Origin of the sequence: Butyrivibrio sp. (genome assembly GCF_017433805.1) — a bacterium.
Taxonomy (GTDB): domain Bacteria; phylum Bacillota; class Clostridia; order Lachnospirales; family Lachnospiraceae; genus Butyrivibrio.
The window spans coordinates 1-115,343 of the sequence record NZ_JAFRGN010000020.1; the positions used below are offsets into that span (position 1 = coordinate 1).

Here is a 115,343-nt window from a genome sequence, read left to right on the forward strand (position 1 = left end):
AGCTTGGAATGATTTCCATGGATGATGCGATCATGGAGATGTACAGAGCTCAGAAGATTTCAAGAGAAATGGCAATTCAGTTTGCGCAGGATCCGGATACTATGCAGATGAAAATGCTCAGATAAACATATAGGCTGAGAATGATTAGCGGCTAACAATCCCAAGATGATGGTTGGCCGTTTGTGTGTTCCTTGACAAGGAGTGTATAATAACCAATAAAAACAAAAAGAAGGTTTCAAAAATGGATAGATTTAGACAATTTGGATTACAGGTGCAGCGCATGATGGCGCAGGCTTTATATGGACGAAATGGATTCGATGATCTGGCCAGAACATGTAACGTACTTGCAATACTACTCATAGTAGTTAACATTTTTGCCCAGAGCACTGTGATATACATTATTTGGGCAGTGCTGTTCCTTTACTCACTCTTTAGAATTTACTCAAGGAACATCTCAAAAAGATATGCAGAGAACCAGAAGTTCCTGGCAGTAACTGAGGCTCCCAGAAGATACTTAAAGCTTTTAAAGCTTCAGTGGAGAGACAGAGAATATAGCAGATACTACATCTGTCCTAAATGTAAGCAGCAGATTAGAGTTCCTAAGGGAAAGGGCAGGATTGAGATCAGATGCCCTAAATGCAGTGAGAGATTCACTAAGAAAACCTGATACTCAAAAACTAAATAAATATAGCTCTACAGGCTTTGCTAAAACTGAGGATCTAGACGATTCTGCACTTTGGTATAACGCATAAATAGCGAAATAAAGGCCTTTCTTTAGCTGAAAAAGAAGTTTACCCAGCATCCATGCGGGTTTATTATGGTTATAGCATAGAAAACACCATAATAAAGGAGATGGACATGAGCTTAGATGAACTTAGAACAGATGTAGCGCGTAAACAGAAGAAGGGCCTTCCTTTTATAGGAGCGTCAATAGTTATCTGGCTGCTGATTCTTATTACTTGTTCTTTGAAGCTTCCGATTCGTCTTCAGAATATGATTGTCTTTTGCTGTTCCTGCCCACTGATGCCACTTGCAATGCTGATCGGCAAATTTATCCATGTTGATATTTTTGATAAGAGTAATGAACTTGGAAATGTGGGATTTCTTTTTACTCTTAATCAGTTCCTGTATCTTCTCATCGTAATGTGGGTGTTTAGCGCAGTTCCGGAGAAGATGGTCATGGTGTATGCCATGGTGTTCGGAGCACATCTCCTGCCATATTCATGGCTTTATAAATCCGTAGCTTATAGAGTGTTTGCTATTATTATTCCTATAATCTCACTGGTTATAGGATGTATGTATCCTGCCATGGTTGTGGCAGCAATCATGCTTATTATTGAGCTTGTATTTGTGGTATGCTTGATAATTGAGGCGAAAAGCTTAATACATGTTTGATGCTTTCATTGATTACGCCTGTGATCGGACATGAACATGGCGTCAAAAAGGCTGTATAGAGAGAATGAAGAAGTGGTGGACCAGTACTGATTAAGAGTGGTCTGTTGTAACGGGAATCTGAGCAAGGATGACTGAAGCGAAGATAAGTACACATCCGGCGATTTCTCTTCCTGTCATAGTCTGACTGAGGATGAGCCATCCAAATATTGAGGAAAAGACAGACTCAAGACTCATAATAAGTGAAGCAAAGGCTGGATTTAAGTCGCGCTGACCGACAGCCTGAAGGGTGTAGCCAACGGCGCAGGAGAAAATTCCGGTGTACAGAATAGCAACCCAGGAGCCTGCGGTAGACAGAGAGCTTGTCCAGGCAGCAGGATCTGGAATGAATTCAAATATAAATGCAGCGATAATAGAGAATGCGCCGCTTACGAAGAACTGAACGCAGGCAAGCGCAACAGGACTCATGATAGGCACGTAGTGGTCTACACATAGAATCTGAATGGAAAAGAGAAATGCGCAGGCCAAAAGTGACAGCTCTGCGGAAGATAGATTAAAGCCTTCACCAGCTGTCATGCATAGTAGATACAGGCCTACAAGAGCAATAGCTACAGCTGGCCATACAAGGGCAGAGCACTTTCTGCCTATGAAAAGACCTATGATAGGAACAAGAACTATATAGCACGCAGTCAGAAAACCTGCTTCACCAGCACTGGCGCCAAGAGTGATGCCAAGCTGCTGAAAGGTTGAAGCCAGGAAAAGAGCAAGACCGCATATTATCCCACCGAGAAGCTTATAAAAAGGTATCTTGGTGGGTTTTATATTGTGACCTTTCAGGAATGGAAGAAGACAGATTCCCCCGATAATAAATCTGATTCCGTTAAAAGTAAAGGTTCCAACGCTTCCACTTGCGTAGGACTGCGCAACAAAAGCAGCGCCCCATACAATGGATGCCAGAAGTAGATATAATGAACTTTGAATTTGTTTTGATTTAATCTTAGCCATAACGCTTCTCATTATAGCAGAAAAAATATTTAGTGGTCTGCAATTTGATTGAAGGAAACTTTTGCCTTGGCTATAATTAAATACAAATGATGATCAGGTTCAGGAGGCCTTTATGGAGAATTTCAAATTATATACACCAACAGAAGTTGTTTTCGGAAAAGATACAGAGAATCAGACAGGAGAAACTGCCAAAAAGTACGGCTCTAAGGCTCTTCTTGTTTTTGGAAAGGGAAGCGTAGTAAAAAGTGGACTCCTTCAGAGAGTAGAAAAGTCTCTTTCTGATGCAGGAGTTGAGTACAAGGAATTTGGCGGAGCAAAGCCTAATCCAACCCTTGCTCATGCTCAGGAAGGCATTAAGGAAGCTCTTTCTTTTGGGGCTGACATGATAATTGGTGTTGGCGGCGGAAGTGCCATTGATACAGCTAAAGCCATTGCACACGGAGCAGCTAATCCAGATGAAAACCTTTGGAATCTCTGGACCAGAAAGGTACCTCTTACCAAGTCGCTTCCAGTTGGCGCAGTTCTTACAATTGCCGCAGCAGGCAGTGAGATGAGCGATTCAGCAGTTCTGACCAATGAAGAGCTTGGCAAGAAGAGCGGCATAAATACTGACTTTAACAGATGCAGATTTGCTATCGTTAACCCCCAGCTTGGACAGACTCTTCCCAAAGAGCAGCTTGCAGCCGGTGTTACAGATATCATGATGCACACAATGGAGCGCTACTTTATTCCTGACAGTCACTGCGATATGACAGATGAGATTGCAGAAGGACTTCTTAGAACAGTTATTAAGAATGGCGCGATTATTGTTGCTGATCCATCAGACTACGATGCTATGAGTGAGGTGTTCTGGGCATCAAGCCTTTCTCACAACAACCTTACAGAGTGCGGAAGAGGCAAGGATTTCTCTGTTCATAAGCTTGGACATGCACTTTCTGCCAAGTACGATGTAACTCACGGGGCTTCACTTTCTGCAGTATGGGGTGCTTGGGCAAAAGAACTGTATAAGGGCGCAGTTCCCAGATTTGCCAGATTTGCTCGTAAAGTCTGGAATGTTGCTGAAGAAAACGACGAAGCAGCAGCTCTTGCCGGAATCGAAAAGACAGTAACTTTCTTTAAATCTATTGATATGCCAGTTAGTTTGACTGATCTTGGAGTTGATCCTTCAGATGAAGACATCAAGGCACTTGCACTTGATGCAACTATGAACGATACGCTTAAACTCTCAAGAATCAGACCACTTGCTGCTGTAGATGTTGAGAAAATCTACAAAAACTCCATCTTAAGAAAATCTTAAAGAAATCTTAAGAAAATCGCAAAGATTTTTCAGATCGACCTGCTATAAAATAGGCAGGTCGATTTTTTATGTCTATGCAAAATATTTAAGTCTAGAAAGGATATATATGTTTAGTTCAATTGTTTCAGGGGCTGTACATGGCATATCCTCGTACCTCATGCAGGTAGAGGTGGATGTGTCGGATGGGCTTCCTGGCTTTAATATGGTCGGCTTCATGAGCGGAGAAGTTCGGGAAGCCGGCGAAAGAGTGAGAGTAGCCCTCAAAAATCTTGGCTACAAGATTCCAGCTTCCAAGATCACGATCAATTTATCTCCTGCAGATATCAAGAAAGAAGGCGTGATCGTGGATCTGCCTGTGGCTATAGGTATTCTGACGGCCATGGGGGAAATTGCAGAGGATCGGCTCAAAGACATTATGGTGCTGGGAGAGCTTGGCCTTGACGGCGAAGTTAAGTACATTAACGGGACGCTTCCGATTGTAATTAAAGCCAAAGAATCAGGCTTTAAGACAGTTCTTTTACCACAGAGTAATGCAAGGGAGGGAGCGGTTATCGATGGCATCAGGATAATCGGTGTTTCATCCCTTCAGGAGGCGGTAGCGTATCTGTGCGCTGAAGATAATGAGAGGGATTTGCTTATAAGCCCGACTATTGTTGATATTAAGGAACTTTTCAGAAAGAGTGAATATGATGATACCAACCTTGATTTTGCCGATATTAACGGACAGGCTGCTGTTAAAAGAGCTGTAGAAGTTGCTGCAGCGGGTTTCCACCATATTCTGATCGTTGGGCCGCCAGGTTCCGGAAAGAGTATGGTGGCTAAGAGACTTCCGACGATACTTCCGCCTTTATCACTACAGGAAAGCCTTGAAGTATCAACGATTTATTCCGTCGCAGGAATGCTGGGCAAGAATGATGCCTTGATAACCAGGCGCCCATTTATGAGCCCTCATCATTTAATTACTGAGACCGCCCTTACCGGAGGCGGCAATATTCCTCATCCCGGAGTCATTTCCATGGCTCACAGAGGAGTTCTTTTCCTGGATGAAATGCCAGAGTTTCCAAGAGCAAAGCTTGATCTGCTAAGACAGCCTATTGAGGATAGAAAAGTAAATATCGTAAGGACTAAGGGGAAATTCACCTATCCATCAGACTTTCAGCTTGTAGGTGCCCTGAATCCTTGTCCCTGTGGCTATTATCCGGACAGGAACAGGTGCAAGTGCTCGCCTAATGAGATAAGGCGCTACCTTGGCCATATTTCCGGCCCGATATTAGATAGAATTGATATCTGTGTCGAGGCGCCAAGAGTTGATATTTCTGACCTTACGGAAAAGACAAAGCGGGTAAATGAATCCAGTAAAACCATAAGAGAGCGCGTTATGAAGGCCAGACTTGCTCAGGAAGAGAGATTTAAGGGCACTGAGATACGCTTTAATTCAGAGATGACTCCGTCTGATATCAAGAAGTACTGCAGACTTGGAATTCGCGAGCAGAGCTTTTTAGAGAACGCCTTTTGCACTATGGAGCTCAGCGCCAGAGCCTATCACAAGATTCTGAGAGTTGCCAGAACCATAGCGGATATCGATGAGTCTGAGGATATTAGGGAAATACATCTGATGGAAGCAGTAAGCTACCGAATGACAGACGGCAAGTACTGGCATCAGAATGAGGAATAAAGGTATGAGAAAGGAAGATGATCACAAACCGATTGTGGTCATGGATATTTATGACAGAACAGAAGATTTATACAGAAAATGATTATGCCCACTGGCTCTTTAATGTGCCAGGTTTGGGCAACAGGGGAATAGACAAACTTCTTTGTAATGGTATGAACTGCAGAGAGGTTTTTGAAGCTGATGCTAAAGAGTTTAAGGGGATAATTACTGATAAGCAGATAAAGAGTCTCGAGCAGACCAGAAGGAACTGGGATTTTGAAAAAGAAGCGTTAAAGCTCTCTAAAAAAGGGATTTCTTTTATCTCAAGAATCGATGAAAGATTCCCTGAAAAGCTTAAGAATATACCAGATCCTCCTTTTGCGCTGTATGTAAGAGGTAAGCTTCCGGATCCGGATAAGCCATGTGTTGCCATAATCGGTGCCAGAATGTGCTCTGAGTATGGCAGGTATATGGCCAGAAACTTCGGAAGAGGACTTGCGCTTGCTGGAGTACAGGTAATAAGCGGAATGGCAAGAGGAATCGATGGAATCAGTCAGAAGGCTGCTCTGGAAGCAGGAGGTACATCCTATGGAATTGTGGGAAGCGGCGTTGATATCTGTTATCCGGAAGAAAATATGGATGTATACAGGCAGTTGTGTGAAAACGGAGGAGTTATATCTGAATTTCCACCTGGAACATATCCCAAAGCCAATTTCTTTCCCATGAGAAATCGTATTATCAGCGGCCTTGCGGATGTTGTGCTTGTCATAGAAGCAAGGGAAAAGTCCGGAACTCAGATAACTGTAGATACTGCGCTTGAACAGGGAAGAGATGTACTGGCTGTTCCGGGTAGGATCACTGACAGGCTTAGCGATGGTTGCAATCTCCTCATCAGCCAGGGGGCAGGAGTTGCTCTTGGGGTGGATGATGTTCTGGGAAGACTTTGGGAGATACAAAAGGGGTTGGAACCACCCAAAAAGGAGAAGGCAGAAGAGAACGAAGAGCAAGATTCCATGCGGGTTTTTTCGAAAACTGTGGAGGATGAGATCATGGACATAATTGATGTTATTCCGGTTTCTGCATCTCAGATCCTTGAAAATTTAAATTCCAAAGAAATTGAGTTATCAATTCCGCAACTTATGAGCCATTTAATGGAGCTTAATTACAAGGGTAAAATCATCCAGGAAGGCGTATATTACAGGAAAAAGATGGATGTGTGAATTTTACAGGCTAACGATATTGAAATAAAAGTTGCGCAATATTAAAAATGTGATACCGTTTGCGCAAAACGTTTCCGGTAACGTAACCGAAAACGTTACCGATTTAAAAGTCAATGTGCATTTTGTATAAAATTGGCGATATTTTATCATACAATGTGCTCCATTGACAAAAAAATGCACAAAGCATACACTTTTTTATAGAGCAACCGATTGCGCGATGCGCAACCGCAAAATGGCCATTTTAAATCGGCTTTTGGCCATGTAAACAATTTACTAATTGGAGGAAGAAAAATGAAAAAGAAATTGGTATCTGTTTTATTAACAGCTGCTATGGGCGCTTCACTTCTTGTTGGATGCGGATCAGATGCAGCACAGACTGCTCAGGATACAGCTGAGGCAGTTCAGGAGACAGCTACAGAAGTAGCAGAGACAGCTACAGAAGTTGCTGAGGCAGTTCAGGAAGCAGCTGGCGATGTTGATCCAGCAGCTTACAATGGAAAAGAAGTTAAGGTTTGGGTTGCTGAGAACGTTGTAGATTTCACTAACGAGCAGATCGAGAACTTCAAGACAGCATATCCTCAGTACGCTGGTGTTAACTTCACAGTTGAGCCAGTTGGTGAAGGCGATGCAGCTGGTAACATCATCACAGACGTTACAGCAGGCGCTGATGTATTTGGATTCGCACAGGATCAGCTTACAAGACTTGTAACAGCAGGTGCTCTTGAGGAAGTTAACCCTGATTACCTTTCAGCAGTTGAGACTGCTAACTCAGCAGGTGTTGTTGAGGCTGGTAAGGTTGGCGGAACTCTTTATGCTTATCCTATGACAGCTGATAACGGATATTTCCTTTACTATGATAAGAGCGTTGTAACAGATCCTTCCACACTTGAGGGTATTGTTGAGCAGTGCGAAGCTGCAGGCAAGAACTTCTACATGGATATGACTGGTTGGTATCAGGTAGCATTCTTCTTCGGAACAGGCTGCCAGCTTACATATGATACAGATGATCAGGGTAACTTCACAGGATGCAATGTTGACTATGCATCAGACAAGGGTCTTGTGGCTCTTAAGGAGATGATCGAGCTTGCTTCTTCATCAGCTTACCAGGCTGGTTCTTCAGCTGGCGATGCTGTTAACTATGCAGCAATCATCGATGGTACATGGGATGCTGATACAGTAAAGAGCGTTCTTGGTGACAATTACGCTTGTGCTAAGCTTCCTACATTCACAGGTTCAGATGGCAACACATACCAGATGAGCGGATTCAACGGATGCAAACTCCTTGGTGTTAAGCCTCAGGAAGATGAAGATAAGCTTCAGATCTGTGATGACCTTGCATACTACCTCACAAACGAGGAAGTTCAGCTTGCAAGATTCAATGCAGTTGGTTGGGGCCCTTCAAACTTAAATGCTCAGGCATCAGACGCTGTTAAGGCTAACGAAGCTCTTTCAGCTCTTGCAGATCAGTTCGCATTCACAATTCCTCAGGGCAACTATCCTGGAGATTACTGGTCACGTGCTGAGTCACTTGCAGGTGATGTTAAGGACGCATTCCAGAAGGCTTCTGATGAGGACCTTACAGCTGCACTTGAAGCATACCAGGCTGACCTTGAGTCATATGCTAAATAATTGATAATCATAGGCATTTCTGCCGATTATTACGAAACTTTTGCTTAATGTTCTTCCGGTGGAAAGACGCTTTCTGCCGGAAGAATTATTGTTAGGAGAACTTGGAGGAAGCAGATATGGCTAATACAAAAGGTGGCCAAAAAAAGAAAAATGCAATTGCTGATTTCTTTAGTATGTTAGGAAAAGACCTAAAGGAAATCGGTGTTACTTTTAAAGAGGGAGATTTTAAGACAAAGATTTCATTTCTGATCTTTGGCTTTGGGTCTTTGCTTCGCGGCTTATGGCTGAGAGGACTGACTCTTTTAGCTGCTGAGTGTGGACTTTTATATTTTATATTCTCATTTGGATGGTCATATTTTTCCAAGATAGGAAGTCTTGGAACTATTGCTACTACCAAGCAGGGAAGGAAAACAGTATATGGAGACAACAGCTTTTTGATACTGCTGTTTGGTCTTCTTACTTTGTTTGCGGTTATCGCATTTATAGCTATTTGGAGAATAAATGTCAGAGTTAATCGCAATGAAGAACTTATTATCAAAAATGGCAGAAAGCTTCCGTCAAACAAAGATGACTTCAAGTCACTCTTTGATTCTAATTTTGACAAGACACTTCTTGCACTTCCTGTTGCAGGAGTCTTTGTATTTACAGTGTTGCCTATCGTGTTCATGATATGCGTTGCCTTCACCAATTATGACGCTAACCATCAGCCACCTTCTAATCTTTTTACATGGGTTGGCATTGAGAACTTTAAGAATCTGTTCTCATTTGGTACAGCAGGCTTTGGTGGAACATTCGTGACAGTTCTTATCTGGACGCTTGTATGGGCCTTTTTTGCTACATTTATCGATTATTTCCTTGGTATTGCAGTTGCAATGCTGATCAATAAAAAAGGAATCAAGTTCAAGAAATTGTGGAGAACAATCCTCGTAATGACAATTGCTGTTCCACAGTTTGTATCACTTTTGTATGTTTCCAAGCTATTTGCTAATGATGGACTTATAAACGGATATCTTCTCAAGTGGGGAATCATCGATCAGGCAATTCAGTTCTGGGTTAATCCTACACTTGCCAAGATCACTATCATAGTTGTTAATATCTGGATTGGTATTCCATACATGATGCTGATAGCAACAGGACTTCTTATGAATATTCCTGAAGATCTCTATGAGAGTGCACGAATTGACGGTGCAACTCCATGGCAGATGTTCGTTAACATTACAATGCCATATATGCTGTTTGTAACAGGACCGTTCCTTCTTACTCAGTATACAGGTAACCTTAATAACTTTAACGTTATTTTCCTTTTGACACAGGGACAGCCCAAGACAGGAAACCTTGTTGGAGGAGCCGGACGTACGGACCTTCTCATTACATGGCTTTATAAGATGACTATTAACGATACCAATTACCGTATGGCTGCTGTAATAGGTATCATGGTATTCGTTGTAACTGCTGGAATCAGCCTTGTTGTTTATAACTTATTACCATCTGTCAAGGACGAGGAGGGCTTCCAATAATGGCTAATACAAATACTGGTTCAATGAAAAGAAAAAGAGCTGTAGGAAATTTCTTCGGCTATGTTTTACTTATTCTCATAAGTTTGATCTGGCTTTTCCCATATTTTGGACTTCTTATGGCAAGCTTTAGATCTTTTGATGCATCTATTGAATATGGTGGAGTTGTAGACTACATAATTCCACACACATTTTCACTTGATAACTACAAGTTTTTGTTTAATGGTCAGACCAATTATGTAAGATGGTATGCCAACACACTGATCATCTCAATATTTGTATCACTGTTTAATACATGTATTGTTCTGTGTGTAAGTTATGCACTTTCCAGAATGAGATTTGCGGGAAGAACATTCCTCATGAGATTCTGGCTGGTTTTGGGAATGTTCCCTGGATTCCTTACAATGATCTGTCTGTATTTCCTTCTCAAGCAGATGGGACTTACTCAGGCAGGAGCTATTCCAGGACTCATTCTTGTATCTGTAGCAAGCTCGGGTATGGGCTACTATGTATGTAAGGGTTACTTTGACACAATTCCCAAGGCGCTTGATGAGGCTGCCAGAATTGACGGTGCTTCTCGCGCAAGAGTCTTTTTCCAGATGATAATTCCTATGGCTAAGCCAATTATCATTTACACAGCTCTTGTAGCATTTATGGGACCATGGTGTGATTACGTTTTCGCTTCATATATTGCTTTTGGACATGATGCAAGTTACAATGTAGCAGTTGCCATGCAGAGATGGATGGTTGTAGGCGACTATCAGGGTTACTTCACAAGATTCTGCGCAGGCGGAATTGTAGTTGCAGTTCCTGTTACTATTTTGTTCATGTTCCTTCAGAAATACTACGTAGAGGGTGTTACTGGTGGAGCAGTAAAGGGCTGAGAGAACTTGGCGAGGTTTTGTCGAGCCTAGTTCGAACGTCTACCGGCTCACGAAGTGAGAGCGGTAGGTTCCTTTTCTAGGTTAGTGAGAATCCCAGAGAGGACTTGGCTCGATAAAACCGGCTCACGAAGTGAGAGCGGTAGGTTCCTTGTTCTTATTGTGGTGAAAGTGTATGACTGACGAGAAAATTACAATCGATGACGTGGCCAAGGCTCTTGGTATTTCCAAGACTACTGTTTCCAGAGCCATTTCCGGAAAGGGAAGAGTGGGGAATAGTACAAGAGCCAAGGTTATGGATTTTATTGAAAAGCATAATTACAGGCCTAATGTCATGGCCAGGGCGCTTGCTCAGCAGAGGACTTTTAATATCGGCGTCGTCTGGCCTGATGACTATAATGCTGTAGATCTTCCTTTTTTCCAGAGATGCATGATCGGAATGAGTGAGATCACATCGAGTTTTGGTTATGATATAGTGGTGTCCCTTATTGCAGGTGATGACCTGTCCAGTTTGAAGAGAATAATAGAGAATCATAAGGTTGATGGGGTTGTGCTGACCAGGACTATGGTCAATGATACACCGGCCAAGTATCTGAAGGAGTCGGGAGTTCCCTTTGTTGCCATAGGCAAAACCGATGATCCTGATATTATTACTGTGGATAATGACAATCTTGGAGCCTGCAAGGAACTTACATCTATACTTCTTGCCAAGGGACTTAGGAAGCTTGCATTAATAGGAGGTTCCACCAATCATATAATTACCAGGACAAGGTACGAAGGCTTTGTTAATGCTTTTGAGAGTATGGGGCTTGATGTTGACCAGAATCTGGTTTATCTGGATGTTGAGAATAATATCAAAATAGGCGGTATCATCAAATCGATTCTTAAAAAAAACATAGACGGTGTTATCTGCATGGATGACAGTATCGCGGGAGAGGTTATTTCAAGATGCCGTGATGAACATATAAAGATCCCTGATGATCTTCGAGTGGCGTCTTTTTATAATAGTTCACTTCTTGAGAGTACTGTTCCTTCGGTTACATCCCTTAATTTTAATGACAGGAATCTTGGAGCTGAGGCAGCCAGAACACTGCTTGCGATAATAGCAGGGGAAAATGCTCAGAGCAAGATGCTCAAGAATTACGAAGTGATTTTAAAAGAAAGTACTAAGTGATAAGCATGGGCGATGATTATACTGATCACCGCCCATGTAGTGTATATGAGAAAATGAGGAGAAAAGTTATGAAGATAACTTCTGGGTCTAAGGTTGGTTTTGACAATGTAAGCCTTCTTGTAGATGGAAAAAGATGGTTCCCTATGATGGGAGAGATGCATTTTAGCAGATATCCCAAGAAAAATTGGGAACAGGAACTATGCAAAATGAAGGCCGGTGGCATAGATATTGTTTCTCTTTATGTTATCTGGATCCACCATGAAGAGATACGTGGCGAATTTGATTTCACAGGCGACAGGTGCCTTAGAGACTTCCTTGAGACTGTCAAGAAAGTTGGAATGTACAGCATATTAAGAATCGGACCATGGGCTCACGGAGAAGCGAGAAATGGAGGCTTCCCTGACTGGCTCTTGGAGGATGCAAGGAAAAGGGGCTATGAAGTAAGAAGCAATGCTCCAGAGTACCTTGAACATGTGAGAAACTTTTATTCTAAGACTTATGAGCAGGCTAAGGGATATTTTATCAAAGATGATGGCCCTGTTATTGGAATACAGATAGAGAACGAGTTTGGCCACTGCGGAGGTCTCACTGGCGATGAAGGTGAGAAACATATGCAGACTCTTAAGGCTATGGCAGAGGAGATTGGCTTTGTTACTCCTATATACACAGCAACAGGCTGGGGTGGCGCTGTTACAGGTGGAATGCTTCCTGTTATGGGTGGCTACTGTGAAGCTCCATGGGATCAAAGATTAACTGAGATAGAGCCAAGCGGAAACTATATTTTTACAAGAGAGAGAAATGACCATAATATCGGTTCTGATCATGGACTTGGTGCGGGAATTACTTTTGACATGAATAAGTTCCCATTCCTTACAGCTGAGCTTGGTGGCGGCGTTCAGGTTACTCACCACAGAAGACCTATAGCTACAGGCCTTGATACAGCTGCAATGACCATGACCAAGATTGGATGTGGAGCTAATCTGCTGGGATATTATATGTATCACGGAGGCACAAATCCCAAGGGTAAACTTACAACTCTTCAGGAGAGCAGAGCTACTGGTTATCCTAATGATCTTCCTGAGTATTCCTATGATTTTAATGCTCCTCTTCGTGAATTTGGTCAGATGGAAGGAACTTACAGAGAGGTTAGACTTATAGCAAGCTTCATCCATGATTTTGGAAATGACCTGTGCGATATGAACTATGTCGAGCAGCCTGGAAACCCTCTTAAGCCTGATAATTTAACTGACCTTCGTACATCAGTAAGATACAAGAAAAAAACTGATGAGTCCGGCAAAGAGTTTAATAAAGGATATCTTTTTGTAAATAATTATCAGAGAAGATATGAGATGGCTCTTCACAAAGATATAGAACTTACAGCTTATGCGGAAGATGGCCAAACAAAGCTTGCATCCTTTGCAAGACGCGATGTAGCAAATGGAGACTTTTTCTTTTACCCATTCAATATGGAGGTAGGCGCTAAGGCGCTTGTAACTATTGATGCTACTCCTATGTGCATTATTCATGATGCCTGCGGTCAGGGACGCCATGCCTACGTCTTCTACACTGATACTGACAGAGAAGTATCTATGGATATTCAGGGAGACCTTGATGGCAATAAGATCATTGTTTTGAGCAGAGACGAAGCAGTTCATGCATCCAAAGTAGTGATAAATGGTAAAGAGCATCTGATCATTTCTGCTGCAGAGGCTGTAACTGATGCTCACGGAGATGTTAATCTTTTCTTTGAAACTGAAGCTGATTCAAAGCTTGTATTCAGGGCATATCCTGAAATTAGTGGCAGCCTTGATAAGTTCGCCTGCCAGAAAGCAGCTATTGCAGACGGCGAATATACAACTTCAGATGCTTTTGCAATATATGAGAGCAAAGAAGTATATAAGAATACTGCAGAGGCTTCCTTTGAATTAACAGGAAAAGAAGGTGGCGGACTTCACTATAAGCTGTCGATTGCAAATATGTCACCTGATGCAAATGAAGTTTATGCGCATCTTGATTTTACAGGTGATATTGGAAAGCTCATAATAGGTGGAGAAATTGCAACTGATACCTTCTACACAGGCCAGATATGGGAAATAGGACTTAAGAGATATGCGGAAAGTGCCTTAAATGCTGAGGTTACAATTACTCCTTTGTGTGCGGAGGATAAGAAACGCATGTATTTACAGGAATGGCCTGACATGACAGACGGAAAAGCATGTGAATTGAAAGAAATACGTTTAAGCACACAATTTGCTATCAAAATTGCATAAACTTTAGTATAATAGTGTTATCGAAAGTTTGCGCTTTCGGTAACACTTTTTCTTCTGATTAAGTACTTTTGGGGGCAGGACATGGCTGATGGCAATATGACAATGACATATTCTGCAATCGTTCGGGACAAGGATGGAAGGAAAATAGTCCGGGTCAAGTTCGAGAGAATGGGCAAAGGGGTTATGGAAGTAGCAGAAGGAATCCTTCCTGATTGTAAGATTATCAGCCAGAATGGATACACAGCTGAGGAAGTCACAGGATTAGAGGAGTATTTAAGGGGGAATTTGGATGACTTTATGAGCAAAGCCAAGGTTATCAGCAATCCGCTGAAGTGGCTTTGATAAACTAGCTGGAGGCTAGCGCATGCAGTATAACTACTACTTTGATATCTGCGCTTTATGTATAATCGCAACCATAGCCATAACGACTATGTCCCGAAAGGCTGTTCCGGCCTACAGGCAGAAAGCTTATGGCCTTCTTGTTTTGGCGATTTTTGTAGCCACTGCAGCTGAGAGAGTGGAAACATTCCTTCAGATGCATCCAGTTAATGCGCCCTGGTATCATGGCGCAGAAATGACCTTTGGCTCTATCTATTTCCTTGCACATCTGTTTTCTGCTACATCTTATATGCTCTATATCATGTCCGTTTTGGACATCTATGTTAATTTCAGAGAACTGAAAAACTTCATGCAAGTGGCCTTTGGATATCTTGTGGGCGTTGTTTTTGTGGCAATTAACCTCTTTGTTCCGGTTCTTTTCTACTATTCAGAGGATGGACTGTATCACAGGGGCGATTATATCGGCATCTATTACGTTATAGCTTTTTACTATATAGCTACTGGTGTTTCTCTCATGCTCAGATATAACAAGCTCATGAGAAGTAAGACCAGGCTCTTCATTGCGTCCTACGTAGTCTTTGTTGTTATTGGTATCGCGCTCCAGTTCTTTTTCCCATCTCTTCTTATCGAAAACTTCTGCAACACAGTAAGTGCGACGCTTGTTTTCATCACACTTCAGAATCCAAGTGAGATGGTAGATGATGGTCTTAACATGCTCAACAGAAAGGCATTTCTGGAAGGCCTTGATCTTAAGGTTAAGAGAAAAGAGCCTCATAGTACTATCTTTGTAACTATCGACAACGTTGGAGCGCTCAGTGCAGAGATTGGTTATAAGCAGGCTCAGAACGTTGTTAAGCTGATTGCTAATTACCTTAGGAATGTAGGTTTTAAGGAGTATGGACTCCAGAGCTATGCATATAGATATGCAGAGTATATGTTTGCTGTGACGATCCATAGTAAGGATGATGAAAAGATAAGACAGCTCCTTGAAAAAATTGCCCTAAGACTTAATGAGCCTTGGAATAGCTCGGGTATGGCAATCAGAGTAGAGGGACATTGCTTTCTTATGAGATACCCTGTTAATTACATGACTACTGCTGAACTGATGAGCAGAATCGATATTGTTACTCAGGATATTCCTACCGCTGAAGAAACAATAGTTGATATAGACAGTGTGGAATTCAAAGAACTTAAAAAGGCCAGAGATTATGACAATACGGCCAGAATAAGCCTTGATAAAAAGGCCTCTGTTATTAAGTATCAGCCGGTTTTATCCAAAATTTACAAGATAAACTACAGCGCTGACGTAATCTTTTTTCCATTGGATAAAGATGGCAATGAGATTGATTTAAGGAAGCATATACCTGATGTCAAAACAACACAGACTCTTATGGACGTAGATGAGTACGTGTACAGAAGAGCTTGCCGAGCTCTGTCTTTTTGGAATGACGGAGATAAAAAAGGCAAATACAGAGCTGTTGTCGGACTTTCTCAGGGCGAGATATCCAAAAATGATTTTGTCAGAAGGATCAAAAAGATACTGAGAGAAGAGAACGCAGAGGCTTCATGGATAAGCCTTAAGCTCACAGAGACTACAGTTACTACCATGAACAAGGTTGCTGAGCATAACTTAAGGCTCTTGGGAGAAATGAACAGCTACATTATTGTGGATAAATTTGGAAGCGGCTATGGAGACCTGGATAGAATTCTGTCTCTGCCTGTATTTCAGATTAATCTGGATATATCGGTACTTCGAATGGCTCAGGCTTCAGAAAAGATGAAGCTTGTGGCAGAAGGAATTGTTAATCTGTTCCATGACGTAAGTATCTTTGTTGGCGCTACAGAAATAGAGAATGAAGAAGACAAAATGATGGCAGAAGAACTGGGATGTGATTTCCTTATTGGAGATTACATGGGCGAACCTATGCAGGATAGTTCTTATGTCAAGTTTATTGATGCGTATTTTGAGGAAGGTTGATAATTAATGGGACTTATTACTAAACCTCAAACTTATAATATATGCTTCTCGATAGCAGCTCTTGTGCTTATTTTTGTTACTTATCTGATTCATGCTTCAGAAGAAAAAGTATTCAACAGGCAGGGGCATATTTTTGGCGCCCTGATTTTTGATGCATTCATGCTGAATCTGATGGGGCTTATACATAACGCATATCTTTATAGTGATGTCGGCGCTGCAGCAATAGGCTATGACATCAACTGCTACGTGGTTCTTGCGGAAAAGCTCTTTGCACACCTTCTTCCGTATCTGTCAATCTGCTATGTGATGAGTATTTTCCAGATTGATTTCAATACTGTTTTGAAAAAAGCTATCATTATAATTCCTACAGCTTATTCACTGTCTGTATTTATGATTGGCTTCTTTACCAGGTTCTTCTTCTACTTTACTGAAGATGGCAATATTAAGTTCATTTATCCTCAGGGAGCTACAGTATATATAGGGGCAGATCTGTATTTCATTTTTGCTACATATCTTTTGATCAAGTATACCAAGACACTTAGCTCGGAGAAGGCTTACGCCCTGTGGGTTTATTACATTTTGATGTTACTTGCTGTACCGATCAGGATTATTTCAAGGTCAAGCTCTATCTTTGAATTCAGTGTTTCACTGGCGCTTCTTTTATGCGTTTATACCTTCCAGAATCCAAGCGAATTTGTCGACAGGATGTCGGGGGCGGCAACCAGAAATGCGCTCAATTTTGCTGTGTCTACAAATCTTTTACAGAAAAAAGAATTTACTCTTTATGGAGTTCACATCGACAGATTATCAGTTCTGATCGGAGAAAAACAGCCAGAGAAAGCTGCAGAATTACTGAGCCAGATAACTGAATATCTAAGAGGCTTCAGTCCTGATGGAATAGTTTATTATCCATACATGGAAGATTTTGTGATGCTGTTCCCTGATGTTACAGCAGATGAGTCAACAATCGAGAAGATAACTGACGAGATCAAAAGGCGCTTCAGAGATCATTGGAAGGTTGGGGATGAAGAAATCAAGCTGATAGAAACCCCTTATGCTGTTGTGTTCCCTGAGGAAGTAGACAGTCTTGAAAGATACAATGAAGTTAGAGGTGTTCTTGAGAAGGCTCTGACCAAGCAGAGCAGAGATATTGTCCGTGTTGCTGACATCAACCTCAAGGTGGTTGAGCATGATAAAAAGATAGATGGAATAGTTAAGCATGCCCTTGATGATGAGCTTCTTGACGTATACTATCAGCCTATTTACTCACCGGTTACCGGTAAGTTCTCATCCTGTGAGGCTCTCCTTAGACTTAAGGACCCTCAGCTTGGATTTATTTCGCCTGCAATCTTCATGCCGATTGCTGAAAGAAATGGTACAATCCTTGCTATTGATAAGTTTGTTCTGTCTTCAGTGTGCGACATGCTCTCTAAGACGGATGTCAGAAAATATGGCCTTGAATATACCGAGGTCAACCTTTCTGTAGTTGACTGTATCCAGACTAATCTTGCAGATAATGTCATGGGAACTTTGAATAAGTATCAGATTGCACCAAAAGAGATCAATTTTGAGATCACAGAGACTTACGAGCAGGGCATTACAGCTGCTATGGATGAGAATATCAGGAAACTGATGGAAATGGGTATTTCTTTTTCCATGGATGACTTTGGAACTGGATATTCTAACCTTGTGAGAATAGCTACTATGCCAGTGGAAATATTCAAGCTGGATAAGAGTATAATTCAGTCTGCGTTCGAGTCTGAAACTTCTTATATGGTCATGCTCAATCTTATCAAGATCATCAAATCCCTCGGAAAAGAAATAGTGGCTGAGGGTGTGGAAACTGGCGAACAGGCTCGTCAGCTTATTAAGCTTGGCTGTGACCATATCCAGGGATTCTTTTACGCTCGTCCTATGCCTCGAGATCAGTTCGTGCAATTCCTGAAAGAGCACAACGGGTAGCGCATCGCACATCCAGACCTCCGATGATGCTTGGTGTCAAATCGGTCTGGCTGCACATATGCTTTGAACGCTCTAACGAGGCATTGCAAAGAAGTTTTCCAAAGTGTATTATATTGAAAGAATTTTTCTATATAAGGATGGTAATTTATGGCATTAATTAAGAAACCAGTTACAGGAATGAAGGATATTCTGCCCTCAGAAATGCAGCTGAGGGATTATTGTATTGGAATAATCAAGAAGACTTATGCAGAGTTTGGATTTACATCTATCGAGACTCCTGCAGTAGAGTCACTTGCCAACCTCAACAGCAAACAGGGCGGCGAGAACGAGAAGCTTATCTTCAAGGTAATGAAGAGAGGCGAGAAGCTCAATCTTGAGACAGCCAAGGAGGAGAACGATCTTACAGATTCAGGTCTTCGTTATGACCTTACAGTTCCCCTCGTTCGTTTTTATGCTAATCATGCTAATGAGCTTCCAGCACCTTTCAAGGCACTTCAGATGGGCAATGTATGGAGAGCTGACAGACCTCAGAAGGGTAGATATCGTCAGTTCATGCAGTGCGATATAGATATTCTGGGTGAGGCTTCTAACCTTGCTGAGATCGAGCTTATTCTGGCTACAACTACAACACTTGGAAGACTTGGCTTCAAGGACTTCAAAATCCGTATCAATGACAGAAGAATGCTCAAGGCAATGGCTGCATACAGCGGATTCCCAGAGGAAGAGTACGACAACGTATTCATCACTCTTGATAAGATGGACAAGATCGGAATGGACGGCGTAGCAGAGGAACTTGTTAAGCAGGGCTATGCTCAGGACAGTGTTGATAAGTATCTTGATCTGTTCAAGGCAGCAGAAGGTAAGCAGAACCTTGAAGGAATCAAGGTTATTGCTGATAAGCTTGGTGATTTCCTTGATGCTGATACAAGAGACAACCTCAATGAGATCATCAGCAGCGTAGATGCAACTAAGACAGCTCAGTTTGAGATGGAGTTTGATCCTACACTTGTAAGAGGAATGAGCTATTATACAGGAACTATCTTTGAGGTAGCTATGCCTCAGTACGGCGGAAGCTGCGGTGGTGGCGGACGTTATGACAAGATGGTTGGCAAGTTCCTTGGACAGGACACACCAGCTTGTGGATTCTCAATTGGATTTGAGCGTATCATCATGATCATGATGGATGAAGGCTTCAAGATTCCGGGTGAGAGCGACAAGATTGCTTTCCTTATTGAGAAAGGTATCAAGGGCGACAGACTTGCTGAGATCATTTCAGAGGCGCAGAAGGAGAGAGCAGCTGGTAAGAGTGTTCTCGTAGTTCGCATGGCCAAGAACAAGAAGTTCCAGAAGCAGCAGCTGAATGAACAGGGCTATGAGGATATCAGAGATTTCTACGAGAAGCCATTGAACTAATTTGCTAAGAATTTGAGAATAAATGCGTAGATGGGGATAATCTGGTATGACACAATAAAAGAAAAACCAGATTGGGGGATTACACAATGATTAGAAAAGGCTTTAAGATGAAGCTGTATCCAGGGATGGAGAAAGAGTACGAGAAGAGACACAATGAGCTGTGGCCAGAAATGCAGCAGATGATCCATGAGCATGGCGGACACAACTACAGTATTTATCTTGATCCGGAGACTCTTGTCCTCTATGGATATATAGAAATTGAAGACGAGGAGTTGTGGGCTAAGAGTGCAGACACTGCCATCAACCGTAAATGGTGGGATTTCATGGCAGATATTATGGAGACCAATCCAGATAACAGCCCTGTAGCTGTAGATTTGCACCCTGTGTTCCATTTAGACTGATCAATGAAATGTAATACAGTTATTTTTGATCTTGATGGCACTCTTCTTAACACTCTGGAGGATCTGATGGATAGCGTTAACTACGCTCTTTCCAGGTATGAGATGCCTCTTAGAACTTTGGAAGAGATCAGACACTTTGTTGGAAATGGCGTTGAGAGACTGATGGAGCTTGCTGTTCCACGGGGCAAAGAGAATCCTCTTTTTCAGGAAGTCTTTGCGTGCTTCAAGGAATATTACCTTATTCACTGTAACGACAAGACAGGTCCTTATCCACATATTATGGAGCTTTTAGAGGCTCTTAGCGACAGGGGCTATAACATGGCAATCGTGTCCAATAAATACATGAATGCGGTTAAAGAGCTGAATGAGTTATATTTTAGTAAGTTCATTTCAGTTGCCATCGGTGAATCAGCAGGAATTCGCAAAAAACCGGCACCTGATACTGTAGAAGCAGCTATCAGAGAGCTTGGAGTAAATAAGAATACCTGCATATATGTGGGAGACTCAGAGGTTGACCACATGACAGCTGTTAACAGCGGACTTAGATGTATATCCTGCCTTTGGGGCTTTAGAACCAAAGAAGAGCTTATAGCTGCAGGAGCAGGCAACAATATATTTGTAACAGACCCAATGCAAATACTTGATGTTTTACAGGAGGAAGAACTTTGAACGTTCACTTGGTCAGGCTGATAGTGCTAATTGTGTTAGTACTTCTCTCAGCTTTTTTCTCCTCTGCAGAAACTGCTTTTATGACTGTAAACAGAGTCAAGATCAAAGCGCTTGCAGACGAGGGCAACAAAAGAGCTGCATCTGTTATCAGAATTTGTGAAGATACACAGAAGATGCTATCAGCGATCCTGATTGGCAATAATATCGTTAATCTGAGCGCGTCAGCGCTGATGACTGTCTTTGTGACAGACCTATGGGGAAGCTTTGCTGTAGGAATAGGTACCGGAGTTTTGACTCTGGTTGTCCTTATTGTAGGTGAGATTCTTCCCAAGACCATAGCTACAGCATATTCTGAGAATATGTCACTGTGGTATGCGGAAATCATCATTTTTATAATGGCAATCACCAAGCCACTTAGCTTTATCATCAATGGCGTTGCATCTGCCATCCTCAAAGTGCTCAGGGTAGACGTACAGAACAGAGTTGCCATGACAGAAAACGAGCTCAAGACCTACGTTGATGTAAGCCATGAAGATGGTGTTATTGAGTCTGGAGAAAAAGAGATCATCTACAATGTCTTTGATTTCAGTGATGCTGTGGCCAAGGATATTATGATTCCAAGAATTGATATGTCCTGTGTCAGCACAGATGACGACTACAATGAAGTCATGAAGGTGTTCAAGGATGAAATGTACACCAGAATCCCTGTGTATGAAGGCAATGAGCAGGATAACATCATTGGACTTATTAATATTAAGGACCTTATCCTTATAGAAGATAAGGATAATTTCAAGATTAAGGATCATCTCAGAAAAGCTTATTATACCTATGAGTTCAAGAAGACAGCAGATCTTTTGATGGAGATGAGAGAGAAGTCTCAGAACGTTGCATTTGTACTGTCTGAGTACGGAACCACGGTTGGTATGATCACACTTGAGGATCTTCTTGAGGAAATTGTTGGTGAGATCAGAGATGAATATGACTCTGATGAGGCACAGTTCATCAAGGATCTGGGCGATAACAAGTACCTGGTTGAAGGTAATATGAAGCTTGATGATATCAATGATGCCCTTGGAACTGACCTTGATTCTGAGGACTATGATTCAATCGGCGGTCTTATGATCGAGAACCTGGACAGACTTCCGGGATATGGGGAAACAGTTAATCTGGATAATGGCATAACACTTACAGCAAGAGCCATTAAACGTAACAGAATAACCAAAGTACTCATGCATGTTGAACCTGCCAAAGAGCGGGAAACTGAAGAAGATAATAAAGAATAAAAGTTCTTTATAAATTTAGAAAAATATGTTATACTGAGTCGATGAAAAACTCGAAATATGGTTGTTACCACATTTTCAAGTAGGAGGCAATTATGAAACACGTTAAATCATTAGTTACAAGAAACCTTAAGGAATCAATGAAGAAGGGCGGATGCGGCGAGTGCCAGACATCTTGCCAGTCTGCTTGCAAGACTTCCTGCACAGTAGGAAATCAGAGCTGCGAACAGCTTAGCAAGTAATTACCGGTTACAGATATTCCGGGAAGCACATAATTTATCCCGGAAACATGATTTAGTCATGTCGGGCAGCGACTTTGTCGCTGCCCAAATTTTGTGGTATTCAAAGCCATGCATTTTCGAGTCTGGCTTTGAATAATTGTTAGTTAGGAGAAATTATGATTCACGCTTATAAGAACAACGGCTATAATATTGTTCTGGACGTTAACAGCGGATCAGTTCATGTTGTAGATGACGTTGTTTTCGACCTTGTAGAGGTCGTAGAGACAAGACTGCAGGATAAATATGGTACTGCAGCAGCCGCTGAGGACAACAATGGTGTAGATGAAGCTGATGTTAAATGGCTTCTTGAGGATGTTCTTTCTACTACAGACGTTAAGAGCAAGTACTCAGAGGAAGATATTAAGGAAGCTATTGAGGAGATCCTTGAGCTTCGCGCTTCAGAAGTTCTTTATGTAGACGATGTTTACGAGAACTACGTAGAAGATTTCCAGAACAGGGATACAGTTATTAAGGCTCTTTGCCTTAATATAGCTCATGACTGTAACCTTAGATGTAAATACTGCTTTGCTGACGAGGGTGAGTACCACGGCAGAAGAGCACTCATGAGCGAAGAGGTTGGTAAGGCAGCACTTGATTTCCTTATCAAGAATTCAGGTAATCGTAGAAATCTTGAAGTTGACTTCTTTGGTGGCGAGCCACTTATGAACTGGGAAGTTGTCAAGAAGATCGTCGAGTACGGCAGATCAATTGAGAAAGAGCACAACAAGAACTTCAGATTCACAATTACTACAAACGGAACACTTTTGAATGATGAGATCCTTGAGTATGTTAACAAGGAAATGGGCAATATTGTTCTTTCTATCGACGGCCGTAAGGAAGTTAACGACTTTATGCGTCCTAGAAGAGGCGGACAGGGCTGCTATGATGACATAGTACCTAAGTTCCAGAAGGTTGCAGAATCTCGTCATCAGCTCAGATATTTCGTAAGAGGAACCTTTACTCACAACAATCTTGATTTCTCAGAAGATGTCAAGCATCTTGCAGATCTTGGTTTCAAGCAGATATCTGTAGAGCCTGTAGTTGCCAAGCCTGAGGACTGGTACGCACTCAAGGATGAAGATATTCCTAAACTTTGCGAAGAGTACGACAAGCTTGCCAAGTTCTACATCGAGAGACACAAGGAAGGTAAGGGCTTTAACTTCTTCCACTTCAACATCGATCTCGAGGGTGGCCCTTGTGTTGCCAAGAGACTTTCAGGATGTGGTTCAGGATGCGAGTATTTGGGTGTTACTCCTTGGGGAGACCTTTATCCATGCCATCAGTTTGTTGGTAATGAGGACTTCATCATGGGTAACGTATACGATGGAATAACCAGAAATGACATCAGAGAGATGTTCAAGAAGAGCAATGTTTATTCCAGACCCGAGTGTGAGAAATGTTTTGCCAGGTACTACTGCAGTGGCGGATGTGCTGCCAATGCATATAATTTTAACGGGGATATCAATACGACATATAAGCACGGATGTGAGCTTCAGAGAAAGCGCATAGAATGTGCCATTATGATAAAAGCGGCTTTAGCCGAAGAAGAAGGTTAACGGGAGGATTTTTAGTATGAAACGCTTAAAATCAGTGATCGGACTGATCCTTATGCTGGCTCTCCTTGGGGGACTTGGATACTCAGCAGTTGTAGGACTTGGTCCAGACAAGTCAGGATCTCTGTCCAGTATTCCTTTAGGACTTGATCTTGCGGGTGGTGTCAGCATCACTTATGAAGTAGTTGGGGAAGAAAACCCTGATAAAGAGGATATGTCAGATACAATTTACAAGCTTCAGCAGCGTGTAGATCAGTACAGCACAGAGTCACTTGTATATCAGGAAGGTTCCAACAGAATCAACATCGAGATTCCTGGTGTATCAGATGCCAACGCTATTCTTGAAGAGCTTGGTCAGCCAGGTAACTTGTACTTTATTGCTCAGACAGACTCTGAGGGTAATCCAAACTATGAGTACAAGCTTGATTCAACATATGGTCTTTTCTATACATATGAACTGAACAAGACAATTGAAGAACTTGAGGCAGATGGTTCAATCGTTCTTTCTGGTTCAGACGTTGAGACAGCACAGGCTGTATATCAGCAGGATTCATATGGCGGAAATGAACCTGTAGTATCTCTTGACTTTACAGAGGCTGGAGCAGCTGCTTTTGCAGAGGCTACAACAAAGGCTTATGCTAATGGCGAGAGCATCGGTATCTACTATGATGGTCAGTTCATCAGCGTTCCTACAGTTCAGGCAGCTATTACAGATGGTAAGGCTGTTATCACAGGAATGTCAGATTATGAGAATGCAGCTAGTCTTGCTTCTATGATCAGAATCGGTGGACTTAAGCTTCAGCTTAACGAACTTCGTTCTAACGTAGTAGGCGCTCAGCTTGGTTCAGATGCTATCAGAACATCTCTTTATGCAGCAGCTGTAGGATTTGCACTTATTGCAGTATTCATGATCGTATTCTTCAGAATACTTGGTTTCTCTGCAACACTTGCACTTGCATTCTACACAACACTTATGGTATTCATGCTCTCAGCATTTGAGCAGACACTTACACTTCCTGGTATTGCAGGTATCATTCTTTCAATCGGTATGGCAGTTGATGCTAACGTTCTTGTATTCTCTCGTATCAAGGAAGAGATTGCAGGCGGTAAGGATGTTAACGAGGCTAGAAAGGCCGGATATAACAAGGCTCTTTCATCAATCATTGATGGTAACGTAACAACATTCATCGTTGCTTTTTGGCTCTACATTTTAGGAACAGGTTCAATCAAGGGATTTGCTATAACACTTATGTTTGGTATTGTCCTTTCAATGTTCACTGCTCTTGTTATTACTAGAACAATTACATCACTCCTTTATGGCATCGGCCTTCAGAGCCCAGTTCTCTATGGTAAGGCTAAGGCACCTGTTAAATTTGATTTCGTTGGTAAGAGAAAGATATTCTACGGAGTTTCATGTGCTATCATCATTGCTGGTTTCGTAGCAATGGGTGTTAACGCAGGACAGGGCAAGGGAGCATTCAACTACAGCCTTGATTTCGTAGGTGGAACATCTACAACAGTTACATTTAGCGAAACTAAGGAGCTTGCTGATCTTGAGAAGACAGTTGCTGAGGATATCAAGAAAGCAGCTGGAATCAACCAGATTCAGATTCAGACAGTTTCAGGAACAACTCAGGTTATCTTTAAGACACCTACTCTTAACGTTCAGCAGAGAGAGGCAGTTGAGGATGTACTTGTTAACACTTATGAAGTATCAGCTGATAACATTGCAGCAGAGACAATCAGCTCAGTTATCAGTAGCGAGATGAGAGCAGACGCTATTGTAGCTCTTCTTGTATCACTTGTATGTATGCTTATCTACATCTGGATCAGATTCAAGGATATCAAGTTCGGCGCTGCAGCTATTATCGCTCTTGCACATGATGCACTTATTGTAATCGTATCTTATGCATTCACAAGATACGCAGTAGGTAACACATTCATCGCAGTTGTACTTACAATCATCGGTTACTCAATCAACGATACAATCGTCACATTTGACCGTATCAGAGAAAACCTTGCAAATGTAACTAGCAAGAAGGAATATGCTGAGCTCGTTAATGGTAGTGTTGCTCAGACAGTTACACGAAGCTTGTTCACATCAGCTACAACATTCTTCACAGTATGCGCACTTTACGCATTCGGTGTTGCTGATATCAAAGCCTTCGCGCTTCCTCTTATGGTTGGTGTAATCTGTGGTACTTACTCATCAATCTTCGTTGCATCACCTATGTGGTACGACCTCAAGACTAAGTTTAAGACACTGTTTACAAAGCAGGCAGCTTAACATAAAATATTAACAGAGCCGACTTCCATTCGGAAGTCGGCTCTGTTTAGTTTCTGCATAGTTTTGCAAACTACTACGCATTTTTTAATATATATGATCGAGGTTATTTATGGCAAAATGGATGGTAGCTAATAAGAAAGCTGATTTCGACAGACTTGCCCAGGAATTTGGCATCAGAAATATTACAGCAAGACTTATAGCTAATAGACTTATTAATAGCAGAGAGACAGAAGAACAGGACTGCTCGGATGAGGCAGTTAGAAGATACCTTTATGGTGATCTTTCAATGCTTCATGATCCACATGGGATGGCGGATATGGATAAAGGCGCTGCAGTTATGCGTGACAGGATCAAGGCTGGCGCCAGGATCAGAGTTATCGGTGACTATGACGTTGATGGTATATGTTCTTCTTATATTCTTGCGCATGGACTTTCTCTTTTGGGAGCTGATGTTGACTACGTGCTTCCAGACAGAGTCAAGGATGGATATGGACTTAGCATCAAGCTTGTTGATGAAGCACTTGAGGCTGGAATAGATACTATCATTACATGTGACAATGGGATTGCAGCAAGTGAACAGATTGCTCATGCCAAAGAGAAGGGAATGACTGTAGTAGTTACAGATCATCATGAGATTCCTTTTGAAGAAACTGATAGCGATGCAGATTCATCAGATGATAATTTGGCGGGCAGAAGAGAAATTCTTCCACCAGCGGATGCAGTCATTGATCCTAAGAGAGCAGATGGTAGCTATCCTTTCAAGGAAATCTGCGGAGCTGTAGTTGCTTATAAGTTTATGCAGGTCCTCGCAGAACTTTTTGAGGAAAGCGGAGACAAACTTGGCAATTACTTTACAGAGATGCTCATCTATGCAGGTCTTGCGACAGTATGTGATGTAATGGAACTCAAGGATGAGAACAGGGTTATAGTCAAGGAATCTCTTAAGCTTATTGATAAGACTGAAAATGCAGGACTTCGTGCACTTATTCATCAGAATGGCCTTGATGAGGGCAAGATATCCTGTTACCACTATGGTTTCGTTATTGGACCATGTCTTAATGCGACAGGAAGACTTGATCTTGCTACACGTGCCCTTGCACTCTTTTTTGAAGAGGATGAGAACAAGGCAGCTATGATAGCAGCTATTCTCAAGCAACTCAATGATAACCGTAAGGATATGACCAAGCTTGGCGTAGATACAGCTATAGAGATGGTTGAAGAGCAGAAAAAGGGTAATGACAACGACCTTCCTAAGGTTCTCGTCATCTATCTTCCTGATGTTCATGAATCAATTGCCGGAATTATAGCTGGTAAGGTCAAGGAGAAATACTACAGACCTACAATAGTTCTGACCAAGGCTGCTGATGGCGGCGTTAAGGGATCAGGCAGATCTATTGAGAAATACGATATGTATGAAGAACTCTCTGGCTGTAAGGAATTATTCACCAAGTTTGGTGGACACAAGATGGCAGCTGGCTTGTCACTTTCAGAAGAGAACATTGATATTCTCAGGAGCAGACTCAACGAGAACTGCAGTCTTTCAGAGGGTGATTTTGAACCTACACTTCATATAGATATGGTTATGCCACTCAAATATGCTGACATGAACCTTGTTCGCGAATTCGAGTGCCTTGAACCTTTTGGCAATGGTAACACCAAGCCTATTTTTGCTCAGAGAGATGTGGCTTTATTATCAGGTCGTATTCTTGGTAAAAACAGGAACTGTGGTAAATATCGTATCTCAGATGAGAGTGGTCAGATTTATGATATGATGTATTTCGGAGATATGGAGAAATGGCATGATTACCTGTCTGAGAAGTATGGACAGGACGCTATTGATGATCTCTACAGTGGGAAAACTGATGGTTCAATGAAGGTAAATATTGCGTATTATCCGGATATTAACAGCTTCCAGGGACGACAGAGCCTTCAATTTGTCATGAGTGATTTCATGTAAAAAAAGAACCCCATAAAACCACAAAAACACACGCGTCGGCGTGTGTCTGCGGTTTCTTATGAGGGGGAGATAGTGAGTAAAGTTGTTACTCACTTCTTGATTATTATGTTAACAAAAAAATGTGAATAAATTGTGAAAAAATTCTAAAAATTAGAATTAATCAAAATTAGTTAATTGTTAGCTTAAATTAATTATTTTTTAAGTTAACTAATAGATTAAACGGAGGTGGAAAAATGGTACTTTCCAAATTATTAGAAGAGCTTGAATGCAGGGTGACAGCAGGTAATTCCGCAGAAATACTGGATACAGACAGAATAGAAATCAAAGATGTAGTTAACGACAACAGAAAGATTTCAGAAGGATCTCTTTTCATATGCATTAAGGGTGCTAATTTTGATGGACATTCATGTGCAATGGAAGCAGCTCAGAAAAATGCAGCTGCAATTGTAGTTGAGCATGATGTTGAACTCCCGGATGATTGCAAGATGGCTGTTATCAGAGTAGAGAATACAAGATATGCTATGGCATTTATTTCTGCAGCATACTTTGATCATCCAGCCAGAAAGCTTAAGACTATCGGTATTACTGGAACTAAGGGTAAGACAACAACTACATATCTTATCAGAAACATGCTCCAGAACGCCGGTCACAAGGTTGGTCTTATTGGAACAATCGAAGTTATAATTGGTGATGAGCATATTCATGCTGAGAATACAACACCTGAGTCCTTCACACTTCAGGAATATATGGCTAAAATGGTAGAAGCAGGCTGTGATAGTGTTGTTATGGAGGTTTCTTCACAGGGACTTATGCTTCATAGAACTCAGGGCTTTGTTTTTGATATTGGTATCTTCACAAACATTGAGCCAGATCACATCGGACCTAATGAACACAAGGATTTCGAGGATTACATGCATTGCAAGGGACTTCTCTTTAAGCAGTGCAAGATCGGTATCTGTAACGGAGACGATATCCACACAGACGATATTCTCGAAGGACATACATGTAAGGCATACACATATGGATTTAGTGAGGGACTCGACCTTAGAGCTATCAACCTTGCATATATCCGCAAGCCAGGTGAGCTTGGTGTATTCTTCGACACAGAAGGCCTTATCAATATGCATGCCGAGATCAGAACACCTGGTAAGTTCAGTGTATACAATGCACTTTGCGCTATAGCTGTTGCTCAGGAGCTTGGCTGCACACCAGAGGAGATTGCTCCTGCACTTAAGGAAGCCAAGGTTAAGGGCAGAATCGAGATGGTTAAGGTGTCAGACGACTTTACTCTGATGATTGACTATGCTCACAATGCTATGGCTCTTAAGAGTCTTCTCACAACACTTAGAGATTATCATCCAAACAGACTTATCAGTGTATTTGGATGTGGCGGTAACAGAAGTAAGCTTCGCCGTTTTGAGATGGGTGAAGTAAGTGGTAAGTATTCAGACTTTACTATCATCACTTCTGATAACCCAAGATTTGAAGAACCTGAGGATATCATGAATGATATCGAGACAGGCATGAAGAAAACTGATGGTAAGTATATCAAGATCACAGACAGAAAAGAAGCCATCAAATATGCAATTGAGCACGGTGAGCAGGGCGATATCATCGTTCTGGCCGGCAAAGGACACGAGGACTACCAGGAGATCAAAGGCGTTAAATATCCTATGGATGAGCGCGTGATCATTCAGGAGATTCTTGAGGAGAGATAATAAACTTATATGACATCATGCGAGTATGCCAACATAATAATTGACATATCCCATGAAAAAGTAGACAGGTTATTCCAGTACAGAATACCGGATAGACTTAAGGACAAAGTCGAAGTGGGCTGCCCTGTGGAGGTGCCTTTTGGAAAAGGCGATACCATCAGAAAGGGCTATGTGCTGGAAGTAACTGACGAACCAAACTGGGATCCAGACAAAATCAAAGAGATAGCTTCAGTTCCTGATGATAAGCTGGGAGCTGAGGATATCTCTATTAAGCTTGCCGCCTGGATGAAAAGATATTATGGCTCAACCATGATATCGGCTCTCAAAACTGTTCTGCCTGCAACCAAGAAGCAGAACATTCAGAAGCATAAGTTTGTTTCCCTGCGAATGAGCGTAAGGGAAGCTACAGAGTATTATTATGAGTGTGCAGGTAAAAAGAATCAGAAGGCCAGAGAGAGGATTCTTGCTGAGCTTCTTATTACTCCGGATGACAGAATCCCTTACGAGCTTATAACTCAGAAGCTCCATGTTTCAGCGGCTACGATCAAGAGTCTTGCAGATAAGGGTGTCATCAGGATTGAAGAGGAAGAGTACTACAGAAAGCCGGTGGCAGGTGATTCTTCCAGATATGGCGCCAAGGTTCTGAGCCAGGAACAGCAGAATATTGTAGACAGTTTCATAACTGACTACGATGCCGGGGTAAGAGATACTTATCTGATCCACGGAATTACCGGAAGTGGCAAGACTGAGGTTTACATAGCACTCATAGATGAAGTCATCAAAAGAGGCAAACAGGCGATAGTTCTTATCCCTGAGATTGCCCTTACATATCAGACTCTCATGCGATTCTACAGGCATTTTGGAGACAGGGTTTCTGTCATGAACTCATCTCTTTCACCTGGAGAAAAGTATGATCAGATGGAGAGAGCAAGGACTGGTGATATAGATATTATCATTGGCCCAAGATCAGCTCTTTTCACACCATTTCCAAATACAGGAATAATAATAATCGACGAGGAGCATGAATCCACATATAAGAGTGAGTCCATGCCTAAATATCATGCAAGGGAAACAGCTATAGAGCTGGCTAAACTGGTTCCTGATGGAGCGAGTGTTGTACTAGGCTCAGCTACTCCTTCACTTGAATCCTACTATAGAGCTCTTACTGGGCAATATCATCTCTTTGAACTTAAGAGGAGACTGACTGGTGGAACACTTCCTCAGGTTGAGATCGCTGACCTTAGAGAAGAGCTTAGAAGCGGTAACAGATCAATCTTTTCCAGAAGACTTCAGGAGCTTATGGAGGACAGATTATCTAAGGGCGAGCAGGCTATGCTCTTTATTAACAGAAGAGGTTTGGCTGGTTTCGTGTCCTGCAGATCCTGTGGCCATGTTTTTAAGTGTCCGCACTGCGATGTCTCTCTTTCTGAGCACAGGGGTGGAAGACTTGTGTGCCACTACTGCGGCTATGAAGAGCCCCTTAAAAAGATATGTCCTAAGTGTGGCTCCAAGTATGTGTCTTCATTCCGCGCCGGAACCCAGCAGATAGAGGATGAGGTCAAGAAATTCTGGCCAAATGCCAGAACACTTCGAATGGATGCAGATACCACGAGGACTAAAGGTAGCTACGACAAGATATTGTCTTCATTTGCTGCCAAAGAGGCAGATGTTCTTGTGGGAACACAGATGATAGTTAAGGGCCATGACTTCCCGGATGTTACTCTTGTGGGAATTCTGGCTGCTGATATGTCTCTTTACGCAAGTGACTACAGAGCAAGTGAGAGAACCTTCCAGCTCCTTACACAGGCGGCAGGAAGAGCTGGTAGAGGAGAGAAGCCTGGAAACGTAGTTATTCAGAGCTATGAGCCAGAGCACTACAGCATACAGACTGCATCGAGACAGGACTATGAGGCATTTTATGAGGAGGAGATCGCCTATAGAGATCTTCTTCGATATCCGCCTATATCCCATATGATGTCTGTTCAGATACTTAGTTACGATGAAGAGCTTGGAATGCAGTTTGCTACAAGACTTCGCGCTATTATGGAACAGAATAAGAGAGAGGGGGCTATTTTTATAGGCCCTGCAGCTGCAGCAATCGGCAAGATCAACGACGTCTATAGAATGGCTGTCTATGTCAAGATGGATGATTACGACGGCCTTATAGCGTATAAAGATATGTTGGAAAAATATATACATCAACTGGAAGAAATGGGTAAGCTTAAGAAAATTTCAGTGCAATTTGACTTTGATCCCGTTAACGGCTTCTAGTTATCTGTGAAATAGTGACGAAGCACAGGTACACAACATATGGTATACTTGAATAAGAATGTTTAGTACAAGGAGAAAGAAATGGCACTTAGAACTATAAGAGAGATCGGTGATGATGTTCTTGTCAAGAACTGCAAAGAAGTCAAAGAAATCACACCTAGAATAAAGGAACTTGTGGAAGATATGTTTGAGACTATGTACGAGGCTAACGGTGTTGGTCTTGCAGCTCCACAGGTAGGGATTCTTAAGAGAATTTTTGTTATTGATGTTACTGGCGAGGATCCTATGGTATTCATCAACCCTGAGATTCTTGAGACAAGCGGAGAGCAGACAGGCTATGAAGGATGTCTTTCTGTTCCTGGCAAGTCCGGAGTAGTAACAAGACCTAATTATGTTAAGGCTAAGGCCTTCGACCTCGAGGGTAACGAGTTCATTATCGAGGGCGAGGAGCTTCTTGCAAGAGCTATTCTTCATGAGAATGATCACCTCAACGGAACAATGTATGTTGAGAAGGTAGAGGGTGAGCTTGTAGATAATGAAGAGCTGATAGCGCAGCAGGAAGAGGAAGAAGAGTAATATATGAAGATAATCTTTATGGGAACACCTGATTTTGCCAGGGCAGCCCTTGAGAAGATAATTGAGGCAGGACATGAAGTGGTGCTGGTTGTAACACAGCCAGATAAGCCCAAGGGCAGAAGTGGTGAACTTCAGATTTCAGATGTCAAAGAGTGCGCACTAGAGCATAACATTCCTGTTTTTCAGCCTGTCAGGATCAAGCTTCCTGAGAATGTGGCTGAGCTTCGTAAATATGACGCAGATATCTATGTGGTAGCTGCATTTGGACAGATCCTTTCACAGGAAATCCTTGATATTCCTAGGTTTGGATGCGTGAATATCCATGCTTCACTCCTTCCTGAGTACAGAGGAGCAGCTCCAATCCAGCAGTCTATCATAGATGGTAAAAAAGAGACTGGAGTGACCATTATGCAGATGGCAGCCGGCATGGATACAGGTGATATCCTCACTCAGAGGACTATCCCTATAGCAGATGATGAGACAGGTGGCGGCCTTTTTGATAAACTCTCAGCGCTGGGAGCAGAGCTCATTGTTGAGACACTTCCCAAGATTGAGAGAGGCGAGATCACTCCGATTCCGCAGGATGAGGATAAGGCTACCAAATGTGGCAAGCTTAGCAAGGATATGGGCAGAATCAACTGGGGGGATAATGCCGAAGATATCAGAAACCTTGTTAGGGGCCTCAATCCCTGGCCAAGTGCTTATACATCACTTAACAAGAAGAGTTTCAAGATCTGGAGAGCCAAGGCTCTTATGGAACTGGAATTCAGACAGATGGCCAAGGAACTTAATGATGGCTTTGACAGCCTTAGAGCAGAAGCCATAACAAATGGCAACGCTGGGGCAGTTGTAGCAGTACTTAAGGATTCTTTTGTTGTTCTGACTGGCGATGGATATCTTCAGATATTCGAAGTACAGTTAGAGGGCAAGAAGAGAATGCCAGTTAAAGATTTTCTTATGGGATACAAGCTTCTAGTAGGAGCAAAATTAGGGGAGTAAATGATACCGTGAGGATATTTACTTGCATCTTATCATGGTGTCAGATGGATAAGATTTATGGTTAATGTAAGAGAAATAATTTTAAATATACTTATAGAATACGACAGGGATGGCAATAGAAAGCCATCCCTTTTAAAGGACACACTGGAGAAATACGATTATCTCGATACCAGAGATAAGTCTTTTATCAAAAGAGTCACAGAAGGCTGTCTTGAGAGAAATATACAGATAGATTACATCATTGACTCTTTTGCCAAGACTCCTGTAGCGCAGATGCAGCCATTTATCAGAAGCCTTATGAGAATGAGCGCTTATCAGATCATGTTTATGGATTCTGTTCCTGACAGTGCAGCCTGCAATGAAGCAGTCAAGCTTGCTGCCAAGCACAAGTTCTCCGGGCTCAAGGGCTTTGTAAATGGCGTTCTTCGCAATATTTCACGTAACAAGGATCAGATCAAATATCCTGATCCTAAAGAGGACGGGGGAATTAAGTATTTATCTGTGGTTTACTCAATGCCAGAATGGCTCTGCGAGATGTGGACAGCAGAATATGGCTTTGACAAGACTGAGAAGATGCTGAGCTTCTTCCTTACTCCTAGACCAACTACCATCAGAGTAACTCATGGCCTTAGCCAGAGTAGATCAGTAGAGGAACTTCAAAAGAGCCTTGAGGAAGCAGGTGCTTCAGTTAAGGTAAATGATCTTCTGCCATATGCTCTTGAGCTTGAAAAGACAGATAATATCAAGTACCTGCCAGGCTTTAAAGAGGGCGAGTTTGCTGTCCAGGATGTGAGCTCAATGCTGGTTGTAGAGGTTGCAGATCCACAGAACAAGCAGGTTGTGGTGGATGTGTGCGCAGCTCCTGGCGGTAAGAGTATGCATGCTGCTGAGAGAGTTTATCCGGATGGAAGAGTCTATTCAAGAGATGTTTCAGATAGGAAATGTCAGCTTATAGAGGAAAATGCAGACAGACTAGGACTTTCCAATATCAGCGTCAAGGTCAACGATGCCAAGATTCATGATGAGGATCTCAAGAGCCAGGCAGATGTGCTTCTTTTGGACCTTCCATGTTCAGGACTTGGTATTCTGGGCCGTAAGAACGATATCAAGCACAATGTTAAGCCCAAGGGCCTTGAGGAACTTGAGAAGCTCCAGTGGGAGATCATCAAGTCCTGCTGGGATTACGTCAAGGTTGGCGGAACACTGGTTTATTCAACCTGCACCGTCAATAAGGCGGAGAATGAGGATATGGTCAAGAGAATCTGTAACGAGCTTCCGTTTAAGCTGGAGGATTTCACGGATAAGCTTCCGGAGGCACTTCGTAAGAGCTCTTCTAAGGGATATATACAGCTTATACCAGGCGAATATGGAACAGATGGATTCTTTATTGCCAAGCTAAAGAGGATTTAAGATTTTATGAGTTATATACAGGGTATAAATGGGAAAACTGACATCAAGTCTCTGACACTTGACGAGCTGACTGCAGCTATCAAGGAACTGGGTGAGCCAGCCTTTAGAGCCAAGCAGCTCTACGAGTGGATGCATGTGAAGATGGCAAGGGACTATGATGAAATGACCAATATTCCCAAGTCGCTTAAAGAAAAATGCAGAGAGAACTTCGATTTTGTATCACTTCGAAGCGAAATGGTACAGGAATCCAAGCTCGATGATACCAAGAAGTTTCTGTTCGCGCTTTCAGATGGCAACATGATCGAGAGCGTATTTATGAAGTACAAGTTCGGAGTAAGCGTCTGCATCTCATCTCAGGTTGGCTGCAGAATGGGATGTAAGTTCTGTGCTTCGACAATAAATGGCGTTGTGAGAAATCTTTTGCCATCAGAGATGCTTGATCAGATCTATTCTATATCCAGAATTACTGGTGAGAAGGTTGGTAGAGTAGTTGTAATGGGAAGTGGCGAGCCGCTTGATAACTACGACAACCTCCTTAGATTCATAGATCTTTTGACTAATGAAAATGGTCTTAACATGGGCCAGAGAAACCTTACAGTTTCTACCTGTGGAATCGTGCCTAATATCCTGCGACTTGCAGAGGAAGACCTTTCAATTAACCTGGCACTTTCACTTCACGCTTCCAATAACGATAAGCGTAAAGAGCTTATGCCTATAGCCAATAAATATGAGATCCATGAGGTGCTTGATGCCTGCAAGACCTATTTTGACAAGACAGGCAGACAGCTTACCTTTGAGTATTCTTTGGTTTCAGGTGTCAATGACACAGACGAGGATGCCAGAGAGCTCACTGAATTATTATCGGGATTTAATTGCGTAGTTAACCTAATACCGGTCAATCCTATCAAGGAGAGGGATTTCAAACCTACAGACCGCGCTGGTGCTCAGGCTTTCAAAAATAAACTTGAAAAAAGCCGAATAAATGTTACTATTAGAAGAGAAATGGGCAGGGATATTGATGGAGCCTGTGGGCAGCTTCGCAGACGACATTTAGAGGAAAATTAGTATTTCTGCTTATTTTGTGTTGATTGAAAACGACAGACAGGGTTGGAGGGAGCTTTTTTGTTAAAAACTTTTTCCGTTACGGACATTGGAAAAAAGCGAAAACTGAATCAGGATTATGTGTTTTCTTCTGACAGGAAGATAGGTAATCTTTCCAATGTGTTTATCGTAGCTGATGGCATGGGCGGACATAACGCTGGGGACTATGCTTCAAGGTATACGGTAGATACTATGGTAGAGGAAATTGAGAAGTCTTTTGAACAGAGTCCTATCAAGATTCTGGAGAAGGCTATCAAGACAGCTAATACCAAGCTTCGTGTTAAGGCTTCTGAAGATCCCAAGCTTTTCGGTATGGGTACTACAGTTGTAGCCTGTACAGTTCTAGGAAGATATTTACAGGTCGCCAATGTTGGGGATTCAAGACTCTATGTTATAGGCGGCGACAAGATTACCCAGATTACAAGAGATCACTCTCTTGTTGAGGAAATGGTCAGAATGGGCGGTATCGATAGAGAGACAGCCAGACATTCTCTCGACAAGAATATTATTACAAGGGCCATCGGTGCTGATGAAACCGTGGACGTTGACTTTTTTAATGTGGAATTGAACAGAGGGGATATAGTTCTCATGTGCTCTGACGGACTTACGAATATGTTAGAGGACGAAGAAATTCGCATGATAGTAAGTGGCCAAAGAGATATTATCGAGAAGGCCCAGAAGCTGGTAGTTGCGGCTAATAACAATGGGGGTAAGGATAATATTGCTGTTATCCTTATAGAGCCGTTTGCTGATGAAGCGGCACATGACGGAGGACTAAATGATTAAGATAGGAATGGTGATCGGCGACCGCTATGAAGTGCTGGAGAAGATAGGCACTGGCGGAATGTCCGATGTTTATAAAGCAAAAGATCATAAGCTTAACCGACTTGTAGCTGTTAAGGTACTCAAGCAGGAGTTTTCAGAGAACGAGAATTTCGTTTCCAAGTTCCGCGTTGAGGCCCAGTCTACAGCAGGGCTTATGCATCCAAATATAGTTAATGTTTATGACGTTGGTGATGAGGATGGTGTCAACTACATCGTAATGGAGCTTGTTGACGGCATTACCCTCAAAAAGTACATTGAAAAGAAATCCAGACTCTCAGTAAAAGAGGCTGTTAGTATAGCTATTCAGGTAGCTATGGGTCTTGAGGCTGCTCATAACAACAATATTATTCATAGAGATATCAAGCCTCAGAATATTATGATCTCCAAGGAAGGTAAGGTTAAGGTTACAGACTTTGGTATCGCCAAGGCTGCTACCAGCAACACTATAACTTCCAATGTTATGGGATCAGTTCACTACACATCACCTGAGCAGGCAAGAGGCGGCTACAGTGATGCCAAGAGTGATATTTATTCTTTGGGTATTACTTTATTTGAGATGCTGACAGGACGTGTTCCATTTAACGGAGACACAACTGTAGCAATTGCTATCAAACACATTCAGGAGGATTTACCAACTCCTGCAGACTATAACGATGAGATTCCGATCAGCGTTGAGAAGATTGTTCTCAAGTGCTGTCAGAAGAGCCCTGACAGGAGATATCAGAATGCAGCAGAGCTCATTGCTGATCTCAAGCGTTCACTGATAACACCTGACAAGGATTTTGTATCTCTGTCTAACCCTGATGAAGAGGGCGCTACAAGAGTAGCTTCTGAAGAGGAAGTATCTTCAGTTAAAAATGGTAATGGCAGATTCTCAGATACAGAGAAGATGCGTCTCAAGGACGAAGAGCTCCGCGACTACGATGAAGATGACGATCGCTATGATGATCGTGACAGAGATCGCAGACGCAAGAGACGTGATTATGATGAAGATGACGATTTCTACGGATATGACAGAGATCGTGAGAATAGACGCCGCAAGCAGAGCCCGCCAGAAGCTGGCAGAATAGAGAAGCTTACAATTGCTATGGCAATTGTGCTTGCTGTTCTTATTGGCTTTATGGGACTTCTACTTGTAGGTAGGAAGCTTGGACTGTTCGGTGCATCTGAGGCTGGAACAGAGGCTTCAAGTGCAGCATCATCTGTTGTAGCTACAAGTGACAGCTCAGCTCCTGAGGAGACTGCAGAAGGCATCATTATTCCTGATGTTGCAGGCAAGTCTTACGCAGAGGCTGTTGCTACTCTCAATGAGAAGGGCTTCAAGGTTGAAAAGGGTGAGGACTCATCAAGTTCTCTTGCCAAGGATGTGGTTTCTTATACTAATCCAGCAGCAGGCAACAGAGCACAGAGCGGATCCACCGTTAGTGTATTTGTCAGTACAGGAGCATTTGCTTCATCCAGTAGTGCTACAACTGCAGTTACTACAGCCAAGGCTGACGGACAGGTTACTGTTCCTAATGTTATAGGCAAGACTTCTGAAGAAGCTGTTATCATGCTGGTAGAGGCTGGACTTACAGCTGGATCAGTTGTTGAGACCAGCAACGAAGATCCTAATCTTACAGGACTTATCTGTGCACAGAGCATTGCTTATGGAACATCAGTATCTGAGGGCACAACCATCAATATGGAGTTGTCTACAGGTCCTGCAACTGTTACTTACAGCTATGTATCAGATATTTCTGCTCCTACTGAGGGAGAGAACTATACTGGTGGCCTTTCAGTTCATGTAACACTTGTTACTTCAGATGGAACAACACTTCTTAATACAACTACTTCAGATTTTCCTATTCAGATGAATTCCAAGGGAATCACATCTCCTACAGGAACTCTGACATTTGTTTATACAGCAACATCACCTACAACTACCAATCCAGAGACTGGAGAGACTACTGGTGGTGAGACCAAAGAGATAACAGTTACCAGAGCAGTAACTTTCACACAGGAGAATTAAGCCTTTGAAGGGAAGAATTCTTAAGGGAATTGCCGGTTTTTACTACGTTGAGACCTTTGAAGAAAAGGTATACGAATGTAAGGCAAAGGGCATTTTCCGCAAATCTAATTTGAAACCGCTGGTGGGAGATGATGTTGAGATTGATATCATCAACGAGGAAAAGAAACTGGGAAATATCACAGACATCTTTCCCAGAAAGAATCAGCTACTTAGACCGCCTGTTGCCAATGTGGACCAGGCGGTTATTTTGTTTGCAATAGTTAAGCCTAATCCAAGCTATAACCTGCTGGACAGATTCCTTATCATGATGCGTCAGCAGAACCTTCCTGTTATCATCTGCTTTAACAAGCAAGATATTGCTACTAAGGAAGAGCAGCAGGAACTATACGATGCATATGAGAAGTGTGGCTATAAGGTACTTTTTATAAGTGTTCGTGAGGAGCGAGGACTTGACGAGCTTAAAGAGATGCTTAAGGGTAAGACAACCACTCTGGCTGGACCAAGTGGAGTTGGTAAGTCATCTCTTTTAAATAAACTGGTTCCTAACGCTCAGATGCAGACTGGAGAGCTTAGCCGTAAGATTGAGCGAGGCAAGAATACTACAAGACATTCGGAACTCTTTTTCGTGGAAGAGCTATCTGCTAGTGATGCAGAGTCAGGCAGTGCTGCGACCTGTGACACTTATGTAATAGATACTCCAGGCTTTACATCTCTTGAGATGAGGGATGTTACTCCTGAGAATCTGTGCCAGTTCTATCCTGAATTTGAGGAGTATGAACCGGAATGCAGATTTGGCGGATGCTCACATATCGCAGAGCCTGACTGCGGAGTCAAGAATGCCATAGCAGAGGGCAAGATCGCCAAGGTCAGATATGACAACTACAAGGTTCTCTATGAGGAACTTAAGAATATGAGGCCTGATTACAGCAAGAAGGCCCGTAGATAATAAGGAATAGTAATTTATGAAGATATGGGTTACAAGACATGGACAGACTGATCTCAATGCTCAGAAGCGCATGCAGGGCAGATCAGATATTCCTCTTAATGACAGAGGAAAGGCTCAGGCGAGGACTGCCAGAGAGCTTATAGGAAATGTGAAATTTGATGCGATTTATTCAAGTCCTTTGAGCAGGGCTGTAGAGACTGCCCAGATCATAGGAGATGTTGACCGCTCTGATATCATTTTGGATGAGCGTATTATCGAGGCGGATTTTGGCAAATATGAGCAGAGACAGTATATTGCAACTGGTCTTCCGATGAGTTTGTACTGGGCTATACCTGAGCTGTTTCCGGCTCCCAGGACTGCAGAGACTACAGATCATATGATAGAGAGAGTCAGAAGCTTTTTTACCGAACTTGAAGCTAAAGACTACGAGAACGTTCTTGTGACCTGCCATGGCGGTATAATCCGTGTAATAAGGGGCTATCTGGAGGACGTGGAGAGAGGCTATATCTGGAGACCAAGACCTAAAAACTGTGAGATCAGGGTATATGAATCAGTTAATGGAGTTCACAGTTTTATTAAAAGCTATGATCCATCAAGCAAATAGGGATATCAGGACGTTTTGATGTGTTGAATTGTTGCTTCAAAATGTCATATAATATTATAAATATTTGATGTATCGGACATGTCAAACACGTTGTGGTTTGGGAGGTTCTCGCATGAAGAGCGTGCTAATAGTAGACGATTCGAGAGTTTCACGCAAGATGATCAGACATCTGCTGGAACATTCCGGATTCGAGGTTGCAGCAGAGGCTATAAATGGCAAAGAGGGACTGGACTTATATATTAAGCTCAGGCCTGATGTGGTTGCGATGGACATTACTATGCCTGAGATGAATGGAATTGATGCTCTCAAGGCAATCAAAGAGCACGATCCTGATGCCAAGGTTGTGATCATTTCAGCGGCAGGACAGGATTATAATAAGGCTGATGCGATCAGAGCTGGTGCTGTAGCATTTGTCACTAAGCCTTATTCAGACGAGGAGATACTAGAAGCGCTCAGGAGCAGTTAAGTTATGATTAGATTTTCAAGCTGACCGGATTTATATCCGGCCAGCTTTTTGTGTAATTCTTTTAAAGGAGGAAAAGGTATGAAGGCATTATTTATCGGCGGCACTGGGACAATCAGTATGGCAATTGTAAGGAAGCTGGCTCAGGATCCAATGTGGGAAGTGTGGCTCCTTAATCGTGGTAACAGGAAGAGCGAGGTCCCTGAAAATGTCCATGAGATCATCTGTGATATTTCTGATGAGGAAGACGCCAAAAAGAAGCTTGAGGGGATGGAGTTTGACGTTGTAAGTGAGTTTATTGGCTTTACCAGAGATCAGGTTGAAAGAGACTACAGGCTCTTTAAGGGTAAGACCAAACAGTATATGTATATAAGCTCAGCTTCAGCCTATAATAAGCCGGCTGCAAGCTACGTGATCACAGAAGGCACAACTCTTTCTAATCCTCATTGGGAGTACTCCAGGAACAAGATCGCCTGCGAGGAGTTCCTCATGGAGAAGTACAGAACAGAGGGCTTTCCTGTTACTATCATAAGACCTAGTCACACCTATGATGAGAGAAATATTCCTCTTGGCGTTCATGGTAAAAAAGGCTTCTATCAGGTTGTAAAGAGAATGATGGAAGGTAAGCCGGTTCTCATTCAGGGGGATGGACCATCTCTTTGGCATGTGACCTTTAACAGAGATTTTGCTGTGGGTTACACAGGACTCATGGGCAATCCTAAGGCTATTGGTGAGGCTTTCCAGATTACTGGTGATGAGTGTCTTACCTGGAATCAGATATATCAGACAATCGCAGATGCACTTGGGGTAGAACTTAAGCCTTATCATGTTTCTGCTTATTATCTAAGTGCAGTTGGAGATAAGTACGGCTACGACTTCGAGGGAAGTCTCCTTGGCGATAAGTCAGTGTCAGTAGTATTCGATAACAGTAAGCTCAAAAGAGCTGTTCCGGCAATGACCACAACTATAAGGTTTGATCAGGGCGTTCGCATAGCTCTTGACTATATAAAGGCGCATCCTGAGTGCCAGGTTGAAGATCCTGAATTTGATGAGTGGTGTGACAAGGTTATTGCAGCTCTTGAGGAGAGCAAGAGTAAAATATGATCATGCCTGGTGAATACCAATGCGTGAAATATAGAGAAAAAATCAGTCTGTGAGAGGGTGATTGGGGAAATGAAAATTAGCAATAAGACTCAGAATATCATTTATGGTGTGATCATTGGTGTTTCTGTGCTGGTGATGCTCATATTATGTGTGGGATATATTCGGGATAAAAAGGCAGAAACAGGAAATGCTGATATTCCGCAGACGGCGGCTCTTAAGCCCAAGGAGGACAAGGTAAAGATAACCGTCAACACAGAGATCATAGAGGAAGGCCTTGATGATATGGGCTTTCTGGTGACTCAGGAATACTATTTTACTCAGGTTGAAACCTACACTAAAGAAAAGAAGGTACTGAAATTCTTTGATGCTACTTCTGAGCTTGCATACAGCTACGATGGCTCAGTTACTGCGGGTGTTGATTTTGAGAGAATCAAGATCAGAAAAGATGAAGAGACCAAGGTGATCATTGTAGATGTTCCCAAGGCTGAGATTCAGACGGTGAGTATTGATAAAGACTCATTCAAGGTTTTCTCGGAAAAAGAGTCTATGTGGAACAAGCTAAACATATCTGATTACAATGATTCTTTGGCTGAATTTGAGAAAGCTGCTAAAGAAAAAGCTATTGAAAATGGCATTCTTGACAGGGCCCAGGAACGAGCTGAGGAACTTATTTTGCAGTTTGTCAGTAAGTACCAGGGCACTTCAGATTACAGAATTGTGTGTGAGTGAGGAGGAGAGAAATGGAACTTAAAAAAATAACGGTGGCAGTGGTACTCTTACTACTGGCCGTAATATCTTTTACCAAGCTTGCACCATGGGCAGCAGATCCAAACAATCACACTCATTCCATTGAACAGACAGAAGAAAAGATTACAACAGTCATGACACTTTCAGGAGGGGCAGCGGCTACATCGGCTACGTTATCTCTTTTACCAGGTGATATGTGTACTCCGCTTTCTGAGCAGCTTGCTGAGCTGGCCAAGTACTTTCTGCTGGTTTTAAGTTCACTATATCTTGAGAAATTCATGATCTGTATCACAGGGTATATAGCATTTTCTGTATTGATCCCGCTGGCGTGTGTTATTATGGCGGCATCGATACTGTTTGGGCAGGATAGCTGGAAGAGAATATCAGGTAAGATCGCAATCTTTGCAATAATAGTTTTTCTTATAGTTCCTGCCAGTGTTCAGCTGTCTGACATGGTGTACCAGACGCAGGCAGAAAGAGTAAACAATGCAGTTGAAGAGTACAATGAGCTTGATGTTGACGGAGATTCAGATGGCGGAATCATCAGTGATCTTAATACCATCACCAATTCTACGATTCAGAAAATAACTACATTTATTGGCAGTCTTTTGGAGGCCCTTGCAGTTATGCTTGTAACAGCCTGCATTATCCCAATTCTTGTTTTTGTGTTATTGGTGTGGCTTGGGAAGACCATTTTCAGCTCAAATGTAATGACACTGGATATTAGCTCATTGAATAAGATAAAAGAGAAACTGGATAAGCACTAAGATGAGCTTTGGGGGAGATTATGAACGAATTTGACGAGAGGTACAGCACTGTGGAGGATGCCATTTTTGATTCCTTCTTTTTGCTGTTAAAAGAAAAAGAGATAGATAAGATTACGGTTTCTGATGTGGTGAAAAAGGCTGGAATAGTAAGAAGTACTTTTTATAACCACTACGAGAATATTCCTACCCTTGTTAATGCTGCGGAGGAAAAGACAATTGAGAAGATTTTTAATCTCATGGAGAGCTTCCATCCCAAGGATGACAGGGGAATCTGCAAATCATTTTTTCTTGCTATCTGTAATTACACCAAGGAGAATCCCTTTTTGGGGACTCTCCTTGATAGTACCAGAGGCGATGCTTTTTTTGAGAAAATGCTGCTGATGTTTGACCGCTATATGCGCACTGTGACTGATGATGAGGCCTATCAGATAAAAGACAGGAAGAGTGCCACCTACTATATAGCATCAAGCATTGGAAGTACTATAGGTGTTCTACATAAGTGGTCAACTACAGGTTTTGATGTGCCTGTGGATGAGATTGCAGACATCCTGACACAAGTCTTTGTAACAGGAATCCTGCCTGGACTAAGTAACAGAGCTTGAGAGTAATACGAGAAAATGGATTCTGAAAATTGGATTATGACTTAGGCAGGAACGTCTTCTGCTGCGTACTGCCTTAGGATTTTTCTTGTTGTATTGCGCCTGAATGGGTTTTCTCTTATAACAAGGTGAGCTATTCTTCTGTAGGAAGGCACACCACTATTGTATTCATCTAGAATCTTGCGCAGTTTTTCTTTTATTTTCTCAGAGTCTAATTTCTTTTTGGCTATCAGCTCCTGATCTGGATATATTCTGGCAGTAAGGCCATTTCCATCTCCTGTTACTACGACTTCTTCGATTAGTGGATACAGGCAGAGCTTATTCTCTATTTCTTCAGGAGATACGTTTTCACCATTTGAAAGGATGATAAGGTTCTTGACTCGTCCGTTTATGAAAAGATATCCTTCTTCATCCATATAGCCCTTGTCTCCGGTATGAAGCCATCCATCTGAAAGTGCCTCATTAGTCTCTTTGGGCATTTTGTAATAGCCGGTCATAAGGCTGCTACTCTTAACCAGAATCTCACCATTTTTAAATCTGACTTCCGCGTTTTTCAGAACTTTACCAACGGAACCAGGTTTGTGGGCAGTTGGCGTATTTGTGCTGATAACAGGAGAGCATTCGCTCATTCCATAGCCTTCATAAACATTCACGCCATATTCAGCAAATTTCTCAATATAAAATGGATCGAGGTGGGCTCCACCTGAAAAGACAGTAGTCAGACGGCCGCCAAAAACCTTATTTGCCACAACCTTCTTGGGAAGGAGCTTTGCGGCGCCCTGAAGCTTTTTATATATGGTTTCAAGCATCATTGGAACCATCAGCATAACCTCAGGCTTAAAGAGCTGCATGTTCTTTACCATGTGAAGGAAAGAGTCGTTGATGCAGACCGTTGAGCCAAGGGATAAGCATTTAAGATAGTCCATTACAAGACAGAAGGCGTGATGTATTGGTAGTACACTTAAGACAACTCTTCCAGGAACTGACTCATATTCTACAGCTTCCACATTGCTGACAAGGTTCTTTTGGGTGAGCATTACGCCCTTGCTTTTGCCGGTAGTTCCTGAGGTAAAGATTATCATGGCTGTATTATCACCAGAAAGACCAAATACATCTGATGAATATGATGATGAGTCTTTTAGACTATGAAGTGAGTCCAGGTAATAAGTATTCCTGACCAAAGGGCAGGAAGTTTGCAGCTTTTCAGATAGAGCTTTCTTGGAAGTGTCAAGAAAAACAGCGCTGCTGTCTGACCTTACGAGAAGATCAATGATTTCCTCATCAGAAAGAAGCGGGTCAATAAGAACTGCAGTGTTATCACCGGTTGTTATGGCAAAGAAGGCTTCAATCCAGCTTTCTGAGCTAAAACCTACGATTGCAATATGATCCTTACTAAGGCCATCCGCGCGAAGCCCTTTTCTTAACCTGGAAACATTCTGACCAAGTCCTGTGTAAGAAATTTCGGATACATCATTATTTACAGGCCATTTGAGTGCGGGAGTATCAGAGTATTCATTTACCATATAATCAAAGAGCTGTCGTATACTTTCCATAGTGATCTCCCTTTATAAGATTTTCTGTGCCATGCAGATTAGATCAAGAGCTTCGCCGATAGTGGTGATATTACCAACATTGTCGAGATTGAGCTCCAAGTCGAAGTTGTCCTCCAGGTCTCCCAAAAGAGACATGAAGTCAAAGGAGCTAAGACCAAGATCTTCGCAAAATCTCATATCGTTCTTCATGTCAGCAGGTGCTACGCTGCAGTACTGTGCCAGGAATTCTTTGAATAGTTTTTCGTTTTTCATATTGTTTCTCCTCCGATTTATACACTTTCTATAATGCTTCCTATGGTTATGTCAGGGGTTTCTATACCCGCAAACAGTATTTTCATCATGTAATAGTAGAAAAGCTCTATATCTTTTTCCACAAGGTGCGCCGTCTGGTAATGGTAAGAAAAATTAAGGCCGCCCTCCGGAGTGTGGGTTACTGTCAGGTATACCTTCTTGGTGGCTGCGCCGTTTGCGTACCATTTGAAGTACAAAGGAATTCCGGAAAGGTCAAGGGTTTTATCTGTTATTTCCAGTGGCTGGTAGGTGAGGTAGCAGCTTTCGTAGGTTGTTCCATCCGGTGTGCCAAAGCGTCTTTTCATGGATGAATTTATCTTTTCCGGGTCGTAGTTACTGTGGATGTAGATATTATTCTGAGCGTTTTGTATCATAAGTGCTGCATCCATAAAGCTTACTTTGCCTCCAATTATTGTTCTGCAGGGGAACATGATGGTGCGGCTTCCTCCGCTGGTCCATTCATCGTGGGTGGAGCGTCTTGCGATGAAGTTTTCAATTGTGATATCTTCCTGACCATCGTTAACCTTGGATAAATAGGTTCGCATGGATAGTAGCAGCAGATTGTTAAAAGAAATCCTGTTTTTGCTGCAAAAATCCATCAGGCGTCTTGTTGGTTCTGGTTCAAGTTTATAGTTTTTTACAGCTACATACAGGTTTTGAGTCTCGATATCAGCACTTCTAAGATTTGGATTGTTGTGAGCCAGCCTTGACTTTTCAAGGACTTTTTTACCCTGAATATCGGAATATAGAGGCTCGCCATATTTATCGAGCTGTCCTTCAAAGAAAGCCATGTCCCTGGTCAGGCGCTTTTCGTTTGTGGATTTAGTAAGGTCGGATATCAAAACGTCTTCGAATTTGGCAAGTGCCTCGGGGTAAGACTTTCCAAAGGCGTAGTGTGCATAAAGTGCCATGATATCTTTTACCATAACGGCGAGTCCGCAGGAATCAATGAGTCTGTGATCGATATGTACAAAAAAGCCATTGAAACCATCAGGAAGCTTTACCATCAGGAATTCATACATTGGAATATCATCTCCATCAAAGGTTTCATAAGCCATGGTCTGCAGGACATTATCGGCTTCTTCAAAAGACATGGACGACAGACTTAGAATCTTGGTATTTCGTATTACTTTTCTTTTCAGGTATTGTCGTATCTGTCCGCTTTCATCAGGCTTGGTGAAGCGAAGATTTAGACATTCATATCTTTTGGTCTCTTCGTTGATACACCTTTTGAGAAGTGCAAAGTCAAGCTCCAGCTGAATTGCAGCGACAATGCTGATTCCCGAAACCTGCTGGGTGTGATACTGCCGGATCCACTGATAATGCATGTTTTGGGCAGCAGTAAGGGGATATAATTTTTCCATAACGTTCCTCCCTGTTAGTATTCTCTAACTGCATGTGAAATTATCACAGAGAAAAGAAAGAGAAAATAGTGTTTTGGATTTAACATACACATTTACGTAAAGTGACCGAAACATATCGAACACTTGGGCCAATAATGTTTGATAACATGATTTAAAGGTCAGAAGTGCGGTTTAGATGCAGGTTTTGTAATAATAAGTTTTTTCTTGTGATACAATAGTGAAATCATATGAAGGAAGGGGAAAGCAATGAACTATTTTATTGAAGGCCTTCAGGGAAGCGGAAAAAGCACACTGGTAGGGAAAATATCCGAGAAACATCCGGAATGCAAAGTGTATAGAGAAGGAGACTATTCTCCTGTTGAGCTTGCATGGTGTGCCTATGTCACCAGGCAGGAATATGCAGACTATCTTGATAAATATGAGAATCTAAGAAGCGAGCTTGAGGAAAAGAGCCATGAAGAAGGGGATAAGGTGATTATCTGCTACACTCAGATAATTACTGATACTCCTGGCTTCCACAAAGATCTTGAGCAGCATGAAATATACAACGGTCGTGTCAGCAGACAGGAGTTCAAGGAGATTATCTTAAGACGACTTTCTAATTGGAATGGAGATAATAGCATATTCGAGTGTTCAATTTTCCAGAATATTGTAGAGGATATGATCCTATTCCAGAATGCATCTGATGAGGAGATTGTTGATTTCTACAAGGAAATCAGTAAAGCATTAGGGGATAAAGAATTCAAGATTTACTATCTTAAATCTGAGGATATCGAAGGCAACATCGGTGTTATCAGAAAAGAGAGATCTGATGATAAGGGAAATGAAATGTGGTTTCCGCTTATGATCGGATACTTTAACGAGTCTCCTTATGCAGTTAAAAATGGGCTCTCTGGGGAGAATGCTCTTTTTGCACACTTTAGGCACAGACAGGAGCTGGAGCTGAGGATTTTACAGGAAGTGTTCGCTGGAAAGTATGTGGTACTGAAGTCTAAGGGTTATGAGGATGTGGACTGATATTTGAATGGGAGGAGCAGGGGATGAAAGAAGCTCTTAAGCAAATCATTGATAATTTCCATAAATATAATTCTGAGCACATGGCACAGCAGGCCTTTGGACTTAGAGATGACATCGAATACGATGCTCTTGTGGTTGCGCCGAGTTTTTCTCCATATAAGCTTCATTTAGAGGATAAGTACAAGGTTACAACAATGAAGGAAGGCGCCTATATTGCAGGATATCTGGTTGAGGTGGATGACCACAAGATCGCCTGGATCAAGATCGGCTCATCAGCTGGAAATCTGATAGATCATCTTGCAATTTGTGCTGAACTTACCTTCCAAAAAGTGATCTTCATTGGGGCAGTAGGAGCCCTCAAGGAAGGCTTTGAACTTGGCGATATCTGCACACCATCTTATTCAGTTTCCGGCAGCAGTGCTGATGCGTACCTTATGAAGAATTCTATCAGGGATGATATGCGCTTTGAGAAGGTTTATCCTGATATGGATTTTGTTGATAAGGTGGTTTCTTTTGCAGATGAGAGAGGGTATGAGCTTAGGAAAGCAAGCGTGTTCTGCACGCCATCTATTGCGCTTGAGTATTCCCACATCGACGAAATCAGATCTTTTGACACAGACCTTATCGAGATGGAGACCAGCTCTTTTTACCTGATGACAGATCTATTGGAAATCCCAGGCATTGCACTCCTCGTTGTATCTGATAATTCCGCGACCAGTGCGGCACTGGTGGGAAGAACTGAAGAGCAGCAGGCTAAATACGATAAGGGAAGAAACGAAGTGCTGCCAGAACTGACGGTGGCGTTGGCAATCAGTGAGTGATGCGCAAGAGTAATAAGTAGAATTAGGGGATTTACACAGTGGAGGTTTGAAAAAAGATGATCAGAGCGGTACTTACAATAGATGATATTCCAACAATACACACGCCTGAGCTTGTTGATTATCTTAATGACAAGGGAATTCAGGTTGTGATGTTCGCAGTTGGACGCGACATAGAAAAATACCCTGAGCAAGTAATCTATGCTCTGCAGCATGGGATGATTGTTGGAAATCACAGCTATTCGCATATTAACTTTTCAGAAGTTTCTTTTGAAGAGGGAGTAAAAGAAATAGAGAAGTGCGAGGCGCTTCTTGATGATATTTATAAGAGAGCTGGAGTTGAGAGGAAATTCAGACCCTTCCGTTTTCCTTATGGCAACAAGGGCGGAGAGAACAAGGAAAAGCTCCATCAGTATCTGATTGATAAGGGCTTTACCAAGGTTGATGACAGGGAAATTAAGTATCCATGGTGGAAAGAGACAGGTCTGGACAAGGATATTGATACGCTTTGGACTTTCGACTTTGCGGAGTATCAGATTCGCCCTGATAGCGGTTTTACTCTTGATGATGTCTTTAAGAGAGTTCACGATGAAAAGCCTGCTTCAGGTGGAGCTTTGCTGGAGGATGGCAGCCACCATATTATCCTGTTGCACGATCATGACGAGACAAGAGAGATGGTTCCTGATTACTACAAGCTGATGCTTCAGCACGTAATTGATAATGGAGTAACCTTTGTGAAGCCAGGATTTATTGTGGAGGTGTGAACATGACTAAGTACGACTATGTGCTCTTTGATCTGGATGGAACCCTGACAGATTCAGGTCCGGGTATTATGAGTTCTTTTGCCTATGCTGTAGAGAAAATGGGTGATCCTGTAGAGGATAAGCAGCAGTTCAGAAGATTTGTAGGCCCGCCACTTAGAGACTCATTCGAGAAATCTCTTGGATATTCAGCTGAGGATGCTGACAAGGCAGTTACATTCTACAGAGAATACTATTTTGGCATGGGCGGAGCTCTTGAGAATACTGTATATCCAGGAATAGAAGAATTGCTGGCTGGTCTCAAGGCGGAAGGTAAGAAACTTATTGTTGCCACATCTAAGGCTGAAAAGGGTACCAAGCTGGTACTTGAGCACTTTGGACTTGATAAATACTTTGATTTTGTGGCAACCTCCAACGACGCCGACAGGAAATACAAGATTGATGTTATCAGATATGCCTTAGAGCAGTGTGGTATCAAGGACTTGGATAAGGCAGTCATGGTTGGCGATAGAGAAAATGATATTTCTGCGGCAGCAGAGGCCGGAATGGACTCAATCGGTGTTCTCTACGGATATGGGGATGAAGAGGAGCTCACCACTGCAGGGGCTACATTCATTGCAGCTACTGCTGAGGAAGTTGGAGAAATTATTGGTAAGAATAAGTGATGACTGAAAAATGAGTGGGGAAAGAAATACATAGAAGTAGATATAAAGAGCCAGAAATAGATAGCTTGAGGAGATAATGAAAATGGAAAAAAGTAATGTTGAGATAGTGTCACTTCCCAAGGAGAAGTGGGAGGGAGTAACAATTCCCCTTGTTACCAGGAGTGATAGCTACTACGATGTGCAGATAGATCCGCTTGATGAAAAGGGATGCACAGTCAAACTTGTTAAGAAGAAGGCCGAGAAAGAGATTCTCCATACACCTGAGGAGTATGACTTCCCGGATTCTTTGTATCAGCCCCATTGGGTAGATGCGCAGGCTTTCGGAGTTGTAAGTGAATCAGGTGAGCTTCTTGCATGCATCGAGGTTTGTCCTGAAGATTGGTCTAACCGTATGCTGGTAACAGAGCTTTGGGTTTCAGATGAGCTCAGAGGACAGGGTGTAGGTAAACGCCTTATGGACAAGGCTAAGGAAGTTGCTAGATCTCAGAACAGACGAGCAATCATTCTGGAGACTCAGTCCTGCAACACAAATGCAATTGGATTCTACCTTCATCAGGGCTTTGAACTGATCGGCTTTGATACCTGTTGCTACACCAATGCAGACATTTACAGACATGAAGTCAGGATCAATCTTGGATTCTTTTTCCATAGAGAAGCTATAAGGCACTGAATTGTATTTGCCTTGGATTGTTTTGCTTTTTGGCGAATATCGAAAAGACAGATATGAACATTCAAGATACCGAGTAAAATTACGTCTATATTTTAAAAAATGCTAATCTGACGGTAGCCCTATTTTTTTCTTACGGCTAGAAAAAGGAAAATGAAAAAATGATAGTAGCAAAAGAGAAAAAGATAGTTCGATTTCAAAGGATGATTACTGCTGCTAGAGGGAAATAATGGTTTTAGGGGTAAGCTTACGTACAAAATTAAAAAATCTATCTGGAAGACGTAATGAAATAGAGAGTTGACTACTAACAAAATAAGAAAAAACAAAATCCAGCGGTAATGAAAAAATATCGTTACCGCTGGATTATTCTTTTGTTCAAAAAAGACGTAAAAACTACTTGCAATACCGATAAATGCAATCGTAATAACGATAACATCGCCCGGCATCAATTTGCAGATAAACCAATAACAGATAAACCAATAACAGATAAGCCAATAACAGATAAACCAATAACAGATTACCTAATCACTCACCCAATCCCTCGAGAATCTTCTGGGCAGCAGTGATTCTTACACAAACTGTGAAGATATCCATTGCTGTGCGGAGGTCTGCAAGAGAAGGATATGTAGGAGCAATACGGATATTGCTGTCGTGTGGATCCTTCTTGTAAGGATATGTAGCACCAGCGTTAGTCATTGTAACTCCGGCCTTCTTGGCTCTGTCTACGATAGTCTTAGCACAGCCCTCTGGAGCGTCAAAGCTGATGAAGTATCCACCGTTTGGCTTGGTCCAGTCGCCGATTCCGCAAGGAGTAAGGTCTCTGTCGAGAATCTCAAGAACTGCCTCGAACTTAGGCCTGATAATGTCAGCATGCTTTCTCATGTGAGCCTTCATACCATCGATATCACCAAAGAATCTAACGTGACGGAGCTGGTTAACCTTGTCGTGACCGATTGTCTGGTTAGTGAGCTGAGCCTTGATATCATCAAGGTTATTAAGTGAAGTAGCAAGAGCTGCGATACCACTTCCAGGGAATGTAATCTTGGAAGTAGAAGCAAACTTATAAACAAGATCTGGATTACCAGCCTTCTTACACTCCTCAAGGATCTCGATAAGATAATCCTGATTGTTGTCGTAGAGGTGGTGAATACCATATGCGTTATCCCAGAAGATACGGAAATCCTTGGCTGCAGGCTTAAGTCTTGCAAAACGTCTGACTGTATCATCTGAGTAGGAGTAGCCCTGAGGATTGGAATACTTAGGAACGCACCAGATACCCTTGATGGACTCATCAGAAGAAACAAGCTCTTCAACTTTGTCCATGTCAGGACCTGTTGGAGTCATATCAACGTTGATCATCTCGATTCCAAAGTATTCAGTAATAGCGAAGTGTCTGTCATAGCCTGGAACAGGGCAGATGAACTTAACCTTGTCCAGCTTGCACCATGGAGTGTTGCCCATGATACCGTGAGTATATGCTCTTGATACTGTATCGTACATGACATTAAGTGAGGAGTTACCATAGATGATAATGTTCTCTGGCTTGTTCTCCATCATGGCGCCGATGAGAACCTTGGCTTCATCAATACCTGTAAGAACGCCATAGTTACGGCAATCTGTTCCATCTTCACAGGAAAGGTCAGCCTCAGAATTAAGGGCATCCATAAGTCCCATAGAAAGATCAAGCTGTTCTCTGCATGGCTTACCTCTAGCCATGTTGAGATTAAGATCCATCTCCTGGTATTTCTTGTACTGAGCCTTGAGCGCTACGATCTCTTCTTCAAGCTCCTGGCGGCTCATTTCTGCATATTTCTTCATAGTCCGTCTCCTCACTAAATCTGATATTTTATATGATTCTAGCCTATAAAAATTATGTCCAAAAAACACTATGACAATATTACAACGTAGCCCCAGGAAAATGCAACATAATTTATTACTTTAAAGGAGTAAATTTATGATTATAAGATTTCTATAAAATATGAAAAGATATTGATTATTGTTTAACAAATTGTAGTAAGATATATTTGTATAGATATGTGCGATATAACGACAAGGTGGCCAAATATAACAATTGCGACAAATACAATAAATTCGATATACTAGCTACCAATAATCAACCAAGAGGCCGGTATTATGTGGAATTACTCATATGTTTTTCCAAGTTTATTAATACTATTCATATTAGTCAGCTATTATTTTATGCTGCCACGAATTCCAATCAGAATGAACCGTACCTTCATTCATCTGATTGGTATCGAGTGTGTAGTTATGATAATGGACATCATATCCTCCTGGGCAGATATGAATTATCAGCTCTTCCCAAGATGGGCTCTCTATGCCCTTAACAATCTGTATTTCATTGCATTCTTTGCAAGAGCTTTATTCTTCTGTGTATTTACCATAAGCGTCTTAAGACTGGAATTTCTCAATAACCACTTTAAATATTTACTTGTTATGGTTCCGTTTGTATTAGAATCTGTACTTGTATTGATCACGCCATTTACCAGGAATTTCTACTATATGGATGACACCGGCTATCACAGTGCGCCTTTATACAACACACTTTATCTTTTGTTCTGGCTGTATCTTGGCATCAGTTTTTTTGCAATTCTAACTCATAAGGAAAGACCTAGGAGTAAAAGAGAGTTTAATACTGCGCTCTGGATCAACACAATTCTTCTTATAGGAACTATCTGCAGACTGGCTTTTCCACAGTATCTTCTCATGGATACCTTCTGTCTCATTGCGCTTCTTGTAAGCTATCTGTCCTACATGAATCCTGACTTTTACCTTGAGGGTAGAACCTGGATTTTTAATACCAGAGCCATAAGAGAGTACCTGGATGAGATAAATGGGCAAAAGAAATACCGGATATTTGCTTTTGCTATCCATGATTACAGAGATGTGAGAGAGCTGTATGGAATAAGACAGATGGATCGCGGTGTTAACCTGATTTGCGATTATCTTAAAAAGACCTTCCCTAACAAGATTGTTTTCTATTATAGAAGCGGACGCTTTGGAATTGTCTGTGATGACAAAGATAATATAGATAAAATACATGAAACCTTGCAGGAAAAATTCAGCGAACCATGGGTTTCAGATGATGTAGAGCTTTATGTTGAGATAGGCTGCGCACTCTTAAATCCCGGTGATAGGAAGCTTGATTATAACACCATGACACAGGTTCTCATGACTGCTTTTAACGAGGCTGATCTGGCTGAAAAGCATGAAATCAGAGTAATAGACGAGGCGGGTCTTCAAAAGGCAGAAAAAGAGCTTGAGATCAAAAGAGCTATCGAATATGCTGTTGATCATGATGCGGTAGAGATTTTCCTGCAACCTATTATGGATGCTGCTACAGGTAAGCTTGCGGGTGCAGAAGCGCTTGCAAGAATCAGAGATGCAGAAGGCAACGTTATTCCTCCAGGCCTCTTTATTCCAATAGCAGAACACAACGGACGAATATCAGAGCTTGGAACCCAGGTGTTTATTAAGACCTGTAAGTTTATCAAGGAAAATAATATCAAAGAGCTGGGACTTAATTGGATAAATGTTAACCTTTCACCGATTCAGTTCATGAAGGCTAATCTTGGTAATAACCTTATGCACTACATCAAGAAATACGACATTGACCCCAGATTCATTCATCTGGAGATCACTGAGGAAGCCATGGTCGACGATCAGCTCCTTGTTTATCAGACCAATATGATAAAAGAGATGGGCTTCCACTTTGTGCTTGATGACTACGGCAAAGGTTATTCCAACCTGACAAGATTAAAAAGATGTCCATTTATTAATATCAAACTTGATATGAGCATAGTTTGGGACTACTGCAGAAAGCCTGATGTTATGCTGCCTAACATGGTCAAAACCTTTGCAAGTATGGGCTTTGGCATAACAGCTGAAGGCATAGAAAGCGAATATATGGCCCAGACTATGGCTGCACTTGGATGCACATATTTACAGGGTTACTACTATTCAAAGCCTATTTCTGTTGATGAATTTATCAAAAAATATTCACAAGGATAAAGCTTTGTATTAATATTATAAGTAACAAAAAGAGTAGTGGCGGCGCTACTCTTTTTAATTGTGATGAGCAAGACGTGCTATGGATGTGCATTTACGAGAGGTGACAGTGTGAAAAAAGGGCTTGTACTTGAGGGCGGCGCTATGCGAGGTATGTTTACCTGCGGCGTTTTGGATGTTTTAATGGAAAACGATATTTCTTTTGACGGGGCAGTAGGAGTGTCGGCAGGAGCTACCTTTGGCTGCAATATCAAGTCCCATCAGATAGGCCGTGCCTACAGATATAACAAGAAGTACTGCTCAGATCCCCGCTATCACAGTATCAGATCACTTATCACCACTGGTGATATCTATAACGTGCCATTTTGCTACGATGAGCTTCCCTATAGGCTTGATAAATGGGATACCAAGGCTTTTGCAGACAGCCCAATGGAGTTTTACTGCGTGGTTACTGACATTAACACAGGAAGACCCGTTTATCACAAATGCAATGATGGACAAAAAGAGGACATCACCTGGATTCAGGCATCCGCTTCTATGCCGATTGTTTCAAGGCCAGTTCACATTGACGGCGGAGTGTATCTGGACGGTGGAATCTCAGATTCAATTCCTCTTAAATTTATGGAAGATAAGGGCTATGACGACATACTGGTCGTAGAGACCCAGCCAGTTGACTATGTCAAAGGCAAACAGAAATACATGCCAGTTGTCAGATGGTCACTCAGGAAGTATCCCAATATGATTAAGTGCATGGAAGAGCGCTATATTATGTATAACGAGGAAAAGAAATACATAAGGCAGCAGGAGCTTGCCGGTAAAGTACGAGTAATAAGGCCCAAGGAGCCACTTAATATAAGCTCGATAGAAAAAGATCCAGCCCAGATAGAGAGAGTTTATAAACTGGGAAGACAGGCGGGGGAGGAGTACCTCGCAAAGGAGAAGCAAAAATGAAGAAAGAATATGAACCACTGTTTACGCCCTGGAAGATTGGAAATTGTGAGATCAAGAATAGAATAGTCCTTACTTCTATGGGCGGTACAGACCTCTTTGGATGGATGGAAAAGAACCATTTTGATAAGGCAGGAGCAGACTTTATTCTGGAAGTTGCAAGGAACAACGCAGGACTTGTGCTTCCTGGATGCCAGCCAGTTTACAATCCAATGTTTGGTCAGTGGCTTTATACCAATAAGAAAATGTATCAGGACCTTGCTGAGTGGATGAAGGAGTTCCACAAGACAGGAGCCAAGCTTTTTGTGCAGCTCACTGCCGGCTTCGGACGCTCTTTTACCATAAGTCCTATGATGGAAAAATTATATACCAACAAGGTGCTCAGAGTCCTCAGTAAGCCTGTAATGGACCTTGATAAGATCACAGCATCAGCCAGCGATTCACCTAACCGCTGGTCAGACGTGGTGCCATCAAGAGCCCTCACTGTTGACGAGATTCATGAATATGTAACTGCCTTTGGTAAGACTGCAGAGCTTCTCAAGAAGGCCGGCGTTGACGGCGTTGAGGTTCATGCGGTTCATGAAGGATACCTTTTGGACCAGTTCACACTTGATTATGTCAACAAAAGAACTGACGAATACGGCGGAAGCTTCGAGAACAAGTACCGTTTTGCCTGCGAGATAGTTCAGGAGATCAAGAAAAAATGTGGTAAGGATTTCCCTGTTTCCCTTCGCTACAGCGTAATCTCCAAGACAAGAGGCTTCAGACAGGGAGCGCTTCCAGGGGAAGACTACGACGAAGTTGGACGTGACTTTGAAGAGAGCAAAAGAGCTGCCAAATACCTGCAGGATGCTGGCTACGACATGCTCAACTGCGATAACGGAACCTATGATGCCTGGTACTGGGCACATCCTCCTATCTATATGCCTGAGAACTGTAACCTTGAGGATGTTGCAAACCTTCGTAAATACGTGGACATTCCAGTTGTCTGCGCTGGCAGAATGAATCCAACAGTGGCAGCAGAGGCTGTTACAGCTGGAAGAATTGACGGAGCAGGCTTTGCAAGGCAGTTCCTTGCTGATACAGAGTGGGTAACCAAGCTCATGGCAGACAAAGAGGAGGATATCAGACCTTGTATCCTCTGTCATAACGGCTGCTTTAACATGTGCCACTACAAGGGAGTTCCTAATGATCAGGACCTTTCAGACAGTCTGCACCTTGCAAGATGCGCAGTTAATGCCGAGACTATGCAGAAGGATAAACATCACATAAAGAAGACCAAGCACCCTAAAAAGGTTATCATCATCGGCGGCGGTATTGGTGGTATGGAGGCTGCAAGAGTACTTAAGCTTCGTGGCCACGAGCCTGTTATCTATGAGAAAACTGATGAGCTTGGTGGAACCTTCATTGCTGCAAGTGCAGAATCCTATAAGGGTAAGCTCCGCGATCTTCTTGCATGGTATCGCAGACAGATGGAGCAGCTGGGAATCGAGATTCACTTTAATACTGAGATAACCGATGTCAAAGAGTTTGGTAAGCACGACATTATCATTGCTACTGGCGCTGTTCCCAGAAAGCTTAAGAGTGTTCCGGGACATGAGCTCATGATAGAGGCCTGTGAGTACCTTAGAGGCGCAGAGGTTGGTGATAAGGTCGTAGTAGTAGGCGGAGGCCTTACGGGTTGTGAAATTGCCTATGAGCTTGCACTTCAGGGCAAGAAACCTGTCACTGTTGAGATGAAGGACGACATCATTTCACAGAAGGGTGTGTGCCTTGCAAACAGCTCATATCTCAGAGAATGGTTTGATCTGTACAGAGTTCCAGTTTACCTTGAGACCACTCTCAAAGAGGTTTGGGAGGATTGCATCGTCTGCGTAGACAAAAATGGCAAGGAATTCACTATTGACTGCGACAGCGTCATCAGTAGTGCCGGCTATATTCCTAATCCTGTTGTCAAAGAAAATGAGAGAGAGAGCAACATGGACTATATTGGCGACTGCAAGCAGGTAGGGAATCTTAGAAGCGTAATATGGCGTGCATACGAGGTAGCTATGCGCATCTGACGCAGAATTAATTTACGACATAAATTTAATCCAAATTTAATAATAGTTAATACTTAATATAGAGTATTAATTAACGGTAGAGTGCTACAATTGATTGTGTGGCACTCTATTTTTATTTAATTTATAAAAGAAACAGGAGATCAGAGAACTATGAATATCTTTTACGGTAAAAGCGCTTCTGGCAGAGTTTCAGAGGCTGTTAGCGGACTTGGAACAGCAAAGCTTATTATCATGACTAGTTCTGCAGATGATTTTGAAGAGAACGTTCAGGCACTTGAAAAGCTCTATCCTGGCGTGCCAAGCATTGCGTGCGTAGGAATGGGCTATGACACAGCCATTCTTGAAAAAGGAACCTTTGTTATGGCCTTTAAGGATGGTGTTTCTGTTGCGACAGGAGTTCTGGAGAAAGTTTCTGTATCTCCTGCAAGATATATTACCAGGGTAGAAAAAGATATTGAGTCTGTTCGTCCGGGAAGAGAGAACACAGCTATCATCGATTTCTGCACAGGTAATGATGCAGCTGTTCTCACAACTTTAAGCGCTCTTGTTGATAAGTACAACCTACAGGTAATGGGAGCAACAGGCGATGCTGGTAAAGTTGCTGTAAATGGAACGGTTTATCAGGATGCCATGGTATATGCTGTTATCAAGAATGAGGGAGGTAGAGTTAAGACCTATAAGGAGAACATCTACGTACCTAAGGATAACAAGCAGCTCATAGCTTCCAAGACAGATAAATCCAAGTATTATCTAGGAGAGCTCAATGGTCGCCCGGCTAAACAGCTGTACATGGAGCTTACAGGTGCTGCGGAGAATAAGGTTGTAGATCAGACCTTCAAAAATCCATTTGGTAAGATGATGGGTGATGATGTCTGCATCGTTTCCCTCAAAGATGTTTCCGGAAATGGACTTATCCTATACAGACAGATCAACGACTCAGATATCCTGACACTTCTCGAAATGAGAGACCCAATGGAAATCGCGCAGTCCACGGTCAATAAGATCAAAAATGATTTCTCACATATTTCTGCTATTTATTCAGTCAACTGCATATTCAGATATTTGGTATTAAAAGACAGAAGCGAGCTAGGAACATATCTTAGCAAGATAGGAACACTTGGAACCAGCTGTGGTCTTGTTGGATTTGGTGAGCATTACAACACTCAGTTTGTTAACCAGACAATGACCTGTGTAGTATTCGAATGATGAGGAGATAGAAATGTTTGAGAACATGTTTGGAAAAAAGAATGAGCAGGAACCTGTAGCTGTTCAGGCTAAGCCTGATAATAGTTTTGAAGAGCGTTCCAGATCACTTGTCTATATCGCAAACTCCATCAAGGACTGCCAGAAAAAGCTGGTAGAAAATGAGGTTAAATCTCTTACAGAGATCCATGATATGGGCGAAGCTGTCAACGATGTTATGGAGAGTAACATACAGCTTCGTGATGAGATGACAAACTTCAACGAGATGTTCGAAGCAGTTAACCAGAGCGCTTCCAAGTTCGAGGATGTTAAGCAGAATATCCTGAGCAGCGTTCATAATGCACAGGACAAGGTTGAAGAGCTTAAGACAAGTTCAAATGAAGTGAGATCCAGCTTTGATGAGATGTCCAGAGGTTTTGAGTCCTTCAAGGAATCAGTTGATCAGATCTCTGATTACATGAAAAAGATCATCAGCATCGCTTCACAGACTAACCTCCTTGCACTTAATGCTTCTATTGAGGCTGCAAGAGCCGGAGCAGCAGGTAAAGGCTTTGCCGTAGTTGCTACGGAAGTAAGAGAGCTTGCAGATGAGATCAAGACTATGATCGATCAGGTTAATGCTTCAATTGCCAATGCAGGAGAAGAGAGTGAGAAGCTCTCAGCCAGTATGGAAAACTCAATTGCAGCCATGGATAAGAGCCTTCAGGAAGTTGAGGCGACTCATGCTACCTTTGATGAGATCATTGAGAGCACAAATGGAGCTAATGCAGTTCAGCAGGAAATCGCAGATACTGCGGACATAGCTTCTGATGAGCTCAAAAAGATCGGCAGTAAATTCGATGATGTTAACAGGAAATTTGATGATCTGGCTGTTCAGCTGGATAGAGTTAATTCCATGGGAACTACCAAGAGTAGCGTATTCGAGAACATCGACAATCTGGTTTCCCAGATTGAGCCAATTGTAAAAGAGAAATAATAAATATTTCAATACTAACAATGAGAAACTATCAGTGGTAAAATACTGATAGTTTCTTTTGTATTAATGACAAATGAGGAGAATAAAGTATGGTATTCGAATGTAGAGATAACGCACTTTGCTTTAAGAAGCAGGGAGAAACAGTTTTGATCGAGGCTTGGGGAGAGGATTCCCTTCGAGTTCGCGCAACTATGAACAGGAACTTTACTGGCAGAAACTGGGCTCTTACAGAGGCAGTAGCTCCTACTAAGGCAGAAGTTAAGACATATATAGTTCCAGAGAAAACAGGTGAAGGAACTATCCAGGATAACGAGTGGGCCAGCATCACAAATGGTCGCATCAGAGCAGAGGTCAACTATGCGGGAGTGATTTCTCTTTTCCGTGATGACAAGCTCTTTTTACGTGAATATTTCAGATCCTACGGCGGCACTATCTCCAAGGAGAGCAGATGCCTTAAGCTAGTAAACAGAGAGTGGAAGGGCCTTTACGGCGGAGATAACTATTCTCTTAAGGTTCGCTTTGAGAGTAACGACGGCGAGAAGATCTTTGGTATGGGACAGTACCAACAGCAGCAGATGGACTTAAAGGGCTGCACACTTGAGCTTGCCCAGAGAAATTCACAGGCTTCAGTTCCTTTTGCTGTTTCCAATCTTGGTTATGGACTTTTGTGGAATAACCCGGGCGTTGGTCAGGTTACCTTTGGTGGCAACATGACTCTCTGGGATATGAGATCAACCAAGGAGATGGACTACTACGTTACTGTAGCCGACACTCCTAAGGAGATTGTGGCTAATTATACTAAGGCTACAGGACATGCTGGCGAGTTCCCTGAAGAGCTCATGGGACTTTGGCAGTGTAAGCTCAGATATCGTACACAGGAGGAAGTTCTTTCTATCGCCAGAAAGTACAAGGAGCTCGGTATTCACATCGACCAGATCATCATCGACTTCTTCCACTGGACATATCAGGGCGACTGGAAATTCGATACCAAGTACTGGCCAGATCCTAAGGCTATGATTGACGAGCTCCACAGCATGGGTATCAGAGTAATCGTATCTGTATGGCCATCTGTAGACAGAAAGAGTGAGAACTTCTACCCAATGCTGGAAAAGGGCCTTCTTATCAAGACAGAACGCGGTGCCCTCCAGACCTATGACTATCAGGGCGACTGTGTAGAAATAGACGCCTTTAATCCTGAGACAAGAGATTATGTCTGGGAGATTTGTAAAAAGAACTACTATGACTTTGGAATTGATGGCTTCTGGCTTGATAATTCAGAGCCTGATTATGGTGTATATGATTTTGAAAACTTCAGATACAGCGAGGGTACAGCACTTGAAGTTACTAATATGTATCCTCAGATGTATTCAAGAGCATACTATGATAAGATGAAGGACCTCAGAGATGGCAAGGTTGTTAACCTTCTTCGCTGTGCATGGGCAGGAAGCCAGAAGTACGGCAACGTTGTATGGTCAGGTGATGTACCAAGTACCTTTGAATCTCTTCAGGATCAGGTACAGTGCGGTATCAACATGGGGCTTGCTGGTATTCCATGGTGGAATACTGATATCGGCGGCTTCATGACAGATGATGTCAACGATCCTGATTTCAGACAGCTCCTTATCAGATGGTATCAGTTTGCTGTATTTACAGCAGTTATGAGACTTCACGGAGATCGTGGCCCTTACAATATTCCAGCTCTTGATGATAGAGACTGGGGCGGCGGATATCTTCACACAGGCCAGGACAACGAGATGTGGAGCTATGGCGATGACAACTTCAAGATCATGAAGAAGTACTATGACATCAGACAGGAGATGAAGCCTTATATCAAGCAGCTCTTTAACGAGGCTTCTACAAACGGCTCACCTCTTATGAGAGCTATGTTCTACGAGTTCCCTGAGGATGAGAAGTGCTGGACTATCAAGGATCAGTTCATGTTCGGTGACAAGTACCTTGTAGCACCTATCCTTCATCTCAATGAGTTTGAGAGAGAAGTTTACCTTCCAAAGGGTGAGTGGAAGCTTACAAGCGATGGCACAAGCTACGCTGGTGGCCAGACTGTTAAGGTTAAGGCTCCTATTGAATATATGCCAGTATTTGAGCGTATATACGCGTAATTGTTAAGGAGAAAACATCATGCCCAAGGGTGCAGGACAAAAACTTAAGCTCTACCATCTGAGTCAGATCATGATCAAGAAAACTGATGATGAGCATTCTCTTACAATGCCTCAGATCATAGAGCTTTTGGCAGAAAAAGGAATAAGTGCCGATAGAAAGAGTATTTACGACGATTTTGAAGCGCTTAGAGACATAGGTCTTGATATTATCGGAGAGCAGGTTGGAAGGGGCTACTACTATCACGTTGGAGGCAAGAGGTTTGAGCTTGCAGAGCTGATGCTCCTTGTAGATGCCATCCAGTCTTCCAAGTTCATAACAGCCAGGAAATCAAGTGATCTTATCAAGAAGATAACTGACCTTGCAAGTGAGCATGAGGCCAAGCAATTAAAGCGTCAGGTGGTGGTTCAGGGCAGGATCAAGACCATGAATGAGAGTATCTATTACCTAGTTGATGATATTCACAGAGCCATGGTGGAGAATAAGAGCATCACCTTCCAGTACCTTCAGTGGAATCTTGATAAGGTAATGGTTCCGAGGAAAGATAAGCTCTATGTTACAAGTCCCTGGGCTCTTACATGGGACGATGAGAACTACTACCTTATCGGCTATGACCCTGAGGCTGGTAAGATCAAGCACTACCGCGTAGATAAGATGAAGGACATCAGATTAACTGATGACAAGCGCGTAGGTAAGGAAGAGTTTGAATCCTACGATATGGGATCATATTCCAAGCAGAACTTTGGAATGTTTGGTAAAAAAGAGACTACAATCGTTGATCTTGAATTCAACAATACCTTTGTTGGGATCATGATTGACAGATTTGGCAAGGAAATGCCAATAAGAGCTGCGGCCAAAGAGGGCTGGTCTAAGACGCACGTTGACGTATTTATCAGTGACCAGTTCTATGGCTGGGTATTTGCCATGGGGGGCAATGTCCGCATCACAGGTCCGCAGAGGATTGTAGACGAATATAGAGGAGAGTTGCAGAAGCAGCTTGAAGAGTAAGGTATTTTCTAATTTGATTGGGGAGAAGACGAATGTCAATTGTGGGTGCGTTTATGGTTCCGCATCCTCCGCTGATCGTTCCACAGATCGGCAGAGGCGGCGAAGCCCAGATTTTAGAGACAACAAATGCATATAATATAGTGGCGGACATGGTGGCTGAGCTCGAGCCTGAGACTATCATCATCACCAGTCCCCACGCTACTATGTATTCAGATTATTTTCATATTTCACCAGGGAATGCTGCCACTGGTTCTTTTGCCCAGTTTGGAGCAGACGGGATCAAATTCCTCGAAGCTTACGATATGGAGCTTGTAATGCAAATAGAGAGCATTGCAAGGAAACAGGATTTTCCTGCAGGAACTCTTGGTGAAGTTGATAGGGATTTAGACCATGGAACTATGGTTCCTTTGTGGTTTATCAGACAGAAATATAAAGGCGGGAATATAGTCAGAATAGGACTTTCCGGCCTTCCATTAACTGACCATTATAAGCTTGGTCAGATTATCCAGAAAGCTGTAGATAAGTGCGGCCGCAGGGCTGTAGTTATCGCAAGCGGCGATCTTTCCCACAAGCTTCAGGAATATGGGCCTTATGGTTATGCTCCAGAGGGGCCTGTCTATGACCAGAAGATAATGGATGTATGCTCCAGAGCTGCATTTAAGGAACTCCTTGATTTCGAAGAGGGGTTCTGCGAGAGAGCTGCTGAGTGTGGGCATAGGTCTTTTGTCATAATGGCTGGATGCCTTGATGGTGTCAGAGTTTCTGCTACCAAGCTGTCTCACCAGGACGTAACAGGTGTAGGCTACGGAATCTGCACCTTTATTCCAGGAGACAAGGATTCCAAGAGGTGTTTTCTCAAAGAGTATTACAAGGACCTTGAGAGGAATATGGAAAAAGAGCTTGAGGCTTTCAGTAACAAGCCTGATCCTTATGTTAAACTGGCCTATCAGACAGTCATTAACTATGTTGTTAAAGGCAAAAAGATGTCTGTACCTGACTATGTTACTACGGAGATGCTCAACATCAGAGCAGGAGCTTTTGTATCTATCCACAAAAATGGAAGACTTCGCGGTTGCATCGGAACAATCGCCCCGACCAGGGATAATGTGGCGCTAGAGATCATTGAGAACGGCATCAGCGCTGCAACAAGGGATCCAAGGTTTTCACCTATAGCACCGGAGGAACTCAAAGAGCTTGAGATAAACGTAGATGTTCTGGGAAGACCACAGGACATTTCATCTATAGATGAGCTTGATGTGAAAAGATATGGTGTTATCGTTTCAAGTGGTATGAAGAGAGGACTTCTTTTACCAGACCTTGAAGGTGTTGATACGGTAGAGGAACAGGTGGCTATTGCCATGCAAAAGGGCGGTATTACTGAGGATGACGAAATCAAACTTCAAAGATTTGAGGTTATCAGACATACATGTTAATATATTACTTTATGTAATAATATATTAATTTTTGAGGTTTGATATGAAAGAGAGAGAAACACTTGGCAGCAGAATGGGATTTATTCTGTTGTCTGCAGGTTGCGCTATAGGAATAGGAAATGTGTGGCGCTTCCCATATATGGTAGGAGAGAACGGAGGAGGCCTTTTCGTTCTTGTTTACGTTCTATTCCTGCTGATCCTTGGTGTACCTATTATGACAATGGAATACGCCATGGGACGTTCATCCAGAAAGAGTATTCTTTTGGCTTACAAGCAGCTTGAACCAAAGGGTTCAAAGTGGCATATTTTCGGATATTTTGCTATCGCAGGTAATTACCTTCTTTTGATGTTTTATTCAGTTGTTTCAGGTTGGATACTGAGATACTTTGTGCTGTCAGTTATGGGAGCCTTTGAAGGTCAGATGCCTGAACAGATAGAAGAATTATATCAGGAGATGATGAGTGGTCCTGTAGTTCTAATTGGATTTATGGCAGTTACTATGCTGATCACTATCGTGGTTACTTCCCTTGGCCTTGAAGCAGGCGTTGAGAGAGTTACCAAGATCATGATGGTGGCGCTTATCATTATTATGATAGGCCTTGGAATAAGATCACTTACACTTCCAGGAGCTGGAGAGGGTGTCAGATTCTACCTCATGCCAAATGCTGAGAATGTACGCAAGGTGGGACTTGGAAATGTTCTCTACGGCGCACTTAACCAGAGCTTTTTCACACTTAGCCTTGGTATCGGCAGTATGGGGATTTTCGGAAGCTATATTCAGAAGGATAGAAGCCTTGTTGGAGAAGCACTTATTGTTGCAGCTCTTGACACCTTCGTTGCAATAGTTGCCGGACTTATCACTATTCCAGCCTGCTTTGCTTATGGAGTTGCACCAGACAAGGGGCCAAGCCTTATTTTCTTAACCCTTCCTAATGTGTTTGCATCCATGAAGGGCGGAAGATTACTTGGCAGTCTGTTCTTTTTGTTTATGTATTTTGCTGCTCTTTCTACAATGATCGGTGTATTTGAGAACGACGTTAGTTTTTCAATCGATCTTTTCGGACGCTCCAGGAGAAAGGCTTCATTAATAGCTGGTCTTGTGATCACACTTGGCTCTATTCCATGTGCCCTTGGCTTTAACGTTCTTAGTTTTTTCCAGCCACTCAAGGCAGGAAACACAGTTATGGATTTAGAGGATTTTATTGTTAGTAACCTTCTGCTTCCTATTGGTGCTCTTATCAGCTGCCTGTTCTGTACCTGCAAGTATGGCTGGGGCTTTGAAAAGTACCTTGAAGAGGTCAACTGCGGAGAGGGCATTAAGGTAAGCCGGGGGCTTAAGTGGTATTTTAAGATCGTGCTTCCTGCAGCGCTTATATTCCTCGGCGTTTACGGCCTTTGGAGTTACTTTGCATAATTTGTGCTTGGATATATCGTGATTTTTTAGATTTGAGTTTTGAGGTATTTGTAATGAATAAAGATATTGTACCTGAGAATTTTACTATGGGACTTGCGCTTTTTGACGCAGTCCCAGTTATTTTGTTTGGAGTTGCCACCTTTTTTTTGTGGCAGAATATTGGAGGATTATTCCTTCTATTGGGCGCACTGGTATGCTTTGTATCAGGAATGCTCAAAGTATTATGGAAAGTAATAGTAGTACTTCGCCACAAAAACGTATGGCCCTTGTTCCTCCAGATGAGAATCGGAATGCCAGTTGGCTTTGTTCTTCTCATCATCGGCTTTATCGTAGCCGGCATAACAGGGAGGCTATCCGCCTTCGTTTCCGGGCTTCTTCACCCATTGCCACTACTATTCATGTTCATCACTATCACCGGCATGACAGGCATGATCATTTGCGGCTCCAAGCTCGACTCCTCCGACGTCAAAGCCAACTGGATCGAGCAGACCTGCAACACCATCGCCTAAGCCAGCTTCCTCCTCATGACAATCCTTGCACTGTAACGTGTAAATTTAAAAACGGCAGGTGACCGGATATATGATCTGGTCATCTGCCGTTGTATTTAAAACCTTAAGGAGAAAGGTTTTGGCTGAATTTATTATGCTGAGATCTGCTCGAGTGAGAAGTAATCCATCTTCTCGTTGAGTGTCTCTGCCATGTTGCGGAGCTCTGCAGCAGCATCGCTGATAAGAGCGAATGTAGCGTTGAGCTCTTCCATAGAAGCGTTTGTCTCCTCTGTAGAAGCTGCGTTCTGCTGTGAAATAGCTGAAAGCTCTGCCATGATATCTGCAAACTTGTTCTTGAGTTCGTTAAGTGTGTTAAGCTTGTCTGCGATCATCTTTGTTGAGTTATCTACGTTGTTAACATTTACTACTACAGCGTCCATGTCATCCTTAGTAGATGTGAGCTGGCTGTTCTGTGCCTTCATATCTTCGCTGAGCTGCTCGATTGTCTCAACTGACCTCTGTGACTCACCAACAAGAGTCTCAACGATCTTCTTGATTGATACAGCTGCTTCCTTAGACTGGTTAGAAAGGTTACCAATCTCTGTAGCAACTACTGAGAAGCCCTTACCATACTCGCCTGCTCTTGCAGCCTCGATAGAAGCGTTAAGAGAAAGAAGATGTGTCTGCTCAGCGATAGCTGTGATTGCGTTTGAAGCCTCAGCAATATCTTTTACTGAATCATTTGTAAGGCGGATCTGTGCATTGATATCCTGCATAGAATTCATAACGCCCTGGTTAGTTGTCATAAGGTTGTTAAGTGTCTCAACTGTACGGTTAGCACCTGTCATCATATCACTAGCTGCAGCTGTAAGCTCTCCAACTCTCTCTGTGATATCGTCGATGCTATCACCCATTTCGTTAGTGTTGTTAACTGAAGTTTCTACGCTCTCAGCCTGTGAAGTTGCGCCACGGCTGATATCTTCAACTGCGCTTGTTACCTGCTCTGCAACATTTGAAGCTGTCTCTGCTGAAGTTGCAAGGCTTACACCAGACTTAGTAACGTCAGCGGAAAGCTCTTTTGTTGTTCTGATAACATCCTGAAGCTTGTCACGAACCTGTGCTGTACTGTTAGCAATTGTTCCAAGCTCGTCTCTACGGTTAAATGTACGATCATCAATGTAGAGGAACAGATCACCATCTTCAAGCTGCTTAAGTCCAGTGATGATGTCGCGGATTGATCTTGTTGATCTTGTGATGATGATACGTGCTACGCCCCAGTTAAAGAAGAAGAAAATCACAAATGTAAGGGTGATAGCGTTTGCAGCCTTCTTAAGGTTTGCCTCAACGATTGATGTGTCACGACCTGCAAATACCATACCAACGACAGTGCCATCTGTGTTCTTAAGTGGAAGATAGTATGTATACCATTCCTGACCTGCTATTTCAACATTATCTGCAAGGTACTCATTTCCACCCTTTAATACCTCAGAGATAACTGTATCTGAAGCCTTTGTTCCTTCCATACGCATACCTGTTGTAGCATCTGTAAGAGAAGTAACATAACGTGTATCACCATAGAATACTGTGAAGTGCATTCCTGTTTTCTGATTAAGATCATCGAGCTGACCCTGGATCAAGTCATGGACTTCCATATCGCCCTTTAAGAGCTGACCATCTTCAGATACTGACCAGTCACCCTCAACCTGATGAGTAACCTGATTATCAAGAAGAACTGCTGCTGCGCGAAGTCCCTCTGAGAATGATGTGTAATAAGCTTTCTTAATGTGGTTGTATCCGATTACACCGATAAGAGTGCACATAAGGCATGCAAGTACGGTAGCTATCAAAATGATAGTGCGGACCATGTTTCTTTTTCTTTTCATTTTTTTCTCCTTCCTTTTTCGATTGCAACATCGCAATCTATAAAAACTAACTATGAAACAATAATATAGAGCATAAAAAAAGCATGGGCAGTCATGTCCATGCTTCGGATAATCCTAATAAACGTGAAAAATTAAGATGCAACTGGCTGACATGTTAAAGTCCCTATAGCTTTGCGCCACAAGCTTTCGCTTGCTTTGCCCGATATTTATTTAAACCAAAGGAGATTATATGGAAGTGCAAATAAAAAAGCAACAACATTTTGCACGCTTTACAAATCTTTTTGCATTGTGTGATAAGGTGACAAAAAACTGAACTAAAACTTGTGTATTTTGCACAAAAACCTGCCTCAATTTATGAAAACGCTTACTAATAGATATATAGGGAGCTCTTTAGTATAATGTCCCTATGAGCATAGAGAAAAAGGCAGTTTTTCATCTGCCAGGACTATTTGAATTTTATGAACTGTACAAGGTGTTTCTGCCTCTTTTCAAAGGGCATAGAGAGTATTTCTATGACTGGTGCGAGATAGGCTCTATTTATGGTGCGCCTGCGGATTGCATCTGGGGCGGCGGAAGAGTAGGCTTTGGTGAAGCAGGTTCTACGGAAGTAGCTGCGCTTATGAGAGAGTATGGGATTTCAGCAAGGCTCACATTCAGCAATTCCCTGATTCAGGAGAGTCACCTTATTAATAAGAGATGCAACGCTCTTTGTGATCAGTTCGAGCATAATGGCGATGTTCCAAGTGGCATCATCCTTCATTCGGACCTTTTGCTTGATTACATCAGAAACAGATACCCTGACTTTTATTTTGTATCTTCCACCACCAAGGTGTTAACTGACTTTGATGATCTTGTGGAGGAGCTTAACAGAGAAGAGTTTAGCTATGTGGTTCCAGATTTCAGGCTTAACAGAGAAATTGATAAGTTAAAAGAACTACCTCAGGCTTATAAGGATAAGGTAGAGTTTCTCTGTAACGAGTGCTGCTGGTTTGGCTGTTATGACAGGAAGAAATGCTACGAGAATGTCAGCCGTAAGAGTCTTGGAGAGGAATGCGAAGACCACGTATGTGTATCTCCTGATGCAGATAAGGGCTACAGGTTTTCTCTTGCCATGGAGAATCCTGGTTTTATTGGAATAGACGCCATCCGAGACGTCTATATGCCTGCAGGTTTTTCTAATTTTAAGATTGAAGGAAGGAGCCTTGGAAGCGCAATAATCCTTGAGTTCCTTCTCTATTACATGACTAGGCCTGAGTATCAGCTCAAGGTAAGAGAAGAAATCTATCTGGACAGTTCGCTTGATCTGTTTTAACAGATAATATTTGTATATTGAATTAGAAATAAGAAGTATTGGAGTTTTAGTTTTAATGGGTAAGAATCTTAAGTTTAGTAAGGACAAAGATCTAACTACAGGAAGCCCCTTTAGCCTGATCTTTTCTTTTGCAGTTTCAATGATGATGGGAAATGTCTTCCAGCAGCTATACACCGTTGTTGACAGTATTATTATCGGCAAGAAAATAGGGCCTCTAGGACTTGCAGCAATTGGAGGAACGGACTGGCTCATATTCCTTGTTAATGGCTTTTTGATTGGCCTTATTCAGGGCTTTTCAGTTATACTTGGCAAGAAGTTTGGGGAAAAGAACGAAAAAGACTTTGCTACTTATTATAAGAAGGCAAGACTTATCTGTCTTGTGATCTCTATAGTATTTGTTGCTGGGCTCCTTGTGTCATCAGGGCTTCTTTTAAGGCTCATCGGTACCAAGACAGAAGCCTTCAGCTATGCCAAGACCTATGTTGATGTGATCTTTGCCGGAATCCCATTCCTCGTGTTCTACCAGTTTTTTGCAGCTGTACTCAGGAGCAGAGGTAACAGCCAGATTCATCTTATGGCCATGACCATATCTTCTATATGTAACATAATCCTGGACCTTTTCTTTATATGCGTGCTGAACATGGGAATTGCAGGCGCTGCTCTAGGAACAGTTCTTTCAGAGTGCCTTGTTATGGTAATCTGCGGATATTATGTCTACACCACAAGAAAGGGCGCTGTAACCACAGAGGGCAAGAGCACCGATGACATCAGTGTTCACACCGCTGGTAGTTCTGCAGTGGTACAAGAGCTTCTTACAGTGGGCCTTCCAATGGCTCTTCAGAGTGTTATCACTGCAATTGGAGGACTTATCGTAATCAGATGTGTCAACCAGTTTGAGATTGACTTCCTCACTGGCTACACAATCGCTGGCAAAATCTACGCTCTTCTGGAGATTGCAGCATCCTCCTATGGAATGGCAGTAGTAGCCTACGTTTCACAGAACTACGGCGCAGGCAGACATTACAGGATCAGAAGTGGCGTTCGTATAAGTGTCCTTATGGGCGTAGTTACAGCTCTTGTATGCTCTTTTATCATGATTTTCTTTGGAACAGAGGGAATGAAGCTCTTCGTAGATGAAGCTACAGTTTCAGACAAGATATTTGTCTATGGTCAGGAATACCTCCTGATTCTCGGAATCTTTTACCCGCTTCTGTATGTTCTCTATATTATGAGAGCATCCCTGCAGGGCCTCGGCAATACACTGGTTCCAATGATCTCAAGCTTTGGACAGCTTATCATGAGAGTATTCTGCGCAGTTGTCCTCACCCTATTCATAGGCTACAAGGGCATCTTTTACGGCGAGATTACCGCCTGGATCCTGGCAGACCTCATCCTCATCTTCACATATTTTTTAAGTGTGAAAAAACAGTGAATCGATGGAAAAATAGTTTTAAGAGTGTATAATGGATTTTCGTGTTGTTTTTTAAAAAATAAATTGTAAGTGAGGAAAATCCATGAATAACCTGTTGTACATCTATGAAGAAGTTTGTGATCTCGTCGAGGAGAAAGAGATCGAGCTATATGAAAGGGAGGATGCGCAGGACAAATTCATCTGCCAGTTTGCAAAGGGTGGATCATCACTACACGTTAAGACTATTATGCAGAGCAGATTCGTGCTCTATGCTACAGAGAAGGATTTCAACCTTATAAAGAAAAAGTCTGATGAGGCCGGAACAGGCATCGTTCTGAAAGAGAGCAAGAAAGAGGAAATCGAGCTTATTGTTTCCCAGTATGAGGAAGTTGGCAGTAAGGCTATGCTCTTTATCAGAAACGGTAACAAGGGCCTTCTTAATAACCCTGAGGAAAAAAAGCTTCCTCATGTAATCTACTTTTTTACCAATGAAAATCTTGAGTTCGTCCTCGATTGTATCAAAGAGGGACTTGCAATCAAAGAGAAGGCAACAAAGAGTAAGAGCGTAGCAGCCAGAGGCGTTACAGGAACTATGATCAAAAGAACTGTAGTAGCGCCTAAGCCTAAGCTTCCTGAGCTTACTGATGATGAGATCAGAGAGGCTATTCCTGAGGGCTGTGAGGTTTCTCATGTTAAGTATGGAACAGGCGTAGTTAAGTCAGTTCTTGAGGGCAAGATCAAGGTTCTTTTTGAGGATTCTGTAGAGAAAATTTTTGCAGGTTCCCTTTGTGTAAATAAAAAAATATTAACAGTATTAAACGTTTAAGTTATAATGTTATCAACTAAAAACTATAGTAAAAAGTTGTTTTGAAAGAATATTTGCAAGGGGGGACGGGTATGATAAACAAGGCACTCGAGGATTATACCGCTGAGGATTTGCTAATTCTTTTAAACGAGAATGTTGATGCTATAGTTATGGTTGATACGACGGATAAGAAGTATAGAGCTATAACACGCAAGAACATTTTCGTAGATTTGTTGGATGAGACGGGGGATTACGACGATCTGATACAGAAACTATGGTTTCATCTAGATAATTCCCAGGAAGAAATAACAGAAGATTATAAGGCATTCATTGCATACTATGGCGAATTTAAGGGTAAGTACAGCAGAAGACTCAAGGTCTTTTTGGAAGGTAATACCGCGCCATATGTTATTCAGATGAATGTATATCCAATTGAAGGTACGGACAAGTACGTATTTGCTATGGATGTTCTTGATGATGAAGAGGTTGTTGAGGATATTATGACCACTAGAAAGGTCAATACTATCCAGAATACATATCTTTTCTCTATGTTTGTTGATCTTGTTAAGGATTCGACCAGCAGTATCAGTGTAACTGAGATATCAGAAGACACGATCAAGTCCAGTATCAAGTACTCACAGTGGCGACTTATGACTGTCAATATGATATGGCCTGATGATCAGGAGCAGTTTCTTAAGTTGACAGATCCTGAGTACTTAAGGGCCAATCTTGACCAGGGACACACTAATACCTTTGACTGCATGATGAAGAATCTTGAGGGAACTTATATCTGGGTTAAGCTGATATTTAGCAGAGTTCAGACCTTAAGCGACAAGGATTTCAAGTTTGTCTTCATGGTTCAGGATATTAATGATGATGTCATGGAGCGTATGGCTACGCTCAAGAAGTACGAGGAGCTCGTACTGGTTGATCCTCTTACAGGTCTTTTCAATCATGGAGGAATCAAGACAGAGATTCAGAACGCCATCAATATCTATCAGAATGGCGGCGATACAATATCTCTGATGATGATCGACCTTGATAATTTCAAGAAGATCAATGATAACTATGGACATTCTGTTGGAGATGCAACTCTTAAGGCTCTTGCAGACATGCTTAAGAGCTTTGCTCAGGACAAGCATGCATCTGTAGGCAGATGGGGCGGAGAAGAGTTCGTTACTGTTCTTAGCGGCGTTTCAGATGATGAGGCCCTTGAGTATGCAGAAGATCTCAGGAAGACTGTTGCAGCAGCGGATTTTGGAGAGGCTGGACACATTACCTGTTCAGTTGGAATTAGCCAGCTTGGCGATGATGATTCTTTTGATGATCTGTTCAATCGTATGGACAAGGCGATGTATTCTTCCAAGACTGCAGGCAGAAACAGGGTTACAGTTCTGTAAAGTAGCAATAATTGGCTTGTTTATGACAATATTGTTTTGGAGTTTATAAGGCTCAATGTGTTACATTTTTATATGTGACGCATTGAGTTTTTTTGATGCTTGCGCATATTTGTTTATAAAAGATATTGGGGATTTGGAGGTATGACAAATGGCACAGAATGCTAAGGTTACAGTGCACCCTGCCTACAAAGTGGGTGACATTTCAGATAGGCTGTTTTCAGCTTTTTTGGAGCCGATTGGAACTATGGTTAATGGAACCATGTTCAATCCCAAGCATCCAACAGCTGATGAACAGGGCTTTAGAAGGGACTTCATCGATGCTCTTAAGAAAACTAAGGTTCCAGCTGTAAGACTTCCCGGTGGTAACTTCGTTTCTGCCTGGCAGTGGAAGGATTCTATTGGACCAAGGGATCAGAGAAAGGTTCATCTTGATCCGGCTTGGCACCAGTATATTCTCAATGATGTTGGACACGACGAGTATCTTCAGTGGGCTCAGAAGGTAGGAACAGAAGCTCTTTATACTGTTAATATGGGAACAGGAACCATTCAGGATGCAATGGATCTTGTAGAATACACTAATCACGAGGGTGGAACCTACTGGTCAGACCTTCGTAAAAAGAATGGTCATGAGGATCCATACAATGTTAAGATGTGGTACCTCGGCAACGAGATGGATGGCCCATGGCAGCTTGGTGCCTGGGACAAGAATCCTGAAGGCTACGGCCACAAGGTTTTGGAGACTTCCAAGGCTATCAAGTGGATTGATGAGACAATAGAGACTGCAGTATGCGGATCTTCAGCTCCTTTCATGGAGGGCTTCCCAGAGTGGGATGAGTCAGTTCTTAACAAGTGCTACGACGTTGTCGACTATGTATCAGTTCATCACTATCACAGTGCACCTCCCGGAGATATCAAGGCTCTTCTTGGCGGCGCTTTATACTACGAAGATTTCATTAATAATGAAGTTGCTATGATCGATTACGTGGCTTCCAAGCACAGATCACCTAAGAAGGTCATGATCTCTTTTGATGAGTATGGTGCAATGATCAGACCTAATATGCCACTTCACCCTGGCTATGGCAGATACAACATGGCTAGAAACCACTATCGTTTCGACCCTGAGAGAAGATATATTCTGCACGATCCTGACAACATGCCAGAGCGTCAGTTCCCTGGTGGAGATATGCTTCATGCGCTTTCTATGGCATCAGTTCAGTTGGCACTTCTTCGTCATGCTGACAGAGTTAAGATTGGCTGTATGACTGGCGGACTTCCAGCTCTTGCAGCATCCAACCATGACCATGTATGGAGATCAGCTTCTCACTACGTATTCATGCAGCTCCTTGAGTACGCTAAGGGAGTTTCTCTTGATACCAAGGTTGAGAGTGAGACCTACGATATGCCTGGCTATGCTATCGAGGATACTTCACAGTACACAGGTAAAGAGGGCGTTAACTTCATCGATGCAGCAAGTGCCTGGGATGAGGACAACAAGAGAGTTACTGTATTTGTTATTAACAGAAACGAGGAGACTGAGTATCCTCTCACAGTAGATCTCAAGGGCTTTGCCGGCTACAAGCCTGTGGCAGCATATAAGCTTCATACAGATGATATGGACCTCAAGAATACATATGAGGACGACGAGAAGCTTATTCCGGTAAAAGAGGAAGACTATACCTTTGAAGATGGCGAGCTTAAGCTTCATGTTAAACCACTTTCCTGGAATGTGTATGTATTTGAAGCGTAAGAATAGCTTCTTGCAAAAAAGAAATATACTGTTAGAATAGACGTACTATATTCATGAAAAGAAAGGGCTATATTGTAATGAATATTTACGTTGATTTTGACGATTGCCTCTGCGAGACTGCAAGGCACTTTACCATCCTTGTAAAGGAACTTTTTGACAAGGACGTTCCATATGAGGATATAAACTTTTTCGACCTTCAGAAATCTTTTGAACTTACAAAAGAGCAGTATGATCATATGATGATCGAGGCTCATAAACCGGAGGCTCTCCTTAGCTATGAGGAGACTCCGGGAGCTTCTGATACCATCAACAGCTGGATTGATGCAGGTCACAATGTGTCAATCATCACAGGCCGCCCATACAGTGCCTATGAGCCATCAAGACTTTGGCTTGATCAGCATGGTATGGAGCGTGTTAAACTCTACTGCTTTAATAAGTACGGACGCGACAGTTTTATTAAGAATAGTGAATTCAGCCTTGAGCTTGAGGACTACTACAAGATGCATTTTGACTATGCAGTAGAGGACTCACCTCTGGCTTTCAAGTTCTTTGATCATATGCCTGACCTTAAGATCATGGTCTTTGATAGGCCATGGAACAGACAGGCAGAGCTACCAGGAAGTGGCTATAAACGATGCACTGGCTGGGATGTGATCAGGAAGAATGTAGTATAATATAAGAAAACTACAGGGGGACATACTATGACACTTAATGATCTGGAGCAGATTCTTTTTGAACATCAGGATATTCCATACGCAGATTTTACTGCCAAACTTATTCCCAATGTACCAAGAGAGAATTTCATAGGTATTCGTTTCCCAGAATACAAGAAGATCGCTAAGCAGATTAAGGATGACCCTGTTGTCCCTGAATTTATGGCAACCCTTCCTCATAAATGGTTTGAGGAAAACTGCCTTCATATGACGCTTATAAACCAGATCAAGGACTATGATAAGTGTATAGAAGAGCTTGAGAAATTCATGCCCTATATAGACAACTGGTCTGTCAATGATACAGTTAAGCCCGTATGTTTTAAAAAGCATAGGGGAGAACTTATTGAGAGAGTTCAGAAATGGATAGCATCCGATGCACCCTACACCCGCCGTTGCGGGATGAGGGTACTGATGGCCAACTATCTGGGTGAGGACTTCAAACCTGAATACCTGGACCTTCCAGCTGACCTTAGATCGGATGAATATTATGTCAATATGATGACTGCCTGGCTCTTTGCAGAAGCGCTGGTCAAGCAGTGGGATACAGCTATTACTTACATTGAGACTCACAGACTTGATCCCTGGACACATAATAAGGCAATCCAGAAGGCCTGCGAGAGCTATCGTATTTCTGATGAGCGCAAGAGCTATCTCAGAACACTTAAGGTTAAGTGATTAAAGAGCTATTCCTTCATAAAAGTTGATAACAATATAATAGCAAAAAAGATATTCTATATAAAGTTTACACAGCTCTTTTTACAAATAATTAATGACATGGTAATATTGATGCTGCTATGAATATTTTAAATGTTGAAAACGTATCTAAATCATATATGTCTAAGCCTGTCCTTTCCGGGATATCAGTAGGAATCAACGACACAGACAAGATCGGTGTTGTTGGTACTAACGGAACAGGTAAATCGACTCTTTTATCAATTATCGCAGGGGTTACAGAGCCAGATAGTGGCCAGGTTGTTGTCAGCAATGGCCTTCGCATTTCATATCTTCCTCAGAACCCTGTTTTTGATATGAATAAGACTCTTCTTCAGAACATCACAGACCAGATCTATGCTGGTGGCAATCACTGGGATAAGATGGGCGAGATCAAGGCTAATCTGTCTAAGTTTGGAATCGATGATCCTGAGTGTAGTCCAGCTATTTTATCAGGTGGACAGAAGAAAAGAGCTGCTCTAGTTGCTGCTATTATGACGCCTTCAGATCTTCTGATACTGGATGAGCCTACTAACCATCTGGAGTCTGATATGATCGAGTGGCTGGAGGATTTCCTGCAGCACTTCAGGGGCGCGCTCCTCATGATCACTCACGACAGATATTTCCTTGATGAAGTAACTAACCAAATTCTGGAAATTGATAAGAGCAGTGTGTATCGCTATGAGGCCAATTATTCAGGCTTCCTTGAACTTAAGCAGCAAAGGCTGGACTACGAGCAGGCAGCAGAGCGCAAGGCACAGGCTCTTTACCGCAAGGATCTTGCATGGATGCTAAGAGGTGCCAGAGCTCGTTCTACCAAACAGAAAGCTCACATTCAGAGATTTGAAGCTCTTCGCGACAGACAAAGGCCTGAGGAAGAGAGACAGATTGAGCTGTCATCACTTCCTACCAGAATGGGTAATAAGACCATTATTCTGGAGGGGATTTCCAAGTCCTACGAGGGTAAAGAGCTCTTTGCAGACTTTTCCTATACCTTCAATAAGCTTGATAGAATCGGAATCATCGGCCCTAATGGCTGTGGTAAATCAACACTTCTTAAGTGTATCGTTGGCCTTGAAACACCAGATACAGGAACAGTAGAAATAGGACAGACCATCAAGATAGGCTACTTTGGTCAGGAGAATGAGGCCCTCGATGAGGGTAAAAGAGTTATCGATTACATCAAGGATACAGCTGAGTTTATCAGAACAGCTGAGGGACTTACTTCTGCATCTGTAATGTGTGAGAGATTTCTTTTTACCCCTGAAATGCAGTATGCACCAATATCCAAGCTCTCAGGCGGCGAGAAGAGAAGACTGTATCTTTTAAGAGTTCTTATGGAACAGCCTAATGTAATTATTCTGGATGAGCCTACCAACGATCTTGACATTCAGACTCTGCGTATTCTGGAGGACTATCTGGACGGCTTTGCAGGAATCATTATCACTGTCAGCCACGACAGATATTTCCTAGATAGGGTAGTAACCAGGATATTTGCCTTTGAGGGTGATACGAGTTTGTATCAGAGCGAGGGCGGTTATTCAGATTACCTTGTTCATAAGAAGGCACTGGAAGATGCTCAGACTGGAGCTGGTAGTGTAAATGCAGGCAGCAAGGCGCTGCAGGAGGATGATAAGACTTCCAAGGGCAAGTACCGTGCTCCACGAGAGAAGACCAAGCTCTCTTTTAAAGAACAGCAGGAGTACGACAATATCGAGGCTGAGATCGAGCAGCTTGAGGAAAAGAGCGCAGAGCTTGAAACTCAGATTGCAGAAGCAGCTACAGATTATCCAAGGCTCATGGCTCTTAGCAAAGAAAAAGAAGAGGTTGATGCTGAGATAGAGCGCAAGATGGACCGATATGTAGAGCTGCAGGAAATGGTGGACAGCTTTCAGGGTAAATAGGCTTTTATACTTTTTTAACAATAGTTATAAACGTAAAATGGTACAATTATATTGTGTGGCACTAGCTAGATAACTAGAAATTAGTGCAGAGGAGGAGAAATACAAATGTACCATTTTATGAAACGATCTATTTCGTGTGTTTTGGTAAGCGCTATGTTAGCTGGTAGTGTTCTCGTAAGCTGCGGAAGCGCGCAGGGACCGACGAGAAAAGTCGACCAGATAGTTGCCAAAATGTCTATGGATGAGAAAATCTCTCAGATGATAATTCCCGCGATCAGAACCTGGAATGAAGAAAATGTGACAGATCTTTCTGCAGTACCTGAGCTTAAGGAAGCTTTACAAAAGCATCAGTATGGCGGAATCATTCTGTTTGGAGCAAATATCAAAGGCGCAGAGCAGGTTACAAGACTTATTGATGATCTGCAGACCAACAATCTTCAGAATCAGACGGCTTCTACACATATCCCGTATCTGACTCCTGTTGATGAGGAGGGCGGTATCGTAATCCGCTTAAATACTGGAACAAGAATGAATGGAAATATGGCAATTGGCGCTACAGCAGATTCTACCGCCAATGCTGAGACTACAGGCCGAATTCTTGGTGAAGAGCTGGCGGCAGTTGGCTTTAACACCGATTATGCACCGGATATCGATGTTAACAATAATCCATCGAATCCTGTTATAGGCACCAGGTCTTTTTCCGACGATCCGGAACTTGTGGCTACACTTGGAAGTGCCTATGCCAAGGGACTCGCGGCTAGCAACATCATCGCAACCTATAAGCATTTCCCAGGCCACGGAGATACAGCGGTGGATAGCCATATAGGAACACCTTCTGTTGAAAAGACCTATGAAGAGCTTAAGGCAACAGAGCTGGTTCCATTCAAAAAAGTCATAGAAAACGGCGCTGACATGATAATGACAGCCCATATCACATATCCTCTGATCGATGAGGAAAAGACCTTTGGAGATGGCACAAAGGGCTTCTACCCGGCAACCATGTCCAAGAAGATGATCACAGACATCCTCAGAACAGACCTTGGTTTTAACGGAGTGGTTGTAACTGATGCTCTTGAAATGGATGCGATCCGCACAGCCGGTCTTGTACCAGGTGAGGAAAATTCCACTGAATATTGGATAAACATTGCTAAAGAGGTTATAAATGCAGGCGTTGACATGCTTCTTTTGCCTGTGGATATGAATAATCCTGAGGCTGTAACTTTTTATGATGACTATATTGCAGGTATTGCGTCCAAGGTTAAGTCTCGTGAGATCAGCAAGGCCAGGATTGATGAGAGTGTTAAGCGTATTCTGACACTTAAGGCTAAATACGGAATATACGATCTAGATGGAAATCAGGGCGAGGCTACTAGCGTTGAGGACCGCGTGGCAAGGAGCAAAGAGGTAGTTGGCTCCAAGGCTCATCACGATACTGAGATGGAAATCGCAAGACAGGCTATAACCGTAGTGAAGAACGATAACAATACGCTTCCAATAACTGGATCTACCAAGAAGGTCTTTTTCCTGGGAAGACAGGCTGGAGATGCTACAGCAATAAATCTGGCGGCAGATGAGCTGATGGCCGAGGGCCTTATAGACGATGATGCGACAGTTTCAGTTGATTATTACTACGATTCATCGGCAGATGTTAAGCTTCACTATACAGATGAGGTAAAAGAGAAGGTTTCTGCGGCGGACGTTGTTGTAGGCTTTTCCTATGCATCAGGAAACGCAGCTCTTGATAAAGAAAATCCGCAGTACATAGCAGTTACCAGTGCTATAGAGGATACTCACAAGGCAGGTGGCAAGTTTGTTCTGATCAGTGAGAACCTTCCTTATGACGCTGCTATCTATCAGGATGCGGATGCAATTGTCCTGGCATATCTAGGCTCTGGACTAAATGTTGATCCTACCAAGGACAAAGAGAGCGAAACAGGAATGACAGCCAGAAACGCTAACATTGTGGCTGCCATCAAGACAGCCTTTGGCGCCAATGCTCCTAAGGGACATCTTCCTGTAAATGTTCCTGTTGTGGAAGAACAGGCAGATGGAACGCTGAAGTATGGAGATAGTTTTTTATATGAAAGAGGCTTCGGACTTTCTTTTGAGGACAATGCTAACGTAAGCGCCCTTAGGGAATACTGGACAGAAGGGGCAGAACCGGCAGAGAGCCTTAGAAACTACGTAACTAAGATTACTGATAAGAGCGATACTGCCAACTATATTCCTAAGGAAGATCGAATCGCAGTGTTCGACATGGATGGAACCCTTACCTGCGAGACTTTCTATACCTACTATGACACTATGATGTTCATCAAATACTGCCTGGAGGATCACCCTGAGAGAGTATCTGATGAGCTTAAGGCAGCAGCAAAAGAGATAAAGCCTGGATATACAGCTGGAGAAGAGCTTGCAAGAAACTTTGCCAGGGCCTTTGCTGGAATGACGGTTGAAGAGCTCTACGACTATGCTGTGGAATTTGGTCAGAAGGAAACTGACAGCTTCCAGAACATGCGCTACATCGATGGTTTCTACCTTCCAATGGTAGAGGTGGTCAAATACCTCTATGACAATGATTTTACCATCTATGTTATCAGCGGAACTGAGCGTACAACTACAAGAGCTATCGTAGCTAATTCACCTATCAGCGAGTATGTTTCGCCAGCCCATGTTATTGGTACAGAGTTTGAGGTCAAGGTAAAGGGCTATGAAGATGTTTCTTCCAACATGGACTTTAAGTACAAGAACGGCGACGAGCTTGTTATTACAGGAGAATTCATACAAAAGAACTTAAATGCCAATAAGTCCATCTGGATTGAAAGAGAAATCGGGCAGCGCCCAGTGCTTGCTTTTGGTAACAGTGGAAGTGATACAAGTATGATGAACTATGTACTTGATGACAGGAACCCTTACCCATCACAGGCGTACATGATCGTAGCTGATGACGCCGTTCGTGAATGGGGCGCTCAGAACTGGGAAGAGAAGTCTGCTTCCTATAGAGAGCAGGGCTATGTGCCTATCTCAATGAAGAATGATTTCCTCAAGATCTATCCTGACACTATCAAGAGATCTGAAGTGCAGTATGTGGAGGAAGAAGAGGAAGCTGAAGACGCAGCTTAAATATAAACTAAGGTTGATGTCGATTGTATGTAAAGGAGACTTTAGTATGAAGAAAAAAGTTACAGTAATAGTTATGACTCTGATGATGGCATTTATCTTTTTGTGTCCGGCGAAGATCACCGCCAAGGCTGTAAAGGTGCTTCCTTTTACCAGCCCTATTGATTATTCACAAGCTGGGAACTGGCTGTATGACGGAGCTTATCCGGAAAATGAGGTGGATGTCTTTATGATCGCACCTACAGTAGACATTTTCAGCGAGAGCAACTGCGCTATAACTCCTGAGTATAGAACAAACTTCAGAAATGCGATGAATCAGCAGCAGGCTCTTTATGCTAAGACAGCAAGGATATATGCGCCATATTACAGACAGGCATCTATCAAAGTTTATGAAATGACGGATCCTGTAGCCAAGGAGCAGGCTATGAAGAATGCCTATATGGATGTGTCTGCAGCATTTAAGTATTATCTGGAACACAAGAATAATGGAAGACCACTTATGCTTGCGGGCTTTTCTCAGGGAGCTGATATGTGCTACAGACTACTGGAAGAGTACTATGGTGGGGACAGCGAAAGAGCCGTGAGTCTTAGGAATAATCTGATAGCAGTTTATGCCATTGGCTGGAATATGACAGAGGATATGATATCCAAATACCCACAGATAGTTCCTGCAAAGGGCGAGACAGATACTGGCGTTGTCATAAGCTTTGACTGCGAAGATGGTAATGTAACTGATACGATCATCACTCCTAAGGGCACCAAGGCTATATCCATAAATCCACTTAACTGGAGAACAGACAGCGTTGTTGCGGATAAGAGCCTCAATAAAGGATTTGTCATGCAGGACAGCGCAACAGGTGCAATCCTGTCAGTTGAGCCTGGTAAGTACGGCGCCTACATTGATCCTCAGAGGGGCACGCTCATAGTTACCGGAATTGATTCAGCTGCATTTCCACCTATCCTGGATGTTTTCCCACAGGGAAGCCTTCACATATATGACAATTTCCTGTTCTTTGTAAATCTTCAGGAGAATATTCAAAAGAGAACAGAAGCTTATATGCAAAAAAAAGCAGCTTCAAATGCAGCTTAAGTAGTAGAGATAATAGGAGAAAAAACATGAGACTTATCTTAAACATTTTGTGGATTGTTTTTGGTGGTTTTTTGAGTGCTTTTGGATGGCTCTTTATGGGACTTATCTGGTGCATTACTGTGGTCGGTATTCCGGTCGGAGTACAGTGTTTTAAGCTCGCATCGATCTCACTTAATCCTTTTGGAAAAGAAATAGTGTATGATGGCGGCGCTGGCTCTTTTATCCTCAATGTAATATGGGTGCTGGTATCAGGATGGGAACTTGCCCTTGGAAATTTCCTTCTGGGGTGCCTTCTCTGCGTTACAATCATTGGAATTCCGTGGGGCAGGCAGTACTTCAAGATTGCTAAGGTTGCACTAATGCCTTTCGGAGCACAGGTTATAAGGACACATATATTCTGATATAGTAAAAATGCGTAAAACAAGATATATGGCGACTGCTCATTGCGTAGCGGCCGCCATTTTTTACGTATATTTAATAATCATATAATTATAAAAGGTGTAGAATTAGTAGTGGATTGAAAAAATGAAAATATTGAGGGGGAAAACATGAGAAAATCTAATCTTTTGGTGATGTCATGTCTGTTAGCAGTGATGGCTACTGGATGTGGCAGCAACATTAGTGAGTCAAATACTGCTGAGGCAGAGGCTGTTGCAGAGACAAATACAGAGGCAAATGCAGAGCCTGTGGCAGAAGCAAACGTAGATCAGACAAGCGATTCAGCTGAGAATTCCGAAGTAACAGAACAGACAGCAGATACAGAAGGCTATGAATCCTCACCTTTTCTTTTATGGGAACATGAGGGCTATGTAGACGAGTGCGTAGGCTATTCATGGCAGGATGAGTTCAAAGACTGTGACTACGACGGCGACGGACAGACAGACCGAGTAAGCCGTAGCTGGCAGCAGGATGATGAGACAGCTATATACACTATTGAGTTTGGTAATGGTGACAAGCTCGTTACTCCGGTTGGCTGGGAGACAGGCTTCCCACATGTTCAGTCAGGTGATCTTGACTCAGATGGTGTAAAAGAAATTCTTGTAACTCTTTCCTATGACACCAGCACAGATCCATATTCCTTCGGCGATATGTGGCTCTTTGACAAGGACGAAGCATCAAGAGAGTATAAGGAAGTTGAGCTTCCTCTTGCCAAGACAGAAAATGGTGGCAAGGGCTATGAAGTAGAATATGATAAGCCGGAAGACGGCAAGATTACCTTCAATGTCAAGGAAGCAGGTCTTTCCATGACAGAAGAAGTCGGTGATGATTACCTTTCTAACTGGTGGTCAGATGATTATACATCAGAGACAAGGGTTGTGTACTATGCTGAGATAAATGGAACTGATAGCCCGGTTCTTAGATGCTACATCGAGCCAATTCACAGATGGCCACTTGAACTTGGTTTTAACCTCAATTATAACAACGGCAAGTATGAAGCTGGATATATTGAGATAGATGACCCATATACACCATAAGATATATCGAGACGGCAGATCAGAAATGATCTGCTGTTTTTTTGTTAATCCATTAATTATTATAGATTTACAAAAAGTAGTTTATGTTTTTGTTTAAAACGACAAAAATATAAAATATTTAAGGAAAATCAAAAATAACCATTGACTACCATATGGGGTGTTAGTAAAATTGCTACATAAGTTACACGTAAACGCAAACTTATTTAGGAGGATTGACTATGAAAAGAAGGGTTTTAAGTTCTGTATTGGCTATGCTTGTTGGTGCTTCTGCACTAATGGGATGCTCAACGACAACTGTTGAGGAAGCAGGGGAAGCTTCAGGCGACAATCAGGCAGCTCAGGCTACCGAGGCAACTAATGAGACAGAGTCTTCTTCAACAACTCTTACCGGAGAAGGTGAGGAGACACTTCATGTATTTCTGTACATGCAGGAACATGAGAAAGAGATCTACCAGAAACTTATAGATCAGTTCGTAGAGGAACACAAAGATAAGGTTAAAGAAATAGTATTCGAAGTAACTACTCAGGATGAGTACAATCAGAAGATGATTGCCAGCATGACAGCAGGTGATATGCCGGATGTATTCTATGTTGGACCTGCAGCAGTTCGCTCATATGTAGATAATGGTTACATCATGCCACTTGATCAGTACGTTGATGATGCTACAATCTCCAGTATCTGGGGAACAACACAGGAAATCTACCGTTATGACGGCAAGAACATTGGAAGCGGTTCTCTTTACGCATTCCCTAAGGATCTTTCCTGTTTCGCGTTTGCTTATAACCAGGATCTGTTTGATGCAGCCGGACTTGACTATCCAGATCCTAACAAGCCATACACTTACGATGAATTCGTAGAAGTATGTAAGGCACTTACAAAGGACACTGATGGCGATGGAGAAATTGATCAGTGGGGCGTTGCTAATGCTGACCAGTGGGGAATGACTCCTTTCCTTTATTCAAACGGAGTTAAGTTCCTTAATGATGATATGACAAAGGTTAACGTTGCTAACAACAAGCAGCTCATCGAGGCTCTTACATTCTACACAGATCTTACAAAGAATGGTCTTACACCTTCAGTTGAGCAGGATACAGCTCTTGGCGGATACCAGAGATGGCTTGATGGACAGGTTGCTTTCTATGCATGTGGTACATGGGATGTAGCAGCATTCATGGATGACAACACATTCCCATATAAGTGGAATCTTTGCGGATGGCCTGTAGGACCTTCTGGTGATGGAAGATCACACACATGGATGGGATCAGTTGGTTACTGTGTATCAGCAACAACCAAGTATCCTGACCTTTGCGCTGAACTCGTTGCTAAGCTTTCAACAGATGCTGATGGACAGAGAGCTGTTTCCGGAATCACAACTGGAGCTTCTATCCAGCTTCCTAACATCGTTGACCTTGCTTATGGCGAATTCAAGGATGCAGTAAACAATGGCACAGTTCCTTATGCATCAAATGTAGATGTTATCTTCGGATACTTCGACGGCAATGATCACTATGCAGCAGCTCTTCAGGAGATGGATTACACATACAACTCTGAGTGGTTCACACCATTCTGGTCAGGTGTATTCAATATCAAGAACGGCGACATTTCTGTAGAGGATTATGTAGCACAGGTTGAGCCTGAGATGCAGGCAGCTCTTGACGAAGCTATCGAGCTCCAGAATTCAGCTACAAAGTAATAAATTTTTGACTACTATAGAGCCCCTCTTCAAGACTGGAGGGGCTCGTATTTTAAGAAAGCAAAAGGAGAGCAGTAGTATGGCATCTCATAAAAGAGTTAAGACTAAAATGTCTGCCATGGCTAAAAGAGAAGAGCGCTGGGCGTGGCTTTTTATAGCTTCCCCATTCCTGGGCTTCATGCTTTTCATGGCATACCCAATTGTCTTCGCAGTTATAGCCAGTGCCAGCAAATGGACAGGCATAAACTCCCTTTGGGGAAATATGGTAGGCTTTGGTAACTATATCAAGATTTTATCTGATGTTAAGTTCTGGAGAGCGATGGGCACCACCATTATCTATATGATCGGTATTCCTATAGGAATGATTCTTGGAATGCTGGTAGCTATGGGACTTAACAGGAAGATCCCTGGCAAAAGAGTTCTCACAACAATGTACTATGTACCTGTAGTTTCATCACTTGTTGCGGTTTCTATTCTTTGGGCATGGGTATTCAACTATGATTACGGCCTTTTGAATGGAATCTACAAGTTCCTCACAGGAACACATGGCCCTAACTGGCTTGGTGATGAAGTAATGGTAAAGATATCCCTTATCATCTTCATGGTATGGAAGGGACTTGGAGGAACTATTATTCTCTACCTTGCAGGACTTCAGAATATTCCAAGAGATTATTATGAGGCAGCCATGATCGACGGAGCAGGAAGCATTGCCAAGTTTATGAACATTACACTTCCTCTTTTGTCACCGGTAACCTTTTATGTTCTTATCACCTCACTTATTGGAGGTTTCCAGGTATTCGTAGAAGTCCAGGTTATGACTCCTTCGGGCGGTCCTAACTATTCGTCTGCGACAGTAGTATTCTATCTGTTTGAAAAAGCCTTTACTAACGGACAGCTTGGATACGGAAGTGCAGTAGCAGTTATTCTTGCGATCATTATCTTCATTATTACTGCCATCAATTTCTGGGGACAGGATAAATGGGTTAAGACTATAGATTAAGGAGGTGAGACATTTGGACGTAGCAATTAAGAAAAAACGTGGAAATAAAGACTATCAGACTGACCGTGTCTTATCTTCAAAAGAAAAATTCTGGAATATTGTAATATTTATAGTGCTGGCTCTTTTTGCATTTACAATGGTGTTCCCTCTCATTTATATGGTAGCTACATCATTCATGACCAAGAACCAGATTTTATCAGGCTCACTTACAATCATCCCAGATCCAGTTCTCATTGGTAAGTATTCGGAAGTGCTTAAAAAAGGCCAGTTCGTAACTGGTATCTTCAATACTATTAAGGTAGAAATACCTGTACTTATTATCGGTGGTTTTACATCATCATTGGCAGCATTTGCATTTGCCAAAATGAATTTCAGAGGTAAGAACATCCTGTTTATGGCATTACTTGCAACAATCATGATCCCTTTTGCGGTAGTTATGATTCCTCAGTATGTTCTTTTTACCAAGCTTCATTGGACTAATTCACTTGCTCCACTTATTATTCCAGGATGCTTTGGAAATATCAGTATGATATTCTTCCTCAGACAGAATCTTTACAGTATTCCTTCAGAACTGATGGACGCTGCCAAGATTGATGGATGCAATTACTTTGGAATTTACTACAAGATTTTCCTTCCTCTTATGAAGGGTGCCCTTGGAACTCAGCTTATGCTATGGTTCATGGGAATCTGGAATGATTATCTTGCACCAACTATTTTCCTTAGAAGCGAGAGAAACTGGACTCTTCAGGTTGTTATCAGATCTTTTAACTCATATTATGCGATACAGAGTGACTATGCGCTTATCATGGCTGCATCAGTTATTGCTATGTTGCCGACACTTGTACTGTTCTTCCTGTTCCAGAGAGTTATTATTGAGTCCATAGCCATAAGTGGAATAAAATAAGATATAAACTATTAGGATTGAGGAAAAGATATTATGTTACATATTAAATCTCTCGATGAAGCAAGGAATGTATTTAAGGCCCTTGGCTCAGATATACGTATTGAGATAGTTAAGGTCCTTTTAAATGAAAGTGGGCTTAGCATGAATGAGCTTGCGGAGCGACTTAACATTACTAATGGAGCGCTTACAAGCCATATCAAGAAACTAGAGGAAACCGGAATTGTCATGGTTTCGTCGGATGCGACAGGACATGGCAATCAGAAGGTGTGCTCAGTTCATCTTGATAAGATTCTCTTTGAGCTTCAGGATAAGCCACAGAATGAAAACATTTATACATCTGATATTAAGGTTGGACATTTTTCGGATTTCTCTGTGTATCCGACTTGTGGTCTTGCATCAGGTAACAGGCTGATTGGAGAGGTTGATGACAACAGGTATTTTGCTCATCCTGACAGATATGAGGCAGATATTCTCTGGTTTACCAGAGGCTTTGTAGAATATACAATCCCTAATTTTGTTCCTCATAATCAGGTGATTGATGAGATATGCATTTCTGTAGAGCTCAGTTCAGAAGCGCCTGGAGTTAATAATGTTTGGCCTTCAGATATTTATTTCTATTTGAATGAGACACTTCTTGGAACCTGGATTTCTCCTGGAGATTATGGAGACGTAAAGGGTATTTTCACACCAGACTGGTGGTTCCCTAACTGGAATCAGTATGGACTGCTCAAGATGATAGTGGTCAATCACAAAGGAACCTTCATAGATGGACTTAAGATTTCAGATGTGAACATAGATCAGTTTGGCCTGACACCCAAGAGCCTTATTAAATTCAAACTTGAAGTACCTGAGAATGCCGAGCATGTAGGAGGGCTTACTATTTTCGGAAAAGGATTTGGTAACTACAATCAGGACATTATAGTCAAGATGGCTTATAGTCCAAAAGAACTGATAATATGATAGCTTAAGCGCCGCGCCTTTTCATAAATACAGATGAGACGCGGCGTTTATTAAAGACAGCAGGAGAGATGTTTTAATGATAAAAAAGCTAAAAAGACCTGCAGCATTTTTTTTGACTGCGGGATTACTGATAAATACAATTACCGGATGCGGTAGTAGTGCATCCAACCCAAATGGGAGCGAAGCTACGGCAGAAGGGAGTGAAGCTACTGTGGAAGCAAGCGAAGCAAATGTGGAAGAAATGAATTTTGATGCTGACATGTCTCAGATAGAGACAGGAAGTCTTAACGCAGGATCTTCAGTTCATGATCCCTCTATAGTAGTAACAGATGATAAGTATTACATTGTTGGAACTCATATGACCTTTGCCTACTCAGATGACCTTAGGAAATGGACAATCAAGGGAAATGGCTACTCAGCTACTAACATGATATTCGGAGATCTTTTCAGTGACGAAAGTGGAGATGTATTTAAGTTCACTGGTAAAAAAGATAGCGTGGTTCCTACAGATGATAAAAAGTGCCACCTGTGGGCACCTGATATTATTTATAACAAGGCTAATGGCTTATACTACATGTACTACTGCACCTCATCTACCTGGAACGCATCAACTCTGGAGTTTGCTACTTCTGAGACTATAGATGGCAAGTATGAGTATGGTAAAAGCCTCATTTATTCCGGACTGACAAGATACAACATTGATGAGACAAACGTCTGTGACTATGTAGACAAGGATTATGCACTTAAGAATTACGTCAAGCTTGATGGAACCTATAACTTCAATGAATATCCTAACGCCCTTGACCCTGCAGTATTTTACGACAAGGACGGCAAAATGTGGATGGTATATGGCTCCTGGAGCGGAGGTATTTTCCTTCTTCAAATCGATGAGTCAACTGGCGATGTCATCCACCCTGAGGCAGATCCTGATAACAACGTAGATGCTTACTACGGTAAAAAACTGTTAGGCGGCGGACACAAATCTATTGAGGGACCTTATATTCTCTATGATCCAGACAGTGATTACTATTATCTTTTTGTTTCTTATGGTGGATTGACAAGTGATGGTGGCTACCAGATAAGAGTATTCAGATCCAAAGAGGTTGATGGCGATTATCTTGATATGAACGATAAAAAGCCTGATTTCTATGACAACGATCATTCAGGCTTTGGCCTTAAGATAAGTGGAAATCACATGCTTCCATCCCTTGAAACTGCCTATAAGGCCACAGGCCACAACTCAGCCATGATAGACAAGGATGGCCGAAAATATGTAGTCTATCATACAAGATTCGAAGGAAAGGGAGAGTACTTTGAGCCAAGAGCCAGACAGTATTTCTTAAACGAAGAGGGCTGGCCGGTAATGCTTCCATACATTACAAATGGCGAGACGATTTCTGAAAGTGGCTATACAGCTGATGAAATAGCAGGCAGATACTACCTTGAGGAACTTGGACTTGATATCAGTGGCGGTTACAAGGATCCTTCGATTATTTATCTGGGAAAAGATGGAAAGGTATACAGTAAGGCTTCTGATGACACGATTTCAGAGGGAACTTATACAGTTACTGATGGAAAATACTATGTTCATATATCCATTGATGGTATAGAATATAGCGGTGTCTTTTGCAAGCAGCTTGATGAAAGTGGACGAGAAGTATTTGTCTTTTCCGCCTGCGGACAGAACAAGACAATATATGGTGTTAAATACAGTGAATAAAACTTTTTTGTGAGGAGAATTATGATTGAAACCAGACCCAGAAATGGAGTGATTACAGAGTATAACAAACCTTTTATAGAGCAGAGAGCAGATCCATATGTGTACAGACATACAGATGGATGCTACTATTTCACAGCATCTGTTCCAGACTACGATAAGATTGTACTTAGGAGGAGCGATACACTTACAGGCCTTCAGAGCGCTGAGGAAAAGACAATCTGGCTTAAACACGAGTCAGGAGATATGTCCAAACACATTTGGGCGCCTGAGCTTCACTATCTTGATGGCAGGTTCTATATTTATTTTGCTGCATCAAGAGAAGAGGAAAAATGGAGACTTCGCCCATACATATTGGAGTGTCAGGGCCAGGATCCTATGAATAATCCATGGGTGGAGAAAGGTATGATCCAGGCAAGCGATAATGATATCTATTCCTTTAGGGCATTCAGCCTTGACTCAACTATCCTGGAGCACAAAGGTGAGTATTACTACATCTGGGCTGAGAAAGTCAGTGTTGGTGTCGGAATATCCAACCTCTATATCGCCAGAATGGAGTCTCCAACTAAGCTTGCGACTGAGCAGATTCTTTTGACAACGCCTGATTATGATTGGGAGAGAGTAGATATCTGGGTTAATGAGGGTCCCGCAATACTCAAAAAAGATGGTAAAATATTCCTGACATATTCTGCCAGCGCTACAGGCGAATGCTATTGCATGGGTATGCTCAGCATTGATGAGGACGCGGATATCCTTGATCCAAGAGCATGGAAAAAGGAGAAAAAGCCTATCCTTTCTTCTGACAGAGAAAAAGGCTTCTACGGCCCGGGCCACAACAGCTTCACTAAGCTTCCCGATGGAAGAGATGTTTGCGTATTCCACGCAAGAACCTATCTTGAAATCAAGGGAGATCCACTCTACGATCCAAATAGGCACACCATGCTCATGGAAGTTAAGTGGGATGAAAATGGCTGGCCAGTATTTGACTACAACAACGTAATACACTAAATGGACCATGGGGACGGGGTTAGTGGTCCAAAATTGAAATGGGGGAATAGCTTATGACTAGAAGACCTGCGCCTACAGGCGAATACGCAGTTGGAACAATGACCTACACAGTTTATGACGACAGAGACGAAGTTCTGGCACCTGGCACCAAGAGAAGCATTCCTGCCAGAGTGTATTATCCGGTAGACAAGGCTTCGATTCAGGGCATGAATAAGCTAAGATACATGTCTCCGGAAATGGCCAAAGCTCTCAAAAAGTACATGCACGCTCCAATCAACTATGAAAAGAGCGAGGCAGCAGGAGAAAACTTTTCTGAATGCTATGAGAATGCACCAAAGGTAGCTGATAACAGGTTTCCACTTATAATGTTCAGCCACGGTCTTGGTTCATATAGAGAAGCTAATTCTTTTCTCTGCATTGAGCTTGCTTCCCATGGATATGTGGTTATCTCTGTGGGGCATCCTTATGATGGCATCTGCACTGAACTTGATGATGGAACCAAAGTCGAATTTAGTAAGGAATGCAGTAAGAGACAGTACGAGCCCTTCTGGCCAGGTGTATTCAGCATTCTCAAGCTCACTAAGACTAAGGGAACAGATAGAGAACTGGCAGAGAAATTTGATGTTCTCCAGAAGAAATATTGTAAATTCATCAATTCCAGAATTGATGAGTGGGTAAAAGATACACTTTCTGCCCTTAAATATGCAAAGGAAAACCTTGCAGACATAATCGACTTTGAATGTGGAGTAGGAGTTTCAGGTCATTCTCTTGGAGGCGCTACAGCATATATGCTCTGTCTTGAAAACGATGAGTTTGTCTGCGGAGCTAACATAGACGGAGCACTCTTTGGTAATAACATGGGCAAGACTCAGAATAGGCCTTTTGTTCAGATCAGCTGTCAGGCGAATCGCAATGCTGAGACAAGAGCTTTTATAGATCATTCAGCGCCTGTAATCGGCGCGGTATTCCAGAAGATGCAGCATCTGGGCTTTTCAGATATGAAGCACCTGATCCCGGTTAAGGCCATAGTTGGAGCATTGGATGCGGATGTTATGCATGAGAATATTTGCAAGCTCCACTTAGAGCTCTTTGATACATATCTTAAGAAAAACAAAGACCACCCTGAAGTGCAGGGAAATGAATTTATTCAGATAAAACAGTATCAGCCTGATGTACAATGATTCAAAAAATGGACCTGAGGGACGGGGTTGGTAGACCAAAAAATGGTCCACCAACCCCGTCCCCTAGGTCCAAAATTATTTTAGCCAAGCTGTGCGTATTCTTCTTTTGTGAAGAACTGAGTTGACTTAAGATACTTAGGAATGTTCTTGGATTCGCCGTTGATTCTGATATCAGCGTGCTTGTGAGCAATCTCAAGTACATATTCATTCGCATCTGTAGGAAGCTTACCTACGATAGTCACTCTGATCTTGAGATAGTCATCAAGCTCGGCAATATCAAACAGAGATAAGAATCTCTTACATCTGCCCTTGAAAGAAATCTCCGGATCAAGGTTATCGAGGTTAGTGTTGTTGAACTCGAATACAACATTAAGCCATCCATCTTCCATGTAGAGTGCTGTGTCGCAGAACTCCTCAACATATTCTCTGTTCTGGCTTGCTCTGGAGATTCTGGAGAATTCTTCAAGCTCGTCTACAAATGTCAGGAAAGAATCCGCGTTAATTGACCTGATCTGGTAACTGTCACTTGTGTGGTTTGAAATAGAAGCCAGAATATCATGAAGAGCATGCGCTTTAGCGGTATAAATTGGAAGAAAAGTTTCAGGTCTGCAGTAATCAACATCCTGAAAAGCCTGTAAATTCTTCATGAGAAGAAATGCGCTCATGATACCGTGCTGGTACGCCTCGAAATCATTGTAATAGCTGACCCTCTGCCTAAATGAAGGATGGAAAACAAAATCAGGCTCAAAGGTATCCTTAATTATCTCTTTTTCTTCATCTGTAACTGTCTCAATGATAGGAGCAATCTTGTTGATTTCATGATTACTGTAGCTATCAGCAAATATTTTACTGATGACAGCTAGTGCTTCCGGAGATGCATCATCCTTGATACGTATGTTTGTAATGCTTTCTCTTGCGATGAAATCAATGAACTGATTTACAAATTCCTGCTGAATATTCTCGTACTCAAATGAGAAGTTATCAAAGTTATGAATTGCAAAATAAGGAAGCACCTTATTCATACTCTTATTGATCTTCTCAATCTTTTTAAGAGGGTAACCAAGATCATGAGTAAGGGCTGCAATACATCTGACAGAGTCGCGCAGCTTATTTAAATCATACAATATGCTCAAATTTTTCTTGAGTCTCTGATTATCAGCCATACTAAGAATGTTCAGCTTATCAGCCATAAGTTCCATAACCTTGAGTGCATCGTATTCCTCACGCTCAAGCTGGTATAACATTGTAAATTCAGGCTGGTTGTAGAGATACTCGCCCAGGAAATATACCCACAGGCAGTGCAGAGTATGATCTCTGTAGAATGAGTCAGAAGCGAAGATAAGTTCCTCGAACTCAACATAAGAATCAAAATACTTAAAGATTTTGTCGTAACCCTTCTTGTTAGGGGATATGTAGCTCATAGCACCCTCAAACAGCTTCTTCCACAGAACAACTGCAATCTGAATTTTGCTGTTCATCTTGGATTCAACGATCAGCTGCTCAAGAGCTTTCCTGATATCCGCCTTAAGTTCTGGCTTCCCCTGCAGGAAAAGAACTTCATCTTTTTCCATGCGTTCCAGATAGTACCGCATCACGGTTTTTTCATCAATAAAATGTTCCACGACGTGTTCCTCCCAACAAATACTTAATATCACTACTTTAGCGGATTTTGGCCTGATGAGCAATCATAAATATTGGGATTTATGCTGTTTTCGTACATTTTTTTTACCAAATACATTGTAAGAGTGCTTTAATTAGTATAGGAGGCGAAGATAATGACATCTAAATCAAAAGAAAAACCATTAGGAATGAGAATAGGAGAGAATGTGTTCTGCATCGGATACCTCGTATTTGCGCTGGTTGCAGAAATTATATTCTGCACAAGGTATTTGAACACAGGTAGTCTGATGGCTCAATTATGTATGGTCATGACATTTCTCCTTGGCGGAGGCGATGCATTCCACCTGATTCCCAGGATTGTATATAACTTCAAGGGAGAAACTTCGGATAGAGGCCAGCAGAGGAAAAGAGAATTCTGGCTAGGCCTTGGAAATCTTGTTTCATCCATCACCATGACAGTTTTCTATATTTTCTTTTTCATGGTAATGGCAATGAAACATGGAATGAACGATGCATATTCAATTATGCCAGATAAATTCAGTCTGTTTATAGTGCTAGTTGTACTTGCTGTGATCAGAATTGTTCTCTGCTTGTTCCCTCAGAATCACTGGTTTTCCAAGGATCATGAGACAAATTGGGGGCTCTATAGGAACATTCCATTTGTCATTATGGGCGTGATCACAGTTTGTTACCTCATTATAGTGTATCAGGAGTGGCTGCTTGCAATCCTCGTAACGGTGAGCTTTGTCTGTTATATGGTCGTAGTCCTCGGCGCCAGGAAAAAGCCAATGCTTGGCATGATGATGATTCCCAAGACTGTGTGCTATATTTGGATGATAGCGCTGTTTTTATAAGAAACATTCTGGCAAAATACGGATATGTATTTTGCACAATTAGATATTTTTGTCAGTTACACCTCGATCTATAATTTTTTCATCAGATACATGAACACATGTTATTAGTATGAAAGAGAAATCCAGGAGGTGGAGCTTATGATGACAATTATGTTTCTTATTTTTTTCTTCATGATTTTCGGTAAACTTGCTGGCTTCGCATTCCGAGCTACATGGGGAATCATGAAAATGATGTTCTACTTTATTTTCCTTCCTTTTATTATCGTAGGATTGGTAATGGGTGGACTTCTTTATATCGCATTTCCAATCTTGTTGGTGGTTGGACTGTTTAGCCTTTTGAAGACTGCATAAGAGTAAGAGCATATAGAAGCACTTCCGTGATTCGTGTAATACGATGACCGGAAGTGCTTTTGTTTGGTGGGGAATTGAAGTATTAAATCATACGCAAATGCCAAGAATATGGATTTGCGGCTAATGGCTTTTGGGGACAAAATCAAGATTGTTTAGCCGCAGAAGCGTAATTTGACATCAATAGGCTAACAGGACACATTTAATCAGATAAAATAACAAATTTGTTAAAGTATATTGACAGAGTCCATCCAAAAGATGAATGATAATTAAAAGGCCCATGTTAGGGTTAGGTAGATATTGACTTAAACATGGCATTATTGGGGAAATAATTAAAAAAGAAGGAGAACGGGTATGAACGAAGTATTGAAGGTGTTGGAAACAAGAAGAAGCTGCAGAAACTTTAAGCCTGACATGGTCAAGAAGGAAGAGCTTGATGCCGTTATCAAGGCTGGAACCTTTGCACCAACAGGCATGGGCAAGCAGAGCCCTATCATCATCGCAGTTACTGACAAGGAATTCAGAGACAAGCTTTCTGATGAGAACAGGAAGATCGCGGGTCTCAACGAAGGCGCAGATCCATTCTATGGAGCGCCAGTTGTTCTGATCGTGCTCGCTGACAAGAGCGTTCCTACTTACCAGTATGATGGATCACTCGTACTTGGAAATCTCTTGAATGCAGCAGAGAGTCTCGGCCTTGCGAGCATTTGGATTCACAGAGCTAAGGAAGAGTTTGAATCTGACTTTGGAAAAGAGCTGCTTAAGAAGCTTGGCATTGAGGGTGACTACGAAGGAATCGGCCACTGTGCTCTTGGCTATGCAGCTGGACCTGCTAACAACGCAGCTCCAAGAAAAAACAATTACGTATACTATGTATAATAAAAAAAGTACCGCCACCGGGAGCCTGCCGCAGTGACGGTACCTTATCTTTTAGGAAGATTGTTCATCTGTTATCTTCCTCCTTTCTAATATCTATATCGGATTATAACTGAATATCATTAGCTTAAAAATCATAAAATTTGCAAAATAATCCAGTTTATTTCAAAATGGGAATATAGATAAAGAATTAGCTAAATATGGGGGAAGACGTGTATTCTAAGATTATTCTATGCTTAAGTGAAAAAGAAGACGAAGTTCTAGGCAAACAGATTTCAATGTTAAAAGAAAGACATCATGCTGAAATTGTGAGAATTAGCTATAGTGACGCGGCTGATTATATTGCCAGCTGCGAGTCAGAAGCTCTTTTTATAAGTGATGATGACAAACTCTTGTCAGATGCCAAGGATAGGGGAATTGCCACAAATGATCCTCAGAAGATGAAGGAGGCCTACAACAAGGCAATGGAAATGCTGAAGGCTATGGGGATGAATGGCGCGAGGTAAGTGCTTATGAGATCCATTCTTATCAAGGATACAACCAAAGAAGAACGCGAACAGATAGTAAAGGCGTCACTTGATTGTGGTGGCGGCTGTGAGAACTGTTCATCATGCTGGCTTGGCGGTGGAAGTCCATGGGATATTTATCAGGACTATATTGATGGTAAAAAAGAGATTCGAGAGATCAACCAGGAGTACATGGAAAAGTATCGTCAGGACAGGCAGATACATTAAGGAGAAACTATGGGGAATCCGCCAGAAATAGCAGAATCAACAATTGAAGAACGCAGAGCTTTCATAAAAGAGAGATTTCCATGCATTGCTGACTGTGATATGTGCGGCCTTTGTAAAGTATTTCATGGGAAAGATGCCCAGACTGCTTATGCAGACTACATTCAGGGCAGCAGGTCTTTTCAGGAAGTTTCACAAGATTACAGATGAGCGCAGGTGTTTACAGTGATATCGCTCTTATCGAAGAATATAAGAAGCAAAATCACTAACTATCTCTATTTCGCAGAATTAGTGAAATAAAAAGCCCTTAAATTCTGATATTTATGTAGATTTGTCTATAAGTCTCAAATATAATGATATCATCAACCAAAACATAAAAAAAATATAAAGATAATTGGAGGTACATGATATGGGACTTATTTGGGGACTTATTCTTGGTGCAATCGCTGGATACATTGCTAGCAGACTTATGAATGAGAAGTCAGGAACAATCAAGAACATTCTTCTTGGTGTTGGTGGTGGATTTGTAGGAGGCCTGGTATTTAAGCTTATCGGCTTCACATCCTCAGGAATCATCGGTAGCCTTATCGTTTCAACAGTAGGTGCTTGCATCTGCATCTGGCTTGGCAGAAAACTTTTTGCAAAATAAGACATTAGAGCTCTTATCTATAAACTAGATGAGAGCTCATTTTAGGTAATTGCGAAACTCAGTAAAAGTTTAGATGTAACCTTAACAAAAGCATTCTGGAACGCTTTTTTTAGTTGGTAAGCCCTATGCTATGAGGGGCTTGAGGCTTCTGATGCATTCATGGTGATGAATCTTGTAGGTATTATCCCATTCTTCAGTTCCGCGGAGGACGCCTGGATAAGCACGAAGATTCTTCTCAGGATAGATGTGTATCATTCGTCCACATGAAGAATCGGTACATGGAATGCCATCTGCGTTAACTTTGCAATCAGGATATTTGATGCCGGATCTGGAATTGATCGAAATCACGAAAATCACGAAAATACGTAATTTTTATAACTGCCAATTGCATACTATATATTTTATTGGTATACTTCTTTTTGGTGATATCACTTCTGCCGGCGCTGTGATATTGCCTAAACTGACAATTAAGTATTGGAGAAGGGGTATATTATGTTCAAGAAAAAGAGCGTTTTTGTTTCCGCGTTATTAGTAGTAGCAATGTCTTTTAACATGATCTCATTCAATTCTTTTGCTGAAGAAGTGCCCGGTCAAGAGAATGCAACAATCGCCCCCGATGAGGAGAACGCAACTATCGATTCTGATGAGGAGAACACAGCAATTACTTCTGATGAGGAGTCTGAAGTAACATACGTGCTGCCAGAGGCGCCCGAAGAAGAGACGGAAGTTTTCCCTGAAGAGCCTGTTGCAGCAGAAGAATCTGCAGATTCCGGATACAAGGTTACATTTGCTCTCCTTGAAGATTGGGGAGATGGATACAATGCAGGTGTTACTATCGAGAATACGAGCGATAGGGTTATCGAAGACTGGAAACTGAGCATGGCTTATGACGCTCCAGATTTTACAACAATCTGGAACGGCGTTGTAGAAAGCCATGAAAACGGCGTGTTTGTTATTAATAACTGCGGCTGGAATCAGGATATTCCTGTTGGCGGATCTGTATTCTTTGGGTTCAGCGTTGGTGCAGCTTTTAATGGCGAACCCACTGATTTTAAAAACCTGAATACCAAGAAAGATACGCAAGAAGAAGACTACACAGTCACTTATGAAGTTATAGCAGACTGGGGGATAGGCTTCACAGGCCAAGTAACTATCACGAACAATACTGACAAGACTATTGAGGACTGGGGACTTGAATTTGATTTTGCCAACGAAATCACACAGATATGGAACGGCATTATCGAACAGCACGAGAACGGAAGATATGTTATAAAGAATGCAGTTTACAATCAGAATATTCCGGCAGGAGAATCTGTATCTTTTGGATTCAACGTAGTTGCTCCCTGGGATAATCCGGATGTTACAGTAGATTCCTCCGCGCAGATAAATGACTATGTGCTGACAAAGTATTCAGAAGAGGCTGAAGCACTTATTCTCGCAATCTATGGACGTGTTATACATGCTGTAAACGGATCTTCAATTGAAGGTGCTGTTGTAAGGCTTCGTGAAGGTAAAGACAATCAGGAAGGTGACTTCATTGCAGAAGCAGTCTCAACTGAAAATGGAGATGTACAGTTTGCTGTAAAGGAAGGAGATTACACTGCAGAAGTATCAATCGATGGTTTCATTACCGGATACTTTAACGTTACCGCAGTGGAGCAGGAATCAATAGAAACTGTAGTAATGGCTATTTCACCGGTGCTTCCTGAAGGACAGTACAGAATAGTACTCACATGGAATCCTACGCCCAAAGATCTGGATTCGCATCTGGATATTTATGGGGAGGATGGTGGAAAGGTCGCCAGCGTTTACTACGGAAATAAAAAACTTAGCAGCAGCGGCGAAGTTGTAGCAACTTTAGATGTTGATAATAGAGGCGGATTAGGACCGGAAACTATAACTATAGATATCGACAACGAATATTTTAAAGGAAAAACGCTTAAGTATGTTGTCAATAACTTCAGCGGCAAACCTGTGATAGCAGAATCAGGAGCAACCGTCAACGCATACAAGGGAAGCGTTCTTGTGGACACATTTGAAGTTCCTGCAAGCGGCAGCGGTAATGCATGGTATGTATTTGATATTGACGCAGATGGGGTTCATGAAGTGAACAAATTGATTCAATTCAGTAATAGATAAGACTTTAAGGGGGGCTGTCGCACTAAGTGAGCCGGAAAAAGAGACAAGGTTCATTATAAAATTTTAAGAATTAGCATGAATACAGTAATTATGGGAAGTGTACTTATTTTTTCTGGTACACTTCCTTTTTTCAATGTTTCTTTAAGATTGAAATGTTATCTTATGCTGGCAACGAAGAACAAATGAAAGAAAAGAGGTTGACATTTAGTACCAGTCACGTTGATCTGCAATTCATCGTGGCTGGTACTTTTCTTTGGCTTGGAAAAGACTTAAACTATATCAAAACAGCATGTTTGGGGGAAACTATGACCGGCGAAGAAATGAAGGAAATCCTTCTATCAAATGATGATTTCGAAGTATGGAAGTGTGCATTCGAGGTATTAAGGCTATCTACAGCCAATCCAGCGGAAAGATGGGAGACTTTGCAGCCGCTACGTGAAGCGCTTCCTCAGATAAAAGAGAATATCCCAAAGCGCGACTTTAACACAGGCGAGGCCATGAAAAGAGCCTGCAAGTTCATCGAGGAAGCCAACGACCACGACTGTATGTGTCAGCACGCCTTCAGCATACAAGCACACGCCATGCTCCTTAGTAAAAGTTACGGATTCAAGCTACTCGACGGAGAGCATGTCAACCAAGAAGATAGAATTATCTCCAACATAATAAGATGTCCTAATTGCGGTAAGTATTACCTCGTTAAGACTCAGAACACGGGCTATCATTACGATCCCAGTACCCATACCAACATAACAGAAGAGCAGGCGAAAAGACTTCTTGAGGAGTGGGGAAAAGAGAAAGCGTAAACGGGAGAAAGAGATGGAAGTGATGGACAGAATCAGCGAATTAAAAGAATATTACAAGCTTCAGGCCCATCCTGAGGGAGGATACTTTTGTGAGTGCTATACTTCTAAGGCTCCTGGTTCAGGAAGACCCTATGCAGGAAGTATATATTTTCTCTTGGAAAAGGATGGTGTATCTCACTTCCATCAGATAGACTGCGAGGAGATATGGTATTACCACGAAGGCTGTGGTATGAAAATTACAGTGATCACAGAGCAGGGCGTATCAGAATATGTTTTGGGAAAAGATATAGAGAAAGGCCAAAATGTAATGGTGGTCATTCCCAAAGGAGCTATTTTCGCAGCTGTGAATCTGGATAGTACTGACTATACTTTTGTTTCTTGCGTGACATCTCCACAGTTTACATATGACGGATTCAGACTTGTAGGGAAAAGAGAGATAAAAGAGTTATGTAATGATGTGTCAGATGATGTTTTGACACTTGCGTTTGAAGATGACGAAATATAGATATCGAATAATATTGTACCAGCCATTGTAATATATAAAACACGATGGTTGGTACATTTTTTGTGCTTCTTTATGTTATAATGACAATGTGTTATCGTAAATACACAAGGCATTGAAACTACTTATCTGGAGGAAGTTCCATGAAAAAGCAGATTGAGAAATACATGAAAAGAAAAAGACGTGAACATATTTGGAAGCTTATTAAGAGTAATTTCCCACTTATACTTGCAGCATTAGTAGTTATTACGGGCCTAATCACAATTAAGATTTTAAAGAAAGTAGCAAAGAAAAAAGTTAAGAAAAAAATCAAGGAATCTATAAAAAACGCAGCTAAGACAAGATACCAAGAACGCTTTTATGATGATGAGGAAATGACAGAATGCGCTCAGAAGAAGATATAAGGAAAAAGCTAAACGACGAGATAGACTATTACCTTACATGTCCTAAGTTCTCTGTGGAAGAACATGCCCACAATGTCACCATGCTTGCCTGGGTACTTGATATATCAGATAACAAGCTGAGCGATATGATAAGAGAATCGGAAGCTGAGTTTGGATAATAGAGAATAATTATGTGCCAGACATTGAGTCAAAACGCTCAGTGGCTGGCACTTTCTATGTGGAAGAGTTATATTAATTTTTATATGAAAAAAGTATCGGATAATTTACATGAATCTTGATGGGGGGAAAATGAATAACATAATATTAGACACAAATGCGTTTGTATACCTGATTGATTATGAGTTAGGAATAAAAGACAACATAACTATCGAAAAAAATGTTGTAGATCCAAAGAAACTACATGAGGCTTGCACAACAGCACATTCTCTGTATATTACAAGTCAGACGTTATATGAATTATTTTGGCAAAGTATGGAATTAGGTAATGTGGAAATCTTTGCTATACAATATGATCAGATTGCTAAAATAAGAAAAAAATATGGAATAGGCTTTTCAGTTCTGAATTCACGTGATTGCGTATTTGATATGAGTAGATTTGCTAGATGCTATAAGTCTAGATCTCTTGATGAGAACGAATGGGTTGAGAAAAAGAGATTATATGAAAAAGAAGTTCTTTCGCATATTATCGCTGCAGTGTATGGTTTGCCACTTGCTACGATATTAACAAATTTACCAATAAATTTTCACCAGGACTTCTTTAAATCTTTGACTGAGTTTATTGAAAAAGAATTAGATGGTTTTTCTAGTAGATATTATGATTTGTCAGCTGCAACTAGGCCCACCAATAAGGACTATGATGCTTTGATTAACACGATACTTTTAACTGCATGGGAAGCAACATTTGAATTGATCAATGAGGTTCTTAAGCAAAATGGCTTTGACACTATTTATATTCCGGATAAGTCTGCTACAAGTAGTGCTGATTATATAACAACCCTGCTAAAAAAGAATAAGCAGCGTGGGTTTTCTGATCTTGATGAAGTACTAAATAATGATCTGGATAATTATATGCTAGGTCTGAAAAGCAGATACAACTTAAACGATGTGTCGGTTCTATTTATGAGACGTTTGATTCTACGATGTGCCAAAGAAAAGGTAAAACTTAGGAAAAATGATGGATTAGATTATACGATTGTTTCATGTTTGGATGTGAAAGAAATCAAAAATGAAACAGGTATAGATTTTGATAAAGAAAATACTTTCCTTTTAACCTTTGACAATAACTTGTACCAATACATTAAAGAAACAAATCTGATGTACAATAACGCATTTTATGATGGATTATTATGAATGCACTTGTGTTAGCTTATGGAGGGACAAATCTAAAATGCAGACTATCGTAGTAGTTCTTGATTCAAAGAAAATGAGCAATCCTGATTTGGATATATGTTATCGTTTGCCGGAACAGATAGAAGAATTTACAGATGGTTCGATCAAAGATAACGGCAATGAATATCTTTCTAGTACAGAGCTTGGGATATGGCTTGAAACGGACGATGCTGAAACAAATGTAGAACGTCTTATTGATTTCATAAGGACTAATAAGGTTCTTGATAATGACCTATCAGGTGTAGCAGAGATTTTTATATCAGAAGATGACTGTGCTGATCTTGATAATTGCCGGAAAATATTTCCGTAAGGCGTATTATCCAGGATAAAAAAGCTATGTACCAGTTGCTGTGAGGAGAAGTTTACAGTGGCTGGTAACTTTTTTCCCTAATCTGACAAATTAGATCCATCTAATTAACGCATACTAACATGTATATCTTTTTTGCCATGATTTATCCTTATCTTAAGATGGTAACAAGTATCTTCCCGAAGGAGGCAGAAACTATGACAGGAGCTATTGATAGAAGAGAGATAAATGAAGCTATAAATGCTGCGGACGATGCACTCATTCATCTGCAAAGTGCGAGGAAGTGTCTTAATAGTGCAGGGAACTGGGGACTTCTTGATATGTTTGGTGGAGATTGGATTACCGGCCTTATCAAACATGGAAAGATGTCCAAAGCAGAAAGTGAGATAGAAGAAGCCAGATATGCACTTCAGAGATTTAGCAAGGAACTTCGCGATGTACAGGGCGTGTCATCGATACATATTAACGACTTTTTGACGTTCGCGGACTTTTTCTTTGACGGGTTTGTGGCTGATGTGCTTGTGCAGTCCAAGATTAGTAATGCCAAGAAACAGTGCGATGATGCTATACGACAGGTTGAGCAGATCAAAAGCAAACTTGAAAGAATGTAAAAATACATAGGGGAAACATAGGGGGAATATGTTGAGACAGCCATTATCAAAGCCTGTATTATATATCTTTATTATTGTTGCAACCATTTTGCTGCCAGTAGTATACAAGCTGGGGATGGCGTATATAGATGCATCTCTGGATCAGCACGGACATGGTATTGATGGCGTAGGAGCTGCTATTTTTGCTGTTCTTGTGTTTAAGATCATGGCGTTTGCTGCTATCGGTATATATATTATTATGGTGGCTAAGATAGTTCAGGGATGTCTGCATTATAAAGAAGTGCCAAATATTCTGATTGTGATTCCGTTTATACCGATACTTCTGCAGATGGCGTATAACGGCTATACCACGTACCAAAGTAGCAGGGTGCAAGCCTCTTACACAGTAGAAGACTATGTTGTGGAGGTTAAGCAAAACCTGCCACGTTACATGCATAATGTAGATGGTAAACAAGCTATTTACGCATACGATTACATAAGCTCCTGTGTAGCAGAAGATTCCTACTGGCTTACTTATAGACTTAGGTTCGACCAGGGTAAAAGAAAAGCCATAATAGATGAAGCTATTCCAGTACTGATGAAGGATTTGGAAAAGAAAGATCTTTGCGCTTGTAAATTCTATGATGGTAAGGATCACTATTTTTTTACCGAGATGGAATACTGGGAATATAGGGATGATTTGGACTTGCTCACTGTAAAGTTCACTCATGAAGATGAGCCTTGTCAACTGACCATTTCTTACAATTAATAGCTTTGATGATAATTTGGATAAGGTGATTTATGGAAATATTAAACAGCGCTGCTGATATTAAAATTTATAACTATAAGGACAGGACAGTTCACTCTGAGAAAGGTCTTGTCCTTTTTAGAAAAGAAAAAGACAATTTCATTATTGCGAGTTTAGGAGAAGAGTGCGAGAAGTACCGAATGGATTTGTCAGATCCGGACAACTATGTTCTGGTAGCTCCTTTTTCTCTTGGAGTAATAGCAGATTACCCTGTGGCAGAAAAGCTCCTTAAATATTTGCTTAATAAGTATGTACATACTTCCGGAGGTAAGAGGCGTCTATTTAAAAGAGCTGACAGAGTTCTGTTATTCCTTCATGAGCCATGTGGCCCTGTAGACTTAAAGGCTTATGAGGATATTATGATGCTATTAGGTTATAAAGATGTTCACATGATTACGGCCAAGACAGATCTGGGCGGGCTTTCTGTAGAGGAAGCCATCTGGAACATGGAAGAAGCACAAGGGAAGAAGTTCGACTGTGCAATAGAGATCACAAAGAACAATCCGTATGAATACGCGAAGTATTCATATGAACAGCTGCTGGAGGACTTTAAACGATGGGGAGTTGAGCCAGCGGAGGTAATAAAGTAGATTTATCTACCTTAAGAAAATCTTAATAAATTTCGATGGTAAATCTTAAGAATTTCCTGTTAGGATAGTTTTCGGCGGCTTTTGCCGACTATCAAAACATCTGTATTATTCTAGGATTCATAGGCATTCTCGCCAGATTAATCCCAAATAACAGAAACAACAGGAGGATATGTTGAAAGAAGATATTAAAGAACCATCGAAAGAAACAAAGAAACTAAGTTATAAGGATGCATCTGGTGAAATTCAGTATACGCTTAGAAGTGACATTGTTTTTCACTATACGATGCAGAAATCGGATAAGGCGTTGCTGGGACTGGTGTGTGCCTTGAGAGGGATAAAGCCTACGGATGTTAAGAGCATTCTGGTTGAGAATCCCATAGACCTTAACAATATCGGCAAAGAGTCGGTTATGGACTTGAAACTTACACTAAACAGCGGAGTTATCATGAATATTGAACTTCAGATGTACACGGATAAGTTCTGGATTCCTAGGTCAATCCTATACATGTGTAGGGCATTTGACTGTATCAAAGAGGGGGATGATTACTCCAAGCTTAAAAAGACGGTTCATTACTGTATCACTGATCAGGACTTGTTTAATGCCGAGCCAGAGTTTTATGCTAAATACGCTCTTTTGAACAAAAGAACTTATGAACAATACTCTGACATGATTGGCATAAACGTGCTACAATTACAGTATCTAGAATTGGCAACACAGGAAGATGTTGACAATGATCTTGTTTACTGGGCTAAGCTTTTTAAAGCAAACACCTGGGAGGAAATCCAAACTCTTGTGCAGGAGCGAGAAGATTTAGCGGAGGTGGCAGATATGATTCTTGAACTAAACACTGATAATCAGGCAAAAGAGATTCTTGAAGGTCAGCGTAGATACAGAGAACAGATGGCAAGTCAGTATGCTGCCGGCTGCATCGATACAGAAGAAAAGTATCGGGTTAAGCTTGAAGAAAAAGATAAGGTAATTGAAGAGAAAGATAAAAGGCTCGAAGCAAAAGATGAGGTAATAGAAGAGCAAGGTAAGGAGCTGGATGCTGCGAATCAGACAATAGCTGATCTGAGAAAGCAACTCGAAGAACTGAAGAAGAAATGATAAGTAGTCCCTCGTGCAAACGCATGAGGGATTTTTTATTGAATCCAAGTTATCGAAAGTGGAGTATACTATATTAAAATATTAAGCAGTTTTATAGGAGACAAGTTATGATGATGGATCCTTACAAGGTTCTGGGAGTGGCGCCGGGAGCTTCAGAAGAAGAGATTAAAAAAGCGCATAGACGTCTTGCCAAGAAGTATCATCCTGACCTTAATCCAGGGGATAAGGCGGCAGCAGAGAAGATGAACGAGATAAATGCTGCATATGATATCTTGACAAGGCCTGGTGCTGAGAGATACAGACAGACTTATTCTAATACATATGCACATACAACTAGCCAGACCTACGCTGAGAAGGAAGAGAATCCTTTTGAAGGCTACGGAACATACTGGCGTTGGACTACGAAGGATTTTAATAATGATGATCTTAAGCCGGAAGATGGCTGGTATACATGGAATAACTGGACTGGCTGGAACAGGACTCCTGTTCGTGGAGGTTCTCTTTTCATAAAGGTTCTGAGATTTATCATTATCATGCAGATTTTGTCGATGTTGTTCAGGATGTTTCTGTTTTTCTAAAGACATAAGAAGCAGTGTGGAAAATGAAATAAAGAAAAATAGTTTCCTTGTAAATTGATAAACATGTGATACAATCATATTGCTAACAATGTAATGTGTTTTTTTGAGGTATCATTATGAATAATTTATCAGTAAAACAGAGAAATATTAGTAGTGTATTAAAGGTTATCGTTATTCTTTCAGCCCTGATTGGCACATTCCTAAGTGCATATGCTGGAAGACATTCTTTTATGGGCGGATCAAGGGTGTTTATGTATTTCACAATCCAGTCCAATATTGCTATAGCTGTTATCTGTGCCATAGGTCTTTTCCTGATGGCCAAAGATAAAGCAGCTAGCAGTGCATGGTACGTGATCAAGTTTGTGGGAACTGTGGCTATAACGCTCACAGGAGTTGTGTTCTGTTTCGTGCTAGCACCTACAATGGGAGTATACGCGTGGAACATACAGAATATTTTGACTCACGTTGTAGTACCAGTCGTGGCGGTTGTGGATTTCTTTGTAATAGCACCAAGTGCCAGAATTCAGAAGAAAAATGTGTTCTTTGTAATTATTCCACCTATTCTCTATGCGATTTATGCAGGTATCGGCTATGTCAACGGATGGGAGTTTGCGGATGGCATCAACTATCCATATTTCTTCCTGAACTGGGGAAGCCCTGCTGGCGCATTTGGATTTACCAGCGAATTACCATTCATGGGTAGTGCTTGGTGGATTTTGGTTCTTCTTTTGTTTTTGATTATCGTTGGATATTGCTATCTTGCGGTGGCTGATTTAATGTATAAGAAGTGCAAGAATAAATAATTATAGGTAAGGAGGGGGTATATTATGCCATTTATTGATTCAAAGGTAAGTGTAAAGACATCACCTGAGCAGAGAAAAGAGATCAAGGAAAGGCTTGGACAGGCGATCGCGCTGCTTCCTGGAAAGAGCGAGAGCTGGCTGATGATCGATCTTGCAGATGAGCAGGAGATGTATTTCAGGGGCGATGGCAGCGAGCCAACTGCTTTTATCGGTGTAAACATCTATGGAGATCCAAATCCAAGTGCATTTGATAAGCTGACAGCTGAGCTTACCAAGATTTATGGTGAAGTACTGGGAATTAGTCCTGACCACATTTATGTTAAGTACGCCACAACACACGACTGGGGATGGAATGGAAGCAATTTCTGAATATTTTTGGAAGCAGGAAGATGACATACCAGCAGAGCTGGGATATCCGCTTTTTGGAACAGAGCATCTTATGAGTATTGCTATTACACTCATTGCAGTAGGAGCTGTAATAGCAATATTTAAGCGCATGGATGGAAAAAGACGCGTCTGGTTTTTGAAGTTGATTCCTGTTATTATGGTATTTCTTGAGCTTTTCAAAGATCTTTTTCTGGTCAGTGTTCATAGATTTGGAATTGGATATCTGCCGCTTCATGTGTGCAGTATAGGGATATTTGTATTTCTTTTACGGGAGTATCTTCCATGGAAGAGAGCCAAAGAGGTGTTCGGTGAAATCGCGTATGTGCTGATCATGCCTGCATCTATTGCTGCTCTGATATTTGCTGACTGGACAGAGCTGTATCCGGTTTGGAATTTCATAAACTTACACAGCTATGTCTGGCATGGAGCGTTGGTTCTTTACCCATTGCTGTTATTGATCAACGGGGATATTCTTCCGTCAATAAGGCATATTCATTGGAGTGTGCTATTTCTTTTGATTGTTGTTCCACCAATTTATATTTTTGATAAGCTAACTGGATGTAATTACTTTTTTGTGAATCGCCCTGTTGAGGGAAGTCCTCTTGAGTGGTGGGCGTTTGTTTTAGGAAACCCGGGGTATCTTGTGGGCTACGCGCTCATGGTGCTTGTGGTGCTGGTGATTGTGTATCTGGTAACGGGGTTAGTACTGAATAGGCCAAATGGTCCTAGGGGACGGGGTTAGTGGACCATTTATAGGAGAAAAAACATGTTTTTTATAATGGGAATTACAGATGGCAGGAAGGATTTTGCTTTTAATCAGCTGATTACCTGCGCCATTTGCGGGAAATATGGACGTTTCAACGTTTTCATGACGTATACGGTGTTATCTCTTTTCTTTATCCCGACGATCAAGTGGAACAAGCATTACTATGTGCAGACAAGCTGCTGTGGAACTGTTTATGAGCTTGACCCGGAAATTGGCAAAATGATTGCAAGAGGGGAAGAAGTGGAGATATTACCAAGTCATCTGACTCAGGTAAGTAGCGGAAGAGGGTTTACTACAGGATACAAGAGATGCAGACAGTGCGGATATGAGACGACAGAGGACTTTGACTTTTGTCCTAAGTGTGGAACGAGGTTTTGATAACAGTTAGGAGTAGTTGTGGAGTTAATTGTTAAGCGCTTTGATGAGCTCAGTACTACGGAGCTGTATGAGATATTGAAGACGAGGTCTGAAATCTTCGTCTTGGAGCAGGAATGTCTGTATCAGGATCTTGATGATAAAGATCAGGATGCAGTGCATGTTTTTTGCTGGAATTCAAATCGCAGAGTTGCCGGTTGCCTTCGGGTGTTCATGAGGGATGCTGAGAAGGGTGTGGTTCAGATTGGAAGAGTGGTTACTCTTGAACATGGCAAGGGAATAGGCGGAGAGCTTCTTCACAGAGGTGTAGAGGTTGCAAAAGAGTTTTTCAAAGCCCAAAAGATATATCTTGAAGCCCAGGTTTATGCTATTGGTTACTATGCGAAGGAAGGCTTTGAGGTGGCTTCTTACGAGTTCATGGAGGATGGGATTCCTCATGTGAAGATGGAAAAAGAGATTATATAATTAGGAGCGATTATGAATATTGTTGTATATTGTGGTTCCAGTAGTGGAATTGGTGAGCATTACCTGGAATCTGCCAGAACTTTAGGAAAATGGATTGGCGAAAGTGGTAATACTCTTGTATATGGCGGAGCAAGCAAAGGACTCATGGGTGCTGTCAGCGATGCAACTTTGGAAGCTGGTGGAAAAGTAATTGGTGTTCTGCCGGATGTTCCTCAGATACAGGCGAGAAGACATCCGGGGCTTACTGAGTATATTGATACTCCTTCGATGGCTGAGAGAAAGGCCAAGATGATCGAGCTTGCAGATGCTTTTGTAGCACTTCCTGGCGGAATCGGCACTTTGGACGAACTGACAGATGTCATGTCTCTTTCAAGCCTGGACATAACAACCTGTCCGATAGTTCTTTTTGATACAGATGGATACTACCAGCCTTTCAAAGCTGTGATCAGGAATGTTATCGAGAATGGTTTTGGACAGAAAGAGTATTTTTCCAGAATGCTCTTTTCCGAGGATATAAAAGAGATAGCGGAGTTTATAACTGGTAAGTACTGAATGAGGTTGTAGGGATAAAAAATACTTACACAGATTTTTATTTTCTGTTATAATCTCCAATTGCTAACGAAAAAATATTGAAGATTTCAAGGTATTATTGGAAACGCACATCCTGGCTGGGTGATAACGAACAACACGGAGGTCTTCCCATTTAAGAAAGAGAGGAACCCCTATGTTACCACAGAGCAAATTACAGGATGTGTTTTTTACTGCCTTTATGGCATTCGTCATGGTCTATGCCATGATCTGCTACAACATTTCACTTAATGCCCACGGCCTTCAGAACTTTGTTTTTCTGGCTGCTTTTAAAGAGATGATCATTATGTGGCCTATCGCAGTAGCGCTGGAGATTATTTTTGTTGGAAAGCTTGCACAGAAGCTGGCTTTCAGATTTGTTACTCCAGGCAAGGATCCTATGATAATGATCGTACTTGCCATTTCATCAATGTCAGTATGCCTTATGTGCCCACTTATGAGCCTTGCAGCAACTATTCTTTTCAAGGATGCAGGTAGTGAGTTCGTGGCTGTGTGGCTTCAGACTACAGCTTTTAACTTCCCTATGGCTCTTTGCTGGCAGATCTTTTTCGCAGGTCCGCTTGTAAGGAATGTTTTCGGACTTGTTATGAGAGCTATTGGTAAGGGAAAAGAGAATAATTAATGGACCACTAACCCCGTCCCCCTAGTCCAAAATGGGATGGGGTATTTTTTAGTTGTTTTCATAAGCCTCATATTTTTCATTGAGCCAGACTGTGAAGTCCTGGTAGATTTCGGAAAATTCTTTTCCATAAGCTTCTTGCGTCATGGTCATGAGATCTTTGTTTAAGTTTGCCATGACAGTGTTAAGGCCATAGGTCTCGGCAAGGTATGCAGTGATGCAGCCGGCTTCCTGGTAGGAGCAGTCGTTGGCGTGCATATTCTGCTGCATTTCTTCGGTTCTGGTCACTATGTCAAGATTGATATTTTGATAATTGTGGCCGATGTACTCCCCATTTGCGAAAGGGAGTGTCATTGAGTAATAAAAGTTTTTTATTTCAAGGCAGTCTTCTTCTGCATTCCAGAATTCAGATTCCCTGAGGACTTCCAGATATTCCTCGGGTGCGGAGTAATTAGCTTTTTTGCACATCCTGTTTTCACAGACAAGCATTGAAATATATTCGGCGATACCTTCTGAAGTAAAGGCATATTTGTTGGGCACATCAGTGTACACAGAGGTCAGGTAATGCACATATTCGTGAAGGAGCGAAGCTTCAGCCTGCTTCCAGTCACCAAATACCTTTATGAAGTGGCTGACGGGATGGCAATAGGCTCCAGCCCTGTCTGAGATTTCAGCCTTTTTGCAAAAATCTGTATAGATTTCAACTGGCGCTACTTCCTCGTGAATGTAGTCTTTAAGGACATCCCTCGCATCAGCGAAGTCCGCATCCTGCATGGTTAGGATCTCTTCGAGCCCTGCAAAAAAATTTTCTTCGCCCATAAGCTCTATATCATCAGCGGCAAGGTACCAGATAGCGGACTGAGTCTTTACAACATAAGGATAGGTTTTTCTTTTGGTTGTGTCAGTTGAAGCATTTTCTTCTAAAGGGAAACTGGCTAAGATTCGGACTGTATCGCTTGCAATTTCTTCTGTAAACTGTGAGCTTTCGATTGTAACTGTATCTGTAGTCTGTGCGTATTCGCCAGGAACTTCTTTGTTTGTGTTATTTGTAGCATTTTCGCAGCCAGCCATGCTGATCGCAGCCGCCAGAATGATACTTATATAGTTAAGCTTTTTAATCTTCATTGTCGTGCTCTTTTCCATAGAATGTCGTACTGTACTATCTTAGAATAAAATCCGCTGCTTGTGAATATGCTTATAGCCCATGGAATGGGCATTGCACTTTGAGGTACAATGGAATAAGCTAAAAAAATTGAATAAAGCGGATGTTGTTGGATTGAGGAGAAGATTATGAGCAGATTAAGGGTATGTCTTGGGCATATTTCAGAGGTCTTTTTGTATGAATATTACTGCCTGGGGGATAACGAATACGAAATTTCAGATGATGATACACTGACGCCTCATAAGGAGCGAGCCAAAGAGTTGCTTCTTGCTGGCGATTACGACAAGGCTCAGCAGGAATGGATCAATGCCCATCTTGAAAATCCTGTAGATATGGAGGCAATTCTGGGGATAATCCTGTGTTGTAAACAGCTTGGTGATTCTGAAGGGGAGTATTCTTACACGACGGAGTCATATAATTACTGTTGCACCAGGGCCGAGCTTGCAGCTTATTACAGGAATCTTGGTTGGTACTATCTGGAGAAGTATAAACCAGAGGTCTCGGCAGCATGCTATTTATATAGCAAATATTTTGAGGAATCCCAGCAGGCCGATGCAGAGTTGGAGTTCCTTGAGAAGGCTATCGGTAAAAAAGTTTCCGAGAAAAATACTGATCAGATACAGAAGATTCTAGATGATAATGGCATTCCTACCAAGGCTAATCCGGTTACGCTGGCTCTTTTGTACAAGGCTGCTCAGGAGGCTGATGAGACTGGCGATACGCAGCAGGCTCTAGACTGCTATAGAATGGTCTATGATCTGACTGGCGATGAAGAGATAGAGAGAATAATTATGGACCACTAACCCCGTCCCCCTAGTCCATAGTGGGGAAATACTCCTGCCTACAAGGAGTACGCCGAGAAGAGTAAGAACTGGACAAAAGAGCATGAGAGCGGCCTTATGGCAGATTTTTCCAAGCTCTTTGAAGAGTTCGGCGCGATGAAAGAGATGGATCCAGCATCAAAAGAGGTCCAGGCTCAGGTTAAGAAGGTGCAGGATTTTATTACAGAGAATATGTACACCTGCACAGATGAGATTCTATACGGCCTCGGTACTGGCTACGTTGCTGGAGGCGAGATGACTGAGAACATCGAGAAGATGGGCGGCAAAGGAACTGCCGAGTTTATTTTCAAGGCTATTAAGGTCTATTGCGGAAGGTGATAAGGTTATCGCTTTGGCTAATATGGGAGGGTAACGCGATTTTGTGCCAGTTACTGTGAACAATCATTCACAGTGGCTGGCACTTTTTGGTACAATAGAAAGAGTTAAGTGTCCTGGTATGAAATAGATAGCTTTTAGGGAGTGATGATTTTATGACAGATGATCAGATGGAATTGTTTGAGGGGAGACCTTCTGGCTGCGATGGACGTTTGCCGAGGGAAGTGCGAGTATACGACTTCCTGGATGAGCTTGGAATAGAGTATGGAAGAGTAGATCATGAGCCAGCTACAACTATGGAAGCATGTGAAGAGGTGGACAAGGCACTGGGAACGTTGATGTGCAAGAATCTCTTTTTGTGTAACAGGCAGAAGACCAGGTTCTATCTGCTTCTCATGCCAGGGGACAAGAAGTTCAAGACCAAGGAGTTATCAAATCAGATAAATTCAGCAAGGCTGTCTTTTGCCGAGGCAGAGGATATGTTGAAGTACCTTGATATCGAGCCAGGAGCAGTAAGTGTGATGGGACTTATGAATGACAAGGGGCATGAAGTGCAGCTCTTGGTGGATGAGGATGTCAAGGCGGCAGAGTATTTTGGATGTCATCCATGTGTGTGCACATCTAGTTTGAAGATTAAGACGGCTGATATTTTTGAGAAATTCCTGTCAGCGGTTGGTCATGAGCCGCAGACAGTGCACCTTATAGGGGAAGATTGATAATATAGGAGGAGAAAGGGAATGGCAACAGCAAAAACGACAACTAAAAAGGAAACTGCAAAAACTAGCACAGCGAAGAAGACTACTACTGCGAAGAAGCCGACAGCAGCTAAGACTTCTACAGCGAAGAAACCAGCTGCTTCTAAATCAACTGGTTCATCAGTTAAGGTGACAGCAGCAGAGAAGAAGCTTCTCGAGCTCTACAGAGCAGCGGATGCCGATACCAAGAAGGCTGCTGTAGCTCTTTTGAAGGGGGAGAAATCTCAGCTTAGTGGAATTCTGGATTCAATCCTGGAGAACAAGGCTATTATGAACACAGTGACAAGCTTGTTTAAGTAATTGGTCGGGAATATAGATGATTTGTGACAGAAATCCATTTGAACAATATTTCTAGAGGAATAATGAAGGGGAGAATTTATGAAAAAGAGATTTTTAGTGTTAGCGTTTAGTATGGCATTAGCTTTGACCGGATGCAGCGCAGGTGATGGTAAAGAGGTTGGTGTGAACAAGGAACCAATTTCAGCTGTGGAGGCAGCACAGGCAGTCGAATCGAAAGAAACCACTGCCGCGGAGGAAGCCAAGCCTACATACGATACAATTACCCAGGAGCAGGCGCTTGAGGCGGTAAAGAACTATTGCATTGCTAATAACCCAGATCTGGAGAGCATGCTGGGATCAGACGATTATACTGTTTATTTTGATGTATCCATTAGTGAAGCGGATGAGATAGTTGTCTTGTTTAGATCCTATACCGGAGCTCAGATTCGTTATTATGTCGATAAGTCTACCGGGGAAGTGTACGTTACGGAGCTTGTTCCAGGCATTATAGACGAGGAACAGAGAACGGAAGAGACTTTCAATATCAGA

At 42.0% G+C, this 115,343-nt stretch carries 109 protein-coding genes, 1 pseudogene and 1 riboswitch (1 of these 111 running past the window's edge); of the genes and pseudogenes, 101 read left to right on the forward strand and 9 right to left on the reverse strand.

Annotation, left to right across the window (positions count from 1 at the left end):
- Positions 1 to 241 precede the first annotated feature (241 nt).
- Entirely contained in the window at positions 242 to 667 is a 426-nt protein-coding gene (locus IJI01_RS06000) for a hypothetical protein (protein ID WP_292187321.1), read from the forward strand.
- A 191-nt stretch (positions 668 to 858) separates the two neighbouring features.
- Positions 859 to 1,395, forward strand: coding sequence for a DUF7010 family protein (locus tag IJI01_RS06005; RefSeq protein WP_292187324.1), 537 nt, complete (start codon positions 859 to 861; stop codon positions 1,393 to 1,395).
- Positions 1,396 to 1,485: 90 nt separating this feature from the next.
- On the opposite strand, the gene IJI01_RS06010 is transcribed toward IJI01_RS06005, so the two are convergent.
- Positions 1,486 to 2,397, reverse strand: coding sequence for a DMT family transporter (locus tag IJI01_RS06010; protein WP_292187327.1), 912 nt, complete (start codon positions 2,395 to 2,397; stop codon positions 1,486 to 1,488).
- 112 nt (positions 2,398 to 2,509) lie between these two features.
- Here IJI01_RS06010 and IJI01_RS06015 point away from each other — a divergent pair, with 112 nt between their 5' ends.
- From IJI01_RS06015 to IJI01_RS06180, 34 genes are all read left to right on the forward strand, one after another.
- Complete coding sequence (locus tag IJI01_RS06015) at positions 2,510 to 3,694, forward strand: iron-containing alcohol dehydrogenase (RefSeq protein ID WP_292187330.1); 1,185 nt, start codon at positions 2,510 to 2,512, stop codon at positions 3,692 to 3,694.
- Between the two features lie 106 nt (positions 3,695 to 3,800).
- Complete coding sequence (locus IJI01_RS06020; protein WP_292187333.1) at positions 3,801 to 5,369, forward strand: YifB family Mg chelatase-like AAA ATPase; 1,569 nt, start codon at positions 3,801 to 3,803, stop codon at positions 5,367 to 5,369.
- Between the two features lie 17 nt (positions 5,370 to 5,386).
- Positions 5,387 to 6,568 carry a DNA-processing protein DprA gene (dprA, locus tag IJI01_RS06025; RefSeq protein ID WP_292187335.1) on the forward strand — a complete coding sequence of 394 codons (1,182 nt, stop codon included), beginning with the start codon at positions 5,387 to 5,389 and terminating at the stop codon, positions 6,566 to 6,568.
- A gap of 291 nt (positions 6,569 to 6,859) precedes the next feature.
- Positions 6,860 to 8,197, forward strand: a complete 1,338-nt coding sequence (locus IJI01_RS06030) for an extracellular solute-binding protein (RefSeq protein ID WP_292187338.1) — start codon at positions 6,860 to 6,862, stop codon at positions 8,195 to 8,197.
- Positions 8,198 to 8,313: 116 nt separating this feature from the next.
- Positions 8,314 to 9,714 carry a carbohydrate ABC transporter permease gene (locus IJI01_RS06035; protein ID WP_292187341.1) on the forward strand — a complete coding sequence of 467 codons (1,401 nt, stop codon included), beginning with the start codon at positions 8,314 to 8,316 and terminating at the stop codon, positions 9,712 to 9,714.
- Entirely contained in the window at positions 9,714 to 10,595 is an 882-nt protein-coding gene (locus IJI01_RS06040; RefSeq protein WP_292187344.1) for a sugar ABC transporter permease, read from the forward strand. Before IJI01_RS06035 ends, IJI01_RS06040 begins: the two co-directional genes overlap by 1 nt.
- Positions 10,596 to 10,767: 172 nt before the next feature.
- Positions 10,768 to 11,766 (forward strand): LacI family DNA-binding transcriptional regulator, encoded by a 999-nt coding sequence (locus IJI01_RS06045; protein ID WP_292187345.1) that lies wholly within the window; start codon positions 10,768 to 10,770, stop codon positions 11,764 to 11,766.
- 68 nt (positions 11,767 to 11,834) lie between these two features.
- Entirely contained in the window at positions 11,835 to 14,036 is a 2,202-nt protein-coding gene (locus IJI01_RS06050) for a beta-galactosidase (protein ID WP_292187348.1), read from the forward strand.
- 81 nt (positions 14,037 to 14,117) lie between these two features.
- Positions 14,118 to 14,378: a hypothetical protein gene (locus IJI01_RS06055; RefSeq protein ID WP_292187351.1), complete on the forward strand. Its 261-nt coding sequence runs from the start codon at positions 14,118 to 14,120 to the stop codon at positions 14,376 to 14,378.
- 22 nt (positions 14,379 to 14,400) lie between these two features.
- Entirely contained in the window at positions 14,401 to 16,353 is a 1,953-nt protein-coding gene (locus tag IJI01_RS06060) for a GGDEF domain-containing phosphodiesterase (RefSeq protein ID WP_292187355.1), read from the forward strand.
- Positions 16,354 to 16,359: 6 nt separating this feature from the next.
- Positions 16,360 to 18,315 carry an EAL domain-containing protein gene (locus tag IJI01_RS06065; RefSeq protein WP_292187358.1) on the forward strand — a complete coding sequence of 652 codons (1,956 nt, stop codon included), beginning with the start codon at positions 16,360 to 16,362 and terminating at the stop codon, positions 18,313 to 18,315.
- Positions 18,316 to 18,462: 147 nt separating this feature from the next.
- Positions 18,463 to 19,728 carry a histidine--tRNA ligase gene (gene hisS / locus IJI01_RS06070; protein WP_292187361.1) on the forward strand — a complete coding sequence of 422 codons (1,266 nt, stop codon included), beginning with the start codon at positions 18,463 to 18,465 and terminating at the stop codon, positions 19,726 to 19,728.
- Positions 19,729 to 19,814: 86 nt separating this feature from the next.
- The gene (gene rhaM / locus IJI01_RS06075) at positions 19,815 to 20,129 is read left to right on the forward strand and encodes an L-rhamnose mutarotase (protein ID WP_026489596.1); all 315 of its coding nucleotides are present in this window, start codon (positions 19,815 to 19,817) and stop codon (positions 20,127 to 20,129) included.
- Positions 20,130 to 20,132: 3 nt separating this feature from the next.
- A complete protein-coding gene (locus IJI01_RS06080) occupies positions 20,133 to 20,798 on the forward strand; it encodes an HAD family hydrolase (protein ID WP_292187366.1) in 666 nt (221 codons plus the stop codon).
- The gene (locus tag IJI01_RS06085; protein ID WP_292187369.1) at positions 20,795 to 22,081 is read left to right on the forward strand and encodes an HlyC/CorC family transporter; all 1,287 of its coding nucleotides are present in this window, start codon (positions 20,795 to 20,797) and stop codon (positions 22,079 to 22,081) included. Before IJI01_RS06080 ends, IJI01_RS06085 begins: the two co-directional genes overlap by 4 nt.
- Positions 22,082 to 22,173: 92 nt before the next feature.
- Entirely contained in the window at positions 22,174 to 22,320 is a 147-nt protein-coding gene (scfA, locus tag IJI01_RS06090; protein WP_013281386.1) for a six-cysteine ranthipeptide SCIFF, read from the forward strand.
- Between the two features lie 155 nt (positions 22,321 to 22,475).
- Positions 22,476 to 23,915, forward strand: a complete 1,440-nt coding sequence (gene scfB / locus IJI01_RS06095) for a thioether cross-link-forming SCIFF peptide maturase (RefSeq protein WP_292187371.1) — start codon at positions 22,476 to 22,478, stop codon at positions 23,913 to 23,915.
- Between the two features lie 16 nt (positions 23,916 to 23,931).
- Positions 23,932 to 26,199 (forward strand): protein translocase subunit SecD, encoded by a 2,268-nt coding sequence (gene secD, locus IJI01_RS06100; protein WP_292187373.1) that lies wholly within the window; start codon positions 23,932 to 23,934, stop codon positions 26,197 to 26,199.
- A gap of 109 nt (positions 26,200 to 26,308) precedes the next feature.
- Positions 26,309 to 28,156 (forward strand): single-stranded-DNA-specific exonuclease RecJ, encoded by a 1,848-nt coding sequence (locus IJI01_RS06105; protein WP_292187376.1) that lies wholly within the window; start codon positions 26,309 to 26,311, stop codon positions 28,154 to 28,156.
- A gap of 233 nt (positions 28,157 to 28,389) precedes the next feature.
- Positions 28,390 to 29,874 carry a UDP-N-acetylmuramoyl-L-alanyl-D-glutamate--2,6-diaminopimelate ligase gene (locus IJI01_RS06110; protein WP_292187379.1) on the forward strand — a complete coding sequence of 495 codons (1,485 nt, stop codon included), beginning with the start codon at positions 28,390 to 28,392 and terminating at the stop codon, positions 29,872 to 29,874.
- 9 nt (positions 29,875 to 29,883) lie between these two features.
- A complete protein-coding gene (gene priA / locus IJI01_RS06115; protein ID WP_292187381.1) occupies positions 29,884 to 32,145 on the forward strand; it encodes a replication restart helicase PriA in 2,262 nt (753 codons plus the stop codon).
- A gap of 81 nt (positions 32,146 to 32,226) precedes the next feature.
- Complete coding sequence (gene def, locus IJI01_RS06120; RefSeq protein WP_292187384.1) at positions 32,227 to 32,721, forward strand: peptide deformylase; 495 nt, start codon at positions 32,227 to 32,229, stop codon at positions 32,719 to 32,721.
- A gap of 3 nt (positions 32,722 to 32,724) precedes the next feature.
- Positions 32,725 to 33,720: a methionyl-tRNA formyltransferase gene (fmt, locus tag IJI01_RS06125; protein WP_292187387.1), complete on the forward strand. Its 996-nt coding sequence runs from the start codon at positions 32,725 to 32,727 to the stop codon at positions 33,718 to 33,720.
- Positions 33,721 to 33,777: 57 nt separating this feature from the next.
- Positions 33,778 to 35,130: a 16S rRNA (cytosine(967)-C(5))-methyltransferase RsmB gene (rsmB, locus tag IJI01_RS06130; protein WP_292187389.1), complete on the forward strand. Its 1,353-nt coding sequence runs from the start codon at positions 33,778 to 33,780 to the stop codon at positions 35,128 to 35,130.
- Between the two features lie 6 nt (positions 35,131 to 35,136).
- Positions 35,137 to 36,195: a 23S rRNA (adenine(2503)-C(2))-methyltransferase RlmN gene (gene rlmN, locus IJI01_RS06135; protein ID WP_292187392.1), complete on the forward strand. Its 1,059-nt coding sequence runs from the start codon at positions 35,137 to 35,139 to the stop codon at positions 36,193 to 36,195.
- A 57-nt stretch (positions 36,196 to 36,252) separates the two neighbouring features.
- Positions 36,253 to 37,017: a Stp1/IreP family PP2C-type Ser/Thr phosphatase gene (locus tag IJI01_RS06140; protein ID WP_292187395.1), complete on the forward strand. Its 765-nt coding sequence runs from the start codon at positions 36,253 to 36,255 to the stop codon at positions 37,015 to 37,017.
- On the forward strand, positions 37,010 to 39,067 hold the full coding sequence (pknB, locus tag IJI01_RS06145; RefSeq protein ID WP_292187397.1) for a Stk1 family PASTA domain-containing Ser/Thr kinase: 2,058 nt from the start codon (positions 37,010 to 37,012) through the stop codon (positions 39,065 to 39,067). The genes IJI01_RS06140 and pknB overlap by 8 nt, the downstream gene beginning before the upstream one ends.
- Before the next feature lie 4 nt (positions 39,068 to 39,071).
- Entirely contained in the window at positions 39,072 to 40,013 is a 942-nt protein-coding gene (gene rsgA, locus IJI01_RS06150) for a ribosome small subunit-dependent GTPase A (protein WP_292187401.1), read from the forward strand.
- 16 nt (positions 40,014 to 40,029) lie between these two features.
- Positions 40,030 to 40,617 carry a histidine phosphatase family protein gene (locus IJI01_RS06155; protein WP_292187404.1) on the forward strand — a complete coding sequence of 196 codons (588 nt, stop codon included), beginning with the start codon at positions 40,030 to 40,032 and terminating at the stop codon, positions 40,615 to 40,617.
- A 112-nt stretch (positions 40,618 to 40,729) separates the two neighbouring features.
- Complete coding sequence (locus IJI01_RS06160) at positions 40,730 to 41,083, forward strand: response regulator (protein WP_292187406.1); 354 nt, start codon at positions 40,730 to 40,732, stop codon at positions 41,081 to 41,083.
- Positions 41,084 to 41,161: 78 nt separating this feature from the next.
- Positions 41,162 to 42,184, forward strand: a complete 1,023-nt coding sequence (locus IJI01_RS06165; protein WP_292187409.1) for an NAD-dependent epimerase/dehydratase family protein — start codon at positions 41,162 to 41,164, stop codon at positions 42,182 to 42,184.
- A gap of 69 nt (positions 42,185 to 42,253) precedes the next feature.
- Positions 42,254 to 42,913 (forward strand): DUF4230 domain-containing protein, encoded by a 660-nt coding sequence (locus IJI01_RS06170; protein ID WP_292187412.1) that lies wholly within the window; start codon positions 42,254 to 42,256, stop codon positions 42,911 to 42,913.
- An 11-nt stretch (positions 42,914 to 42,924) separates the two neighbouring features.
- Complete coding sequence (locus IJI01_RS06175; protein ID WP_292187415.1) at positions 42,925 to 43,698, forward strand: hypothetical protein; 774 nt, start codon at positions 42,925 to 42,927, stop codon at positions 43,696 to 43,698.
- A 20-nt stretch (positions 43,699 to 43,718) separates the two neighbouring features.
- Positions 43,719 to 44,300, forward strand: coding sequence for a TetR/AcrR family transcriptional regulator (locus tag IJI01_RS06180; RefSeq protein ID WP_292187419.1), 582 nt, complete (start codon positions 43,719 to 43,721; stop codon positions 44,298 to 44,300).
- A gap of 41 nt (positions 44,301 to 44,341) precedes the next feature.
- Here the strand turns inward: IJI01_RS06180 and IJI01_RS06185 are convergent, their stop codons facing one another.
- Genes IJI01_RS06185 through IJI01_RS06195 form a run of 3 tightly spaced genes read right to left on the reverse strand, consistent with a single transcriptional unit; the run spans position 44,342 to position 47,505 of the window.
- Positions 44,342 to 45,850: an AMP-binding protein gene (locus IJI01_RS06185; RefSeq protein WP_292187422.1), complete on the reverse strand. Its 1,509-nt coding sequence runs from the start codon at positions 45,848 to 45,850 to the stop codon at positions 44,342 to 44,344.
- A 12-nt stretch (positions 45,851 to 45,862) separates the two neighbouring features.
- On the reverse strand, positions 45,863 to 46,102 hold the full coding sequence (locus IJI01_RS06190; protein WP_292187424.1) for an acyl carrier protein: 240 nt from the start codon (positions 46,100 to 46,102) through the stop codon (positions 45,863 to 45,865).
- Between the two features lie 17 nt (positions 46,103 to 46,119).
- Positions 46,120 to 47,505, reverse strand: coding sequence for a condensation domain-containing protein (locus tag IJI01_RS06195; protein WP_292187427.1), 1,386 nt, complete (start codon positions 47,503 to 47,505; stop codon positions 46,120 to 46,122).
- A 246-nt stretch (positions 47,506 to 47,751) separates the two neighbouring features.
- Here IJI01_RS06195 and IJI01_RS06200 point away from each other — a divergent pair, with 246 nt between their 5' ends.
- The 5 genes from IJI01_RS06200 to IJI01_RS06220 all read left to right on the forward strand — a co-directional run bounded on the left by IJI01_RS06200 (position 47,752) and on the right by IJI01_RS06220 (position 51,436).
- Positions 47,752 to 48,522 (forward strand): hypothetical protein, encoded by a 771-nt coding sequence (locus IJI01_RS06200; protein ID WP_292187430.1) that lies wholly within the window; start codon positions 47,752 to 47,754, stop codon positions 48,520 to 48,522.
- Positions 48,523 to 48,545: 23 nt separating this feature from the next.
- Positions 48,546 to 49,343, forward strand: a complete 798-nt coding sequence (locus tag IJI01_RS06205; RefSeq protein ID WP_292187433.1) for a phosphorylase family protein — start codon at positions 48,546 to 48,548, stop codon at positions 49,341 to 49,343.
- A 56-nt stretch (positions 49,344 to 49,399) separates the two neighbouring features.
- On the forward strand, positions 49,400 to 50,104 hold the full coding sequence (locus IJI01_RS06210; RefSeq protein WP_292187436.1) for a polysaccharide deacetylase family protein: 705 nt from the start codon (positions 49,400 to 49,402) through the stop codon (positions 50,102 to 50,104).
- A gap of 2 nt (positions 50,105 to 50,106) precedes the next feature.
- Positions 50,107 to 50,766 (forward strand): HAD-IA family hydrolase, encoded by a 660-nt coding sequence (locus IJI01_RS06215; protein ID WP_292187438.1) that lies wholly within the window; start codon positions 50,107 to 50,109, stop codon positions 50,764 to 50,766.
- 82 nt (positions 50,767 to 50,848) lie between these two features.
- Complete coding sequence (locus IJI01_RS06220; protein ID WP_292187441.1) at positions 50,849 to 51,436, forward strand: GNAT family N-acetyltransferase; 588 nt, start codon at positions 50,849 to 50,851, stop codon at positions 51,434 to 51,436.
- A 522-nt stretch (positions 51,437 to 51,958) separates the two neighbouring features.
- On the opposite strand, the gene IJI01_RS06225 is transcribed toward IJI01_RS06220, so the two are convergent.
- Positions 51,959 to 53,251, reverse strand: a complete 1,293-nt coding sequence (locus tag IJI01_RS06225) for an aminotransferase (protein ID WP_292187444.1) — start codon at positions 53,249 to 53,251, stop codon at positions 51,959 to 51,961.
- A gap of 381 nt (positions 53,252 to 53,632) precedes the next feature.
- Here IJI01_RS06225 and IJI01_RS06230 point away from each other — a divergent pair, with 381 nt between their 5' ends.
- The 10 genes from IJI01_RS06230 to IJI01_RS06275 all read left to right on the forward strand — a co-directional run bounded on the left by IJI01_RS06230 (position 53,633) and on the right by IJI01_RS06275 (position 67,131).
- The gene (locus tag IJI01_RS06230; protein ID WP_292187446.1) at positions 53,633 to 55,462 is read left to right on the forward strand and encodes an EAL domain-containing protein; all 1,830 of its coding nucleotides are present in this window, start codon (positions 53,633 to 53,635) and stop codon (positions 55,460 to 55,462) included.
- Positions 55,463 to 55,570: 108 nt separating this feature from the next.
- Positions 55,571 to 56,410, forward strand: coding sequence for a patatin-like phospholipase family protein (locus tag IJI01_RS06235; protein ID WP_292187450.1), 840 nt, complete (start codon positions 55,571 to 55,573; stop codon positions 56,408 to 56,410).
- A complete protein-coding gene (locus IJI01_RS06240; protein WP_292187453.1) occupies positions 56,407 to 58,470 on the forward strand; it encodes an oxidoreductase in 2,064 nt (687 codons plus the stop codon). Before IJI01_RS06235 ends, IJI01_RS06240 begins: the two co-directional genes overlap by 4 nt.
- Before the next feature lie 150 nt (positions 58,471 to 58,620).
- A complete protein-coding gene (locus IJI01_RS06245; RefSeq protein ID WP_292187457.1) occupies positions 58,621 to 59,676 on the forward strand; it encodes an FIST signal transduction protein in 1,056 nt (351 codons plus the stop codon).
- Between the two features lie 13 nt (positions 59,677 to 59,689).
- The gene (locus tag IJI01_RS06250; protein ID WP_292187459.1) at positions 59,690 to 60,649 is read left to right on the forward strand and encodes a methyl-accepting chemotaxis protein; all 960 of its coding nucleotides are present in this window, start codon (positions 59,690 to 59,692) and stop codon (positions 60,647 to 60,649) included.
- A gap of 89 nt (positions 60,650 to 60,738) precedes the next feature.
- Positions 60,739 to 62,769, forward strand: coding sequence for a glycoside hydrolase family 31 protein (locus IJI01_RS06255; protein ID WP_292187462.1), 2,031 nt, complete (start codon positions 60,739 to 60,741; stop codon positions 62,767 to 62,769).
- 19 nt (positions 62,770 to 62,788) lie between these two features.
- Positions 62,789 to 63,775 carry a helix-turn-helix transcriptional regulator gene (locus IJI01_RS06260; RefSeq protein WP_292187466.1) on the forward strand — a complete coding sequence of 329 codons (987 nt, stop codon included), beginning with the start codon at positions 62,789 to 62,791 and terminating at the stop codon, positions 63,773 to 63,775.
- A gap of 32 nt (positions 63,776 to 63,807) precedes the next feature.
- The gene (gene amrA, locus IJI01_RS06265) at positions 63,808 to 65,208 is read left to right on the forward strand and encodes an AmmeMemoRadiSam system protein A (protein ID WP_292187467.1); all 1,401 of its coding nucleotides are present in this window, start codon (positions 63,808 to 63,810) and stop codon (positions 65,206 to 65,208) included.
- A gap of 43 nt (positions 65,209 to 65,251) precedes the next feature.
- Positions 65,252 to 66,622 (forward strand): sodium-dependent transporter, encoded by a 1,371-nt coding sequence (locus tag IJI01_RS06270; RefSeq protein WP_292187470.1) that lies wholly within the window; start codon positions 65,252 to 65,254, stop codon positions 66,620 to 66,622.
- A 53-nt stretch (positions 66,623 to 66,675) separates the two neighbouring features.
- Positions 66,676 to 67,131, forward strand: a complete 456-nt coding sequence (locus IJI01_RS06275; RefSeq protein ID WP_292187472.1) for a hypothetical protein — start codon at positions 66,676 to 66,678, stop codon at positions 67,129 to 67,131.
- Between the two features lie 131 nt (positions 67,132 to 67,262).
- Here the strand turns inward: IJI01_RS06275 and IJI01_RS06280 are convergent, their stop codons facing one another.
- The gene (locus tag IJI01_RS06280) at positions 67,263 to 68,993 is read right to left on the reverse strand and encodes a methyl-accepting chemotaxis protein (RefSeq protein WP_292187474.1); all 1,731 of its coding nucleotides are present in this window, start codon (positions 68,991 to 68,993) and stop codon (positions 67,263 to 67,265) included.
- Positions 68,994 to 69,127: 134 nt separating this feature from the next.
- Positions 69,128 to 69,203: riboswitch (cyclic di-GMP riboswitch) on the reverse strand.
- A gap of 196 nt (positions 69,204 to 69,399) precedes the next feature.
- Here IJI01_RS06280 and IJI01_RS06285 point away from each other — a divergent pair.
- The 19 genes from IJI01_RS06285 (at position 69,400) to IJI01_RS06375 (ending at position 93,142) form a co-directional block, all read left to right on the forward strand.
- Positions 69,400 to 70,305, forward strand: coding sequence for a hypothetical protein (locus tag IJI01_RS06285; protein ID WP_292187476.1), 906 nt, complete (start codon positions 69,400 to 69,402; stop codon positions 70,303 to 70,305).
- Between the two features lie 55 nt (positions 70,306 to 70,360).
- Complete coding sequence (locus IJI01_RS06290; RefSeq protein WP_292187478.1) at positions 70,361 to 71,737, forward strand: MATE family efflux transporter; 1,377 nt, start codon at positions 70,361 to 70,363, stop codon at positions 71,735 to 71,737.
- An 82-nt stretch (positions 71,738 to 71,819) separates the two neighbouring features.
- Positions 71,820 to 72,542, forward strand: a complete 723-nt coding sequence (locus IJI01_RS06295; protein WP_292187480.1) for a hypothetical protein — start codon at positions 71,820 to 71,822, stop codon at positions 72,540 to 72,542.
- Between the two features lie 71 nt (positions 72,543 to 72,613).
- Positions 72,614 to 73,921, forward strand: coding sequence for a GGDEF domain-containing protein (locus IJI01_RS06300; RefSeq protein ID WP_292187483.1), 1,308 nt, complete (start codon positions 72,614 to 72,616; stop codon positions 73,919 to 73,921).
- Positions 73,922 to 74,069: 148 nt separating this feature from the next.
- Positions 74,070 to 75,668: an alpha-L-arabinofuranosidase C-terminal domain-containing protein gene (locus tag IJI01_RS06305; protein WP_292187486.1), complete on the forward strand. Its 1,599-nt coding sequence runs from the start codon at positions 74,070 to 74,072 to the stop codon at positions 75,666 to 75,668.
- 77 nt (positions 75,669 to 75,745) lie between these two features.
- On the forward strand, positions 75,746 to 76,342 hold the full coding sequence (locus IJI01_RS06310) for a 5' nucleotidase, NT5C type (RefSeq protein WP_292187489.1): 597 nt from the start codon (positions 75,746 to 75,748) through the stop codon (positions 76,340 to 76,342).
- A gap of 27 nt (positions 76,343 to 76,369) precedes the next feature.
- Positions 76,370 to 77,056, forward strand: coding sequence for a DNA alkylation repair protein (locus IJI01_RS06315; RefSeq protein ID WP_292187492.1), 687 nt, complete (start codon positions 76,370 to 76,372; stop codon positions 77,054 to 77,056).
- 119 nt (positions 77,057 to 77,175) lie between these two features.
- Positions 77,176 to 78,996: an ABC-F family ATP-binding cassette domain-containing protein gene (locus IJI01_RS06320; protein ID WP_292187495.1), complete on the forward strand. Its 1,821-nt coding sequence runs from the start codon at positions 77,176 to 77,178 to the stop codon at positions 78,994 to 78,996.
- A gap of 105 nt (positions 78,997 to 79,101) precedes the next feature.
- Complete coding sequence (locus IJI01_RS06325; RefSeq protein ID WP_292187498.1) at positions 79,102 to 82,116, forward strand: glycoside hydrolase family 3 N-terminal domain-containing protein; 3,015 nt, start codon at positions 79,102 to 79,104, stop codon at positions 82,114 to 82,116.
- 46 nt (positions 82,117 to 82,162) lie between these two features.
- A complete protein-coding gene (locus IJI01_RS06330; protein ID WP_292187500.1) occupies positions 82,163 to 83,203 on the forward strand; it encodes a DUF3089 domain-containing protein in 1,041 nt (346 codons plus the stop codon).
- Positions 83,204 to 83,229: 26 nt separating this feature from the next.
- Entirely contained in the window at positions 83,230 to 83,604 is a 375-nt protein-coding gene (locus IJI01_RS06335; RefSeq protein ID WP_292187502.1) for a YccF domain-containing protein, read from the forward strand.
- Positions 83,605 to 83,751: 147 nt separating this feature from the next.
- Positions 83,752 to 84,678 (forward strand): FG-GAP repeat domain-containing protein, encoded by a 927-nt coding sequence (locus tag IJI01_RS06340; protein WP_292187506.1) that lies wholly within the window; start codon positions 83,752 to 83,754, stop codon positions 84,676 to 84,678.
- Positions 84,679 to 84,896: 218 nt separating this feature from the next.
- On the forward strand, positions 84,897 to 86,372 hold the full coding sequence (locus IJI01_RS06345; protein WP_292187509.1) for an ABC transporter substrate-binding protein: 1,476 nt from the start codon (positions 84,897 to 84,899) through the stop codon (positions 86,370 to 86,372).
- A 79-nt stretch (positions 86,373 to 86,451) separates the two neighbouring features.
- Positions 86,452 to 87,372 carry a carbohydrate ABC transporter permease gene (locus IJI01_RS06350; RefSeq protein WP_292187512.1) on the forward strand — a complete coding sequence of 307 codons (921 nt, stop codon included), beginning with the start codon at positions 86,452 to 86,454 and terminating at the stop codon, positions 87,370 to 87,372.
- A gap of 13 nt (positions 87,373 to 87,385) precedes the next feature.
- Complete coding sequence (locus IJI01_RS06355) at positions 87,386 to 88,276, forward strand: carbohydrate ABC transporter permease (RefSeq protein ID WP_292187515.1); 891 nt, start codon at positions 87,386 to 87,388, stop codon at positions 88,274 to 88,276.
- A gap of 33 nt (positions 88,277 to 88,309) precedes the next feature.
- Positions 88,310 to 89,236, forward strand: a complete 927-nt coding sequence (locus IJI01_RS06360) for an ArsR/SmtB family transcription factor (RefSeq protein WP_292187518.1) — start codon at positions 88,310 to 88,312, stop codon at positions 89,234 to 89,236.
- A 76-nt stretch (positions 89,237 to 89,312) separates the two neighbouring features.
- Positions 89,313 to 90,956 (forward strand): glycoside hydrolase family 43 protein, encoded by a 1,644-nt coding sequence (locus IJI01_RS06365; RefSeq protein ID WP_292187528.1) that lies wholly within the window; start codon positions 89,313 to 89,315, stop codon positions 90,954 to 90,956.
- Between the two features lie 21 nt (positions 90,957 to 90,977).
- On the forward strand, positions 90,978 to 91,961 hold the full coding sequence (locus tag IJI01_RS06370; RefSeq protein WP_292187531.1) for a glycoside hydrolase family 43 protein: 984 nt from the start codon (positions 90,978 to 90,980) through the stop codon (positions 91,959 to 91,961).
- A 53-nt stretch (positions 91,962 to 92,014) separates the two neighbouring features.
- Complete coding sequence (locus IJI01_RS06375; RefSeq protein ID WP_292187534.1) at positions 92,015 to 93,142, forward strand: alpha/beta hydrolase family protein; 1,128 nt, start codon at positions 92,015 to 92,017, stop codon at positions 93,140 to 93,142.
- Between the two features lie 80 nt (positions 93,143 to 93,222).
- On the opposite strand, the gene IJI01_RS06380 is transcribed toward IJI01_RS06375, so the two are convergent.
- Positions 93,223 to 94,764: a hypothetical protein gene (locus IJI01_RS06380; RefSeq protein ID WP_292187536.1), complete on the reverse strand. Its 1,542-nt coding sequence runs from the start codon at positions 94,762 to 94,764 to the stop codon at positions 93,223 to 93,225.
- A 153-nt stretch (positions 94,765 to 94,917) separates the two neighbouring features.
- On the opposite strand from IJI01_RS06380, the gene IJI01_RS06385 reads away from it, so the two are divergent.
- The 7 genes from IJI01_RS06385 (at position 94,918) to IJI01_RS06415 (ending at position 98,220) form a co-directional block, all read left to right on the forward strand.
- The gene (locus IJI01_RS06385) at positions 94,918 to 95,616 is read left to right on the forward strand and encodes a hypothetical protein (protein ID WP_292187539.1); all 699 of its coding nucleotides are present in this window, start codon (positions 94,918 to 94,920) and stop codon (positions 95,614 to 95,616) included.
- Positions 95,617 to 95,754: 138 nt separating this feature from the next.
- Entirely contained in the window at positions 95,755 to 95,967 is a 213-nt protein-coding gene (locus IJI01_RS06390; RefSeq protein ID WP_292187542.1) for a hypothetical protein, read from the forward strand.
- 351 nt (positions 95,968 to 96,318) lie between these two features.
- A complete protein-coding gene (locus IJI01_RS06395; protein ID WP_292187545.1) occupies positions 96,319 to 96,843 on the forward strand; it encodes a nitroreductase in 525 nt (174 codons plus the stop codon).
- Between the two features lie 209 nt (positions 96,844 to 97,052).
- On the forward strand, positions 97,053 to 97,346 hold the full coding sequence (locus IJI01_RS06400) for a hypothetical protein (protein ID WP_292187548.1): 294 nt from the start codon (positions 97,053 to 97,055) through the stop codon (positions 97,344 to 97,346).
- Between the two features lie 6 nt (positions 97,347 to 97,352).
- The gene (locus IJI01_RS06405) at positions 97,353 to 97,574 is read left to right on the forward strand and encodes a hypothetical protein (protein WP_292187550.1); all 222 of its coding nucleotides are present in this window, start codon (positions 97,353 to 97,355) and stop codon (positions 97,572 to 97,574) included.
- Positions 97,575 to 97,583: 9 nt separating this feature from the next.
- Entirely contained in the window at positions 97,584 to 97,781 is a 198-nt protein-coding gene (locus IJI01_RS06410; RefSeq protein ID WP_292187552.1) for a hypothetical protein, read from the forward strand.
- Between the two features lie 199 nt (positions 97,782 to 97,980).
- Positions 97,981 to 98,220 carry a GlsB/YeaQ/YmgE family stress response membrane protein gene (locus IJI01_RS06415; protein ID WP_292187554.1) on the forward strand — a complete coding sequence of 80 codons (240 nt, stop codon included), beginning with the start codon at positions 97,981 to 97,983 and terminating at the stop codon, positions 98,218 to 98,220.
- Positions 98,221 to 98,343: 123 nt separating this feature from the next.
- On the opposite strand, the gene IJI01_RS06420 is transcribed toward IJI01_RS06415, so the two are convergent.
- Positions 98,344 to 98,568, reverse strand: a complete 225-nt coding sequence (locus IJI01_RS06420) for a hypothetical protein (protein WP_292187630.1) — start codon at positions 98,566 to 98,568, stop codon at positions 98,344 to 98,346.
- Positions 98,569 to 98,712: 144 nt separating this feature from the next.
- Between IJI01_RS06420 and IJI01_RS06425 the strand changes: the two genes are divergently transcribed.
- The 19 genes from IJI01_RS06425 to IJI01_RS06515 all read left to right on the forward strand — a co-directional run bounded on the left by IJI01_RS06425 (position 98,713) and on the right by IJI01_RS06515 (position 111,444).
- Complete coding sequence (locus IJI01_RS06425; protein WP_292187556.1) at positions 98,713 to 100,359, forward strand: cellulose binding domain-containing protein; 1,647 nt, start codon at positions 98,713 to 98,715, stop codon at positions 100,357 to 100,359.
- A gap of 305 nt (positions 100,360 to 100,664) precedes the next feature.
- Positions 100,665 to 101,162, forward strand: a complete 498-nt coding sequence (locus IJI01_RS06430) for a hypothetical protein (protein WP_292187558.1) — start codon at positions 100,665 to 100,667, stop codon at positions 101,160 to 101,162.
- A 13-nt stretch (positions 101,163 to 101,175) separates the two neighbouring features.
- Positions 101,176 to 101,667 (forward strand): cupin domain-containing protein, encoded by a 492-nt coding sequence (locus IJI01_RS06435; RefSeq protein WP_292187561.1) that lies wholly within the window; start codon positions 101,176 to 101,178, stop codon positions 101,665 to 101,667.
- 140 nt (positions 101,668 to 101,807) lie between these two features.
- Positions 101,808 to 102,068: a hypothetical protein gene (locus IJI01_RS06440; RefSeq protein WP_292187562.1), complete on the forward strand. Its 261-nt coding sequence runs from the start codon at positions 101,808 to 101,810 to the stop codon at positions 102,066 to 102,068.
- A complete protein-coding gene (locus IJI01_RS06445; protein ID WP_292187565.1) occupies positions 102,047 to 102,226 on the forward strand; it encodes a hypothetical protein in 180 nt (59 codons plus the stop codon). The genes IJI01_RS06440 and IJI01_RS06445 overlap by 22 nt, the downstream gene beginning before the upstream one ends.
- 130 nt (positions 102,227 to 102,356) lie before the next feature.
- Positions 102,357 to 103,418 (forward strand): hypothetical protein, encoded by a 1,062-nt coding sequence (locus IJI01_RS06450; RefSeq protein WP_292187568.1) that lies wholly within the window; start codon positions 102,357 to 102,359, stop codon positions 103,416 to 103,418.
- Positions 103,419 to 103,455: 37 nt separating this feature from the next.
- Entirely contained in the window at positions 103,456 to 103,767 is a 312-nt protein-coding gene (locus IJI01_RS06455) for a hypothetical protein (RefSeq protein WP_292187570.1), read from the forward strand.
- Positions 103,768 to 103,961: 194 nt separating this feature from the next.
- Positions 103,962 to 104,375: a hypothetical protein gene (locus IJI01_RS06460; protein WP_292187573.1), complete on the forward strand. Its 414-nt coding sequence runs from the start codon at positions 103,962 to 103,964 to the stop codon at positions 104,373 to 104,375.
- A gap of 28 nt (positions 104,376 to 104,403) precedes the next feature.
- Entirely contained in the window at positions 104,404 to 105,123 is a 720-nt protein-coding gene (locus tag IJI01_RS06465) for a hypothetical protein (protein WP_292187576.1), read from the forward strand.
- A gap of 32 nt (positions 105,124 to 105,155) precedes the next feature.
- Positions 105,156 to 105,752 carry a rod shape-determining protein gene (locus IJI01_RS06470; RefSeq protein ID WP_292187579.1) on the forward strand — a complete coding sequence of 199 codons (597 nt, stop codon included), beginning with the start codon at positions 105,156 to 105,158 and terminating at the stop codon, positions 105,750 to 105,752.
- A 169-nt stretch (positions 105,753 to 105,921) separates the two neighbouring features.
- Entirely contained in the window at positions 105,922 to 106,860 is a 939-nt protein-coding gene (locus tag IJI01_RS06475) for a PD-(D/E)XK nuclease family transposase (RefSeq protein ID WP_292187582.1), read from the forward strand.
- Between the two features lie 107 nt (positions 106,861 to 106,967).
- Complete coding sequence (locus IJI01_RS14920; RefSeq protein WP_292187585.1) at positions 106,968 to 107,438, forward strand: DnaJ domain-containing protein; 471 nt, start codon at positions 106,968 to 106,970, stop codon at positions 107,436 to 107,438.
- Positions 107,439 to 107,554: 116 nt separating this feature from the next.
- Entirely contained in the window at positions 107,555 to 108,241 is a 687-nt protein-coding gene (locus IJI01_RS06485) for a Pr6Pr family membrane protein (RefSeq protein ID WP_292187588.1), read from the forward strand.
- A gap of 24 nt (positions 108,242 to 108,265) precedes the next feature.
- Positions 108,266 to 108,610: a phenylpyruvate tautomerase MIF-related protein gene (locus tag IJI01_RS06490; protein WP_292187591.1), complete on the forward strand. Its 345-nt coding sequence runs from the start codon at positions 108,266 to 108,268 to the stop codon at positions 108,608 to 108,610.
- Positions 108,594 to 109,370 (forward strand): YwaF family protein, encoded by a 777-nt coding sequence (locus tag IJI01_RS06495; protein WP_292187594.1) that lies wholly within the window; start codon positions 108,594 to 108,596, stop codon positions 109,368 to 109,370. Before IJI01_RS06490 ends, IJI01_RS06495 begins: the two co-directional genes overlap by 17 nt.
- 24 nt (positions 109,371 to 109,394) lie before the next feature.
- Positions 109,395 to 109,772 carry a zinc ribbon domain-containing protein gene (locus IJI01_RS06500; protein ID WP_292187597.1) on the forward strand — a complete coding sequence of 126 codons (378 nt, stop codon included), beginning with the start codon at positions 109,395 to 109,397 and terminating at the stop codon, positions 109,770 to 109,772.
- Positions 109,773 to 109,790: 18 nt separating this feature from the next.
- Positions 109,791 to 110,234 carry a GNAT family N-acetyltransferase gene (locus IJI01_RS06505; RefSeq protein WP_292187603.1) on the forward strand — a complete coding sequence of 148 codons (444 nt, stop codon included), beginning with the start codon at positions 109,791 to 109,793 and terminating at the stop codon, positions 110,232 to 110,234.
- Positions 110,235 to 110,246: 12 nt separating this feature from the next.
- Positions 110,247 to 110,786 carry a TIGR00730 family Rossman fold protein gene (locus IJI01_RS06510; RefSeq protein WP_292187606.1) on the forward strand — a complete coding sequence of 180 codons (540 nt, stop codon included), beginning with the start codon at positions 110,247 to 110,249 and terminating at the stop codon, positions 110,784 to 110,786.
- Positions 110,787 to 110,958: 172 nt separating this feature from the next.
- Positions 110,959 to 111,444 carry a DUF2798 domain-containing protein gene (locus IJI01_RS06515; RefSeq protein ID WP_292187609.1) on the forward strand — a complete coding sequence of 162 codons (486 nt, stop codon included), beginning with the start codon at positions 110,959 to 110,961 and terminating at the stop codon, positions 111,442 to 111,444.
- 48 nt (positions 111,445 to 111,492) lie between these two features.
- Here the strand turns inward: IJI01_RS06515 and IJI01_RS06520 are convergent, their stop codons facing one another.
- Positions 111,493 to 112,566 carry a hypothetical protein gene (locus IJI01_RS06520; RefSeq protein WP_292187612.1) on the reverse strand — a complete coding sequence of 358 codons (1,074 nt, stop codon included), beginning with the start codon at positions 112,564 to 112,566 and terminating at the stop codon, positions 111,493 to 111,495.
- A 165-nt stretch (positions 112,567 to 112,731) separates the two neighbouring features.
- Between IJI01_RS06520 and IJI01_RS06525 the strand changes: the two genes are divergently transcribed.
- The 5 genes and pseudogenes from IJI01_RS06525 to IJI01_RS06545 all read left to right on the forward strand — a co-directional run.
- Positions 112,732 to 113,406: a hypothetical protein gene (locus IJI01_RS06525; RefSeq protein WP_292187615.1), complete on the forward strand. Its 675-nt coding sequence runs from the start codon at positions 112,732 to 112,734 to the stop codon at positions 113,404 to 113,406.
- Between the two features lie 33 nt (positions 113,407 to 113,439).
- Positions 113,440 to 113,763 (forward strand): annotated as a pseudogene (locus IJI01_RS06530) (TipAS antibiotic-recognition domain-containing protein); the annotation flags it as partial.
- Between the two features lie 167 nt (positions 113,764 to 113,930).
- The gene (locus IJI01_RS06535; RefSeq protein ID WP_292187627.1) at positions 113,931 to 114,476 is read left to right on the forward strand and encodes a prolyl-tRNA synthetase associated domain-containing protein; all 546 of its coding nucleotides are present in this window, start codon (positions 113,931 to 113,933) and stop codon (positions 114,474 to 114,476) included.
- A gap of 21 nt (positions 114,477 to 114,497) precedes the next feature.
- Positions 114,498 to 114,815, forward strand: a complete 318-nt coding sequence (locus IJI01_RS06540; protein WP_292187618.1) for a hypothetical protein — start codon at positions 114,498 to 114,500, stop codon at positions 114,813 to 114,815.
- A 78-nt stretch (positions 114,816 to 114,893) separates the two neighbouring features.
- Positions 114,894 to 115,343, forward strand: the 5' portion of a protein-coding gene (locus IJI01_RS06545) for a hypothetical protein (protein WP_292187621.1). It continues 18 nt past the right edge of the window; only the first 450 of its 468 coding nucleotides appear in the window; its start codon is at positions 114,894 to 114,896; its stop codon lies off the right edge, out of view.

Coding starts and splice junctions, on each gene's coding strand:
- IJI01_RS06000 (WP_292187321.1), top strand. CDS start 242: ATGGATAGATTTAGACAATTTGGATTACAGGTGCAGCGCATGATGGCG.
- IJI01_RS06005 (WP_292187324.1), top strand. CDS start 859: ATGAGCTTAGATGAACTTAGAACAGATGTAGCGCGTAAACAGAAGAAG.
- IJI01_RS06010 (WP_292187327.1), bottom strand. CDS start 2,397: ATGGCTAAGATTAAATCAAAACAAATTCAAAGTTCATTATATCTACTT.
- IJI01_RS06015 (WP_292187330.1), top strand. CDS start 2,510: ATGGAGAATTTCAAATTATATACACCAACAGAAGTTGTTTTCGGAAAA.
- IJI01_RS06020 (WP_292187333.1), top strand. CDS start 3,801: ATGTTTAGTTCAATTGTTTCAGGGGCTGTACATGGCATATCCTCGTAC.
- dprA (WP_292187335.1), top strand. CDS start 5,387: ATGATCACAAACCGATTGTGGTCATGGATATTTATGACAGAACAGAAG.
- IJI01_RS06030 (WP_292187338.1), top strand. CDS start 6,860: ATGAAAAAGAAATTGGTATCTGTTTTATTAACAGCTGCTATGGGCGCT.
- IJI01_RS06035 (WP_292187341.1), top strand. CDS start 8,314: ATGGCTAATACAAAAGGTGGCCAAAAAAAGAAAAATGCAATTGCTGAT.
- IJI01_RS06040 (WP_292187344.1), top strand. CDS start 9,714: ATGGCTAATACAAATACTGGTTCAATGAAAAGAAAAAGAGCTGTAGGA.
- IJI01_RS06045 (WP_292187345.1), top strand. CDS start 10,768: ATGACTGACGAGAAAATTACAATCGATGACGTGGCCAAGGCTCTTGGT.
- IJI01_RS06050 (WP_292187348.1), top strand. CDS start 11,835: ATGAAGATAACTTCTGGGTCTAAGGTTGGTTTTGACAATGTAAGCCTT.
- IJI01_RS06055 (WP_292187351.1), top strand. CDS start 14,118: ATGGCTGATGGCAATATGACAATGACATATTCTGCAATCGTTCGGGAC.
- IJI01_RS06060 (WP_292187355.1), top strand. CDS start 14,401: ATGCAGTATAACTACTACTTTGATATCTGCGCTTTATGTATAATCGCA.
- IJI01_RS06065 (WP_292187358.1), top strand. CDS start 16,360: ATGGGACTTATTACTAAACCTCAAACTTATAATATATGCTTCTCGATA.
- hisS (WP_292187361.1), top strand. CDS start 18,463: ATGGCATTAATTAAGAAACCAGTTACAGGAATGAAGGATATTCTGCCC.
- rhaM (WP_026489596.1), top strand. CDS start 19,815: ATGATTAGAAAAGGCTTTAAGATGAAGCTGTATCCAGGGATGGAGAAA.
- IJI01_RS06080 (WP_292187366.1), top strand. CDS start 20,133: ATGAAATGTAATACAGTTATTTTTGATCTTGATGGCACTCTTCTTAAC.
- scfA (WP_013281386.1), top strand. CDS start 22,174: ATGAAACACGTTAAATCATTAGTTACAAGAAACCTTAAGGAATCAATG.
- scfB (WP_292187371.1), top strand. CDS start 22,476: ATGATTCACGCTTATAAGAACAACGGCTATAATATTGTTCTGGACGTT.
- secD (WP_292187373.1), top strand. CDS start 23,932: ATGAAACGCTTAAAATCAGTGATCGGACTGATCCTTATGCTGGCTCTC.
- IJI01_RS06105 (WP_292187376.1), top strand. CDS start 26,309: ATGGCAAAATGGATGGTAGCTAATAAGAAAGCTGATTTCGACAGACTT.
- IJI01_RS06110 (WP_292187379.1), top strand. CDS start 28,390: ATGGTACTTTCCAAATTATTAGAAGAGCTTGAATGCAGGGTGACAGCA.
- priA (WP_292187381.1), top strand. CDS start 29,884: ATGACATCATGCGAGTATGCCAACATAATAATTGACATATCCCATGAA.
- def (WP_292187384.1), top strand. CDS start 32,227: ATGGCACTTAGAACTATAAGAGAGATCGGTGATGATGTTCTTGTCAAG.
- fmt (WP_292187387.1), top strand. CDS start 32,725: ATGAAGATAATCTTTATGGGAACACCTGATTTTGCCAGGGCAGCCCTT.
- rsmB (WP_292187389.1), top strand. CDS start 33,778: ATGGTTAATGTAAGAGAAATAATTTTAAATATACTTATAGAATACGAC.
- rlmN (WP_292187392.1), top strand. CDS start 35,137: ATGAGTTATATACAGGGTATAAATGGGAAAACTGACATCAAGTCTCTG.
- pknB (WP_292187397.1), top strand. CDS start 37,010: ATGATTAAGATAGGAATGGTGATCGGCGACCGCTATGAAGTGCTGGAG.
- IJI01_RS06155 (WP_292187404.1), top strand. CDS start 40,030: ATGAAGATATGGGTTACAAGACATGGACAGACTGATCTCAATGCTCAG.
- IJI01_RS06160 (WP_292187406.1), top strand. CDS start 40,730: ATGAAGAGCGTGCTAATAGTAGACGATTCGAGAGTTTCACGCAAGATG.
- IJI01_RS06165 (WP_292187409.1), top strand. CDS start 41,162: ATGAAGGCATTATTTATCGGCGGCACTGGGACAATCAGTATGGCAATT.
- IJI01_RS06170 (WP_292187412.1), top strand. CDS start 42,254: ATGAAAATTAGCAATAAGACTCAGAATATCATTTATGGTGTGATCATT.
- IJI01_RS06175 (WP_292187415.1), top strand. CDS start 42,925: ATGGAACTTAAAAAAATAACGGTGGCAGTGGTACTCTTACTACTGGCC.
- IJI01_RS06180 (WP_292187419.1), top strand. CDS start 43,719: ATGAACGAATTTGACGAGAGGTACAGCACTGTGGAGGATGCCATTTTT.
- IJI01_RS06185 (WP_292187422.1), bottom strand. CDS start 45,850: ATGGAAAGTATACGACAGCTCTTTGATTATATGGTAAATGAATACTCT.
- IJI01_RS06190 (WP_292187424.1), bottom strand. CDS start 46,102: ATGAAAAACGAAAAACTATTCAAAGAATTCCTGGCACAGTACTGCAGC.
- IJI01_RS06195 (WP_292187427.1), bottom strand. CDS start 47,505: ATGGAAAAATTATATCCCCTTACTGCTGCCCAAAACATGCATTATCAG.
- IJI01_RS06200 (WP_292187430.1), top strand. CDS start 47,752: ATGAACTATTTTATTGAAGGCCTTCAGGGAAGCGGAAAAAGCACACTG.
- IJI01_RS06205 (WP_292187433.1), top strand. CDS start 48,546: ATGAAAGAAGCTCTTAAGCAAATCATTGATAATTTCCATAAATATAAT.
- IJI01_RS06210 (WP_292187436.1), top strand. CDS start 49,400: ATGATCAGAGCGGTACTTACAATAGATGATATTCCAACAATACACACG.
- IJI01_RS06215 (WP_292187438.1), top strand. CDS start 50,107: ATGACTAAGTACGACTATGTGCTCTTTGATCTGGATGGAACCCTGACA.
- IJI01_RS06220 (WP_292187441.1), top strand. CDS start 50,849: ATGGAAAAAAGTAATGTTGAGATAGTGTCACTTCCCAAGGAGAAGTGG.
- IJI01_RS06225 (WP_292187444.1), bottom strand. CDS start 53,251: ATGAAGAAATATGCAGAAATGAGCCGCCAGGAGCTTGAAGAAGAGATC.
- IJI01_RS06230 (WP_292187446.1), top strand. CDS start 53,633: ATGCTGCCACGAATTCCAATCAGAATGAACCGTACCTTCATTCATCTG.
- IJI01_RS06240 (WP_292187453.1), top strand. CDS start 56,407: ATGAAGAAAGAATATGAACCACTGTTTACGCCCTGGAAGATTGGAAAT.
- IJI01_RS06245 (WP_292187457.1), top strand. CDS start 58,621: ATGAATATCTTTTACGGTAAAAGCGCTTCTGGCAGAGTTTCAGAGGCT.
- IJI01_RS06250 (WP_292187459.1), top strand. CDS start 59,690: ATGTTTGAGAACATGTTTGGAAAAAAGAATGAGCAGGAACCTGTAGCT.
- IJI01_RS06255 (WP_292187462.1), top strand. CDS start 60,739: ATGGTATTCGAATGTAGAGATAACGCACTTTGCTTTAAGAAGCAGGGA.
- IJI01_RS06260 (WP_292187466.1), top strand. CDS start 62,789: ATGCCCAAGGGTGCAGGACAAAAACTTAAGCTCTACCATCTGAGTCAG.
- amrA (WP_292187467.1), top strand. CDS start 63,808: ATGTCAATTGTGGGTGCGTTTATGGTTCCGCATCCTCCGCTGATCGTT.
- IJI01_RS06270 (WP_292187470.1), top strand. CDS start 65,252: ATGAAAGAGAGAGAAACACTTGGCAGCAGAATGGGATTTATTCTGTTG.
- IJI01_RS06275 (WP_292187472.1), top strand. CDS start 66,676: ATGAATAAAGATATTGTACCTGAGAATTTTACTATGGGACTTGCGCTT.
- IJI01_RS06280 (WP_292187474.1), bottom strand. CDS start 68,993: ATGAAAAGAAAAAGAAACATGGTCCGCACTATCATTTTGATAGCTACC.
- IJI01_RS06285 (WP_292187476.1), top strand. CDS start 69,400: ATGAGCATAGAGAAAAAGGCAGTTTTTCATCTGCCAGGACTATTTGAA.
- IJI01_RS06290 (WP_292187478.1), top strand. CDS start 70,361: ATGGGTAAGAATCTTAAGTTTAGTAAGGACAAAGATCTAACTACAGGA.
- IJI01_RS06295 (WP_292187480.1), top strand. CDS start 71,820: ATGAATAACCTGTTGTACATCTATGAAGAAGTTTGTGATCTCGTCGAG.
- IJI01_RS06300 (WP_292187483.1), top strand. CDS start 72,614: ATGATAAACAAGGCACTCGAGGATTATACCGCTGAGGATTTGCTAATT.
- IJI01_RS06305 (WP_292187486.1), top strand. CDS start 74,070: ATGGCACAGAATGCTAAGGTTACAGTGCACCCTGCCTACAAAGTGGGT.
- IJI01_RS06310 (WP_292187489.1), top strand. CDS start 75,746: ATGAATATTTACGTTGATTTTGACGATTGCCTCTGCGAGACTGCAAGG.
- IJI01_RS06315 (WP_292187492.1), top strand. CDS start 76,370: ATGACACTTAATGATCTGGAGCAGATTCTTTTTGAACATCAGGATATT.
- IJI01_RS06320 (WP_292187495.1), top strand. CDS start 77,176: ATGAATATTTTAAATGTTGAAAACGTATCTAAATCATATATGTCTAAG.
- IJI01_RS06325 (WP_292187498.1), top strand. CDS start 79,102: ATGTACCATTTTATGAAACGATCTATTTCGTGTGTTTTGGTAAGCGCT.
- IJI01_RS06330 (WP_292187500.1), top strand. CDS start 82,163: ATGAAGAAAAAAGTTACAGTAATAGTTATGACTCTGATGATGGCATTT.
- IJI01_RS06335 (WP_292187502.1), top strand. CDS start 83,230: ATGAGACTTATCTTAAACATTTTGTGGATTGTTTTTGGTGGTTTTTTG.
- IJI01_RS06340 (WP_292187506.1), top strand. CDS start 83,752: ATGAGAAAATCTAATCTTTTGGTGATGTCATGTCTGTTAGCAGTGATG.
- IJI01_RS06345 (WP_292187509.1), top strand. CDS start 84,897: ATGAAAAGAAGGGTTTTAAGTTCTGTATTGGCTATGCTTGTTGGTGCT.
- IJI01_RS06350 (WP_292187512.1), top strand. CDS start 86,452: ATGGCATCTCATAAAAGAGTTAAGACTAAAATGTCTGCCATGGCTAAA.
- IJI01_RS06360 (WP_292187518.1), top strand. CDS start 88,310: ATGTTACATATTAAATCTCTCGATGAAGCAAGGAATGTATTTAAGGCC.
- IJI01_RS06365 (WP_292187528.1), top strand. CDS start 89,313: ATGATAAAAAAGCTAAAAAGACCTGCAGCATTTTTTTTGACTGCGGGA.
- IJI01_RS06370 (WP_292187531.1), top strand. CDS start 90,978: ATGATTGAAACCAGACCCAGAAATGGAGTGATTACAGAGTATAACAAA.
- IJI01_RS06375 (WP_292187534.1), top strand. CDS start 92,015: ATGACTAGAAGACCTGCGCCTACAGGCGAATACGCAGTTGGAACAATG.
- IJI01_RS06385 (WP_292187539.1), top strand. CDS start 94,918: ATGACATCTAAATCAAAAGAAAAACCATTAGGAATGAGAATAGGAGAG.
- IJI01_RS06390 (WP_292187542.1), top strand. CDS start 95,755: ATGATGACAATTATGTTTCTTATTTTTTTCTTCATGATTTTCGGTAAA.
- IJI01_RS06395 (WP_292187545.1), top strand. CDS start 96,319: ATGAACGAAGTATTGAAGGTGTTGGAAACAAGAAGAAGCTGCAGAAAC.
- IJI01_RS06405 (WP_292187550.1), top strand. CDS start 97,353: ATGAGATCCATTCTTATCAAGGATACAACCAAAGAAGAACGCGAACAG.
- IJI01_RS06410 (WP_292187552.1), top strand. CDS start 97,584: ATGGGGAATCCGCCAGAAATAGCAGAATCAACAATTGAAGAACGCAGA.
- IJI01_RS06415 (WP_292187554.1), top strand. CDS start 97,981: ATGGGACTTATTTGGGGACTTATTCTTGGTGCAATCGCTGGATACATT.
- IJI01_RS06425 (WP_292187556.1), top strand. CDS start 98,713: ATGTTCAAGAAAAAGAGCGTTTTTGTTTCCGCGTTATTAGTAGTAGCA.
- IJI01_RS06430 (WP_292187558.1), top strand. CDS start 100,665: ATGACCGGCGAAGAAATGAAGGAAATCCTTCTATCAAATGATGATTTC.
- IJI01_RS06435 (WP_292187561.1), top strand. CDS start 101,176: ATGGAAGTGATGGACAGAATCAGCGAATTAAAAGAATATTACAAGCTT.
- IJI01_RS06440 (WP_292187562.1), top strand. CDS start 101,808: ATGAAAAAGCAGATTGAGAAATACATGAAAAGAAAAAGACGTGAACAT.
- IJI01_RS06445 (WP_292187565.1), top strand. CDS start 102,047: ATGCGCTCAGAAGAAGATATAAGGAAAAAGCTAAACGACGAGATAGAC.
- IJI01_RS06450 (WP_292187568.1), top strand. CDS start 102,357: ATGAATAACATAATATTAGACACAAATGCGTTTGTATACCTGATTGAT.
- IJI01_RS06455 (WP_292187570.1), top strand. CDS start 103,456: ATGCAGACTATCGTAGTAGTTCTTGATTCAAAGAAAATGAGCAATCCT.
- IJI01_RS06460 (WP_292187573.1), top strand. CDS start 103,962: ATGACAGGAGCTATTGATAGAAGAGAGATAAATGAAGCTATAAATGCT.
- IJI01_RS06465 (WP_292187576.1), top strand. CDS start 104,404: ATGTTGAGACAGCCATTATCAAAGCCTGTATTATATATCTTTATTATT.
- IJI01_RS06470 (WP_292187579.1), top strand. CDS start 105,156: ATGGAAATATTAAACAGCGCTGCTGATATTAAAATTTATAACTATAAG.
- IJI01_RS06475 (WP_292187582.1), top strand. CDS start 105,922: ATGTTGAAAGAAGATATTAAAGAACCATCGAAAGAAACAAAGAAACTA.
- IJI01_RS14920 (WP_292187585.1), top strand. CDS start 106,968: ATGATGATGGATCCTTACAAGGTTCTGGGAGTGGCGCCGGGAGCTTCA.
- IJI01_RS06485 (WP_292187588.1), top strand. CDS start 107,555: ATGAATAATTTATCAGTAAAACAGAGAAATATTAGTAGTGTATTAAAG.
- IJI01_RS06490 (WP_292187591.1), top strand. CDS start 108,266: ATGCCATTTATTGATTCAAAGGTAAGTGTAAAGACATCACCTGAGCAG.
- IJI01_RS06495 (WP_292187594.1), top strand. CDS start 108,594: ATGGAAGCAATTTCTGAATATTTTTGGAAGCAGGAAGATGACATACCA.
- IJI01_RS06500 (WP_292187597.1), top strand. CDS start 109,395: ATGTTTTTTATAATGGGAATTACAGATGGCAGGAAGGATTTTGCTTTT.
- IJI01_RS06510 (WP_292187606.1), top strand. CDS start 110,247: ATGAATATTGTTGTATATTGTGGTTCCAGTAGTGGAATTGGTGAGCAT.
- IJI01_RS06515 (WP_292187609.1), top strand. CDS start 110,959: ATGTTACCACAGAGCAAATTACAGGATGTGTTTTTTACTGCCTTTATG.
- IJI01_RS06520 (WP_292187612.1), bottom strand. CDS start 112,566: ATGAAGATTAAAAAGCTTAACTATATAAGTATCATTCTGGCGGCTGCG.
- IJI01_RS06525 (WP_292187615.1), top strand. CDS start 112,732: ATGAGCAGATTAAGGGTATGTCTTGGGCATATTTCAGAGGTCTTTTTG.
- IJI01_RS06535 (WP_292187627.1), top strand. CDS start 113,931: ATGGAATTGTTTGAGGGGAGACCTTCTGGCTGCGATGGACGTTTGCCG.
- IJI01_RS06540 (WP_292187618.1), top strand. CDS start 114,498: ATGGCAACAGCAAAAACGACAACTAAAAAGGAAACTGCAAAAACTAGC.